The organism is Telluria sp. ZT3P26 (assembly GCF_059686035.1).
In genome coordinates this window covers 168673-284015 of record NZ_JCASII010000006.1, presented here as the reverse complement: position 1 = coordinate 284015, position 115343 = coordinate 168673, and the positions used below count along the sequence as shown (strand labels likewise).

The window sequence follows — 115343 nt, the reverse complement described above, 5'->3', positions numbered from 1 at the left end:
CGCACTCTTTGCATTCAACTTGCGGAAGCTGGTTACCGAACCCAGGAGCCGAATGGGTGCGTCCATGAGAAATCGATTGTGTTGGAAAAGGTTTTCTCGGCATTACGCGAAGAGGGAATCACGAAAGCCGCTGTCGCCGAGGAACTCCTAATCCCTGCTGAAGAAATCAATGCGCTTACCTTCGGATTGATGTTGAATGTTCTGAAGGGTGGGCTGGGGGTTGGAGACGCTCGCGGGAGAAACATGCCAAGCCAGCTCCAGCTCGTTCCGCCTATTGAGAGCTAGGTGAACACAAGACCTCATTGTGTGAAGGCTAGCGTTAGAATGGCGTAACAAGAAGAGCGGCCTGGCCACAAAAAATTGGAGACTGAATGACTAATATCCGCACGCTTGATATGATGTTTATCGACGATATCTTTGACATGGGTGGAGGATATGTTCTCACTTTCTCTGATCGGACACTTTCACTATTCTTTGCCGAAGAACTCAACATAGACATCGACAATCCCACGTACGCGAAAAATGGGGCCTCCAAGGCAAAGCGCTTGCGCTGCTTCCTGCAGACAGTGGACAAGCCAACAGTCGTAAGAACCCTGAAAGCACTTTGGGAATGTCGCGAAGCCCTACGTCAACGCGCCGGCGACGTCGAAAAAATTGAAAATGCCCACGGTCGATTTCTTTCACTAATAAATCGGATCGAGGGACGACCGGACGCGGGTCCCATTGCACAAAATCCTCCAATTCAAGCCTTTAATCGACAAACACTCGCGCAAATTAAGGCAGATCTACTTTCGATTTCTAGCCTCGCTCCCCAGCCGAGAGGTTTCGCTTTCGAAAAATTGCTGAAGCGACTTTTCGATGCCTATGGTTTGGCTGCGCACGACCCGTTCAGACTTCGCGGTGAGCAAATCGACGGTAGCTTCCAACTCGCCAGTGAGACATACCTAGTTGAAGCGAAGTGGCAAAATCTTCCGACCGGCGTCGCTGACCTTCACACTTTTCATGGAAAAATTGAACAAAAAGCCGCTTGGACCCGTGGCCTCTTTGTAAGCAATAGCGGATTTACTCCCGACGGGCTCATGGCCTTCGGGAGAGGGAAACGAGTAATTTGCATGGACGGACTGGACCTTTACGATACCCTAGACCGCGAAATTCCACTCAATCAAGTTCTGGAACGCAAGGTTCGACGTGCAGCCGAAACCGGCGCACCGTTCATTCAAGTTCGCGAACTATTCCCGTAGTTCGCCAGCAATTCCGCCCAAAAAAAGGTTCCAGCTAATATTGCACATTACTTGGTTACTCATCTACAATGTGTGGGCCGTCCCGGTACAGACTTAATTTGGTCCGCGTTAACGCAGACCTTGCAGTGAGGTGTCCCCGACGCTCGACTATTATCGCCATCAGCATTATCGCGCGAGGTATAGGTGAAAGTTATCGGGACGGCACTTTCAAAGGGTACTATGCCAAGCACGCTGCTCCCCATGCCAACATTCGTCTTTCCTTCTCATGCAGTTCGCATTCGGACGGACGTGGAATACATGTCAGCTCACTTGCTTGGCAAGCCGTACGGTGACGTACAGAAGATCATCTACCCTACTCCACCGTACAAAGTTTTCTTGATTAGTAAGCGAAGTGGTGCACCGCGACTCATTCAAGAGCCCCGCGAGCGACTGAAAGTGCTTCAAATGAAGGTGCTCGAGTTCTTGGAAGAACATGCCTCAAAGCCCAAGCCCTGCGTGCATGGGTTCACAAAGAGACGCAGCATCGTTACAAATGCTCGGAAACACTGCTCACCACAAGTTCAGCATTTGTTGAACATTGACTTGAAGGATTTTTTTCCTTCGATAGGCTTCTTTCGCGTTCGCGGAGTTCTGCAGAAAAAGCCTTTTGAGTGTTCGCACAATGTCGCGACGGTGCTGGCGCAAATATGTACCCATCGCAATGAACTTCCCCAAGGCGCACCAACTTCGCCATTTCTAGCAAATCTCGTATCTCGTCGACTGGACACCGATTTAATGGACCTCGCGCGTCGTCATCGTGCGACCTATACACGTTATGCTGATGATCTGACTTTTTCCTTTTCTGTTCGCACCGCTTCACGGTTACCAGAAAACATCTGTGAATTTGAAAGCGGCGGCCTGACTCTCGGACACGAGCTGCTATCAATAATTGAGCGCAACAATTTTCAAGTAAACCCTGCGAAGAGCCGGATGAGCACTCGTTACCATCGACTTGAGGTCACAGGCATCACGATCAATGAGTTCCCAAATGTTAAGCGAAACTTTATTGATCGAATTCGCGGGGGGCTGCATGCATGGGGGAAATACGGTTACGAAAGAGCGCAAACAGAGTGGAAACGGCGGGTAACTGAAGGCAAGGCGGCCTCTTATGAAAAGCGGCCTTGGAAGCGCCAACGGAGGACACGAACCCTACCAAAATTAATAAACGTCCTTTGGGGGAAACTGCTTTATGTTCGAATGGTGCGGGGAGCGCACGATGTTATCTATACTCGGCTAGCCGAGCGTTACAACGAATTGTGCGCAAAGGAACACGCCCTGGACGGTGGATTTTCGTACTCTAGGCTGCCAGTAGAGCAAATCGTTCGAAACTCGGAGGATGCGGAGCGCGCAGTGCTGGTAGTCTCCTGGATGGGTGATTACCAACCAACCGGGGCTGCGGAACCCGACGCTGTGGGATCGCAAGGGTCCGCGTTCCCGTACAAATCTAGCAATCGGCTTATCACCTGCGATCACGTGCTGCGCTGGGAAGGCGATGTCAATGGTTCTAATGTAATGACGGACTACAACTCTGCCGACGTTCACGGCGCGACAATAGAGGTGATTCAGGCGGGAACCGGAGCCCGCTGGCCCGTCCGGGTCGTCCACCGCGACATGGAAAAAGACTTAGCAATTTTGGAATTTGTTGGCGCCCCACCTGCCCTTCGTCACTTCATAGGGCTAGACGCCCCCATAAGAAGAAACGAAAATGGCGTTCTTATTGGGTATCCGAACTGGAATGCCGGGCGTGTCGCCAATCAGATCGATGCTGTCGTAGTGAATCGTTTCGCACGTCGTGCTCTTCAACGTTTGGAAATATCAACGATGATTCGACAAGGCAATAGCGGGGGGCCATTCGTTGATGAATTATTTCGGGTTGCTGGCGTCGCCCAAGAGGGCGCTACTCAGGATAGCGGCAATGATGAGTGCCTCTGCGTAGAAGAGCTTGATAAGTGGATCGCCTCTGTCGAATCAGGTGTACCGACATTGACAGCGCCCTAACTGTCGTCCCGTCCAATTGCATATTCGCCAGTGCAGAATTCACAGCGCTGCTCATACTCCCCATCCTCAGTTTCCCAAGACGCCATTTCGCCACTCAGGCTAAGAGCCCCACAACAATCACAAAGCACTTCTATTTCGTCACTTTCTTCGTTGCCACAGTTCATGCAACGATAGCCCGTGCCTGACGTGGCCTCAGTGATCATCGTGTTCTCTGAACATTCCGGGCATTCATACACCTTGAAGTCGACCAGTTCACGAAACTTGTGCCTTACGCCTCTGAATGCATCATCTTCTTTCTCCTTTACTTCAATCTTTGCCTCGCGTAAATGGTGCTCGTATTCGTCCGCTAGTTGATGATACAGCTCGTTGTTCTCAGCGCTGATTTTCTCGGCTAGCACAAATAGCGAGAACAGGTCTACAAATTCCTCTGCGCTACGAACGATTCTCCCAAGACATAACCTAACCTCCTTGGGCTCGATCTCAAATTGAAAATGCTCGATGTTATTACGAAGACCCTTCAACCAATCGATGTCAGACATAAATTTAGCATCGACAAAAAGGTTTCCTGTGGTCGAACAACGCTCATCTTTCGCAAGAGACAAAGCCTGGTGAACCATAATGGTTTTCGGTGGTCCCTGATGAGTGGACTTGGGGGCGATATAAGAGAAGCCGGCGGCCTTCATCGAAGCTAGATAGGCCAAAATCGAACTGCCCCCCGCTTTCTTGCACTCGTCTTTAAGGTGTTGATAGTTGGCCAGATAAATCAGATTTTCGTCCAAGCTTTGCACATAAATCTTTAATACTAACTCCAGAAAGTGAGCCATATGTAGTATTGCGAACTTGTATGCACGGACTTGACCGCCCTCGCCTTCTCGATACTTCGCAAGGGCTTCGTTGAAGCTGTCGATTGAATTTTCTTGGATTCCAAGTTGATATGGCATAACGAATTTTTTTGATTAGCGAACATCAATCATATCAAACTAATGTTTAAGGAAGTGTCTCTTCGCAGAAATTGAAGAGCACTTCGTAGATATATTATTTCTGGGTAGACCTCGATCTAGGGAGACGCTGATTAATTCGGCCGCTCCGGTTCCTCCCGATGCTGCAACCTGAGACAATAACGCCACGTTCCTCGCCCGCGATCGATCATGCAAAAGAGCTTCTCCGACCTCGAATACGCCGCCAAGAAAAAGCTAACGCGGCGCGACCTTTTTCTCGCTAAGATCGATAGCGTGACACCGTGGAGCAAGCTGCACAAACTGGTTGAGCTGTTCTATCCGAAGGTTAAAGTCGCTGGGGGTACACCGGTCGGGCCGGCGCGAATGCTGCGGATGTATGTGGCCTAACAATGCTTCGGTTTGTCGGACTAAGGCATTGAAGATGCGATCTACGACAGCCAAGCCATTCGCGCTTTCGTCGGCATCGATTTGGGCCGCGAGTCTGCGCCAGACGCGACGACGCTGCTCAAGTTTCGTCACCTGCTCGAAGCGAAAGATCTGACGCGTCAGATCTTCGATACGATCAACCGACACCTTGCCGAAAAGGGTTTGATAATGCGCGAGGGGACCATTGTTGACGCCTCGCTGAACGCCGCCCCACCGTCGACGAAGAACAAGGATGGCAAGCGTGATCCGGAGATTCACCAATCGAAGAAGGGCAATGACTGGCACTTCGGGATGAAAGCGCACATTGGTGTTGATGCTGCGTCTGGCCTGGTGCATACCATCGTGGGCACGGCTGGCAATGTCTCCGATGTGACGCAAGCACATGCACTTTTGCATGGAGACGAGACCGCTGGGATCGGCGACGCCGGCTATCAGGGCGTGGAGAAGCGCCCGGAAAATGTTGGCAAAGCGGTGACCTGGCATGTCGCCATGAAGCGCTCTAAATGCAAGGCGCTGTCCAAAAAAATAACTGGGCCGCATGACGGAAAAACTGGAGCATTTGAAGGCCAGCGTGCGCACGAAAGTCGAGCATCCGTTCCATGTCATCAAGAACCTGTTCCGTCATCGGAAGACACGCTACCGCGGCCTGGTGAAAAACACTGGGCACCTGTTTACATTGTTTGGCTTCGCCAATTTAGTGCTGGCTGGCCGGCGATTTAGAGTCAGTGAAACCCGAGTTGCGTCCTGAGCGCCAAAAGGCGCAAGGGATACCGCTATATCGCATAAAAACAGGCTGTAGTGATCTCTAAAAAACGAGATCGCAGCTGGAGCGCGGCCGCGTCGCCAAAAACTCGGAGATCCCAAAATCATCAATTGATCAGCATTTCCCTAAGATTGAAAATCCCTTGTGTCGGTGGTTCGAGTCCGCCCCGTGCCACCAAGAACATACATTGCACAACGCCAATCCATCGTGATTGGCATTGTCGTTTCTGGGATTCGCAGGCCTCGGCTCCGGTTAATTGTCACTTCGGTCATCCACAAACACCGCACGGCAAGCTCATGCGAAACAGCCGTGAGGGAAGTAGCGCGCAATGCCGGTGAGACGTTCACGCAGCGGATAAAGGGAGAATTCTGTCGGCGGGCCTGGTTCATTAATTCGAGCGAGTCATTGGTTTGACAAGCGTCCAGTCCAATCTGCACGGGTCGCGGATAATCGCCACGGGCTGTCTGTACCGCGCGTCGGGTCTAGCAGGCGGCCGCCGACGGCTGCGTGATTCTCCACAGACGCCACAACGACCAATCCGATGTAATCCCAACCAAGGATGAACAACATGCCTCGCCCCTCCTTTATTGCTGCATGGGCAGCTTCGCAACGAATTTATGACCCCGTCAATTTAGGCGCCAGAGTAGCAAAGGTGATAGGAGGAAATGTTGAGAAGAATATTAATAATTCCACTGACGCACATCGCTGGAATAACACCTGCGCCGTGCGGATGAGTTATATCCTTGGCGAGGCAGGCCTGATGATTCCGAGCATCCTCGGACAGACAGTGTCCGGGGCGGACGGGCGAAAATACTTCTTCCGTGTACGCGACCTGATTGGTTTTCTGAAACAGCAATGGGGCAAAGCTGAGGTTGTGAAATATCCCGCTTCCGGCGGCGGCACGTTGGTTGGCAAGAAAGGGGTCATTCTGTTTGAGGTATCTGGCTGGTCGGATGCGCAGGGGCATGCCACCCTTTTCAACGGCCAATCCTGCTATGACCACTGTTATTTCAATGAGCCGGAAGCAAAATATCGCACGGACCGTGCGAACTTCTGGGGCTTGCGATGAAGTCGATCCCGTTGTGCCTGGCGCTTGTGACCTCCACGTTGCTGTCATTCACAGTTCACGCCTCCGATCAAGCCCTCATTTCTCCACAGGCTGGCTCCCGCACCTATGCGCAAAATTATAAGGACATGGTGCTGGCAACCTGTATGACACAGGCATACCGGAATGACACGGGTGCGGCCACTGATGCTGGAAGCAGTGCCAGTGCCTTGCGTGATTGGACCTACTTCGATATGGAGAAGAGTCCCGATGCGGTCAAGTCGCTGGTGGACCGCTTTCTGGCGCGGGACTATTCCAATCCGCTCGTCGAATCGGAAATCAAGGGAGTCAGGTTCGATTTCCTGAAGTGCATGGACCTGTACCATAGCAAAGCGCTGGAAGACCTGGTCAAGCAGTTGGTCATTCACCCGAAACGTACTTACAGGCAGGAAAACCCTTCTCGGGCAAACGCTCCCGGCGCAGCCGCCAGGTAACAACTGGCTGGCTACGAGCACCGTCATACCAAGGTCAAGTGCATGCGTAATCGAGGCGACGCTGGCCGCAAAAGTCCTTACCGCATAAACTAGACCAAGCGGGCTTCCTGACCTCCGCGATCCTTGTGTCCGGCCCAGGAAATAATTTCCCTGACCAGTTCCCAAGGGAAATAATTATGCTATCGTGAAATTTCAATGTCACCCCATCGCGCGACCGTCAACCTGTCGCAGCGGCGATGTTCCGTTGGAGAATAGTCATGAGCGAGTTATCGTCTTTTTTTCAAGCAGTAAAGTTGCCCGTCATTTCAGAAGTCGCCCACGCATTGATCAAAACCCTCGATGACGAGGATGCGTCGGCCACCCGAATCAGCGCGATCATTGCACGCGACCCCGCCCTCACTGCCAAACTGATGCGCCTGGCCAACAGCGCCCGCTTCGGCGTCGCGCGTGGTGTCACGTCACTCGACGATGCCATCGCGATGGCCGGCCTTGGACACGTGCGCACCCTGGCCCTGGCTGCCTGTTTCGCCGAAACCTTCCCGGATCTGCCGGGCCTCGACAGCGACGAGTTCTGGAAAAGCAGCATGGCCTGCGCCGGCTACGCCAAGTGGCTGGCCGTCTGCCTGGGCGACGATGGCCAGGATGCCTGGCTCGCAGGCATGATGATGCGGCTTGGCGAACTGCTGATCTACCAGGCGGCGCCGGCAACGTTTGCCGAGATCGAGGAGCACCCCCACCTGCCGGGCGGACGGTGGGAACGCGAAACGCGACTGCTGGGCTTTTCGGAGGGGCACATTACCGCCGAACTTTGTCGTCGCTGGAATTTCCCGGTCGTCATTGTGAACGCATTAGAAAGCGCATCCGATCCAATGGCCGCCCACCCGTTCAGCAAACTCGGGGCCATCATCCACCTGGCCGGCCTGCTGGCCGACACACCGAGCGACGATCCGGCCATCCTCGAGAGCTTGCCGCAGGACGTCGTCACCGCGTTGCAGCTGAACCGTGAGTGGATGCACAAAAAGTTTCCATCCCACGCGTCCTTCTCGGCCGCGCCATGAATCGCTTGGTCGCGCTTACCGTCAAAGCCGTCTGGCGATGCGCGCGACCGGCAGCCTGGGCAGTCGACTCGCAAGCCTGCTTGCGAACGGTGTTATTCAGGTCATCGGCTACGCGCGCCTGAAACGCCACGCCTCATGGCGTCCTGCAGGCCCGGCACCGCGCCGGTAAAAGTGTATGCTTTTGCCATGCCCACTGTCCGAGGAAAGCGTGCCATGACTGCCCCCACCCGACCACCCCGCCGCGCTGCCCGGCCAAGGCGCACACGACAGCTGATGGGCCTTGCCTGCGTCGTGGGGCTGGCGCTGGCACTGCTGCCCGCAGCCAGCCACGCGGTCGAAGAACCCGCCTACACCATTGTGCGGTCCTACCCCGCATTCGAGATTCGCCAGTACGGGGCCTACACCGTCGCCGAGGTGGTGATGCCGCCGCCCGCCGACGATGCGGGGAATCGCGCCTTTCCCATTTTGGCCGGCTATATCTTTGGCAAGAACAAGGGCGAACGCAAGCTTGCCATGACCGCCCCGGTGACCCAGGCCCCGGTCCCGGCCAAGCTGGACATGACGGCGCCCGTCACCCAGAGCACGGTTCCCGACGGTATCCTGGTGCAGTTCGTCCTGCCCAAGGACATCAATATGGACAATGCGCCGCTGCCGCTCGATCCGAGCATCAGGCTGCGCGAAGTGCCGCCCACACAGGTGGCGGTGATCCGGTATTCCGGCTTCTGGTCGCAAGCCAATTACGACGAGCACCTGGCCGAACTCCAGGCGGCGCTGCGTGCAGCCAATATCCGCTGGACGGGCGAGCCGGTGCTGTCGCGCTACAACGGCCCGATGACGCCATGGTTCATGCGACGCAACGAGATCTGGCTGACACTCGACTGAACGCTGCCGCGCCAGCGCCTGCTACCGACGCGCGGGCATGCGCCTCCATTTGACCAGGCCGACAACGGCGAACACCAGCGCCAGGCCGAGCAGCATGGCAAGCTCCGTGCGCACCTCGTGCAGCGAGGCGCCCATCTGGTTGGTGGCGACGAAGCCCTGGATCGCCGCAGTCGATGGCAACAGCGCGCCGAGTGCGCGCAGCGGCAGCGGGATGGCGCTTGCCGGCCAGGTCAGGCCCGACAGGAACATGATGGGCAATGAGGTGGCAACGAGCAGCTGCATGCTGCGCTCGCGGGTGCGGAAGAACATGCCGGTCAACATGCCCAATGCCGCCACGCTGTAGGCGAACAGCAGGGTCAGGACGGCCGTGCCCGCCAGGTTGCCGCCGCGCGGATAATCCTGCCACCAGAAGACGAAGCCAAAAAAATACGCCGCATTGAGCACTACAACCAGCGCAAACGCACTCAGGGCGCCGCAATACGAGGCCGCGTCCTGCCCGTACGGGAAGGATTTGTCGCTCGCCCAGCTGCCGAACAACAACCCGATTCCGAGCAGGAAGGTTTGCTGCATGACCAGCACCATGACGCCAGGCACGACATACGAGGCATAGCCTTCGCGCACATTGAACAGGGGCAGCGCCTCAACGGCCAGCGGCTGGCGCGCCGCTTCGGCCTGCATGCCGGACGGGGTCGCCGCGCCCAGGCGCTTGAGTTCGATCCCGGCGGACACCGTGCCGACGACCTCGGCCAGGCCGTTCAGGACCACCTTGTTCAGCAAAGGATAGGAACCGTGGCCGCTGACCTCCACTTCGGGCTGCATGCCGGCCAGCACCTTGCGGCTGAAGTCGGCGGGAATGAACAGCGCGCCGGCAGCCTTGCCCTGCCAGATCAGCGCCTGCGCGTCTTCCGGCCGCGTGCTGACGCCGGCCACGACCAGGCCGGGGTGCGCCCCGGCATAGCGGATCAGCTGGCGCGACAGGGCCGACTGGTCCTGGTCGACCACCGCGACCGGCACCCGGCGCACCGTTTCCGCGCTATAGGGCAGCGGATAGAAGAACGAATAGATGATGCCGGAAATGAAAAACAGCAGCAGCGCCGCCTTGTCGCGCAAGATGGCTTGCCAGGTCAGCACGAACGCGCCCCAGGCGCGGCGCGGGGCGCTCATTGCTTGCCCCAGGTGGCAGGCTGGTGCATGCGGCGCGCCAGGCGCAGCCAGGCAGCCACGCCCAGGCCGAGCGTAAAGGCCAGCAGGATCGCCAGGTGCGTCATGTTGTAGCGCAGCGGCGCGCCCCCGGTCCAGGTGTTGTTCAACATTTGCAGATAGTGTGTCAGCGGCAGGGATTCAGCCCAGATGCGCGCGCTCAGCGGCATCGACAGCAGCGGAAAGCCCTGGCCGGCGAACGCGAATGCGGGCGCCGTGATGAAGGCGCTGGCCGACAGCGCCGCGCGCAGCGATGAGGTGAAGACGGCGATCGCCGCGCCAAGCGCGAGGCAGGCCGTGATGAACAGGGCGGTGCCCACCAGCATAGCCGTGGCGCTCCCCTGCACCGGCCAGCGCAGCACGACGCCGAACAGCACGAACAGCAACAGCGCATGCACGGCGAAGCAGGCACAGGGAATCAGCAATTTTCCCAGCAGGGCCATAGCCGGCTTGCCGTGGGCGGCGGCCAGCCAGTCGGGCACCGTGGCGGCGCGAAATTCGCGGCCAATCGCCGTCACCGCCGCCAGCGTCACGAACATATGCAATAGCGTAAATGCCACCGGCAGCGCAAGCGACGGGATGTAGCTGCCGTTTTCATTGAACAGCGTGCTGATGCGGGTTTGCACCGGCTCGATCTGCACGCCGGCCTGGCCGGGCGCGGCGCCGCGGCGCGCGCGCGCCTGCAGTTCGATGCCCGCCGACAGGGTGGCCACCACGGCGCGCACGTCGCGCGTCATGCTGCCCGAATGCGCCGAGAACTGGGCGTTATAGGCCCACTGGACCTTGGCGCCCCGGCCCGCAAGCACCGCCTCCTGCAGATCTGCAGGAATCGACACCAGGCCGAATGCCTGGCGCGCGCGGATCAGGCGCATCGCCTCGGCCTCGTTGTCTGCGACGAGCACCACGTTCAGTCCGGGCGAGGCGTCGAGCATGCGGATCAGATTGCGCGAGACGACGGTATGGTCGCGGTCATGCACCACCAGCGGCAGGTCGCGCGCCACGCCGGCCGAAAAGGTCCACCATGTCAGCAGGTAGAGCGCGAGCGGGATCGCCCCCAGCATGGCGATATCCCACGGATCGGCGCGCAGGCGTGCCCATTCGCGCCGCAAGGACGATGCGATGGCGTTGCCGGATCGGGTCATAGGCCGCGCTCAGTGATCGAACACGACCGTCATTCCCGGGCGCAATCCGGGCACCGGGGCAGTCGGGCGCAGCCTGACCTCGAAGGTGCGCAGATCGGTGCCGCCCGGACGCGCCGCGCGCCAGGTGGCAAAGGCCGGCAAGGCGGACACCGTGGTGGCCTTGAACTGGACCCGTGTGTTGAGCGCTGGGATCGTGGCCTCGTGCACCGAACCCTGCGCATACGCCTTGAATGCATCTTCGCGCACGGCCACCACGGCCCAGACATCGGCCAGGTCGACCAGGGTAATGACGGGGAAGCCCTGCGGCGCCAGCTCGCCGGCCTGGATCGCGAGCTTGGTCACCTCGCCCGCGGCGGGCGCCGTGATGCGCGTCTCGTCGAGCGCGGCGTCTGCTTCATCCGCTGCGCCGGCCACCTGCCGCGCCTGCGCCTCGGCGGCCTGGCGGTCTTCGGCACGGGCGCCCTGGCGCGCCAGCGCGTATTGGGCGCGGGCCGCGGTGGCGAGCTCGCTCGCCGAGCGCGCCTGGGCTTCGGCCTCGTCGCGTTTCTGGCGCGCGACGACGCCTTCGGCATACATCGCCCCGATGCGCTCGAACGTGACCCTGGCGAGCCTCGCGCCCGCCTCGGCGCGCTCCCAGTTGGCGCGCGCGGCGACGATTTCTTCCGGCCGCGCGCCGGCCTGCACCTTCTGGCTGGTCGCGCGCGCCGCGTCGCGCGCGGCTTCGGCCTGCGCCACCTTGGCCCGTACCTCGGGGCTGTCGAGCTCGAACAGAAGATCGCCGCGGGCGACACGCTGGCCCAGTTGCACATGGACCTGGCCAACCCGGCCCGGCACCTTCGACGACACATTGATTTCCTGCGCCTCGATCTGGCCCTGGAGCGGATCGCGGACCGGCTGGAAGGCCAGGTACAGGCCCCAGCCGAGCAGGGCAAGAATGACGATGCCGGTGCCGCCGGCAAGCAGGCCTTTGGTGGAAGGTTTTGCCATGATGCTTATTCTTTCGTGAGGTCGACGATGTGCGTGGCGGTTCGGGACAGCGCGCTCAGGCGCTCAGGCTCGCCGCTGGTGCCCAGCAACCTGGCCAGCGCCATGACGTAGTCGTAGCCAGCCTGGGCGCGCTCGAGGGACGTTTTGGTGTAGTTGAGCGACGCGTCGGCGACGTCGGTCGACGTGGCCTGCCCGTTCTGGAACCCCACCTGCGCCAGGCGCTGCGTCTCGGCTGCCAGCGCGATTGCGGACCCCATCGCCAGGTAGCGCTGGCGGGCATCCTCCATGGTGCGCCACTGGCTTTCAGCCAGGGTCGGGATATCGCGCCCGGCCTGTTCTGCCGCGACCTCGACGCGCTGCTGCTCGAGCCGGGCAGCGGCGGTCATTTTTGCGCGGTCGATGCGCTCGACCAGCGGGACGCTGACCGACACCCCGACCAGCCAGTTGGCGCGGCTGGAGCTGCCACGGTTGAGGTTATAGTTGGCGATCCCGATGACGGTCGGGCTGAATTCCCGGCCCTGCAGTTGCAGGGCGCCGTCCGCCTGTTTGCGCTTGCCTGCAATTTGTTTCCAGGCCGCGTTCGACGCCATGGCCGCATCGATGAACGAGGCCAGCGAGCCGGGCGACTCGGCATGCACGAACAGCGGCGTGGTCGGCGTGAGGGCGCCGTGCGCGTCGAGCAGGCGGCGCAGCGCGAGCTGCGCGATCTCGAGGTCGCTGCCCGCCTTTGCCGCTTCCCTGACCGCATTGTCGACGGCAACATCGGCTTTCAGGCGCTCGACCTTCGCGATCAGGCCGCTACGCTCCATCTTGCGCGCCATGCGCTGGTGTTCTTTGGCAAGCTCTGCCGCCGAGCTGCGCAACTGGCTGGCCTTGGCAGCAAGTTGCACCGTGAAATAGCGCTGCGCCAGCTGGATCGAGGCATCGTCCACGGCCGCCTGCACGCTCGCATGGGCTTCGTCCGCGCGGCCGGCGGCGATCTGCTTGACCGCATCGAGGCGCCCGCCCGTGTAGAGCGGCCAGACCGTGTTCAGGCCAAGCGAATGCACATTGAACACGCGGTCGACATTGATGGCCGGCGGAATCTCCGGCAGGTTCAGGGCTGGCAGCGGCGGCAGCGAGTCGAGCACCGGGTTGGCCAGCTGCGTAATGGCGCCGGTGTCCACGCTGAGCGTGGTCGATACCCGCCCGGCAAAGCCGGACAGGCGCACATCCGGGCCATCGATGCGGCGCAGCGCCTCGGCCTGCAATTGCCTGGCCTGGAAATCGAGCCGGGCGCCATTTACGGCACCCGCACTGGTTTGCATCCGGCGCAGCGCCTCGGCATAGTCGATGCCGGTATCGGCCCGCGCGGGCAGGGTCAGCGCCACAAGCGCGGCGGCTGCAATTGCCCTGGGCAAAATAGCCTTCACTTTCATGCATTGCTCCGGTATTCAGTCGTCGATCCGCCCGCCTCAAGGCGGATGCTGTTGCTGGTCATGAATCTTGCATGACAGGCATCATGGACGTAATGATAACGCCTCGATCGTATTGACGGCTACCTGCTTGCGTTCGCCGTTGCGGCTGGCAATCGTCCTAACGGACGCAGTCGTTATCCCTGCTGCGGTACGCTTGCGGCAGACGCACACCCGTGCGATGGGAGATCGATCATGCATCACATTCGCTGCGGCAACGGCAAACCATTGCTTCTGATTCATGGCCTCGGTGGTCACTGGCAAAGCTGGAATCCCATCCTGGCCGATCTCGCGGCCAGGCGCGAAGTCATCGCGGTAGACCTGCCCGGCTTTGGCCAGACGCCAAAGCTGGCCGGCGAAACCTCGATCCGCACTCTGGCGGATGAAACGGCGGCCTTCCTCCACGCCCAGGGCTTGACCGGCATCGACGCCGTCGGCAGCTCAATGGGGGCGCGGCTGGTGCTGGAACTGGCACGGCGCGGTGGCGTCGTTGGCGGCGTGGTGGCGCTCAATCCGGGCGGCTTCTGGCAGGGCTGGGAGCGGCACGCGTTCTTCAGCTCGATCTACCTGTCGATCCGGCTGTTGCGGCTGCTGCGCCCCGTGTTGCCGGCGGTCTGCGCTAACCCGATTGGCCGCGCCCTGTTGCTGGCCCAATTCTCATCCCGGCCAACGAAGCTGGCGCCGGACATCGTGACCGATGAATTGTGCAGCTATGTGGCCTCAGCGGCGTTTGACGAGCTGCTGGCCCAGCTCGCGTATGGCGAGGAGCAGCAAGGCGCGCCCCGCAACAGCATCACGCAGCCGCTCGTGATTGGCTGGGGACGACGTGACCGGGTCTGCTTCCCGTGGCAGGCCAGACGGGCACTGGCCCTGTTCCCGGATGCCCAACTGCACTGGTTCGAGCGCTGCGGCCATTTCCCGCACTGGGATGCGCCGGCGGAAGCCGCGCAGCTGATCCTGAGCGCACTGGCCGGCGGCCACGCCAATGCTGCGGCCGGACTGTCACACGCACGCGATGCAAACCACGCTGCACACGACTTGCATTTACACTTGCCACAATCGACTGGCTGATCGGCACGCACGTTCAGCCCACCTGTTTATCCAAGCAAAGGAACGCAATGACACAACAAACTGAAACCGCAATCCTGGCCGGAGGCTGCTTCTGGGGCATGGAAGACCTGCTGCGCCGCATGCCTGGCGTGCTGTCCACGCGCGTCGGCTATACCGGCGGCGACGTGCCCAATGCAACCTACCGCAACCATGGCACGCACGCGGAAGCGCTCGAACTGGTATTCGATCCCACGAAGATCAGCTATCGCCGGATTCTCGAATTCTTCTTCCAGATCCACGATCCGACCACCCCGAACCGCCAGGGCAATGACCGGGGCATGAGCTATCGCTCCGCCATCTATTATCTCGACGACGCACAAAAGCAGATGGCCGAGCAGACCATTGCCGACGTGGACGCATCCGGCCTCTGGCCCGGCAAGGCGGTTACCGAGATCGCGCCGGCAGGGCCTTTCTGGGAAGCCGAACCGGAGCACCAGGATTATCTCGAACGCATTCCAAACGGCTATACTTGCCACTTCATCCGTCCGGACTGGAAGCTGCCTTCGCGCCCGGAATCGACGTAAGCCCGGCACGGTCGGGTTAATCTTATCCGGTTGATCCTGACCATCGGTTGCACGCTGAAGCGGAACTCCAGCGGATGAACATCAGTCCAAAAAAGACGTTCATCCCGGAGGTGCAACCATGAGATCGGTCTTGAAGTGGCTAGGTGCGTTGAGTCTGGCGGTTCTTCTGTCGTCGTGTGGCAGCAGTGATGACGATCTCGGCAATGTGGCCGAGGTCGCCCAACGGAACGGTTTTACGGCATTGCTGGCGGCAGTCGACAAGGCAAGCATTGCCGGTACATTGACTGCTGCCAATGCCGACCTGACAGTGCTGGCGCCCACCGACGCGGCCTTCGGCGCACTGGCGACACAGCTCGGCTTCACCAATGCCGGCGCCATGGTGGCAGCACTGCCAGCGGCCGATCTGGCCAAGATACTGCGTTACCACGTACTCCCCGGCGCCACGTCCTCAGCGGCGCTGGGCACCGCCGGCGCCACCCTGCCGACAGCCTACGTCTACGACGGCGCAGCCGCCCGGCTCGCACTGAACACCTCTTCCGGCGTCGCGTTCACCGACGCCGTGCTGGCCAGGGCCAGTGTAACGACGCCCAATGTGTACGCCGACAACGGCATCATCCACGGAATCGACAAGGTCCTGATACCACCGGGCGTGCTCAATGTCGTGCAGATGGCGCAGGCCAATCCGGCCTCTTTCAGCGCGCTCGTCGGCGCCGTCGTGACAACCGGCCTGGCACCGGCCCTCAGCGGAAGCGGGCCGTTCACTGTCTTCGCCCCCAACAATGCCGCATTCGCCGCGGCGCCGACAGGCCTGACAAGGTCCCAGCTCACCTCGGTCCTGACCTATCACGTGTTGCCGGCACAGGTCCTGTCTGGCGCCATACCGTTCGGCACGCCGGTGGCCACCCTGGCGACGACAGCCCTCGATGGGTCGACGGTTCCGGCCCAGACCATCACGATCAACCGCAATCTGACGATCACCGACACCACGGCCGTTCCGGCCACCATCCTGGCGACGGATGTACGCGCCAGCAATGGGGTCATTCATGTCATCGGAAAGGTATTGATTCCCAAATAGATCCACGACAGCGTCTTGGAATCTTCTCCAGGCCAGGGCGCTCGCCAGCCAGGCAGGATGCACCAGCCTGCGCTGCTGTACTGCGCTGCTGTACTGACGCTGCCGTACTGACGCTGCCGGCTGCCAGCGTCCATGACGTTGACGACACCCTTGCGCCCGGCGATACTCGTTGCTCTTCGACCAATGCGATGCACGCTGCATGCCCGTCATTGGTCCCTGACGCGAATAACCTGGAGCGCGCATGCCGCCTGTTTCTGCTGCCATGATTACCAACGATGCCGTCGTCTTCGGCATGCTTGCCGCCATACTCGGTACCGTCCTCTGGACCGCAGCGCGTCCGGACGGTTTCTGGAAAAAGTTCTACAGCTATGTACCCGCCCTGCTGCTGTGCTATCTGCTGCCTTCGCTGCTGAACACGCTTGGCGTCATCGACGGCGCGGCCTCACGCCTCTATCCGATGGCGCGCGACTACCTTCTGCCCAGTTCTCTCGTGCTGCTGTGCGTGGCAATCGACTTCAAGGCGATCGTGCGCCTCGGCCCCAAGGCCATCATCATGTTCCTGACCGGCACCGTCGGCGTCATGCTCGGCGCGCTCGTGTCGTTCGAGGCCATGCGCGTGATCCATCCCGAGACAGTGGCCGGCGACACCTGGCGCGGCATGACCACGGTGGCCGGCTCCTGGATTGGCGGCGGTGCCAACCAGGCCGCGATGCGCGAGGTCTTCAACGTCGATGCCACGATGTTCGGCCAGTTCGTCGCGGTCGACGTGCTGGTCGGTAATTTGTGGACGGCCGTGTTGCTGTTCCTTGCCAGCCGGGCCCAAGTCTTCGATCGCTGGACAGGCGCGGACCTCACGGCGCTGAACCGCCTGCGTGACAGCATCGAGCAATACCAGGCGCAGCACGCACGGATCCCGACCCTGGCCGACATCATGGTGATTCTTGCCATTGGCCTGGGCGCAACTGGCCTGTCGCATTTTCTGTCGGAGCTGCTGGTCGGATGGATCACGTCCCTGCCGGCTGAATGGCGCCTGCAGGACTACAGCCTGACGTCGGGCTTCTTCTGGATCGTCGTGATCGCCACGACCATTGGCTTGCTGCTCAGCTTTACCAGGGCCCGCACGTTCGAAGGCGCCGGCGCGTCGCGCATCGGCTCGGTCATGCTGTACGTGCTGGTCGCCACGATCGGCATGCAGATGGACCTGAGCGCCCTGGTCGATCGTCCCTGGCTGTTCCTGCTGGGCCTGATCTGGATCGCCTTCCACGGCGGCTTGATGATCCTGATGGCCAAACTGATCCGTGCGCCACTGTTCATGATGGCGGTCGGCTCGCAAGCCAATATCGGCGCAGCCGCATCGGCGCCGGTGGTTGCCAGCGCCTTCCACCCGGCGCTCGCGCCGGTCGGCGTGTTGCTCGCCGTGCTGGGCTATGCACTGGGCACCTACGGCGCCTACATCACGGGGATTGCCCTGCGCGCGATCGCTGGCGGGTAAACACGGGCCGCTGGCACGCGCGGCTTAAGGGTGACCTCATTAGCGGGCTGTTAGAATTTGCGACAATCTTTCCCTATTTATTTGCAGGAGTACTCAAATCCTCGGCTTTCTCGTCAAAATGGCCATCGGCAAGCCAAAACTGGTGCTTGCCCTGGTGGTAGCGCTGCTGGCAGTGCTGGCTGGCACGATCACCTATACCGGCTACCTCGTGATCGGGGTCGTGGCCGAGTATCTCGGCACGGGCCGGTTCGTGGCCGGCTTGCTGCTTGGTATTCTGTTTGCCAGGTTTCCTTCGGTTAGCCATGGCAAGCTGCGCCTCGTCGGGCTGCTGCCCAAGCCTGTCCGTCGGCCACTCATCGTGACCCTGGTCGCACTCTGCCTGCTGCACTTCGTGTGGCAAGGCGAGTACGTGCCTGCCCTGTTCACCGGATTTGTGACGACCTTTCTTGTTGCCTTCCCCTGGTTGCGCAAAACCCTGTTTGACCGGGTGTCCTCGTCGTTCTTCAAGTTCATGCCTGGCCGGCGCCCGCCTGAGCGCAACGACGACATGGTGATCGAGGGTGAATTCAAGGAGCGCAAGGACTAAGCAGCTGCGCTTGCCCTTGCCAAGGCCGGGAACGCGCTCAGGGGGTGCAACCGCATCCCTGTTGCATGCAACCCGTATGGCCCACAGTGGTATGCTTCGCCCTTAAACTCCGAAGCCAATGCCATGACCAATAAAAAACAGCCTTCCGCCCGCCAGCCAGCCGAGTCACCCGCCGGCCGGGTCGAAAATCCCTTCCTGGACGTCGAGTTCTACCAGCGCATGCGCGACTACACCGAGCGCGACGCCGCCTTTTCGAAGGAGCTGAAGGCCATTGGCGACAGCGGCGCGGGCAAGCACAGCACCGACATTCGCGAAGCACCGTCACTGGCATTGCTGCGCGCCGTCGTCAAGAAGGGCTTGTCGCTGGAGACCATGTTGGGCCGCATGGCGCAGGGTGTGGAACTGGGCTTGTGGGAGCCATGGATGAGCGCCTTCGGCATCGAGATCCGCGGCGTCAACTACGCAAAAACAGAGCAGCGCAATGCCCGCCTGGCGCTCGACATGAGCCTGGCGTGCAAGGTCAATTCGGTGTTTGCCAATGCAGGCGTCGTCAACTGGCGCAGCCTGGTGGCGCAGGATTGCGCGCAGATCCAGATCGACAAGCCGACCGAGAAATCCGGCGCCAAGGTGTACGCCATCTTCTTCCTGGATGCGCCAGGAAAATAATTTTTAACAGCGTGATGCGCACCATCTGATCATTCAACCAGCCCCGCCACCAGGAGCCCCCATGGACCGACGCCACTTTCTCGCCGCACTGGCGGCATGCGCAGCGCCCGTGGCCGGGGCCGCCCCATCACCATGGCCGCTGCTCCAGCGCGGCGGCTACGTCATCCTGATGCGCCACGCCGCGACGGTGCCGGGCATCGGTGATCCGCCCGGTTTCAAACCCGGCGTGTGCAGCACCCAGCGCAACCTGTCGCAGGCAGGTCGCGCGGATGCCACCAGCATCGGGGCAGCCTTTCGCAAGCATGGGGTGCCGGTCGGCCCGGTGCTGTCGAGCCGCTGGTGCCGCTGCCTCGACACCGCCCGCCTTGCGTTCGGCCGGGTCGAACCCAGCGAGATGGTCGATTCGATGTTCCAGGACGACGATGCGGCGCGCGAGCGCAAGCTGGCGCAGCTGCGCGTCTATCTGGCGGGATACAAGGAGCCCGGCAACCTGGTGCTGGTGACCCATGACGTGAACATCCGCGCGCTGGTCGGCAAGTACGTCGAACAGGGCGACATCGTCATCGCTACCCGCGGTCCCGATGGCGCCTTGCGCATCGAAATGACAGTGCCGGTGGCGCAGCTGACGGGCTGACCGACCCTACCAGGGCAGTTCGGCGCCGTTGTACGATCTGAACGAACCGCTGTCGGCCGGCGTCAGCGCATCGAGTACCTGCAGCATGTCGGTAGCAGCGGCCTGGGCCGGTCGCCCGATGATCTCGCCCCGGAACGGTTTTGACAGCCGTGAATTCACGGTCCCCGGATGCAGGGCGACCAGCACACTGTTCTTCTGCGTACGCGCGACTTCGATCGCCGCGGTTTTTATGAGCATGTTCAGGGCCGCCTTCGAGGCGCGGTAGCTGTACCAGCCACCCAGGCGGTTATCGCCGATGCTGCCCACTTTGGCGGACAACATCGCCATGATGGCGCGCTCGCCTGCCAGCAACGGCGCGAAATGGCGCATGACCAGTGCAGGACCGAAGGTATTCGCCATGAAAGTTGCCTGCATCTGCGGGTAGTTCAGGTCGGCCAGGCGCTTCTCGGGCATCGTTGCGCCGTCGTGCAGTACGCCGGTTGCATTCACGATCAGGTGGTAGCGCGGCCCGCTGGCAAGCGCCTGCGCCGCGTCGGCAACACTGGCCTCGTCCGCGAAATCGATCGCCGGATCTGACTGGCGGTGCAGCCCCCGCACCGAGGCGCAACGCGGCGACTGTTCCAGCAGATCGACAAAGGCCGCGCCGATCGTCCCCGAGGCGCCGATGACCAGCGCATGAAATTGATCCGGCAAACTGTTCATCATGATGTCGTGCTCCGCGTTTGTACGTGTATCGAGTGTACCGAAGGCAGGTCGCGGCATCACCGTCATGCGACGATAACGCCGGGTCAATACGCGGTCTGACCCGCGCTGCTGCGCGCTCATTCCCCGGCAGCCCCATGTTATTCTTGCATCGCCCCGACCACCACGAGACCCCATGACCCGCTCGCTTCCCCTGCTCCTGTGCACCCTGCTGTGCGCCGCCCTCCCCGCCATGGCCCAGGTCAAAACGCCGGCCACGCCGGAAAAAATGAACCAGCTGTACGCCGAATACTGGGAAGACTACCTGCGCGAAAATCCGATCGCCGCGACCTTCAACGGCGACGCGCGCTACAACGACCGCTTCGGCCCCGTCTCGTCGGCCGAGGAGCGCAAGCAAAGCCGCGCACTGTCGGAAAAATACCTCGCGGCCAGCGCCAAATTCGATCCGGCGCCACTGCCGGCCGAAGACCGCATCAGCTACGATCTGCTGCGCTACCGCCTGCAGCAGGTGCTCGATGGCCTGCGTTTCCCGTCCGACCTGGTGCCGGTGGACCAGTTCTCGGGCCTGCACCTGATGATGGCCCAGCTGGGTTCCGGCGCCTCGACGCAGCCGTTCCAGACCGTCCAGGATTACGACAACTGGCTGGCGCGCGCTGCTGGCTATGCCCCGGCGGTCGACAACGTGATTGCCGACATGCGCCTCGGTATCAAGCAGGGCATCGTGATGCCGAAGGCGCTGATCAGCCGCGTCTTGCCGCAGCTCGAGAGTGTCGGCAGCGACGATCTGGCGACCAGCACCTATATGGGCCCGGTCAAGAAGTTCCCGGCCTCGTTCAGCGCCGCCGACAAGGCGCGCCTGACCGACGCGTACGGCAAGCTGGTGCGCGAACAGCTCGCGCCTGCCAACCGCAAGCTGCTCGCGTTCATGCGCGACACTTACCTGCCAGCAGGCCGCACGACGGCCGGCATCGGCGCCCTGCCCGGTGGCAAGGAATGGTATGCGTTCCGCGCGCGCCAGTCGACCACGACCGACCTGACGCCGGCGCAGATCCACGACATTGGCCTGTCGGAAGTGGCGCGCATCCGCGCCCAGTTCGAAGAAGCCAAGGTACGCGTGGGCTTCAAGGGCACGCTCCGGCAATTCTTCGACCACCTGAACAATGCGCCCGAGCTGCGCTTCAAGTCGCGCGAGGAAATCCAGGCGGCCTACGAAGGCGTGCGGCCGCAGGTCGAAGCCAAGGTGGGCCAGCTGTTCGCGAACGTGCCGAAAGCGCCATTCGAAATCCGCCCGGTCGAAGCGTTCCGCGAAGTGAGCGCGGCGCCGGCGTCGTACCAGCGCGGTTCGGTCGACGGCAAGCGGCCCGGCATCTTCTATTACAACGCCTACAAGCCCGAGACGCGCACGCGCTTCACCACCAATGCGTTCTTCCTGCACGAAGCGATTCCCGGTCACCACTTCGAACGCAGTCTGGCGCAGGAAACGACCGGCCTGCCGGCCTTCCGCCGCTTCGGTGGCAGTACCGCGTTTTCGGAAGGCTGGGGCCTGTACAGCGAAATGCTGGGCCAGGAAATCGGCATGTACGACGATCCGTGGCAATGGATCGGGCGCCTGACGGCCGAGATCTGGCGCGGCGTGCGTCTGGTGGTCGACACCGGCATCCACGAGAAAGGCTGGACGCGCGAACAGGCCATCGCCTACTTCATGGACAACGTGCCGCAGAACGAAGTGACGGCGGTGCAGGAAGTCGAGCGCTATATCGCGGTGCCGGGCCAGGCGCTGAGCTACAAGATCGGTGAACTCAAGCTGCGCGAACTGCGCGCACGCGCCGAGAAAACGCTGGGCAAGGACTTCGACCTGCGTGCCTTCCACAACGAGGTGCTGTCGCATGGCGCGGTGCCGCTCGACGTGCTGGAAGCGGCGACCGATCGCTGGATCGCGGCGCAGAAGAAAGGCTGAGCGGCCGCTAGTTACCGCCCTGCGCCTGCGCCATCTCGATCGCGGGCAAGGTGACCGTCAGGAATGACGACACCTGCCCGATGAGTTCGGCAGCTTGCTGCCGGACTTGCCCCATCTGCAGGATCGACAGCTCGGCCTGGCGTACTGCCTGCTGGAGCAGCGTGCGCCGCTGCACGAGCGCGTCCAGCAAGGCGACATCGGCCGAGTCACCGGCCAGTGTCGAGACCACCGCCAGAGCGGCTGAATGCAGGCTCAGGTTCTGCGCGGATGCTTCCAGATTGCGCGTGGCGATGTCGCTGTCGGCGATGAGCTGCACCAGTTGCGCGCGGGCGGACGTCAACGCCGGCTTGAATTCAACGGGCGACGTCGCGCGCCGAAACAGCTTGCCGAACATGCCCGCCGGCGCGCGGGTAGTTTCGAGCGCCGCGTCGAGCAAGGCCGGCACCGCCATCTGCGTGAACGACAGCACCAGCTCGGTCACAGGCCGCAGCAACGCAGCCTGCTCCATCAGCGGGCCCTCGCCCCACTCCGTGACCAAAGAAAGCTTCACCGGCAGAAAGCGGCGGAACAAGGCGGCAAAGCGTTGTTCGGCGTGCGCAAACAGGACTGGATAGTCGGCCTTGGCAATGGCCAGCGCGTCACGCACCGCGGGATGATCTTCGCTGTCGAACAGCGCCCTGGGCGCGGCCTTGACGGTCGCGCCCGATACGGCCGGGACGGCTGGCAGGTCGTCGAATGACAGCGGCCTGGGCGGGCTGGCGGGGGCCGCCGGTGCCGAGGCGGCATGCGTGTCGCCGAAATCGAGCGCGCGCGGCGTGGCCGGCGCCTTGACCGGATCGGAAGGCGCCTCGCCCGCGTCACCGAAATCAAATGGCTTGGGCATCAGCGAACGGTGAGCGATAAAACGCGCGCGATCGGCCTCAGACCGTACCGCCCAGCTTGCGGATGAACGTCGCCAGATTGAGCTTGAAGCCGGCGCCGACCGCCTGGAAGCGCCATTCGCCATCCCGGCGATACAGCGAGCCGAACTGCAGCGCAGTCTTGTCCGAGTAGTCTTCGTTCAGGTCGTATTGCGCGATCGTCTCGCCCGTGTCGTCGTTGTACACCTTCACGTAGGCGCCACTGACGCGGCCGAAATTCTGCTTGCGCACCTCGGCGTCGTGGATCGTGACGACGATCGGCATTTCCACCACGGCCGCTTCGACCTTGGCCAGGTCGACGATGATGACTTCGTCGTCGCCATCCTTGTCGCCCGTGCGGTTGTCGCCCGAGTGCACCACCGCGCCGTCGGGCGACGTGGTGTGGTTGTAATAGACGAAGTGGGCGTTGCTGATCATGACCGGGTGGTCGTCCGCATCCTTCCTGCACAGGAAGACGGATGAATCGAGGTCGAACGCCTGGCCTTCGGCCGCATTGACCTTCCAGCCCAGGCCGATACGAACGCGCTTCAGGCCCGGCGCCGTCTTCTCGAGGTTGATGCGGTGGCCGGTTTCGAGCGTGGTCGACATGGATATTCCTTTATGAATGTAATGGGTCAGGTCGTGCTTACTGCGCGCCGGGCGTTGATGCCGACGAGAAGCGCGTGATCAGTTCGCGCTCGAGTTCCTGCAGCTTCGGCAGCTCGTCCCTGCGGCGCTGCTGGCCTTCGTTCGAGATTTGCTCGAGCTTGTCGAACGCGGTCATCAGCTGCGTCTGCACGTGCTGGGCGGTTTCGAGGCTGACGATCGAGCGCTGCTTGACGCGGGCCACGGTCTCGGTGTTTTCCAGGAGCATGTCGGCCTGGGTGCGGAACGCCGCATCGGTCGCATCGTAGGCGGCGTTGGCCACGGCCGCACTCTGCTTGGCTTCGAGCTGCAGCAGGTACAGCGAGAACACGTTGCGCCAGGCCGGGATCGACACGTTGACGATATCGGTAAAGGTGTCGGTCAGTGCGCGCGCATTGTCTTGCGACAGACGGATTTGCGGCACCATCTGCGTGGCCATCAGCATGGCGCGGCGCAGGTCGTCGATGCGCTTTTCGAGCCGCTCCAGACGGCGCCGCAATTCGGTCGCCTGTTGCGCCTCGAATGCATTGGCCGGCGCTGCCTGCTGCGCAACCGCCTGCTGCAGCTTGGCGGCCCAGGCTTCGCCCTTCTTGACGTCGGCATCCAGGCCCTGGTAATAGATTTCCAGGCCCTTGTACATCTCGTCGAAATCATTGATGCGGCCGCGGTGCACGTTGGCATGGCGCGTCATCTCGGTCACCAGCGTGTCCATGCGCGACTCGACTACCTGGTACTGCGACAGCATCTTTTCCTTGACCGAACCGAACATGCCCGTCACGCGCGACATCAGGCCGCTAGAACGCAGCTTGGCCGGGTCGAGGCCCTTGGCGGTGGCGATCAGTTCGTTCAGCTGCGCACCGAAGACATCGGAGTCGGAGGCGCGCACGGTGCCCAGCAGCTTGGCCGACACCTTGGCCACGCTCGCACCGGTGGCGCCGCCGAGGGACTCGATGGCCTTATCGTCGATGCCGGAAAGATCGACGCGCACCAGCGGCACCGCGCTCGCTTCCGGACGCAGTGCCGGCAGCGCATCGGTGCCGGCAGGACTGAACAAGGGCGGCAGCGCCGGCGCCGGGGTTACCGGCACTGCGGATGCTGCGTTCGCTTCTTCTTCGGCGGAGAACAGCGGCTTCATGGCAATCCTTCAGGTGTGAGGTGACAATATTGATAGCTTACCACCGGTCAAACCGGCTGAGCGAGTGTCACCTGACGACTGCGCCTGACGTCGTCGTCACGATATGGATGCCGTGTGTCGGCGCGCGCCCGCAGCCGCTACAATCCCTCCATGAAGATGCGCAAGAAATCCGAGCTGCCCACCAAGATCTGCGCCCACTGCGCGCTGCCGTTTGCCTGGCGCAAGAAGTGGGAGCGCGACTGGGAGCAGGTCAAATATTGCTCGGAGCGGTGCCGTCGTGCGGCGCCGTCGGACCGGTCACCACCACAGTCCGGCTGACGGCGGACCTGCGTCCGTCGCGCCCCACCACCGTCGCTGTGACCGCATACACGCCAGGCACTGCAAAGCTGTGACTGGCGCTCGCGCTGCCGACGCCGCCCTCCTCCACGATCTGGCGCGCCGTCCCGCTACTGCCGTCACCCCACGCCCACTCGACGCTGCGCGTACCCGTCCGGTCGCCGTCGACGAAGCTGACCGACGCCTGCAGTGGCACGCCCGCCTGCGCCTGCGCAGGCAGAATCAGCGGCCCTAACGTGTGACCGCATGTACATCCCCGATCTGGCCTCAGCAGCACCAGGCCGGCATTCGACCCCGCGACGATCGCGCCGTTGTCATTGATCGCCAGCGCCTGGTCCAGCACGAGACCCGGCGGCGCATGGCGCAGCGCGCGGTTCAGGTCGAGCATACCGCCTGCCGCGCTCCAGACGAAGGCGCGCATGGCACCGAGCCGGTCCTCGGCAAAACCGACAATCTGGCCGCGGGCGTTGACAGCGCGCGCGGCGGATGTCCGCCCGCCCAGCGTGCCGAGCTCACGCATGCCACCCTGGCGCGTCCAGGACATTGCCCTTTGATGCCCATCCGGATACCCGATGCTTCCGGCGATGTGCAGGCCGGGCGTCATTGCATGGGCCGATGCGGTGGAACCGCGGCCGGTGCCGAGATCGACCATGCCGGTGGCGCGCGTCCACAGGAAGGGGCGCTCGCCGCCGTCATCGAACGACGCGAGCCGGTTGCCTGCCACCTCATTACCGGCCCCCACGGCCACCGGTGACGATTCGACGCTGCCCAGCGTATCGATGTCGATGAGCCCATCCGAACGTGTCCAGACGAAGGTGCGCGTGAACTCGTCGTCGATCGTCGTCACGCCGGCAACCAGGCCGGCGTTGTTGATCACACGGCCGGACGCAGGCGCCGGGATGCCGGGCGTGACGCCCAGGTCTTCGACGCCGCTGGCAACGCTCCAGCGAAACGGATGCGCCGCATCGCCCATCGCGCCGGTGACGACGCCGTGGCTGTTGATGGCCCAGCCATATGAACGACCACGGGATGGGGCGGCGCGCAGGTCGAGCATGCCGCCGCGCGCGCTCCAGACGAACGCATTCTCGACGCCAGCGTCATTGAGCGACGTGCCGGCCACCTGCCCGGCATCGTTCAGGTCGTTTACATACACGGTGCGGCCGCCCAGCGAACCCATCCCTCGAACGACATTGCCGTCGTAGAAGTAGCCGTCCGTACGATCGCCGTGGATCAGCGAGAACGCAACGTGCCCTGACGCATTGATGCGTGGGTAAGTCGCGATCGCGCCCGTGCCCAGATTGATCACGCGGTAGGCGGCTGGTGCTACGCCAGCACCGCCGTTGGCATGGATGGGCGCTGGCGCCGGCTGCGCCAGCGCGGGACTGGCTGCCCCAAGTAACAACAGCCCCGCCCACAAGCCCGTGCACGCCAGACATCGCATGGCGCTGACAACCGACATTCCCTTCCCCCGAATCCAATGCATGATTTCTCCCGTCAATATTAGGCAGCGCCAATCGGTCGAGACCCGGCACCATCGCGATGTCGGGCAGCGCGGCAATCATGCACGGCGCCGCGCACGCACGGTACGGCGCGCCCTGAAATCGCGCGATGGTTTGTGCTGCGCCAATGTACGCGGAGGCTGTCAATTTTCTGCAGACACGAGATGCACAGTCCATGGAACCTCGCACCGCACACGGTGTCCTACCAACACCTGCGGCCGTCGACACTGCCACCACGTTCTCCACCGATATCTGCTGGTGTCCGCTGCTGTTTCATATTGCACTAGTGATCCGAAGGAGAGCACGATGAAAACCTACGGCGCCGAGTTTCTCGGCACTTTCTGGCTGGTGATGGGCGGGTGCGGCAGCGCGGTGCTGGCTGCCGCATTTCCCGAACTGGGCATCGGCCTGCATGGCGTCGCCCTCGCCTTCGGCTTGTCCGTGCTCACAATGGCGTATGCGATCGGCCACATCTCGGGTTGCCACCTGAATCCGGCGGTCTCGATCGGACTGTGGGCCGGGGGCCGCTTTCCCGCGCAAGAGCTGTTTCCTTATATCGTGGCGCAGCTCGCCGGCGGCATCCTCGCCGGCGGCGTGCTGTATGTGATTGCCAGCGGCGCCCCTGGCTTTGACAGCGCCAATGGCTTTGCTGCCAATGGCTACGGCGATCATTCGCCAGGCGGCTATTCGCTGCTGGCGGGGCTGCTGAGCGAAGTGGTCATGACCACGTTCTTCCTGCTGATTATCCTGGGTGTGACCGACCAGCGTGCGCCCAAAGGGTTTGCGCCGGTGGCAATCGGCTTCGCGCTGACCCTGGTTCATCTGATCAGCATCCCTGTGACCAACACGTCCGTCAATCCTGCGCGCAGCACGGCCGTTGCCGTGTATGCCGGCGACTGGGCCGTGGGGCAGCTATGGCTGTTCTGGATCGCGCCGATCGCCGGCGCGTTACTCGGCGCCGCGCTCTACCGCGTCATTGGCGCGCAGGCGCCGGTGTCGGAACCGGTCGACGCGCCCGCCTATGGCCATGTGGAGCGCCGTCAGCGGCAAGTGCGCGGTAGCGGCGGCGTCCGTGAGCAAGGCCAGCATTTACGCCCGGGCACCTGATCGCGCCAGACAAACGGGTCAGCCTGTCACTGGCCGCCGGGCCGCCGGGCCGCCGGGCCACCGGGCGCCGGACCACAGCACCAACAGATCACGCCACTTATCGGCGGTGGTCTGTTGTTTTTTCTGCACATTTTTTCTCGCCACTGGTGCGCACACCAAGGGCATAACGGGCGCGCGTACAGGGGGCGCACACGATATGAGGCATTGTCTTACATGATTCAACCCACATCGCATTTACTGTTAGATTGTTAATACACCTTCACCTCCAACCTCTCTATCAGTGCTGCTATGAAAACCTTTCACTGCGACAAATGTTCGCATCAGATCTTCTTCGAGAACACCCTTTGCTTCAATTGCGAAAGCACCCTGGGTTACCAGCCTTCGCAGCGTTCCATCAACAGCTTCGAGCAAGCTGAAGACGGCCTGTGGCGCAGCCTGAACCGCAAGGACGAAGGCAAGCTGTACAAGCAGTGCAGCAATTATGTGCAGCACAATGTGTGCAACTGGATGCTGCCAGCGGATGACCCGCATGAGTTGTGCGAATCGTGCCAGCTGACGGTCGTGATCCCCGCGCTGACATCGGAGAAGAACCGCGTCCTGTGGTCGCGTCTTGAAACCGCCAAGCGCCGCCTGCTGTTCTCGCTGGCGCAGCTGAACCTGACCCCTGCCTCGAAAGAAATCCAGCCCGACACCGGCCTGGCATTCCAGTTCCTTGAAGACGGCGTGACCGACCAGTGCGTGATGACTGGCCACGACAATGGCCTGATCACACTGAACATCGCCGAAGCCGATCCGGCCGAGCGCGAGCGCACGCGCGAACAGATGCACGAACGCTACCGCACGCTGCTGGGTCACTTCCGCCACGAGAGTGGCCACTATTATTTCGACCGCCTGGTGGCCGATACCCCATGGATCGACAGCTACCGCGCGCTGTTCGGCGACGAGCGCCAGGATTATGGCGACGCACTCAAGCGGCACTATGAAAACGGGCCGGTCGCCGACTGGGAAGAGCGCTTCGTGAGCAGCTACGCCGCATCGCACCCATGGGAAGACTGGGCTGAAACCTGGGCCCATTACCTGCACATGATCGACACGCTGGAAACCGCGCACTCGTGCGGCCTGTCGCTCAAGCCAGCCAAGGCCGACGAGCCGGAACTGGACAAGATCACGCTACCAACGAAATCCGGCGCGTTCGAAGAAACGCTCAGCGACTGGTTCGCGCTGACCTACGTGCTCAATAGCCTGAACCGCAGCATCGGCATGCCGGATTCGTACCCGTTCAAGCTCAGCACGCCGGTGCTGGAAAAGCTGGAATTCGTGCACAAGGTCGTGCGTGATCAGATGGGCAAGCCGTCTCTGGCGGCGCAGGCGGCGCAGGCACCGGCGACTGCACCTGCACCGGTTGCACCAGTAGCACCGGCAGCACCGGCACCAGCCGCTGTCTGACTCGATGTAGGGTGGACGGCTATGCCGTCCACTCGTTCAAATCAAGGTGAATTTGTGGCGCGCCGAGAATCGTTGAACGCGTGGACGGGAAACCCGTCCACCCTACTGGCGGGGAGATCGTCAACCTGGCGCCCCTTCCAGCAACTCCACCGTCACCTGCATCTCATGCAACGCCAGCGCCGGTCCGAACTGCGTGAAGATCGCCACATCGGCGGCATCGCGCCCATACCCCACCGTCACGCGTCCACCACGCGGCCCATCCTGCGTCGCATCGAACGTGTACCAGCGCCCTCCCACATATGCCTCGAACCACGCATGCAGGTCCATCGGCACCAGGCCGTGCAGGTAACCAGCCACGATCCGCGCCGGAATGCTCAGCGCGCGGCACAAGGCGATGCCCAGGTGCGCCAGGTCGCGGCACACGCCTTCGCGGTATTCATTGACCTCGGTCGCTGACATCTGGTTCTGGTTCGATGCAGGATTGAAGCGCACCTCGCGCCGTATCCAGTCGCTGATGCAGGCGACCTGGTCGTACCCTGGCGCGACGCCCGCCACGATCGCGCTGGCCATCTCGGCGAACCGGTCGGATTCGCAGTAGCGGCTCGGTAACAGATACAGCAGCACGTCCACCGGCAAGGTCTGCACTTCGTCAAACGGCGCACCGGGCGCGACGTTGATGACCTGGTCGGTCAGCACATCGGCCGACGTCTGGATCGAAAAGTCGCCGGGCAGCGCTGTCAGGCGCTGGCACAGGTTGCCATAGGCATCCGTGTATTCAAGCACCTGCACGCTCGGGGTAAGCGTATAGGATTCGCGCGCCACCCATTGCTGCGCACCGCTGCGGGGACGCAGCATCAGGATGAATGGCGTAGGCTGATCAACGCTAAAACTGAGCTTGCAACCGGTTCGCAGCCACATCGCAGGCCCGCCTTCCTTCTTTAACTGTGCGCACCGTCATGACGCACGCTCGCCATGACGGTGCGCGGCGCCACGGTTTGGTGCGCGGATTGATCAGCGCGTCTGCGACTGTGTTTGTGATTGCGTCTGTGACGATGTCTGCGACGAAGTTTGCGACTGCGTCTGCGACTGCATCGGTGCAGGCACCGGCACAACCTCCGGCAACTCCGGCGCCACTGGCAGCAGGAAGTCGCGTCCGATACCGTTGCCAAGATCGCCAATACTGGCAAGGAACCTGGTCAGGAACTCGTGCAGGCCTTCGTCGAGAATCTCGTTGATCTCGGCCGACTTGAGCGACGCATGCAGTTTTTCCGCCAGCCGCTCGGTGTCATGCGACAGCTCGTTGCGCACGTCCTGCAGCACGGCGACGACGGCAGCCATGCAGGCCACCAGCGAGCGCGGCATCTTGCCTTGCAAAATCAACAGTTCGGCTACACGCGTCGGCGTGATCGCGTGGCGGTACACCTTGCGATACGTCTCGAACGCGGATACCGAGCGCAGCAGCGCGGCCAGGTAATAGTATTCGCCCTGCGCGCCCTCCTGGATCGTGTCCGATGCCAGGAACCGGAACTTCACGTCGAGGATCCGCGCCGTGTTGTCGGCCCGTTCCAGGAAGGTGCCCAGGCGGATGAAGTTGAATGCTTCATCCTGGAACATCGTGCCCAGCGTGACGCCGCGCGACAGGTGCGAACGGTACTTGACCCATTCCAGGAACTGGCCGGGATCGCGTTCGAACATGCGCTCGCTCAGGTGCTTTTGCAGCACGAGCCAGGTGGTGTTCTCGGTTTCCCAGACTTCGGTGGTCAAGGTGCCGCGCACGGCGCGGGCATTCTCGCGCGCGGCGCGCAGGCAGCTGGCGATCGACGACGGGTTGTCCGGGTCGCGCACCATGAAGTCGATGACGTTCTTTTGCGTCAGCGCGTCGTACTTGGCGTCGAACTGGGCTTCGAGTTCGGACACGCTCAGCATCGTGCGCCAACCTTGCTGCTCGGCCTGGGCCGATTGCGGCATCAGCGAATACTGGACGCGCACGTCGAGCATGCGCGCCGTGTTTTCAGCCCGCTCGGTGTAGCGGGCCATCCAGAACAAATGATCTGCGGTGCGGCTCAACATGCTAGTTCTCCAGTATCCAGGTGTCCTTGGTGCCGCCGCCCTGCGACGAATTGACCACCAGGGAGCCTTCTTGCAACGCCACGCGGGTCAGCCCGCCCGGCACCATCGACACGCTCTTGCCCGACAACACGAACGGGCGCAGGTCGATGTGGCGCGGCGCGATGCCCGATTCCACATAAGTCGGACACGCCGACAGCGCCAGCGTCGGCTGGGCGATGTAGCCATCCGGATTGGCCAGCAGGCGGCGGCGGAAGTCTTCGATCTCGGCCGTCGTCGAGGCCGGTCCGACCAGCATCCCGTAGCCGCCCGCGCCGTGCACCTCCTTGACCACCAGTTGCGGCAAGTTCGCCAGTGTGTAGTCCAGGTGCTCTTTTTTGCGGCACTGGTAGGTCGGCACGTTGTTCAGGATCGGCTTTTCGCCGAGGTAGAACTCGATCATGTCCGGCACGAACGGGTAGATCGACTTGTCGTCGGCCACGCCGGTACCGATGGCATTGGCCAGGCCGACGCGGCCGGCGCGCACCGCGTCGAGCAGACCCGGCACGCCCAGCGTCGATTCGGGACGGAACGCGCGCGGATCGAGGTAATCGTCGTCGATGCGGCGATAGATGACGTCGACCTGCTTCGGGCCGCGCGTCGTGCGCATGTAGACGGTGTCGTTGCTGACATACAGGTCTTGCCCCTGCACCAGTGCCACGCCCATTTGCTGGGCCAGGAACGCGTGCTCGAAGTAGGCCGAATTGTGCATGCCAGGCGTGAGCACGACCACGGTCGGATCGTCGCCGCCACGCGGCGCCACGGTCCGCAGATTGTCCAGCAGCAGGTCGGGATAATGGTCGACCGGTGCCACGCGGTTGCTCGCGAACAGCGCCGGGAACAGCCGCATCATCATCTTGCGGTTTTCCAGCATGTACGACACGCCCGACGGCACGCGCAGATTGTCTTCCAGGACGTAGAACTCGCCCTCGCCCGCGCGCACGATGTCGACGCCCGCAATGTGCGCGTAGATGTCCAGGGGCACCTTGACGCCTTGCATGGCCGGCCGGTACTGCGCGTTATTCAGGATCTGTTCAGCGGGAATGACGCCCGCCTTCAGGATGTTCTGGTCGTGGTACACATCGTGCAGGAAGCGGTTCAGCGCAGTCACGCGCTGCACCAGGCCAGCCTGCAGCTTGGCCCACTCGGCGGCGTTGATCACGCGCGGAATGATGTCGAATGGGATCAGGCGTTCCTTGCCGGCGTTGTCGCCGTACACAGCGAACGTGATCCCCACGCGTTGGAAGTTCAGCTCGGCTTCTGCCCGCTTCTGATCGATCAGATGTGGGGGCTGCTGGGCGAGCCAATCCGCGAACGCCTGGTAATGAGGTCGTACGGTTGCTGCCGTGGAATACATTTCATCGTAAAAGTTCGACATCATTGCCTCCTGTGCCAGAATACTAACAAGAAACGTGCCAGCCACCCCGTCCGACTCGCAAGTCAAACGAACGCAGGTATGAATCATGCTTAAATGCTTCTATCTTGCGCTTACTTAGTTGCGCGCAAACCAATACGACCAAATTCAGAGCGCCGGCATCGATCGCGCCCCAATCGAAAGGCACTACCGCATGGCTATCCGCGTTGCGCTTCATCACAAGACCAGCTACCGTTACGACCGCCTGGTCAATCTGTCACCGCATGAAGTGCGCCTGCGTCCGGCGCCACATGCGCGTACGCCGATCCTGTCGTATTCGTTGACCGTCCTGCCGAAAGAGCATTTCATCAATTGGCAGCAAGACCCGTACGGCAATTACATCGGCCGTTTCGTGTTCCCCGAACAAACCGACGTGCTCGAGTTCACGGTCGATCTCGTTGCGGACATGACGGTGATTAACCCGTTCGACTTCTTCGTCGAAAAGTACGCCGAGACCTTCCCGTTCGCCTACCCGGACCTGCTGCAGTCGGAACTGAGCCCGTACACCAGGTCGCAGGAACCTGGCCCGCTGCTGACCGAGTGGGTCGCCGACGCGCGACGCGAACTGCTGGCCCAGCCGATGGGCACGAACGACTTCCTGGTGGCCATCAACCAGCGCCTACAGCGCGATATCGCGTACCTGCTGCGGATGGAACCGGGCGTGCAGGAGCCGGAAGACACGCTGCAGAAGCGCTCCGGCTCGTGCCGCGATACCGGCTGGCTGCTGGTGCAGATCCTGCGCGAGATGGGTCTGGCGGCGCGCTTCGTGTCCGGCTACCTGATCCAGCTCACCGCCGACCAGGAAGCGCTCGACGGGCCGAGCGGCACCACCGTCGACTTCACCGACCTGCACGCCTGGACCGAGGTGTATGTGCCGGGCGCCGGCTGGATTGGCCTCGACCCGACCTCCGGCATGCTGGCCAGCGAAGGCCATATTCCACTGGCCTGCACGGCGATGCCGTCGTCGGCTGCGCCGGTGACCGGCTTTACCGACAAGGCCGAGGTCACGTTCGTCCACGAAATGACGATCACGCGCATCCACGAAGACCCGCGCGTGACCAAGCCGTACGCGGAACACGACTGGGACAAGATCAACCGCCTGGGCCAGCAGGTCGATTCTGACCTGATGAACCAGGACGTGCGCCTGACGCAGGGCGGCGAGCCGACCTTTGTCTCGATCGACGACATGGACGGCGCCGAATGGAACACGCTGGCGCATGGCGACAAGAAGCGTGAGCTGGCGGGCAACCTGATGCACCGCCTGAAGAACCATTTTGCACCGGGCGGCATGATCCATTACGGCCAGGGCAAGTGGTATCCGGGCGAGCCGCTGCCACGCTGGGCGCTGAACATCTTCTGGCGCGTCGACGGCCAGCCGATGTGGTTCGATCCATCGCTGTTCTCGGACGAGCACATCGATGATGGCTACGGCAGCGAGGATGCCGGCCGCTTTGCCGCGGAGCTGGTCAAATCGCTCGGCCTGCCGGCCGGCTGCGCCATCCCGGCCTATGAAGACGTGCTGCTGCAAGCCCAGCGCGAGCAGGCGCTGCCGCGCAATCTCGATCCGCTGGACGCCGACCTGAAAGCACCGGGAGAGCGCCGCCGCCTGGCGCGCCTGCTCGAACGGGGCCTGGGCCAGGTGGCCGGCTACGTGCTGCCGCTGAAAGCCCGCGAACACGATCCGTCGGTCATGCTGGGCACCAGCTGGCGCACGTCGCCGTGGCCGCTCAAGCGCGAAAACCTGTACCTGATCGAGGGCGATTCGCCGATCGGCCTGCGCCTGCCGCTGGCCACGCTGCCATGGGTGCTGCCCGAAGAGCGCGATCCCGATTTCGATGTCGACCCGTTCGCGCCGCGCGGCCCGCTCCCGGTCGGCAAGAAGGACCGGCGCCCGGTCCTGAGCGTGGCGCCCGGAAAATCGACGCACAAGACGGCGCCTGCGCCGGCCGACCCGGAAGCGCGCGAAGTCATTCACACCGCGCTGTGCCTCGAAGTGCGCGCGGGCCGCCTGTACATCTTCATGCCGCCGCAAAAGCGCATCGAGGATTACCTGGCGCTCGTGACGGCGGTCGAGAACACCGCGGCCAAGCTGAAGATGAAGCTGCGCATCGAGGGTTATGCGCCACCGCGCGACCCGCGCATCAAGCTGCTCAGCGTCACGCCCGATCCGGGTGTCATCGAGGTCAATATTCATCCGGCCGCGAGCTGGCATGAGCTGGTCCACAATATGACCACGCTGTATCAGGAAGCGCGTCTGACCCGCCTGGGCACCGAGAAATTCATGCTCGACGGCCGCCATACCGGCACCGGCGGCGGCAACCACGCAACGCTGGGTGGCGCCACGGTCGAAGACAGCCCGATGCTGCGCCGGCCGGATCTGCTGAAAAGCCTGATCACGTACTGGCAGATCCACCCAGCGCTGTCGTATCTGTTCTCGGGCACCTTCATCGGCCCGACCAGCCAGGCGCCGCGCGTGGATGAAGCACGCGACGACAACCTGTACGAACTGGCGATCGCGTTCCAGCAAATGGACAAGGTGCTGCCGACCATGCACCCCGGCGACAAGCCGTGGATGGTCGACCGCCTGCTGCGCAATATGCTGGTCGACCTGACCGGCAACACGCACCGCTCGGAGTTCTCGATCGACAAGCTGTATTCGCCGGACGGCCCGACCGGCCGCCTCGGCCTGGTGGAATTCCGCGCCTTCGAAATGCCGCCGCACGAGCGCATGAGCCTCTTGCAAATGCTGCTGCTGCGCGCCCTGGTCGCACGCTTCTGGCGCCAGCCGTTGCAGGCCAAGCTCGTACACTGGGGCACGGCGCTGCACGACCGCTGGATGCTGCCGCACTTCGTCGCGCAGGATATCCGCGACGTGGCGAAAGACCTGCGCGCGGCCGGCTATGCGTTCGAGGATCACTGGTTCGAGCCGTTCATCGAGTTCCGCTTCCCGCGCTTTGGCACCGTCGTCTACGAAGGCGTCGAGATGGAACTGCGCCAGGCGATCGAGCCATGGAATGTGCTGGGCGAAGAAGTGTCCGCCGGCGGCACCGCGCGCTACGTCGACTCGTCGGTCGAGCGCATGCAGCTGCTGGTGCGCGGACTGACCGATGGGCGCCACGTGGTGGCCTGCAATGGCCGCATGCTGCCGCTGCATCCGACCGGCGTGCCGGGCGAATACGTGGCCGGCGTGCGCTTCCGCGCCTGGAGCCCATGGTCGGCGCTGCATCCGAGCATCGGGGTGCAGGCGCCGCTCGTGTTCGACCTGGTCGACACCTGGAGCGGGCGCTCGATCGGCGGCTGCACCTACCACGTCGTGCACCCGGGCGGGCGCAGCGAAACCGGCTCGCCGGTCAATGCCAATGCTGCCGAGGCACGCCGCTTTGCCCGCTTCTGGCCACACGGTCACACGCCGGGCCCGTTCACGGTGTATAAGGAAGACCTCAATCCGAGCTTCCCGATGACCCTCGATTTGCGCTGGCAGCCGATGTAAGCTGGCATTCGTTTCAACCGTAAAGCTGCACGCCAATGCCCAATCAACTGCTTGCCCACTATCTGGCTGCGCCGGATGGTTTCGATGAAATGCTGGGCGCCGACAAGGCGCCGCGCGCGCACTGGCGTGCGATGCTCGCCAACCTGGGGCACGAAGCACCGGACATGATGCGCCAGCGGATGGAGATGGTGCAGCGCCAGGTGCGCGAAAACGGCGTCAGCTACAACGTGCTGGCCGATGCCGGCACCCGGCCGCGCCAGTGGGACCTGAACGTGCTGCCGCTGATCCTGCCGCACGAGGAATGGAGCGGCATCGAAGCGGCCGTGATCCAGCGCGCCACGCTGCTCAACAAGATCCTGGGCGACGTGTATGGCGAGCAGGCGATGCTGCGCGAAGGCTTGCTGCCGTCGGCGCTGATTCATGGTCACGCGGGCTTTCTGCGCCCATGCCACGGCATGCGTCACCACGACGACGTGGCGCTGCATTTCTACGCGGTCGATCTGGCGCGCGCGCCCGATGGCCGCTGGTGGGTGATGGCCGACCGCACGCAGGCGCCATCGGGCGCCGGCTACGCACTCGAAAACCGCTCCATCATCGCCCCCACCTTCCCCGACCTGCTGCGCGAACTGAAAGTGCAGCCGGTGTCGCCGTTCTTCCGCACGATGCACGACAGCCTGGTGCACTGGGGCCGGCTCTGTGCGGCCCATGGCGACAAGCCGGCGCCGCTGCGCGAGGGCGAGATGCCGCTGATCGTGCTGCTCACGCCGGGCCCGCGCAGCGAAAGCTATTACGAGCAGGCCTACCTGGCGCGCTACCTGGGTCTGACGCTGGTCGAAGGCGGCGACCTGACGGTGCGCGACGGCGTCGTCTTCATCAAGACGCTGGCCGGGCTGCACCGGGTGCACGTGATCATGCGCCGGGTCGACGACGAATCGTGCGATCCGCTCGAGCTGCAAAATTCGCTGCTTGGCGTGGCCGGCCTGACCCAGGCCGCCATGCGCGGCAATGTGGTGGTGGCCAACAGCCTCGGTTCGAGCCTGCTCGAGTCGGGCGCCCTGCTCGGCTTCCTGCCGGCGCTGTCCAAGCGCCTGTTGGGCGAGCCGCTCAAGATGCCATCGGTGGCCACCTGGTGGTGCGGCGAACCGGCCGCGCTGGAAACCGTCATCGCCCGGCTCGATCGCCTGGTGATCAAGCCGAGTGGCGCGATCCCCTTCCAGCCGGCCGTGTTCGGCCAGGATCTCGACGGCGAGGCGCGCGCGGCGTTCATTGCCAATCTGCGCGCCAATCCCAACCACTACATCGCCCAGGAACTGGTGCGCCTGTCGCAGGCGCCGGTGTGGAAGGATGGCCGCGCGCCCGGCCTGCAGGCGCGCGCGGTCGGCCTGCGCGTGTTCGCGTGCGCCACGCCGAATGGCTACGTCGTGATGCCGGGTGGCCTGACCCGCGTGGCCACCGGACCCGATGCGCGCGTGCTGACGATGCAGATGGGCGGCGCCAGCAAGGACACCTGGGTCCAGGCGCGCGCCCGCGTCGACACGCACCGCCTGCAAAAGAGCAGCATCACGGGCGAAGACCTGGTGCGCGAAGACAGCAACCTGTCGAGCCGCGTGGCCGAAAACCTGCTGTGGTTCGGGCGCCATGCCGAACGCAGCGACAATATCTGCCGCCTGCTGCGGGTCGCGCTCAATATCCTGTTCAATGTGCGCTTCGACCAGCGCGGCGCTGAGTGGCCGACCGTCGAGGCACTGTGCATCTGGTTCGGTTTGCTCGATGCGCAGCGCAAGCCGGCTGCGCCCGCCGTGGTGGGCTCGGCCACATTGCCAGGCACGGCCAGCGCCCTGCCGGCCCCGATCTTCACCGATGCCGAGATCGAATCGGCGCTGCTGCTGGCCGTGGTGTCGCCCGCCGTTCCGGGCCTGGCGCGCCAGCAGCAGCAATTGCACCGGATCGCCGGTCAGCTGCACGAGCGCTTCTCGGTCGACAACTGGCGCGCCCTGAACCGCATGGTGCAGCCGGTCGCGCCGCCCGGCGAGCGGCCGTCGCAGTCGGGCGTCATGACGATTCTTGACGATGCCGCCGCGGCGCTGATGACGCTGGCCGGCTTCGCCCTCGACGGCATGGTGCGCGACCTCGGCTGGCGCTTCATGTCGATCGGCCGGCGCCTGGAGCGCCTGCAGTTCCAGGCGGTCGTGCTGCAGCGCGCACTGGCGATGGACGAGAACGGCAATCTCGACTGGGTGCTCGAACTGTCCGACAGCATCATCACCTACCGCGCCCGCTACCGCGCCCAGCCCGAATGGCTGCCGGTACTCGACCTGCTGCTGCTGGACGAAACCAATCCGCGCTCGATCGTGTTCCAGTTGAACGGCATCATCGGCACGCTGGGCAAGGTCACGCAGGCCCAGGGCGCCGGTGGCTTGGACCTGTTGACGCCACTGAAGGCCGAGCTGACGGCGCTCGATCCGGGCGTCGACCTGAAGCACGGCAATGCGCTGCTCAGCGACCTGCTCAGCCGGATCGGGCAGGCCAGCGCGGCCTTGTCCGAGCAGATCGGCGTCCAGTTTTTCAGCTATACCGCCAACGGCCGGCAAAGGAACCGTACCTCATGACCGATTTGCTGCCGGGCGCCGTGGGCGCCGATGTGGTCGCGCGCTATCGCGTGGTGCACGAGACGCGCTACAAGTACAACAGCATGGTCACGCTGTCGCAGCAGTACCTGCACCTGACGCCGCGCTCGTTTTCGTGCCAGCAGACCGAGTCGCACCTGATCTGGCTCGACCCGGTGATCAACGACAGCAACGAGGGCGTCGATTACTTCGGCAACATCACGCGCCACGTGGCGCTGACCGTGCCCCATGACAGCCTGCTCGTGCACGCCGAATCGACAGTCTCGCTGCGCGCGCGCTACACGCTGGCGCAGATCGCCGGTACGCTGCCGTGGGAAAGCGTGCGCGACATGATGGGCAAGGAAAAAAGCGCGGCCACGCTGGAAGCCTGCCGTTACCTGTACGCGTCGCCCCATGTCGCCCTGTTCCCCGAACTGGAAGCGTATGCGCGCGAGAGCTACGTCCCGGGCCGCCCGCAGCTCGACGCAGCGCTCGACCTGACGCACCGGATCTTCGACGATTTCGAATTCGACAGCAAGGCCACCGACATCTCGACGCCGCTCGACCAGGTGCTGCGCGGCCGGCGCGGCGTGTGCCAGGATTTCGCGCAGCTGATGATCGGCTGCCTGCGCAGCATCGGCCTGCCGGCACGCTATGTCAGCGGCTACATCCTGACGCATCCGCCGGAAGGCAAGCCGCGCCTGATCGGGGCCGATGCGTCGCATGCGTGGGTGTCGGTGTTCTGTCCGGCACTGGGCTGGGTGGATTTCGATCCGACCAACCGTTGTCTGGTGCAACACGAGCACATCACGCTGGGCTGGGGCCGCGACTTCAGCGACGTGACGCCGATGCGCGGCATCGTGCTGGGCGGCGGCAAGCAGGAATTGGACGTGCAGGTGACGGTGACGCCGCTGCCGTTGACGGGTTGAACCGCAAGCGCTGGCAATGAATAGCAGGGCCGGGGAATACAGCCGGGGTCAGGTCTGACATTTGGACACGGACTCTTCCTTAATCCCTTCGCCAGGGGGTTTATAGATAGATTTTTGTCGAGCTCATGTCCGAATGTCAGACCTGACCCCGATTGTGTGGTTGAGCTTGTGTCCGAATGTCAGACCTGACCCCGGTTGTGATTTGACCCCGGTTGTGATTGTGACCCCGGTTGTGATTGGGGGCCATGCCGCTTGCGGGCGCATGGCCGGTGCTGCGTTAATTACATCGGCAGTTCCGTACCGCGGTAGCCGATTGCGCCTTCGCCGTTGTAGGTCATGCCACCGTGCAGGTCATTCCCCTGGTTGCCGGACGTGACATTCAGCGCCACGCTGGGCTGGCCGGCGCGGCAGCCGATCAGCCAGACACCGCCCGGATGCCATGCGGACGACGTGTCGCCCCACTGGTTTTCGACCTGGTAGTTGTTGCCGGCGACCGCCGTGGCGCGCACGCGGATCGGGCCTTCGCCCGCATACGTCATCGTGCCGGTCAGGGTCTTGCCGCCATCGTTCGAGGTCAGGTCGACCGCGAGCACCGCCTGGTCGCGGCAGCCGAGCACGGAGATGCCGCCCTGGTGCCACGGCGCGAACGCGCCACCCCACTGGTTTTCGACAGCGTACACGGCGCCGTCGCTCGTCTGGCTCTGAAAGCCGATCGGGCCTTCGTCGCTGTAGGTCATCGTCCCCTTCAGCGTGGCGCCATTGTCGCCCGATTCAACATGGATGGCGACCACGCTCTGGCCAGGGCGGCAGCCGATCACCCACGTCCCGCCCGGATGCCACGGGGCCGACGAACCGCCCCACTGGTTTTCGACAGTGTAGGTGTTGCTCTGGGTGAGCGTGGCGCGAAAACCGATGGCGCCTTCGCCTGCGTATTTCATTTGTCCGGTGAGCGTCTTGCCGTTGTCGCTGGAAGTGAGATCGAGCGCCACCACGTGCTGACCGGGCCGTGCGCCGATGATCCACATGCCGCCTTCATGCCACTGCGCGGAGGTACCGCCCCACTGGTTCTGCACGTGATGCAGATTGTTCGTGGCCTTGCTTGTTTTGGACATGCCTGACTCCTTCTTGACCTGCGCAGCAGAACGGCGCTGCCCCGATAACGCGCAGGCTGGCTGCGCCTGACGACCCTGTTGATGGTGCTGTTTTGAAGCCGCTAAATCTCCTGAGCGAACTTTATTTTGCGCTAGTTATCCGAGTAAATTATTATCAAAAACGCAGGTTTCTTAAAACCGGAATCTTCCTACGGATGTGCTTCGTGATTGCCTGAACGGGCACCCCGTGCGCATGACGCCACGCCCGGACCCGTACACCGGATTCTGAGAGCGAATGTCATTTAGAATATGTTCATGGAATACACTGTCCGCGCCCCGATCGCCAACTTCACGGACCTGCTGCTCGACGCCGTCTGCATGGTCGACGCCGGCGGGCGGTTCGTGTACGTCAGCGCGGCCGGCGTCAACATCTTCGGCTATACACCTCAGGAAATGATCGGCATGCGGGTGATCGACCTGGTCGCACCCGTCGACCGCGACCGCACGCTCGCTGCGGCGCAGGACGTCATGAATGGCAAGGTCCACACCAACTTTGAGAACCGCTACCTGCGCAAGGACGGCAGCATCGTGCATATCATGTGGTCGGCGCGCTGGTCCGAGGCCGACCAGCTGCGCGTGGCCGTCGCGCGCGACGTGACCGTCCTCAAGCAGGCGCAGGCGATGCAGTCGGTGCTGTACGCGATTTCGGAGGCGGCCCACGCAAGCGACGATCTGGCAGGCCTGTTCGAGCGCAGCCACGCCATTGTCCACGAGCTCTTGCCTGCCTCCTGTTTCGGGGTGGCGATGTGCGGCAAGGCCGGCCACGACATGCACTTCGACTACCTCGTGGACGACGGCGCCCCGTGCGATGCCACGTTGATGCTGCTGCTGTGCGAGGCAGTAGCGCAGCGCGCTGCGCCACTACTGCTGCCGCCGCCGCCGGGCGCACAGGACAGCCTGCCGGCGCCCTTGCGCGCAGCGGCGGCGACCATGGCAGGCAGCGCGCTGGCCGTGCCAATGACGACGTCCGATGGCGTCGTCGGCGTCATCGCGCTGCGCAATGGCCCGGATGACATGCCGTACCGGACGCAGGACCGGGACCTGCTGGTGTTCGTGGCCGATCAGCTCGCCGCTGCTGTCGGACGCCGGCAACTGCATGCGCAACTGCAGTTCATGGCCCTGCACGACGAGCTGACCCGCCTGCCGAACCGGCGCCTGTTCAACGACCGGCTCGACACCGCGCTCGCGCATGCCCGGCGCCAGCAGGAACGCCTGTCGCTGCTGTTCATCGACCTCAACCGGTTCAAGCAGGTCAATGACCGTTTTGGTCACGCCTGCGGCGACCAGTTGTTGCAGGAGCTTGCCCGCCGGGTCTCCGGCTGCCTGCGCAATAGCGATACGCTGGCGCGCCTGGGCGGCGATGAATTCGTCGTCCTGCTGGAAAACGTTACCCTGCCGGCCGATGCGGAGCCGGTGCTGGACAAGATTCACCTGGCACTGGCGCCGCCGGTCGAACTGGGCGACGGGCACCGGCTGCAGATGTCCGTCAGTGTCGGTGTCGCGCATTATCCCGAGCATGGCGGCACGCGCGACGAACTCCTGTCGCATGCGGACAAGGCGATGTACGCCGCCAAGGCGCTCGCAGCGCTTGCCGGATCAGGGGCGCATCAGCCGGCCTGATCGGCGTCCCTGCGTCCCGGTCCCGACGCCAGCCCGATGGCCATGCCACCACCGCCGCCGCCGCCATCGGCATTGCCCCCGCCATTGCCACCACCCCGGTTACCGCCAGCCTCCCCCTTGCCACGCGCTGCGCCGCCCTGGGTGCGCGTCGGCCCCTGCAGCGGGATCAGCACGTCGGCCGGCATCGGCCCCAGGTCCAGCGCGCTGCGGATGAAGCCGCGCAGGCTGATCACCAGGTCTGCCGTGTGAATCGGCCGGCCGGCGGCCATGTCGGCCGCAGCCTGCCCCGCCAGCCGGCAATGCTCTTCGGTGCCCAGCAGCAGGATGTCCGCCAGCGCGGCCTCGACGGCATCGCGCATGCGGCGCGACCGTTCGGAGCTGAAGGTTTCTGCGGCCACGGCAATGTCGCCCTCCCCGGCCCGGGTGCGCTCGTGCAGGTCGCGCAAATGGGTCGGGTCGACCGTCAGCTGGCCGGTGAACGAGCCGCCCAGCGTGCGGTAGGCTGCGATCAGCGTCTTGAGACGCTCGTTGATCTGGCGGTTCATGCGCTCGCGGCGCTGCTGGATCGTCTGCATGATGATGAGGCGAATCCCCACGCCAAGCAGGGTAATGATGGCAAGGCCGATGATGGTCGTCATCGCCCCTTGCCACGAGCTGAAATCCATGGAACGCATGCTTGCCTCGACAAAGTCCGGAGAATACCAGTGTACCGATTCGGCGCCCGGCCACACGCCGTTTGTCATACCCCTGTCATGACAGCGCCCGATGATGACGTACAGTGAGCACCGGCAAGGTTGGCAAGCCGGTCCGGTCAACGGCATCGGGAGCGCTGCACATGTACAACAGTGATAAACGGCTTCTCATTCTCGACGCGGATGGCACCACCATCGATGCTTTTTCCGCGATCGCCATGGCCTTCGGGCAGCACGGCTGCGTGCTCGGCGCCGAAACGGCGTTCCAGAAACGGCACCACCTGCTCAAGTACGTGGGCGGCCTGAAGCAATTCCCGTCGATCATCAAGAAAAACCTGCGCAAGAACAGCCGCGCCAAACTGGTCGACACGCTGACTGACATCTACCGGCAGGAAGCCCGGCTGTACGACGGCATCCCCGACCTGATCCGCGAACTGATCGCCGCGCCCGGCATCACGGTGGGCATCGTCACGCGCAATATCACGATCGAGCCCCTGGAAACGCTGCGCCAGCTGTTCCTGCGCCACGATATCGATATCGGCGCACTGGATTTTCTGGACCATATTCCACTCAAGGACAAGAAGACGGCGTCGTTCCGGGCGGTGCGCGAGCGCTTCGGCATCAATCCGGCGCGCGGCTATATCTGCGGCGACGAGCACAAGGATTTCACGGCCGCCGCCCATACCGGCATGCACCCGTTCATGGTCTCGTACGGCTTTGAAGACTACGATCGCCTGACGAACAAGTTCGACATTCCGCCGGAGCTGATTTCTCGCACGTCGGGCGAGTTATGCGGGCGCGTGCGCCATGCGCTGGACCTGGTTCAGGCGCCGTACCAGAACAGCAGCATGCTGACGGCGCCGAACAGCCAATAATCGATCGGTGCGCCCAGCGCCCAGCGCTTGTGCCACGCCACATGCACCTGCTTGAAGCGGCGCCAGCCGAAGGCCGGGTTGATGACAAACCACAGGTAATCCTCGACGATCCAGAACAGCATGATCGACGCCATCACCGTGGCCTCGAGCTGCCACGACCACTGGCCCATGACAAACAGCGGGAAGTGAAACACCAGCCCGATGAACGAAAACATCCACAGGTGGTAGCCGGTCAGCGCTCGACCGCCCCAGAAGATGTCGAGCAGCAGATGCTCCTCGATGCGCCAGGTCGGCAGATTCGCCGCCCAGCCCGCCTCGCCTTCAATCTCCACTTCCACGCGCGCGAACAGATACGCCAGCGCCAGCACGGCGCACACGGTCGCCACGAGCCTGGCGCCATCGGCTAATTCAAACATGGGCGGCATCCTGTTGGCGGGCGGCTTGCACCAGGACGGTTTCGACGACATGACGCGCAGCCTGCGGGCGGCCAAGGGAGCGTGCGCACGCGGCCATCCCGGCCAGTTTTTCCGGGTGCGCCATCAGGTAGCGGATGCGGTAGTCGAGCGTCGGCAGATCCACCGCCTTGAGCGCGGCGCCATGCTCGAGCAGATAATTGGCATTGTGTTCCTCTTGCCCCGGGATTGGCGCGTTGACGATCATCGGCACGCCCATCGCCAGGCATTCGGCCGTGGTCGCGCCGCCCGGCTTGGTGATCACCAGGTCGGCGCACGCCATCAGGCGCTCGACGCGGTCGGTGTAGCCCTGCGGCGCCAGCCGGCCCGGGAAGCGCACGGCCAGCCGCTGCAGCGCGGCCAGTTCGGCGGCATTCTTGCCAGCCAGGACGATCAACTGGAAATTGCCGGGAATCGCCAGCAGCTGCTGCGCCACGCGGTGCAAGCCGCCCAGACCGGCGCCGCCGCCCATCAGCAGGAAGGTCGGCAGCGCCGGATCCAGGCCCAGTGCGCGCGCGCATTCGGCGCGGTCGTGGGTCACGGAAAACGCCGGCATCGTGGGAATGCCGGCGACGTAGATGGCATGGGCAGCAACACCCTGCCCGTGCATGCGAAACGCCACCTCGTCGTTGGCGGCGAAATAACCGGTGACGTGGGGCTGCAGCCACATGCGGTGCAGGTCGAAGTCGGTCACCTGCACCCAGAGCGGGCACGTGAGTTTTCCGGCGGCGATCTGCTGCGACAGCACTTCGGCCGGCTGGAAATGGGTGCAGATGATGGCGTCGGGTTGCAGAGCGGCGATTTCATCGGTCAGGGCGCGGCACGCACGCCGTTCGATCCGGCGCCGCACACGACTGAGCAGGCCATCCGGGCGGGCCGCATCGGTCCAGCGGTAGATGTAACGCCACAAGCCCGGCGCGCGGGCGATCAGGCGAAGATAGAAACCGGTGTAGACCTTGCGCAGCAGCGGTGTGGCGAAGGCCATCGCATCAAGGTGGATGACGGTGGCATCGGGATGGTCGGCCGCGGCGCAGGCGCGGATGGCCTCGGCAATCCGGGTGTGGCCGGCACCGGCGGGGACACTGAGCAGAACGATGGTCTTGCCGGCCATGCTGCGCTGGAGTTCGCCCTCTTTCACGAGGGCCGCTTTCCGGCCTGCGCCAACGCTGCCATCCGGTCAGGCGAAGATTTCTGCTTCATGCACACTCCATCGCAACGTGATGCGACAGAGTGTGAAGGCCGATTATGACCCGGCCATGACCATCAAAAAGTTAAACCACGCTGTTCCACGGCTTGGACAGGCGCATCGCGCAATTGATCAGGCCAACCATCGAATACGTCTGCGGGAAATTGCCCCACATTTCACCCGTGACAGGATGCGTGTCTTCCGACAGCAGGCCCAGGTGATTGCGCGCCGCCAGCATGGCTTCGAACACGACGCGTGCTTCGTCCTCGCGGCCGATCCGCGCCAGCGCATCGATGCGCCAGAACGTGCAGATATTGAAGGCGGTTTCGGGCTTGCCAAAGTCGTCCGGCGCTTCATAACGGCGCATGTACGGGCCGTCGCACAGCGATTTTTCCAGCGCGTCGACAGTGGCGACAAAGCGCGGATCCATCGGGTCGATGAAGTTGATCTCGGCCATCAACAGCACGCTGGCGTCGAGGTCGCGTCCGCCCAGGCTTTCGGCAAACGCCTGGCGCTCTTCGCTCCACGCCTCGGTCAACAGACGATTGCGGATGATTTCCGCGCGCTCGCCCCAGAACGTGGCGCGCTCGGGCAGGTTCAGTTCTTCGGCGATCTTGGCCAGGCGGTCGCAGGCTGCCCAGTTCATCAGCACCGACGAGGTGTGCACGCGGGCGCGCGTGCGCAGTTCCCACATGCCGGCATCCGGCTCGTCGTACAGGCGGAACGCCTGTTCACCCACGGCTTCGAGTTGCACGAACTCGGCATGCCCGGCACGGCGGAACAGGCGGTGATCAAAGAAGGCCTGCGCCGCGCCGAGCACGATATTGCCGTACACGTCGTGCTGGAAGTGCTCCTGCGCCTGGTTACCCACGCGCACCGGCCCGTTGTTGCGGTAGCCGGGCAAGTGCTCGATGATCGATTCGGGCAGCTCTTCTTCCAGCCCGATGCCGTACAGCGGCTGGATATGCCCGCCCTTGGCGCGCGCCACGACATTGCTCAGCCAGCGCAGATAGTCTTCCATCGTGCCGACTTCCGACAGGCTGTTCAGCGCCCGGATCACGAAGAACGCGTCGCGCAGCCAGCAGTAGCGGTAATCCCAGTTACGCTCGCTCCCCGGCGCTTCCGGGATGCTGGTCGTCATCGCGGCGATGATCGCGCCGGTGTCTTCGTACAGCGACAGTTTCAGCGTGATCGCGGCGCGTATGACGACGTCCTGCCACTCGAGCGGCAGCGCCAGGCGGCGCGACCAGGTGCGCCAGTACGAAATCGTCTCGAGCTCGAAGCGGTGCGCGGTGTCCTTGATGCCGTCGGCCAGCGTTTCGTCCGGCCCCAGCATGAAGTTCAGCGGCCGGTCGAGCAGGAAGAACGACTCCGACATGACGTAATTGAGCGACGCGTCCGTGTTCAGGCGCAGCGTCTGGTCGGGACCGACGTAGCGGATGTGGTGGCTGCCCTGCGTGATCTCGGGCGCCTTGGCGCCGTACTCGAAGCGCGGTCGCATGATCACGCGAACGCGCACGCCACTGCCCAGCGGACGCACGCGGCGTACCAGCATCAGCGGGCGGAACATGCGGTCGCGGCTCAGGAAGCGCGGCGCGAAGTCGGTGATCTCGATGCCGTTGCCGCCGCTGTCGAACAGGCGCGTGCGCAGCACCGCCGTGTTCGGTTCATACACCTGCTCGCTGCGGGCGAAGTCTTCCAGCTCGACGCTCCACAGGCTGCCCTTCTCGCTCGGATCGAGCAAGGCGTTGAAGACCGGGTCGCCGTCAAAGCGCGGCAGGCAGCACCAGACCATCCGGCCCATGCGGTCGACCAGGGCGCTGAACGCGCAGTTACCGATCACGCCGCAATCGAGCGAACCGGTGGGGTCGATGGTGCCCCGTGCTTCGAGGGGGTTCGGTAGTGCGGTGCTCATGGTCGACTCGTGGGAATCATCATTCATGGGGTATGTCCTTTCCAATGGTTGGCGCGGCGGCCGCTTGCGACAGTACGATGCGCAATTGTTCCGCCGACGCGATGCGGCACTGGGCCACAGTGGGGCCCGGGCCGACCTTCAGGCCGATCCCGCCAATACTTTGTACTTGTGCAAAACCTGCTTCATCGGTCGTGTCGTCGCCGATGAACAGGGGCCGGTAACCGGCGAACGGCGCGTCGGCCAGGAAGTCGCGGATCGCCGTGCCCTTGCTGACGGCGTTCGACTTGACCTCGACGATCATCTTGCCTTCCATCAGCAAGAGACCCGGGCTGGCGTCCACCGCCACGCGCATCGCGTCGGTGCACAGCGCCTGCAACTCGGGCGCCTGGCGGAAGTGCAGCGCCAGCGCGCCGTGCTTTTCTTCGACCCACAGGTCGGGATGGCGCGCCGCCAGTCCCTGCGCGGCCTGACGCACCAGGTCGAAGTCGGGCGGCGCCAGGCGGCGCACGACGCCGTCGACGCCGCGCCGCTCCATGCCGTGCACGCCGGCCGCAGGGAACGTCAGCGGTGCCAGCAGTTTGTCGAGCTCGTTGATGGGCCGGCCGGACACGAGGGCCAGCCGCCCGTTCAGGCGCGCCTGCAGCAGCGGCAGCGCGGCGTGCAGCACGTCGGTGACGATCACCTGGTCGGGCAGCGGCGCGATGTCGACCAGCGTCCCGTCGAAGTCGAGAAACAGCGCGCAATCGGGCGCGGCCAGCAGGTCGAGTGCGGCCTGCAGGTTGTCAGTGGCAGTGGTCATGCTTCCCCCCTGCGCACGCGGTCCTGGCTGAGCGAGACGATGCGCGACTTGACGCGCTCGCGCTGGCGCAGGCGCGCCGCATCCTGCAGCATGCGACCGGCCCAGCGATACACGTTGAAATCGCGCACCCGGCGGCGCATGCTGCGCATCCGTTCGCGCTGTTCGTCGCGCGGCATGCGCAGCGCCTGGTACAGCGCTTCGGCGCCCTCTTCGATGTGGTACGGATTGACGATCAGCGCTTCATGCAGCTCGCGCGCCGCGCCGGTGAACTGGCTCAGGATCAGCGCGCCGCCTTCGTCGTCGCGGGCAGCGATGAATTCCTTGGCCACCAGGTTCATGCCGTCGTGCAGGCTGGTCACGCTGCAGACGTCGGATGCACGGAAGTACGTGCGCAACTGGCGCTGTTCGTGGTGCTCGGTCTTCAGCACGATCGGCAGGTAGGTGCCGCTGGCGTAGCGGTCATTGATCCGCTGGGCCAGGCCGCGCACGCGCGTTTCCAGGTTCTGGTATTCATCCAGCGACGAGCGGGTGGGCGCGGCGATCTGCACGAACGTGAACTTGCCGATCATTTCGGGATACAGCTCGAACATGCGCTCGACGGCCTCGAAGCGCTCGACGATGCCCTTGGTGTAGTCGAGGCGGTCGACGCCGATGCCCAGCAACTGGTCGGCCGGCAGCGACAGCGCCTCGCGGATCTCGGCGCGGCAGGCGGCGATATCGGGTTCGCCCGGGATCTCGTCAGGCCATGCGATGGAAATCGGGTACGGCTTGACCTGCGTCAGCTGGTTGCCGTAGCTGACGGTCGAGGCTTCGTCCTCGATGCGGGTTTCCAGGTAGCGGTCGACCGTGTCGAGGAAATTCTTGCGGTGGAACGGTGTATGGAAGCCAAGGATCGTGCTGCCCAACATGCCATCGAGGATTTCTTCGCGCCATGGGCAGATGCCGAACGACTCCGGATTCGGCCATGGGATGTGCCAGAACGTGATGATGGTTGCCTTTGGCAGCACCGCACGCACCATGCGCGGCAGCAGCGCGAAGTGATAATCCTGCACCAGCACGACCGGGTTGTCGGAGCGCGCTTCGGCGATGACGGCGTCGGCAAAGCGTTGGTTCACGCGCACATATTCGGCCCAGTCGGTCGAGCGGAACACGGGGCGCACGTGGGCGATATGGCACAGCGGCCACAGGCCTTCGTTGGCAAAACCGTAGTAATAGCCCTGCTCTTCTTCCTTCGACAGCCAGACGCGGCGCAGCGTATAGCTCGGGTTGTCCGGCGGGACCGGCACGTGGTCGTTGGCGTCGACTGTCTCGCGGTCGGCCGAACCGGCGCCGTGCGCGATCCAGGTGCCTGAGCAGGCGCGCATTACGGCTTCCACCGCCGTGACCAGGCCGCTGGCCGGACGCTGGACTTTCACGCCATTGGGTGTGGCCACGTGGATGTAGGGCTCGCGGTTCGAGACCACGAGGATCTGGTCGCCAGCCAGGTCCTGGTTCAGCAGCTGCTTGAGCGTTTCGGGACTCCAGGTCGTTGACTCGACCGGGCTGGCGGCCAGCTCGCGCTGGTAATCGTTGAGCATGGCGCGGAACTCGCTGGCCAGCGGCGCCATGTCGCCTTCGGCCGGCACGAGCTCGGTCGCACCGGCACGTGGCGAGCGCGGCAACAGTTCACCGCGCAGCATTTCACGCATGCCGGCCACCCAGCCATGCCAGCTCAGGTGGGCGATGATCACGGTGATCATGGAAATCGCACCGGCCATCAGCACGAACAGACCGAGGACGTATTTCTTGGTATCGGCGCTGCGGCGCTCGATGAAGCTCATGTCCTGCACCAGCACCAGGCGGCCGGCAGAGGCACCGTTCTGCATCAGCTCGCGCGTGGAAACGTGGACCGGACCTTCTGCCAGGCGCACGACCGGATTGGACGTCGAGCCATCTTCCTCGTTGCTGATCTGCCCGTCGCGGCAACCGAGCGTGGCCGGATAGGTCGAGGTCTTGTACAACAGGATGCCGTCGGTCGAGCACAGGGCCAGCGCGTACAGGCGCTCGTCCTGTATGGCGCGCTCGAACGCGTCGTTGATGCGTTCGCCGGAACCATCTTCGAGATAGGTCAGCAACGGCTGTTGCAGCGTGCTCGACACCAGGCGCGAGCGCGTGTCCAGGTCACGCACGAACCAGCGCTGGGTGAGATTTTCCATCCACGGAATGGCAAAGTACCCGAACAGGGCCAGCACAAGGGCCAGGGGAACGATGAACCGCAGGGAGAGTTGAATGGATCTGAAGCGCATGGAGCTCTTTCAATGGGACGAAGCCGCCGACCGATTGATTATAGCTATCTAAAAATTATCTTGTCGCAATGGCATGCAACGGTGTCGAACGGGGCGGGATTGGCTGGCAAAAGCGCCGCGCCCGTCATGCATCATGCGGGCAGGACGATCTGGTCAGCGATCGCGGCAAGCGTCATACCGCGCATGCGCTCGAGCATGAACGCTTCTGTCGCCCCGAACAGCGCACCGAGTTCGCCGACCACGGCATGCTCGACCGGACAGACCGGGTGATCGACCGCGGCCGCGATCGCGATTGCCTGCGGCGAACCCAGCGCCTGATAGACATCCAGGATCGTGATGCTGCCAATGTCACGCTGCAGCGACCAGCCGCCTCCGGCACCGCCATCCGATTTCACCAGGCCGGCGTGCTTGAGCGAACCCATCGTACGTCGCACGACGACCGGATTGGTCTTGAGCATCAAGGCAATCGTGTCGGACGTCGTCCTGCCACCGCGTTTGCTCATGTGAATCAGCACATGCAGCATGCGTGACAGTCTTGCGTCATATCTCATCATTACCCCCACGTAAGCAATTTTAAATCCGTAACACATGATGTTACGCCACTTGACCCAAGCCAATCCGAAACATATGATGTTACGCATCGACTGAACAATGGAGGGCAGCATGCGACGCAACTCGGCCAACGTCAACGGCATCACCGTGTCTTATCTGGAGGCCGGCAACGGCCCGACCCTGCTGCTCTGCCACGGTTTTCCGGAAACGGGCGATGCATGGCGCGCGCAGATCCCGGTACTCGCCGCGGCTGGGTACCGCGTGCTGGCGCCGGATCTGCGTGGGTTTGGCGCGTCGTCGGTGCCACTGGAAATCGATGCTTATACCGTGTTTCATGCGGTGGGTGACCTGATCGGCCTGCTCGATATGCTGTCCATCGAACGCGCCATCGTCGTCGGTGCGGACTGGGGCGCGACAATCGCGTGGCAGCTGGCACTGATGCGGCCAGACCGTATCGCAGGTATCGTGGCCCTGGGCGTGCCGATGATGGCACGCTCGCCCATCCCACCCACGGGCCTGTTTCCCCGTAAGGATGACGCGCTCTTCTACACGCTGTATTTCCAGGAACCCGGCATTGCAGAGCAGGAACTGGAACGCGACATCCCGGCTACCCTGCGCAAGATCTACTACGGCGCGTCGGGCGACGCCGGCCCGCGCTGTGCGGGCGACAGCACATCCAATCCGTTCGGCATGGTCGCGCCCGCGCGCGGCATGCTTCACGATCTGCCCGACCCTGCCCAGGTGGCCGACTGGCTGGCATCCGGCCTGAATGCGGCTGTTGCAGCCTTCCAGCGTGCCGGATTCCGTGGCGCCCTGAACTATTACCGCAACCTGGACCGCAACTGGCAGTTGCAGGGCAGCCTCGACGGCATGCAGGTCAGCGTCCCTGCCGTGTTTGCCATCGGATCACGCGATCCAGGCATGTCGATACCGGGCATGGACCGCATCATTCTTGATATGCCCAAGCTGGTGCCGCAATTGCACGACACAGTGACCATCGACGGTGCCGGTCACTGGCTGCACCGGGAGCGGCCCGGCATCGTGAATGATTTGATCCTGTCATTCGCTGACACGGTCCGGGCCGATAGTGCGACCTGAACGCTGTTTCAACCCGGCACGCGTTTCATGACGAACTCGGCGCGTGGCCTGGCGTGTCGTTCCAGGCGGTAAGTGAGCACGGTGCCATCCTCGCTGACGGTGACGGTCCACAGATTGGTGTCAGCGCCGGGAACCAGTCTGGCGGTGTAGGCGTCAGCCAGGAATGCCTGCGAGCGTGCCGTGCCGCCGCGCTGCGCCATGCCGCCATACATCGTGACCCTGTCGGGCGTGCCATCGGCGTGGCGGTGGTCATGGCGCAGTTCCAGCCCTGCTGCAGGGTTCGTGAAAATCCATGTGCGCGAACGGTCTTCGCCAACCTTCACCGGCATGCGCACATCCGCCGTGCTGCAGATGACTTCGGTCGAGATGGTCTTGTTGGCAAATTCGTTGTTAGGATCGACCGCATAGGTCTGGCCGCCCTCGAAGCGCTGGCCGCACATCGTCCTGAGTGTCGCCATGAAGCTGTCGCCATCGACCGGCGCCGGAGTAGCAGCGCAACCGGCCAGCAGGCAGGTGGCCGCAAGTGAAATAAAAAGAGGATGGATCATGGTCAAGTTCCAGAAAAAAGCACTGCGCGCCTCGCCTGTCGCCACACTGCCAAAAAATCAACAAAACCTACTGAATGGCAACAAAATAGCGCGAGCGCATGAATTGAAAAATAAAGTGTCGTTATTTTTGTGACAAGCGTATGAAATTTGTCGGAAAATCTTACAATTATTTACGAAATTTTCATTCTGAAAGAAATTCCTCATAGAAATCAACGCGTTGTTTTGCTGGCACGTAATGTGCATTAGCTCGCATAGTCGTCGAATGATCGTTACGACACCCGATACAGGGCCTGTGACACGAATGCAGTCCCGTTCATCGTACACACTTGGAGCGCATCAGAATGAAGAAAGCACTTGTAGCATTGCTGGTTTCCGGAATGATGTCCTCGGCGTTCGCCGGGGTCGTGATCAACGAAGGTTTTGATGATGTAAGCAGCCTGCAGAACAAAGGCTGGATTCTGGCGAATAACAGCACCCCGGCCGGCACCACCCCAGGCTGGTCCCAGGGCGACCAGAATGTATTCGCGGCCCAATCCGGCGCACCTGAGAGCTACATTGCGGCGAACTACAACAATGCTGCTGCTGGCGGCACGCTCAACAACTGGCTGTACACCCCGGAATTCTCGACCCTGGTCGGCGTCACCGTATCGTTCTGGCTTAAAGCAGCAAACGATGAAGGCTTCAGCGATCAGATCGCCTACGGTTTCGCCAGCGCGAGCGGCGTTGCAGCTGATCTGGTTTCCCTGACCGTCGGCAAAGACGGCTGGACACAGTACTCGGCCTATATCGGCCCACGCGAGGGCACGTCCCGTTTCGCGTTCCAGTACTTCGGCGCTGCTGACGCAGCAAACTATGTTGGCCTCGACTCCGTCGTCGTCGATGTGCCTGAACCGTCGAGCATCCTGATCCTGGCCGCTGGTGCCATGGGCCTGGTTGCCGCACGTCGCCGCAAACGCGCCTGAGCAAACCAGGTCACGTAGTCCGCCGAAGCGCGCTGCGCTTCGCACATTTTGCATCGAATATGTTTTTCCAGGAGATTGTCATGTTCCAGAAACAACAAGGCGGCCTGCGCGCACTGCGCGCCGCCGGTATTGCTCTTGCCCTGATGGGTTTCGCCGGCCAGTCCGCCATTGCCCAGGAAGCACCGGTCGCCGCGAATGAGTCGCTGACCGTCGTGCGCGATGCCGAATCCGGCAAACTGCGTGGCGCCAGCGCTGCCGAAGCCGCTGCACTGAAAACGCAGTCCGTCCGGGCGACCGCACGTATCGCACCGAAAGCAACGCTGCAGAAATTTCACAGCAGCGGCGCGCGCGGCGCGCGCCTGACCGACGAGTTCATGACCACGTCGGTGGCAGTGCGTAACCCAGACGGCAGCATCACCGTCACGCACGGCGACACCCAGAATGCCGATTCGACCGGCCACGTTCACACCATTACGCCTGTCACGGAGTAATCATGCGCACCCCATCCTTCTCGCTCACCGCCGCACGCACCGTGCTGGCCACCGCCAGCATCCTGACCTGCATCGCCGCGCAAGCTGCGACCATCACCATCGAGAGCCGCGATCCTGCAGGCTTCGGCTTCAACGATCCGACCCCGGTTGCGCCAGTCGGCGGCAACATGGGCACGACGCTCGGCCAGCAACGCATGAACGTGTACCGCTACGTTGCCGATATCTGGGAACGCAATCTCCAGAGCGACGTGACGATCACCGTGTCGGCCGGCTGGGAAGCGCTGACCTGCACCGCCACCTCGGCCACGCTGGGCAGCGCCGGTGCCTGGAATATCTGGAATAACTTCCCAGGCGGCAAGCCAAACACCTGGTATCCAGCAGCACTGGCCAACAAGCTGGCCGGCGTCAACCTGACCAACGGCATCCCTGACGACGGCACCGGCTACGGCAACGTCGACATCAAGACCCAGTTCAACGTCAACCTGGGCCAGCCGAACTGCCTCGCAGGCAGCACCTTCTACCTGGGCCTGGACGGCAAAGCCGGCGGCCAGGTGAACTTCGCCGCGACCCTGCTGCACGAGCTGGGCCACGGCCTGGGCTTCTCGGTCGTCAGCGTGCAGACGTCGACCGGCTTCCGCATCAATGCTGCAGGCTCGGCCTATGTCGCCAATGGCGGCCTGCCAAGCGTGTGGGAAGAGTACATGTACGACAACACGGCCAAGAAGAGCTGGCTGAACATGACGTCGGCCGAACGCCGCGTCTCGGCAATCAACCCGCTGGGCCTGGCCTGGACCGGCGCCAACTCGGTTGCCGGCGCCAGCATCCTGCGCGGCACGCCACTGCTGAAATCGGCCAGCCCGGCCGGCGCCATCCCGACGATGGAATTCAATGCGTCGTCCTTCGGCCCGGCAGTGCCAGCTTCCGGCAAGCTTGGCGTGCTGGCCACGATCGCGCCTCAGGAAGGTGAAATCGGTCCTGGCTGCTCGCCATTCGATGCAGCCAATGCCGCAGCTGTCCGTGGCAAGGTACCGATCATCAATCGCGGTGCCTGCGCGTTCGCCCTCAAGGTGAAGAATGCGCAGGACGCGGGTGCGATCGGCGTCGTGCTGGCGAACAACGCAGCAGGCGCGCTCGTTCCAGGCGGCACCGATGCTTCCGTCATCATCCCGTCGGTGGGTATCACGCAAGCGGAAGGCGAACTGCTGAAAGCGGCCGTGGCTGCTGCCAAGCCATACGGCTCGCGTGCACAAGCCGGTGCGGTCACTGCAACCTTTGCCGTTGACAACACCCGCAAGGCCGGCGCCGATGCCCTCGGTCGTCCGCTGCTGTACACCCCAGCGACGCTGGCGCCAGGTTCGTCGGTCTCGCACTGGGACGTGACGGCATCGCCAAACCTGCTGATGGAGCCAAGCATCAATTCGGACCTGACCCTGTCGGTGTCGCCACCGCAGGATCTGACGCTGCCGCTGCTGAAGGATATCGGCTGGTAATCGTTGGGCAGATCGTTTCACGGCGCCTGGCGCCGTGAAACGCGCAAATAAAAACGCCACCTCGAAAGGTGGCGTTTTTATTTGCTGAAACCGGATCGTCGATCAGAAGATCAGGTACAGGATCACCAGTACAACGACCGGGATACCCAGGAGCCAGCCAATGAAAAATTTACCCATGATAGTGTTCCTTCCGTGTTTGCAGTGTCGATGGGTCCATCTTGCGCCCCATGGCGTTCCCGTTCAGTACGCTACTACACGTCCACCGGCAATTTGATCCATTTGGTATCCCGCCATTTCACCAGGCGCGCACGGCAGGAACGCGGTGCGACGTGGATTTTTTGACAGGGCTATACTTAAATCATCACTTGTCGCCAGGCAGGGAACGCGGGCCGATGCCGTGCATCGTTCGTGTCCGCCACTGCCGGCGATGGCCTTCATGCGCATCGCGCCAGCCGGGGCCCAGGCTTCGCAGCGCCCGATGCGCCCACTCACCATTCAATCAGGGGACTCTATGCCTACAACCTGGATCATCGCGGCCAATGCCGGTCGTGCACGTATTTTTGCCGATGCCAAATCTGCCAAGTCGCTGCAAGAAGTGGAAGACATGGTCAATCCTGCTGCGCAGCAACGCGTGAGCGACATCGTGACCGACCGCCTGAGCCCGCGCTCGGCCGGCAATAGCGGCCACAATATCGGCGGCGGCCAGGGCGGCGGCTTCGAGCACGCGGCGCAGGCAGGCGCGCCGGGCAGCGATTACCAGCCAGCCGTTACGCCAGCCGAACACGAAGCGCAGAAGTTCGCCAAGGACGTTGCCGCGTACCTGTTGCAGGGGCAGCAGAAAGGCCAGTACCAGCACCTGATCGTATCGGCGTCGCCCGAGTTCCTGGGCTTGCTGCGCACCGCAATCGATCCGCAGGTCAAGGCGCTGATCACGCATGAGCTCAACAAGGATTACACACACTCGAGCGGCCATGAACTGCGCGGCCAGCTCGCGGCGCATCTCGAAAAAGCCTAAGGTCGACAGACCGCAAGGTCGCACGAACCCCGACAGGCCCGCCATTCCGGCGGGCCTGTTGCGTTATGGCCGTGCGTGGTCGACCGGCGAGAAGATCTCGCGCAGGTCGTCGGCCCCGATGGCCGGCGCCAGTTCGGTGTCCCCTGCCAGCAGGGCGTTGGCCAGATCGCCCTTGCGGCGCTGCATTTCCTGGATCTTTTCTTCCAGCGTGCCGCGCGCGATCAGCTTGTAGACGAAGACCGGCTGCGTCTGGCCAATGCGCCAGGCGCGGTCGGTGGCCTGGTTTTCACTGGCCGGATTCCACCATGGATCGTAATGAATGACGGTATCGGCCGCCGTGAGATTGAGGCCCACGCCGCCCGCCTTCAGGCTGATCAGGAATACGCCCACCTGCCCCGCCTGGAACGCAGCGACCGGCGCGGCGCGATCGACCGTGCTGCCCGTGAGTTCGACATAGGCGATGCTGCGCGCGTTCAGTTCATCGGCGATCAGCGCCAGCATGCTCGTGAACTGCGAAAACACCAGCACCTTGCGCCCTTCGCTGATCAGGGTGTCGAGCAATTCCATCAGCGCCTCGAGCTTAGCCGAACCGCCCGCCGCGCCCGTCCTGAGCAGGCGCGGATCGCAGCATACCTGGCGCAGCTTGAGCAGTGCCTCGAGAATCACGATGTGGCTGCGCGCCAGGCCCTTGCGGTCGATCTCGTCGCGCACCTTGCGGTCCATCGCCACGCGCACCGTTTCGTACAGGTCGCGCTGGACGCCGCCGAGCTCGACCGGCAGGATGATCTCGGTCTTGGGCGGCAGTTCGGTCGCCACCTTGTCCTTGGTCCGGCGCAGCATGAACGGTTTCAGGCGCCGCACCAGCAGGTCCTTGCGCCCGCTGTCGCCGCCCTGCTCGATCGGCTTGCGAAACACGGTGTTGAAGCCCCGCTCGTCGCCCAGCAGGCCCGGCATCAGGAAATGGAACTGCGACCACAGTTCGCCCAGGTGGTTCTGCACCGGCGTGCCGGTCAGGCACAGGCGATGGCGCGCATCGAGCAGGCGCGCCGTCTGCGCCGCCTTGCTGCGGCTGTTCTTGATGTACTGCGCTTCATCAAGGATCAACAGGTGATAGCGGTGGCCGCGCAGCGCCACTTCGTCGCGCCCGAGCAGCGCGTAGGTGGTCAGGACCACGTCGACGTCGCCGATGCCATCGAACAGCGCCGTGCGCTCCTTGCCGTGCAATAGCAGCACGCGCAGGCCAGGCGTGAAGCGGGCCGCCTCAGCCTGCCAGTTGGGCATCAGGCTCGTGGGTGCCACGACCAGTGCCGGGCGATCGAGCCGCCCTGCTTCTTTCTCGACCAGGATATGGGCCAGCGCCTGGATCGTCTTGCCCAGGCCCATGTCGTCGGCAAGGATGCCGCCGAACTCGTACTCGCGCAGGAACTGCAGCCAGTCCAGGCCGCTGCGCTGGTAGGGCCGCAGGTCGGCCTGCAGCCCGGCGGGCAACGCGACCGGGCGGATGCCGTCGAAATCGCTGAGCTTGCGGCCCAGTGCGCGCAGGCGCTCGCCGCCCATCCAGCGCAGGTGCGCGGCGCGTTCCAGTTCAGCCAGGCGCGCCGCATCCATCACCGGCAAGCGCACCCGGCTGCCCATGCGCTCACTGAAATACAGCTCGCCCAGCGTGTCCAGGATCGGCTTGATGCGGCCCCAGGTCACGGCCACGCGCGTTTCGTCGTCGAGCTCGATGACCAGGTCGCCATCGTCGGGGCGCGTGGCCAGGGCCACCGGATCGAACTCCTGCGGCGCGGCCCGGATCATCTTGAGCAGCAAGGGCAGCAGCGCGTGCCGCTGGCCGTTCACGACGATGCCCAGTTCGAGCGCGAACCAGGCTTGCCCGCCCTCGCCTTCCTCGTCGAGTTCGGCGTACCAGTCATCGACCTCGGCCAGGTGGTAGCGATAATCGGCTTCGATCTCGACCTGCCAGCCGGCCGCCTCCAGGCGCGGCAGCGCATCGCGCACGAAGCCGACCCAGGCCGCCTCGTCGGCAAGCTGCAAGGCGCCGGGCAGATCCAGCAGTGGCGAGTCGGGTGGCGGTTCGGCAAACCCGAACCCGGTCAGCAGCGCCCGCGCCGCCGCCTCGAGCTGGGCATTGCGCACGATGAGCTGGACCTTCGTGTTCTCGACGCGGCGCAGCACCGGCCCGTCGTCAGGCTCCGCGATCCAGCCGTCGTAGTCGAACATCAAGGTGGCATGGTCGTGCCAGCGGTAGTCGCCGCGCTGCCTGGCCAGCATGCTGTCGAGTACCAGCAGGGGCTTCGGCGCCACATCGCTGCGCTCTCGCGTTTCCAGCACCTGCGGCAACGGGAACACGCCATCCAGACCAAGCTCGGCCATGCGGGTCGCGACGCTGGCGCGGTGCTCCGGCCACAGCAGCGGCGCCTGCTCCACCGCGCCGAGCAGCATCTCCAGCGGCAAGGGCGACAGCAAGGCCGGCAGCGTCAGCTCCCCGATCAGGTCGCCATCGATATAGCAGGCTGGTTCGGTTGGCAGTACCTCATGGGGAATCTGCCGCTCGCGCGCGCTGCCACCGGCAAATTGCCAGCTCAGCTGAAGCGCCTCGGGATCGTCGTCCAGGGGATGCCAGTCGATCACGGCCGCGCGCTTCGGACCGGCCAGCAGCGGCGCGACCCGGCCGCGCGCCAGATCCTCTGGCGTGTGGGCGCGCAGCAGCCGGCCCTGCGCGACGAGCTGGGCCAGCAGGCGTGCGCCCAGCGCGCCTTGCGGCCGCGCGACGCCCAGGCCGCCCGAGGCCGCCGCCAGGCCGGCAAACTGCCGCAGCAGTTCGACATCCCCGGTGGCGATCCAGGCCGGCGGGTCGCGCAGCAGGCCGTGGTGGTTGACGTCGCCGGACGTGGCGCCGATGCCGCTGCGCTTGCCCTGGCGGCCCTTGCGCAGGTGCAGCCGCGAGGCGCCGCCGGGCATGTCCGGCACCAGGACCCAGGCCAGGATGGTCACTGGGCCCGTGCCCGAGAGGGCCGGTTGCGAGACCTGGCGCAGCTGTGAGAGCTGCATGAGCCAGTGCTGCGCGACGGCGTTGGCGGCGCCTGGCGCCTGCCGCGCTTCGCGTTCGCGGCACTCGATGTCCTTGATCAGGACCGCCACCACATGCTTGCAGTTGTAGCCCACCGGGCAGGTGCAACGACCGTCGAAGTTGATCTCTTCGCGGCGCGTGAATACGCGGATGGTCTGGTGGTAGATCGCCCCGCCGCTGCCGGCCACTTCGCCGACCAGACGATCGGCCTGCCACTGCGCGACCAGGACATGGCCATCGTCGGCGTAGTCGTGGCCACGCTGCAGGGCGCCGGGGTCGAAGTTGTGCGTCAGGTCGGCGTAATCGTAATGCATGGGCAAATCGGGCAATCATGGCGGCGAAGCCACCATTATCGCCCGAACACGTCAGTTCTTACTGCGCGACGACCTTGATCTGCTCGACGTCCACGGTAGAGTCGCCGAACATTTCCTTGTCGAACTCGCCGGTGAGTTCCACCAGCGTGTTGTGATCGACCGTCACGCCGGCCGGAAAGCGGTCGGCATCGATCTCGACCATGATCTTGCCGCTGGCGTCGGTGAACTCGTAGTTCTCGTCGCCCTTGTGGCTGGTGAGCTTGCCCTTGAGGCGCACGTACTGGTCATCCTTGCCATTGGCCAGCAAGTCCTTGGCGGTCATCAACGGTGCGCCCGACGGGCCGGCATAGCCCGATGTTGCGGCCTTGGTGACCGGGGCGGTGGTCGGGGTTGCAGTCTGGGTTGCAGCGGTCTGGGCGACAGCAGCGGCCGAACCGGTGATCAACAGGGCGATGCAGGCGATGTGCGAAATACGTTTCATGGTCAGTCCTCGGTAGTTGGTGGGTCGTTGCCTGCACAGCGTTGGCAGGCACAGACGCATTACACCGGCGCGACATTAAACCGATCTTAAGGGCGCATCGAAGTCGAGCGTGACACCAAGACCGCGCCCGTCCAGGCCTGCGCCGAAGGCCAGCGCGATGCCGTGCAGATCAGCGATGCGCCTGACGATCGACAGCCCGAGCCCACTGCCCGGCTGGCCCTGGCCCAGCACGCGGAAGAAGCGCTCGCTCAGGCGCGCGCGGCTGGCTTCGTCGACGCCCGGACCGTTGTCGCGCACGGCAATGCGGTCGAATCCGCCGTGCCGGTGCGCATCGATCGCAATGCGGCTGCCGTCGGGGCAATAGCGCAGCGCGTTGTCGAGCAGGTTGCGCAGCACGATCTCGAGCATCTGCGGGTCGGCCTCCACGTGTTCGAGCTCGCAGTGCACGGCGATGCGGATGCCGCGCGCCGCCGCTTCCTGCGCATGCGCGCCCACGAGGCGCTCAAACAGGGCCGGCAGAGGCACCGGCTGGCGCACCAGTTGTTCGCGCGCCAGCGGGTCCAGGCGTGCCAGCGTCAGGAGACTGTCGACCAGCCCGGTCGTGCGCGCGATATCGTGACGCAGCTTCTGGAACGGCGCGGCCAGTTCGGGATGCTGGCGCTGCAGCAGCTGCACATGCATGTGCAGGCCCGCCAGCGGCGTGCGCAGCTCGTGCGCAGCGTCGGCCGTGAAGCGGCGCTCGGCCTGCAGCGCTGCTTCCAGGCGCCCCAGCACGCCATTGAGTGCCTGCACGATCGGCAGCACTTCGCGCGCCTGGCCGGCAGTGGCGACCTGCGTCAGGTCGTGCGGCGTCTTGGCCGCGATGCTTGCCGCCGTCTGGCGCAGGGGTTTCAACACGCGCCCGGTGAGCACCCAGCACACGAGCGCCAGCAGCAGCAGGAAGCCCAGCACCGGCAGCCACAGCGATTCGGCCAGCTCTTCCAGGATATCGAAGCGCTTGCTCTGCTGCTGGCCGACCTGGACCTCGACGCTGCGCGCCGCATCGCGCACGACGAACACGCGCCAGGGCTGGCCGTTGTTGCGCACGTCGGCAAAGCCGTCCTGCTCGTCGAAATCCGTCACGAACGGCTGGGCGGGCGCGCCGCCGGTACGCTGGATCACGCGCCCGTCCGCCACGATCTGGTACTGCATGTCGACCTTGCGGCCGGGCCGGCTCTCGAGCCCGGGCCGCAGCAACAGCCCGCGCTCGTTCCAGTCGGTGGTGGCGGCCATGATCATGTGGCCCGATTCCTCGAGCGCGTCATCGAACACGTCATTGGTTTCCTGCCAGGCGATCACGGTGACGATGCCCAGGCTGGCCAGCCACAGCACGGTATTGGCGGCCACGATGGCGATCAAGAGGCGCCGGCGCAGCGACCATGGTTGCACCTGCACCTCATTCACCATCGTTCTTCATCCGGTAGCCCAGGCCGCGCACGGTGACGATGCTGTCGCTGCCGAACTTCTTGCGCAGGTTGTGCACATACACCTCGATCGCATTGCTTTCGACTTCGTCGCCCCAGCCGTACAGCGTTTCTTCGATCTGGGCGCGGGTGACGATGCTGTTCTTGCGCAGCAGCAGCGCATACAGCACGTTGTACTCGCGCGCCGTCAGCGCGACGGGCACGCCGCGCAGGCTGGCCGCCTTGGTGTCCAGGTTCAGCGCGATCTCGCCATGCACCAGGTCGTTGCTCACCTGGTTCGCGCCACGGCGCACGGCCGCGCGGATGCGGGCCGACATTTCCTCGAGCTCGAACGGCTTGACCAGGTAATCGTCGGCGCCCAGGTCCAGGCCCTCGACGCGATCGGCCAGCGCATTGAAGGCCGTGATCAGGATGACCGCCACGCCGTTGCCGGCGGCGCGCAACTGGCCCAGCAAGGCGTCGCCAGTTAAACCCGGCAAGCCCCGGTCGAGCAGCACGCAATCATAGTGATGGGTCATCAGGGCCGTCTGCGCCGAGTCGCCGCGCTGGACCCAGTCGACGGCGTGGCCATCGAGGCGCAACCAGGCCTGGATGGTGTCGCCAAGGGAGAGGTCGTCTTCGACAAGCAGAATGCGCATGGGATCGGATGAATGAATGGTGAAATGTTCTCTTGCCATGCTGGCGCGGCAAGATGAACCGAATCTTAAGGCATGGTTGGCATCGATGAGAATGCGTGAGTTTTCAACAATCTCGATGCCGTAGACTGGCAATTTTCCAAGATCGAATTCAAGCCATGCCATTCCGACTTGCATCCACCCAATTTACCGCATCCGCAGCGTCGTTGATGGCCTGCCTCGGCATGCTGGCAACCGGCCCGGTGCTGGCTGCCGACGCGAATTTCTGTACCTCGATGTGCGAATCGGCGCAGCGCGAATGCCGCGTCGACGCCAGCTCGGGGGGCAAGGAACGCTTCGTGCCACCGCCTGAAACTGCCGCCCGCAACCCGCTGGCGCGAACGGCCGAGGGCGCAGTGCCCGGACAAGGCGCCCGGGCGTTGCAGGCAGCCGGCGACACGCATCGCCGGCTCGACCGCACTGGCGCCTGTGACAAGTCATACCAGCAGTGCAAGCGCAGCTGCGTCGTCCAGACCGGGACGACACAGCATACCGCGCCGGCGCAGCGCTGATCCTCGGACCAGCACGGGCAACTACGCTTTCTTCAGCGCCGACGCCTTGTGCGCCGCCTCCGCCCCGGTCTTGTCGCTGACCACCAGGTATTCCGGATGTTCCTTGGACGCCGCGACATGGTGACTCTTGATGTCGGTCGGCGCCGTCAACTTTTTCTTGACCTTGCCGGTGACCGTGCCCTGGGATGACGCCCATTCCACCTTGTCACCGGCCTTGAACGTCGTCGTCATGGCCCGCTCCTCTCAGATATGCGATGGACCGGGACAATCCCGGCCCATGTTGAAACTTACTGACCCGGCTTGAGAATCACCTTGGTCCAGCCATCAGCACGCTCATCGAACTTCTTGTACGCGTGCGGCGCTTCGTCCAGCGACAGCTCGTGCGAGATGATCTGCGATGGCTTGGCGCGGCCAGCGTGGATCAGCTTGGCGAGGCTGCGGTTGTAGGCCTTGACGTTGGCCTGGCCGTTGCCGATGCGCTGGCCCTTGAACCACAATTTGCCGTAGTCAAACGCCAGCTTGCCTTCCTTGGCCAGCTCGTCCTTCGCACCCGGATCTTCCGGCAGGAACACGCCCACCACGCCGATGCCGCCGGTTGGCTTGACTGCTTCGACCAGATTGTTCATCGTCAGGTTCGGCACTTCCTTGCCGTGCTTGTCGCAGCACTGGTAGCCCACGCACTCGCAACCGCAGTCGGCACCCTGGCCGTCCGTCAGTTCCTTGATCTGCTCGGCGCCATCGCCTTCGATGTCATTGATGCCGATCGCGCCCATCTTCTCGGCCAGCGCCAGGCGGTCCTTGTTCGGGTCGACAACGAACACGCGGCTCGCGCCCTTGAGGAAAGCCGACATCGCCGCCATCAGGCCCACGGGACCGGCGCCATAAATGGCCACCGAGTCGCCCGGTTTCATCTGCGCCAGTTCGGTTGCGTGGTAGCCGGTCGGGAAAATATCCGACAGCATCACGTAATCGTTTTCCTTCTCTTGCGCATCCTTTGGCAGCACGAGGCAATTGAAGTCGCCGTACGGCACGCGCAGCAGCTCGGCCTGGCCGCCGCTGTACGGCCCCATGCCGGCAAAACCGTAGGCCGCGCCCGCATTGCCCGGGTTGCAGGTCAGGCAAAAACCGGTCAGGCCGCGCTCGCAGCTTTCGCAAAAGCCGCAACCGATATTGAATGGGAGGCACACCATGTCGCCGACCTTGACGCGGTCGACGGCCTTGCCGACGGCGATGACTTCACCCATGTTCTCGTGACCGAGGATGCGGCCCGTTTCCATGCTGGTACGGCCTTCGTACATGTGCAGGTCGGAGCCGCAGATGTTGGTCGTGGTGATGCGCACCAGCACATCGGTCGGCTTCTCGATCGTGGCATCCGGCACGTTCTTGATCTGGACGTCACATGGTCCGTTGTAGACAAGTGCTTTCATTGGGTTCCCTTCGTGAGGCGTTCGGTGAATAAAACACCTACTTTGGGAGTCGCACGATTGATGCTCTGTTCGCCAGGTCACAAACCGGGCGGCAGCGGCGCATGCGCCTACGTGACATTGTCCATCAGCACGCCAAGTCGATAACGAAAGGAAATTCGACTGCTCGCTGGAGCATCAGCACATGAAAAAACGGCCAGCCCACAAGTGAGGCTGGCCGTTCGTGTCGTACGAGATTGACGCTTACTTCTCGACGATCTGGCGCACGCGGCGACGCAGTTCGCGTTCCTGCTTTTCGTGCGCGGTCCAGTCTTCAAGCACCCCGCGCCAGAGCGAGACCAGCATCAGGATGATGACCAGCGAGAACGGCACGGCAAACACGATGGTCGCGGTCTGCAGCGCCTTCAGTCCCCCTGCCAGCAACAGGCTGATCGCAATACCGGCGATCAGGCCGCCCCACAGCAGCTTGCTGCGTGTCGACGGATTCGGATTGCCGCCGCTGCTCATCATGCTCAGCACCAGCACGGCCGAATCGCCCGATGTGACAAAGAACACCACCACCAGCAGCGTGGCCACGCCCGACATGAGCGTGCCAAATGGCATGGCATCGAACATCGCGAACAGCGCGGTGGCTGTATCGGCGCGCACGGCATCGGCAATCGGGATCTGCTGCCAGATCTGCATGTGCAGCGCGGTGCCGCCAAAGATCGAGAACCAGATGAACGCGGCCAGTGTCGGCGCCAGCATCGTGCCCAGGATGAATTCACGGATCGTGCGGCCACGCGACACGCGGGCGATGAACAGGCCCACGAATGGCGACCATGAAATCCACCAGGCCCAGTAGAAGATGGTCCAGCTGCCGACCCAGGTGCTGTCGCGGAACGGCGTTGCGCGCAAGCTCATGCGGACGAATTCGGTGACGTAGTTGCCCAGGGTACTGGTCAGCGTATCGATGATCGCCACGGTCGGGCCGAGGATGAACACGGCCAGCGCCAGCAGCGCGGCCACGGTCATGTTGGCGTTCGAGAGTATCTTCACGCCGCGCGCGACGCCGGTAACGGCCGAGCCCAGGAACATGACGGTGGCCAGCACGATGATGCCGATCTGCGACGCTTCGCTCACCTGCAGGCCGAACACGGTATTCAGACCGTTGTTGATCTGGAGCGCACCCACACCAAGCGAGGCCGCCACGCCGAAGGCGGTTGCCACCACGGCCAGGCCGTTGAAGAACCCGCCCATGTGCTTGACGATCGGCCATGGCAGCGCGTCCGTCACGGTGCTGACGAGGGCGACACCGCCGCGCCGGTACTGGAAGAAGGCAATGGCCAGCGCCACGGCGCTGTACACGGCCCACGGGTGAATACCCCAGTGGAAGAAGGTGTAGCGCATGGCGGCGCCCGCCGCTTCCGGCGTGTTCGACACGGTGCCGGGTGGCGCTTCGATGTAGTGCGAGATCGGCTCGGCCACGCCGAAGAACACGAGGCCGATGCCCATGCCGGCGGCAAACAGCATCGAAAACCAGCTGCCGAGCGCGAATTCCGGCTCGTCGTCTTCGCCGCCGAGTTTCAGGTTGCCGTAACGACTGAAGGCCAGGAAGGCAACGAACACCACCATGCCGAGGACGACCCAGAGGTAGAACCACCCGAAATTGCGGGTGACGGTAGCAAGTGCGGTCTCGAACAGCGGACCCATGGTGTCGGGCGAAATGACGCCCCACAGAACAATGGCGAGGATAAAGCCCGCCGATAATGCTGTCTGCATAGTTTCTCCAGAGACAGAACGCGCGGGGCGTTGTGATAGTTAAATGACCACGCAATTGTAAGTGATTTGTAAATTTGCTGCGGCGCAGCAACTGTATGGCGTGCGCGATGTGTATGCAAAACGCATCAGACCGTCAATTATCTGGACAGGGATGTGCAGTTCCGCAATAGTCACGGCCATTACGATATTCACTGGATTTTTCGCATGATCAATGCCCTGCTTCAAAGCACCGGTCCCGGCCCCGTCCCCGTCAACCTGACCGGTACCGAACAGAATGACACCATCCATGGCAGCGACCAGCGCGACAATATCGATGGCGGTCAGGGGAATGACACGATCTACGGTTACGGTGGCAATGACGACCTGCGGGGCGGCGGCGGAGACGACCACATCGAAGGCGGCGACGGGGATGACCGGATCGAAGACAGCCTCGGCGCCAACCACTTCTTCGGCGGCAACGGTGACGATATCTTGACCGGTTCCAGCGGCAGCACCTACGCTGGCGGCGCCGGCAACGACTATATCCAGATCAGCTGGTTCACGAACGGCGTGGCAACCGTCGCCGATGGCGGCGCCGGCGACGACACCATTGCAATCGATGTCGCGGGCGTCATGGTGGGCACCGGCAACCTGGCCGGTGGTGCAGGCAGCGATCGCTTCGTCCTGAGCCAGTTTGGTCCGCTTGATTTCTCGCAGGAGATCGTGATCACCGACTTCACGGCGGGCGCGGGCGGCGACCAGATCGACATCCGCCGGATGTTCAACGTCGAACCGGTCGGCAATCCCTTCGACACAGGCATCCTGCGACTGGCCGCGTCCGGCGCCGACACCCTGCTGCAAAAACAGAGCACGGGCGATCCTGGGCTCTATCTCACGTTGGTCACGCTGCGGGGTGTCACGCCCGGGCAGATCGGCGCAGCCAATTTCGTCGATGGCTTCGATCCGCGCGGTGGCAGTACCGGCATGCTCCTGACCGGTACTGCCGGTAACGACACGCTCAACGGCACGGTACTCGACGACCAGCTGCTTGGATTGGGCGGCAACGACGTACTGTTCGGCGGCGCCGGCAACGACATGCTCGACGGTGGCGACGGCGATGACATGCTGCGCGACGGTGCCGGTGACAACGTCCTGCGCGGCGGCGCAGGCAAGGACCGGATCGAGAGCTACTCGGAAGGCACCAACCTGCTCGAGGGGGGCATCGGCAACGATTATCTGTCCGGTGGCAACGGCGCCGACACCATGCTGGCAGGCGCCGGCGACGACTATCTGCACCTGCACGGAACCGGTGCGCAGGGCCGCACCATCACCGTCGACGGCGGAGAAGGCAACGACACCCTGGTGTTCGACGAGACACGCAACGCCGTGGCGATCCGTGCCAGCGGCGGGGCCGGCGCCGACCTGTTCGACGTCCTGGCAACCGGTACGAACCTGATCATCACCGACTTTGGCGGCGCCGACCGCATTGACCTGAGCCGTGGTCTTCCGTATGGCCTGACGGACAATCCCTTCGGCGCTGCCGGTTACCTGAGCGCACGCCAGGAAGGCGCGGACGTTGCGTTGTACATCGATCTTGACGGTGTCGCGGGCAGCACGCATGCGTCCGAGCTGGCGGCCGTCCTGGCCAATGTCTCGCTGGCATCGCTCGGCAGCACGCAGTTCGTCAACGGCTACCACCCCAATGGCAGCAGCCAGGGCAGCGTGCAGACCGGCACCGCTGAAAATGATGTGCTGGTGGGCGACACACAGGACGATACGATCGATGGCGGCGATGGCGACGACCAGCTCGACGGGCGCGCCGGCAACGACACCCTGCGTGGTGGCGCGGGCAACGACACGCTGGACGGCAACGTTGGCAATGACCTGCTGCAGGGCGGCGCAGGCAACGACCAGCTGTCCGGCGGCGACGGGGACGATACCCTCGAGGGTGGCGATGGCAACGACGACCTCAGGGACGCGCAGGGCGCGAACATCCTGCGCGGCGGCGCCGGCGACGACCGGCTGCGTGACGATGGCGTCTGGGTGAGCGGCGCCGGATCGCTGCTCGATGGCGGCGCCGGCGACGACAGGATCGACGTCGGCGGCAGCGCGGTCAGAAAGATCATCGGCGGCGCCGGCAACGATGAGATCACGCTGAGTTACGGCAGCGAACCGGCCGGCGTGCCGGGCCTGCAGATCGATGGCGGCGAGGGCGACGATACGATGAGGTTCCAGTACCTGGACACGTCGCGCCGGATCGACGTCACGGGTGGCGACGGCAGCGACCATTACAGGTTCAACGAATTCAACGATCCGGGCGCAGTGATCACGGTCCGTGATTTCCAGACCGGCGCCGGCGGCGATGTGCTGGACGTTTTTTCCTTCTTTTACTACCGCGCCGACAATCCCTTCGGCACGGGCGGCGGCGCGCGCATGGTCCAGGATGGGAGCCGCGTGCTGCTCCAGATCGATGCGGACGGCGCTGCCGGTCCGAAGACGTTTGCCACCCGGGTCGTGCTCGAGAACACCACGGTCAGTGCGTTCACATCCGACAACTTCCATGAGGGCAGCCATCCGGACGGCTCGTCGCGCGGCCAGACGGTCGTTGGCAGCCTGCTCGACGATCGCCTCTTCGGTGGCCGACTCGACGATCTCCTGCGCGGCCTGACCGGCAACGACACCATCGACGGCGGTGCTGGCAACGACGTGCTCGAGGGTGGCGACGGCAACGATTTCCTGCACGGCGGTGAAGGCAACGATGAATTGCGCGGCGGCGGCGGTAACGACGTCCTGGACGGCAACCAGGGCAACAACCGGTTGTATGGCGATGACGGCAACGACGTGTTCATTGGCGGGGCCGGCGACGACCTGCTGCATGGCGGCGCCGGGATCGACACCGCCCGTTACGCGGCCGGGCGCGACAACTACACGATTGCCGGCTCGACCGCGACCGGCACCTGGACCATCCATGAACGGGTAGCAGGCCTGAACGACCACCGCGACCAGCTCGAGTCCATCGAACGTCTGCAGTTTACCAACCGCACGCTGGCCCTGGACCTGGACGGCGCAGCCGGCCAGGCATACCGTATCTACCGCGCCGCGTTTGACCGCGCGCCCGACGAGATTGGCCTGGGTTACTGGATCGCAGCGCTTGATCGCGGCGCATCGCTCGGCGCCGTCGCCGGCGGGTTTGCCGATTCGCGGGAGTTCCGTGACATGTACGGCGCGGCGCCGAGCAATGCCGCCGTGGTCACCCTGCTCTACCGCAATGTGCTGGACCGTGCGCCGGACGACAGTGGCTTCGCCTTCTGGCTCGACGTCCTCGACTCGGGCCGCGACAACGTGGCGGGCGTGTTGGCCTCGTTCAGCGAAAGCGGTGAAAACGTCGCGGCAGTGGCGGACCTGATCGGCCAGGGCATCGCTTACCAGCCCTGGGACTGATGAGACGCGGTGAGACGCGGACTGTATTTTCCAGGCTACACATAGTTCGCCACGGCAGCGGGTTTGGTCGCATAATTCAGTAACGCTGTCATGACGATCCGCGATATGCCACCGACCCACGCCGCCCTTGCCCACAGCATGCCTCCTGCCGTCCCGTGCGTGACGCCCCGGGTGCCGGTCTCGCGCCTGTCGCGCCTGTACGAGGTCATGGACCTGATGCTCGACTCGGTCGGCGATCCGCTGGCCCTGGGCAGCCTGGCGGCATCGGCCAGCTATTCGAGCTACCACTTCGACCGCATCTTCCGTGAACTGACCGGCTTTTCGGCGGTCGAATACCAGCGCAAGCGGCGCCTGCGCCGCGCCGCGCACCTGCTGCGCCATGAACCGGACGTGCCGGTCGGGCGCATTGCGCAGGATTGCGGTTTTCCGTCCAACGCGGCATTCGCGAAGGCCTTTCGCCAGCAGTTCGGCATGCCGGCCAAATCCTGGCGCGACGGTGGCTGGCGCGTATACATGGATGCCCAGGTCGGGCGCGAAAGCGATGTCAGTTTCTTTGTCGCCGAGCCGGGCGAACTCACCGCGCTGAACGCCCCTTACTGCGCGCCCGTGCCGGGCAGCGTTGCCGCGCGCGTCACGCTGCGCCAGTTACCGGCCGTGCAGCTGCGCTACCAGCGCTTCTTCGGCCAGTCCGGCGCGGCGCTGTCGCTGGCATGCAATGCCTTCATCTGCGCGCAGGAAAGCGCTGGCATTCCCCGCGGCGCGCCGTGGTACGGCGTATTCGACGAAGATCCGGGATTTACGGGCGAGCGCGAATACTGCTACGACTTTGGCTTCGACGCCGGCGTGCTGGCCGACCCGGGCCTCGGCCTGCGCGTGCTGCCGGCCGGGATGGTGGCAATCCTCGAGTTTCGCGGCGAGTGGCCGCGCTTTCGGGCGATGTACGAAGACTGGCTCGAGCACCAGAGCGTATGGCGGCTCGATGCAACGCGGCCCCATGTCCAGAAGGTCGCGCGCACCGAAGATGGCGGGTGGCAGGGCTGGCTGGCCCTGCCAGTCAAGCGGCGCTAGTTTTTCTCCACCGCGTTATCAGGCGCCTCGATGCGCATGAAGCGGCTCAGCACCAGCACCGGCAGCGCCGCCACCAGCACCCACAGAAAGAAATCGCGATAACCCAGCGCCTGCTGGATGTCGCCGCTGATCGTGCGAAACAGCACAAACCCCAGTTGCATGAAGCCGGTGCCCAGCGCGTAGTGCGCCGCCTGGTACGGGCCACTGGCGACCACCTGCATGATGAACAGGATCACGCCCACAAAACCGAAGCCATAGCCGAACATCTCGAGCCCCAGCGCACTGACGATCAGCGGCATCGAGACGGGCTGCGCGTCGCTCAGGTACCAGAACACGGCGTTGGGCAGGTTCATCGCCAGGATCAAGAGCGGCAAGGCGCGCTTGAGACCCAGCCAGGCCGTGAAGTAGCCACCGGCAATGCTGCCGATCAAAAAGGCCGCGGTGCCGACCGTGCCATACACCCAGCCCACCTGGGCGGTGCTCAAGCCCAGGCCACCGGCCTCGCGCGCGTCGCGCAGGAACAGCGGGCCGATCGACTGGATCTGCCCTTCCCCGGCGCGAAACAGGATGATGAACAGGATCGCCATCCAGATGCCCCGCTTGGCAAAGAACGTCTTGAACACGTCGACCAGCGTGGCCTTGACGTCGCGCGCATGACGGATCCGTCCCGCGAGCTTGGGCGTGGCCGGCAGCGCGTGCCAGTGGTACAGGCCCAGCGTCACCATCAGGCCGCCCAGCAGCAGGAATACGACAGTCCAGGCGGAAGCAATGCCGAAGCGTTCTTCGAGTTCGCCGGCCAGGATCAGGAGCCCGCCGAGCGAGAGGAATTTGGCGGCGTTGAAGAACGCGCCCTGCCAGCCCGCATACGCCGCCTGCTCGCGCGATGTCAGGCTGCTGATATAGATGCCGTCGGCGACGATGTCGTGCGTGCTCGAGGCCAGCGACACGATCGCCAGCAGCCCAAGGCACAGGGCAAACCACATCGGCAGTTGCAGGGCCAGCGCGACCAGGGCCAGGCACGCGCCGCCGAAGATCTGGCACGTGACGACGGCCATGCGCCGGCTCGGCGCCAGTTCCAGGAACGGACTCCACAACGCCTTGAAGGCCCAGGCCAGGCCAAGAAGCCCCGTCCAGCGGGCGATCTGATCGTTCGGCACGCCCATGCTCTTGAGCATCTGGCCGGCGACCAGCGCCACCGCATAGAACGGCAAGCCCTGCGCCAGGTACAGCGTGGGCACCCACGACAGCGGATGGCGCCGTGGCGCATGGTGGACCGGGGCAGCGACCAGCGTCTCGTTCATGGCGATTCCAGGTGTAGGGTGACGATGCGGCTCACGCGACCGTGCGTGTCGATGCTGGCCAGTTTCACGATGCGCACGCCGTGCACAGGCACCGGGTCGGCGTAGCGCGGGCTGGTGGTATCAGGGTCGGAGCCATCGACAGTGTAATGCAGGCCCAGGCCGGGAAAGGCGGTATTTGCCCGCAGCAGGCCGTCCTCCACCAGGGCGCCCGGCGGCGGCAGGCGGTAGCGCCAGCCGTGGCGATCGAGGCGCGGCAATTCGCGCCGGCCAAGACGGTTGGCGAATTCGTTCCAGTCCGGATGACTGTCCTGTGGCGACCACGCGCGTTCGGCCAGCCCGAGCAGGCGTGGCATCGCGAGATACTCGAGGCGCGCGCGCGAACACACGTTCTCGCCCCAAAGCTGGCCTTGCAGTCCCGTGATGCCGGCGCTTGGGGCCAGATCGAACGCATCGCGCGTGCCGACAAAACCGGCCCAGTAGTAGCCCGGCTCCAGCGGATGCTTGGCGTGGGCGAAATCGAAATACAGGCTGGTGGCATTGGCCAGCACGACGTCGAAACCGGCCACGGCCAGTTCGGTCGCGCAATCGCGTTCATGCGGCAAGCCGCCGTTGTTCCAGACGTAGACGTGAAAATCGCGCCCGGCCTGGCGCCGGTCAGGCGCCAGCATGCCATCGGCGCGGGGTGTCAGCGCCGTTTCTTCCCAGCCCGCAAACGCAATGCCATGCCGCGCCAGGATCGCGCGGCAGCGTGCCTGGAAGTCGTCGCGCAACGCGCGCACATCCGTCCAGCCATGCGCGCGCATGCTGGCCTGGCAGACGGGCGAACCGACCCAGGCGCCGCCAGGGACTTCGTCGCCGCCCGTGTGCAGCACCTGCAGCGGCATATCGGCTGCGCGGTACAACGCAGCCACTTCAGTGACGACGGTGTCGATGAAGCGGTCGACCGACGGCAGCGCGATGCACATCACGTTGTCGTGCCACAGCTGCACCGATTCGTAAGCCGACGTATCGGCCGGATCGCTCAGCAGATATTCCTCGGCGCCGGCAAGGTCGCCCGCCGCCAGCAGGCGCGCATGGCGCATGCGCATCGCTTCGACCGCCGCGCGCGCGTGGCCCGGCAGATTGAATTCGGGGATGACGTCGATGTGGCGCGCTTTCGCATGGCGCAGGATCGTCATGAACTGGTCGGCCGTATAGAAGCCGCTGCCGCTCGATGCATCGATGGCGGCGCCGGAGCCGAACGACGGTGGCAAGCAAGCGCCAACACCGCGCTGCGCGCCGACGGCGGTCAATTCGGGCAAGGCGGCAATCGCCAGGCGCCAGCCTTCGTCGTCGGTCAGGTGAAAATGGAAGCGGTTGAGTTTATACGCGGCCATGCAGTCGAGCAGGCGCAGCACGGTGTCGACGCTGGAAAAGTGGCGGCCGACGTCCAGCATCATGCCCCGATAAGCGTAGCGCGGCGCATCCTGCACCGCCCCCAGCGGCAGCACGCCATCGGACGACACCAGCTGCGCCAGGCTTTGCAGGCCGTTGAAGACGCCGTGCGCACTGGCGCCCCTGAGCACCACGCCCTGATCATCGATGTTGAGCGAATACGCTTCATCCCCGGCTTCAGCGACCGGGCCGATGGCGAGCGTCACCGCGCCCTCGCCCGGCGGCAGGTCGGCCAGCAGCGCGCGCAGGAACCGCACTTCGTTGTCCAGCCCTGCCCCGTCCACGATCGCCGCGTCGCGTCCCAGCCGGTACTGGCCGCCGGTGAAGCGTGCCGCCCGTGGACGCGGGGTGAGGCGCCCGACCTCGGCCTCGGGCAGGTACGACAGCGCCGCGTTCTGCGCAAAGCGCCAGGCCGCATCGGCGGTAGGCACCGCGTCGCTCCGGTTGCGGTGCCGCTGCTCGGGGCGCACGAACGGCGCGATAACCGGGTCGCCCAGGTCGACGGCCGTGCCGCCCTGCCCCGGCAGCAGGTAAAAGCCCAGCGGCGCATCGGTGATGCTGATTGCCCAGTGCAGCGCCTCGTAGTCGAGCATGTGCGTCTGCCCCGGCAGCCAGGCGTCGCCCCCTGGCATCGACAGCGCAAACAGGTCGCCATTGACGTGCGCGATGGCGTAGCCGGTGCTGACCGTCTCGGCCAGGATCTTGCGGCAGGTGTTGAAGTACAGCGTCCAGCCGGATGCGATGGGGGCGGCGCCATCGTTGCGCAGCACGAGGCGCGCAGCGAACGCGTCGTCGCGGATGAAGTTGCTCAGGCATTCCCAGGCGATGTGGATCGCCGGGCCGCCATCGGATCGGTCCGTCATGAGTGTCCAGTTGAAGGCGGGGCGGCCAAAGCCGCCCCTGGGCTGATTACAGCTTGCCGCGCAGGCCGAGGTAGAAGGTACGGCCGTTCGAGTAGAAGGCGCGTGGCCGGTCCTCGTTTTCGGCGTACATCTTGATGGTCTCGTTGGTGAGATTGAGCGCATCGAACGTGAGCGTGAAGCGTTCGCTCAGCTTGACGTTGATCGAGCCCGCCAGCGACGGCATGTCGTCCACGTGCTGGCTCGCGCCACGGTCCACGCCGGCCTTGTACTTCGAGCGCCAGTTGTAGGCCAGGCGCGCCGAGAAGCGTTCGTTCTCGAAGTAGCCGGTCACGTTGTAGGTGTTGCGCGACGAGTTGATCAGTTCACCGCCATCGTCGAGTTCACCGTCGGCGAACGTGTAGTTGACCAGGAAACCAAAGTCACGCGCCACCGGTTGCTGCCAGCTCAGCTCCACGCCGCGATTGCGCCCGCTCGTGTTGTACGGCGACGTGATCTGGTACTCGGTCAGCGTGCTGCGCTTGTTGTTGTAGTAGGTGCCGGTCGACGTGCCCTGCGCCACGATCGAGCGCAGGTCCATGTAGAACAGGCCCGCCGAGAGCAGCGCTTTCGGCGCGTAATACCACTCGGCGCCGATGTCGAAGTTGGTCGAGCGCACCGGTTCCAGATTGACGTTGCCGCCGTTGCCGCTCAGCGCGTCGTCGTTGAGCGACACCGAGCCGCCCAGCGCGCTGTAGTCGGGGCGCGCGATGGTCTTGGCCAGCGCCGTGCGCAGCACCAGGTCGGGCGTCACGTTGTACTTCAGGTTGGCGCTTGGCAGGTAGTCGCGGTAGGTGCGCTTGAACGTCGTCGGCGTGTAGGCGCCGAAGGCGGAACCGGTGATCGGCGCCGGGCCGCCCGGCAGGTTGACGATCGTGTTCTGGCGCGTCTCGACGGCGCGCAGGCCGACATTGCCGCTCCAGCCATCGCCGCCGAAGTCGACCATGCCGTACAGCGCGGCCGTCTTCTCGCCCACTTCGAATTCGTTCATCCAGTTATGGCGCAGCACGTAGTCGAGCAGGCGGTTGCCGGGAATCGCGCCCCAGGCGCCCAGCGCCGCGCCGTCGTACTTGAAGTAGTTCGATGCGACATTGCCGCCCAGGTCATTGCCGAAGTCGCTCGGGTACAGCTGGCCGTTCCAGGCCGGACCGGGATTGGAAAAGCCCAGCGGGCCGGGGCGGGTTTCGAGCGGATGCTCGGCAGTGCGCTGGTGATCGGTCCAGCGCGCGCCAAAGCGCACCGCCTGGAAGGTCGGATTGTCCAGGCGCAGCTCGCCGTCGAGCTGTGCGTACTGTTCCTTGTCCACCGATTGCGATTCGCCGCCGCCGGCCCACGCGGTCGAGCCGGGCGAGACCGTGTTGCCGCCGGGGTAGCTGACCGAGGCCGGCGACAGGCCGTTCAAGCCATACACCATGCCGCCGTCGACATTGTTCTGGTAGTAGACGTCGTCGCGGTCCCAGCCCACGCCGCGGGTCTTGCCCAGCTTGCCCGACAGCGAGAAGCGCTCGTTGACGCGCCACTTGCCGTTCAGGTCGAGGTACCACGATTCGCCGCCCGCATCCGGACGATAGATATTGTCGACCTCACCCGCATTGCGGGTGAATCCGGCAGCCACCAGCGTGTTGTTGCGCACGACCGGATTGATGGGAATCAGGTTCAGGCTATTGATCGAGTTGGCTGGCGCGGCCAACCAGTTGGTGTTCTGGTGCGGCGCTTCGAGCTTCGAATAAAAGCCATTGAAGTCCAGCGTCAGGTCGCGGTTCGGGCGCACTTCGATATCGAAGGCGCCGCCTTCGCGCTTCTTCTCCTGCTCGAACAGCGCGGCGCCGATGAAGGTCGGCACGACCACGCCGGCCAGCGCCGGATTCGCGATCGCCGCGGCACTGGTCGCACTGATCGGGGTGTAGCCGAGGATTTCCTGGCCATCGCGCCGCACGGATGATTTCTCGGAGAATCCCTGGATCAGGATGCCGGCCGTGTTGGCGGCGTTCTTCCAGTTCACGAGGCCCGACAGATGCGGCTTGGTCTCGCCGGACAAGTCGTTGTAGTTGGCCTGCACCGAACCTTCGACGGTCAGTTGCTGGCGGAAGTCGAGCGGGCGGCGCGTGATGACGTTGATGGCGCCGGAAACGCCGCCTTCGACCAGGTCGGCGGTCGGGCTTTTCTGGACCACGATCGAGCCGACCAGCTCGGACGGCAGCAGCGAGAAGCTGCTCGAGCGGCCGACATTGCCGCCGATCTGGTTCAGCACGAACCAGTCGCCGGTGCTGATCGCGTGGCCGTTGAACAGCGTCTGTTGCAGGCTCGGGCTGGTGCCGCGCAGGCTGACGCGGTCGTTTTCGCCGAAGCCGCCTTCGCCACCGGCGGACGACTGCGTGTTCACGCCGGGCAGGCGGGAGATGGCGTCGGCCACGTTTTTATCGGGCATCTTGCCGATGTCTTCCGCAGTGACCACCTCGACGACGGCGTCGCTGTCGCGCTTCTGGCGCAGCGACTGTTCGAGCGCAGCACGCACGCCCGTCACCACCACGGTCTGCGGCGCCAGCACCGGCGCTTCCTGCGCGCCTGCCCCGCTCACCGCCAGGATTGCCACCGCCGCTGCGATCGCGGTCCGCTGATACTGCCGTGCCTTCAACTCATTCATGTGCGCTCCAAAAAACCAGGTTGGCTATCGGGTGTTAGAGAGCGCATTGTGGTGGCATCCGGGATGCCGTGTTTGTCAAATCTTGCTATCCGGAAGAGGAATTCATCACACTGACATATGAATGTGGCAGCAGATTCAGGGCGCCGGGAACGGCACCAGCGCCAGCCCGCGCTTGAGCGCATCGAAGCAGGCCGGGTCGAGCGCGGTGCCCACGGTCTTTTCCATCATCTCGAGTGCCTGCGGGATCGGGATCGCGCCGCGGTACGGGCGCTCGGCGGTGATGGCGTCGAAAATGTCGGCGGTGGTGATGATGCGCGTTTCGAGCCGGATGTCGTCCGCATGCAGGCCGCGCGGGTAGCCATTGCCGTCGAGCCGCTCGTGGTGGGCGCCGGCAATCGACGCCAGTTCGGCGAACGCCGCGATGCGGCCCAGAATGGTTTCGGTGTACTCGGCATGCTGGCGCACGGCGCTCCATTCGTCGCGGTCGAGCGAGCCGGCTTTGTCGAGCACGCTGTTGCTCACGCCCAGCTTGCCGACGTCGTGCAGCAGCGCGCCACGCTTGAGCCAGCGGCGGCGCTGCGCCGACAACCCGAGCGCCTCGCCGATCATGTCGGTGTACAGCGCCACGCGCGCGCTGTGGCCGCTCGTGTACGGACTCTTGGCGTCGACGACCTGGCCGAAGGCGGTGGCGATGTCATCGAGGTAGTCTTCGTCGAGCGCGACTTCGTGGCCAGCCGGCTCGAGGGCGAACACGGCGCGGTCCAGGTCCGGCGCGGCGAGCTTGCGCCAGAACGCGTCGTCCAGCGCGACCTGTTCGAACGCTGCCACCAGCACCGGATCGAACCAGCTGCCGGCGCGCGCGGTGGCTTCGCGCAGCGCAGCCTCGCGTCCGCCATCGGTGTGGAACACGTCGATCACCTGCGCCAGCAGCGCAATGCGCGCATAAATCGGGATCGCATCACCCACGAGCTGGGCCGGCTTGCCCTTGCCGTTGACATGTTCGTCGAGCGAATAGATGCCTTCGGCCACGCCTTCGGGGAAGCGCAGCAGGCGCGCGATGTCGGCGCCGCGCTGGCAGCGGGTGGCGATCAGGCCCTGTGCAATCTCGGGACCGTCGCGCAGGATCGTCATGACGCTGCGGAACCGCTCGGCCAGTCCGGCTTTCAGGCCGGTATGCTTGAGCACGAACCCGAGCACCTGCGGCAGGCTGTCGCCTACCGTCTTGAAACTGCGCTTGAAGTCGAGATCGTCAGTCATATACAGCTCGCAGATGCGGGCCGCATTGCTGCTGCAGCCAAGGTCCTTGAGCAGCAGCGTGTAATACAGCTCCCACAGTTGGTTGTCATCCAGGCCGGCGACGCGACCGATATGCATCCCGATCCAGCAGCAGCGCACGCAGTGGCCAGCAGGCTGGCCTTCGGTAATGTCGAGCGCATAGCTCAGCGCGCCGATCAGCTCGGAGAGCTTCATGGCGCTCGGGGCCAGCATCTCGTGCGGCGCGTCGGGGTGCATCATAATTAGTTCCGTATGGCAATAATTATGAATGGTACGCCACAACATCCGTGGAAAATCACCACGACCATAATATTGACAACCGATGCGGCGCGGATACCACAGATGATCGTCGTACGCGGTTGGTACGCCGCATACGACAACACCGGCGCGAGGCCGGTGTTGTGCTGGTGGCGGCTAAGCCACCCTTAGTGCTGACGCATTGCTTGTGCTATCAATAACCGCGGCCGGTGGTGCCGGTGGTGCCCGTTCCGGTGGTACCCGTGGCAGTACCGTTGCCGGTGGTGCCCGTGGTGCCGGTGCCTGCAGCGCCGCTGGTGCTGCCGGTCACGCCGGTCGTGCCGTTATTCATCGTACCGGTCATGCCGGTGGTGCCCGTAGCGCCGCTGGTGCTGCCGGTCACGCCGGTGGTGCCGCTGGTACCGGTAGCACTGCCGGTGGTGCCGGTCATCCCGCTGTTACCCATCGAGCTGCTGGTGCTGCCGGTCACGCCCGTGGTGCCGCTGGTGCCGGTACGGCCCGTGGTACCGACCGTGCCTGCACGGCTGTCGACGACGCCTGCCGAGCCGGTGGTGCCGGTCATCGGCGTGGTGCTGCTGCGGCGGTCGGTTTGCGGCGTCATCGTGCTGGTGCCGGTGGCGCTCATCGACGAGCGGCCCGTTGCATCCTGCATGCTGCTACCGGTCTGGCTACCGACCTGGCCCGAGGTGCCTGCCATGCCGGTGCCCGTTGCAGTACCGGTACGGCCCGTGGCGCCTGCCGTCGTGCCCGTTTGTGCGTGGACCGCAGTGGCGCCCAGCATGGCGACCGTCAGCGATGCGCCGATCATTCCTTTGAGTAGCTTGTTCATGGTGTTCTCCTCAATTGTTTTGTATCGCGTGCCCGACACATGATTGCGTCAAGTCATGAATCGAGTGTACGGGCACCGTCAATATGGGCGCGCACAATACCGCTCGGAAATATTAAATCGTCGCCCAACAGCGCGCAATTTGCCGCCAAATGCCGCCATTTTTTTGTTTATTGTTGAGCTGACAATGCTGCAACGGCCGACAGTGTCCCGAGCTCGTCGTAGAGTGGCAGGATGCTGTTGCGGTCGTCTGGATACACCCGGTTGGACAGGAACACATAGAAGCTGCGCGTCTGCGGATCGACCCATAAAATGCAGCCGGTAAATCCCGTGTGGCCGTAGCTGCCGACCTGGTAATGCCTGCCGCGCGGCCGACGCGCGAACGGCGAATCGATGTCCATCCCCATGCCGCGCAGTGCCGCGATACCCGGTGGCGACTGCGCAGTGCTCAGCAGGCGCACGCTGTCGGCGTGCAGCACACGCACGCCATCGAGCTCCCCGCCGGCAAGCAGCATGCGGGCAAAGCGCGCGACATCCCGCGCGGTCGAGAACACACCGGCCGAGCCGGCCACGCCACCCATCCTGCGTACTGTCGGATCGTGAACATGGCCTTGCAGCACGGCGCCCGGGGCCAGATCGCGCTGCGCGCTGGACATGCTTGCCTCGACATCCGCCGCGCCACGCTGGGTGGGTGCGATCGTCCGCCCGTCGCAGCGCGCCAGCGGCCGATAGCCGGTGTCCCACATGCGCAGCGGCGCAAAGATGCGCTGCCAGGCAAACGCGTCCAGCGGCACGCCGGCCACGCGTTCGATCACCACGCCAAGCAGGATGTAGTTGATGTCGGAATAGCGAAATACACTGCCCGGCAGATGCGTCACGCGTTCGAGCGAAGCCAGCAGCAGCGCCGCTTCCCTGCCCTGCCACGCCGGACTTGCTGGCAGGCCGGCCCGCAAGCCCGACGTGTGCGTGAGCAATTGACGCACCGTGATCGCATCCTTGCCGCCGCCCGCGCACTCGGGAAGGTAGCGCAGCAACGGGGCGTCGAGGTCGATCTGGCCGGCTTCGTGCAGCAGCAGGATCGCCGGCGCCGTGACCAGCACCTTTGTCAGCGATGCAACGTCGAACACGGTGTCGCCGGTGACGGGCGCGGCATCCGGCCCAAAGTCGAGACGGCCATACGCGCGCTCGGCACATGCGATACCCCGTTCCAGCCGGTACACCGCGCCGGGCAGCGACCGGGCCGCGACGGCAGCGTCGATGGCAGCATCGATTGCGGCCAGATGATACCCGTTAAAGCTATTTTGCGCGCTCATGGCGACATGATAGCTTGACAAGCGGCCAGTGCCGTTTTGGGGACCCTCGCACGCGTTTTTTCGCATCGGCGTATCATTGTTCCATGATCCCTTTATCGATACTCGACCTCTCGCCGATCGTGCAAGGCAGCGATGCGGCAACTTCCTTCAAAAGCTCCCTGGACCTCGCGCAGCACGGCGAACGCTGGGGTTACAACCGTTACTGGCTCGCCGAACACCACGGCATGCCGGGCATTGCGAGCGCCGCAACTGCGGTCCTGATCGCCCATGTGGCGGCCGGCACGTCCACAATCCGCGTGGGCGCCGGCGGCATCATGCTGCCAAATCATGCACCGCTCGTGATCGCCGAACAATTCGGCACGCTCGCGTCGCTCCATCCGGGCCGGATCGACCTCGGCTTGGGCCGGGCGCCTGGCTCCGACCATACCACGGCGCGCGCGCTGCGCCGCAACCTGGCGTCGGATGCCGACGAGTTCCCGCAGGACGTCGTGGAACTGATGGATTACTTCGCCGGCTCGAGCCGCCGGCAGGTGCTGGCCGTGCCGGGCGCAGGCCTGGACGTGCCGCTGTGGATTCTCGGTTCCAGCCTGTTCGGCGCGCAACTGGCGGCGCATCTCGGCCTGCCGTATGCGTTTGCGTCGCACTTCGCGCCGCAGATGATGATGCAGGCAATCGACATGTACCGCAGCAACTTCCGTCCATCGGCGCAACTGGCCGAGCCGTACGTGATGCTCGGTTTCAATGTGTTCGCGGCCGATACCGACGAAGAAGCGCATCTGCTGGCCACCTCGATGCAGCAAGCGTTCGTCGCGCTGCGCACGGGCAATCCGGGCAAACTCAAGCCGCCGGTCAGCGGTTACCTGGAAGCGCTGGACATGCCCGAGCGCATGATGCTCGACAGCGTGCTGGCCTGCTCGGCCATCGGTTCGCGCGACACCGTGGCCGCCCAGCTGCACGCGTTCATCGACAAGACCAAGCCGGACGAGATGATGATCACGTCGCAGATCTACGATCATGCAGCGCGCCTGCATGCGTACGAGATCACGGCCGACATCCGGCGCAACAGCTGATTGTTGAGACGTAAAAAAAGCCCACCCGGCGCATGCCGGGTGGGCTTTTTTACGTTCGTACCACGTGATTACAACGGCTTGCCATCCGCATCAATGCGGCGCACCTCGCCCAAGTTCAGCGCGCGCACGTCCTTCTCCACCTTGCTCATGTCCCCCACCACGACCCACACCAGGCGATCGGTCAGGAAGCTGCGCGCGGCCAGCGCATTGGCCTGCTCGGGCGTGAGCGCCAGCGCCTTCTCGGTGTAGGTGTTGTAGTAGTCGTCCGGCAGGCCGTACTGCACGATGGTCGTGTAGGCGCCGCCCAGCTGGCCGGCCGTCTCGAAGCTGCCCGGCAGGCGCAGCGTGCGGTTGTCCTGCGCGAATTTCAGCTCGGCGCCCGTGATCTGGCGCTCACCCGCCACGCCCTTGTATTCGCGCACCAGTTCCTTGAGCGCGTCGCCGGTCCTGTCGGTCTGCACCGGCGAGATGCTCATGAACGTACGCTGGCCGACGGCCGGCTGCACCAGGCTGCGCACGCCATACGACCAGTGCTTGTCTTCGCGCAGGTTCATGTTGATGCGCGAGCTGAAGGTGCCGCCGAACACGTCGTTGACGATTTCCAGCGGCAGCGACTCGGGGCTGTTGCGCGGCGGCGCCAGTTGCGCGCCGACGATCACGCTTTGCAGCGCGCCCGGGCGGTCGATCAGGTACACGAGCGGCTTGCCTGGCGCGGGCACGGTGGCGATCACTTTCTTCGGCACCGCGCCGCCCTTCCAGCCGCCGAATGCTTTTTCGAGCATCGGCGTGATCTCGGCCAGCGTCGTGTCGCCCACGACCAGCAGCGTCGCGTTGTTCGGCTTGAACCAGGTCGCGTGGAAACTGGCCAGGTCGTTCCGGGTCATGCGGCCCACGGCGTCCTCGGTACCGTTGGCGGTACGCGCATACACGTGGCCCTGGCCATACATCAGGGCCGGCACGACACGCAGCGCGATGCCCTGCGGATCGACTTTCTCGCGCGCGATCGCGGCCAGGCGGTCTTTCTGCAGGCGCGCGAACTCGTTCTGCGGGAACGCCGGATTGCGCACCAGGTCCGCGTACAGGCCGAGTGCCTGCGGCAGTGTCGCCTTGAGCGCATTCATGCCGACAAAGGCGCCATCCAGATTGATGCTGGCGCCGAAGGTCGCGCCAAGGCGTTCGAGTTCTTCGCCGATCTCGAGCGACTTGCGCGTGGCCGTGCCTTCTTCGAGCATGCGCAGCGTGAGGCTGGCCACGCCCGGCAGGGCGGCGCTGTCGGCCGAATAACCGCTGTCGACCATCATCTGCAGGTTGACGACCGGCGCTTCATGGCGCTCGGCCAGCACCACCTTCAGGCCGTTGGTCAACGTAATGCGCTGCATCGGCGGCAATTTGAGCGACATCGCCTTGCCGGCGACCGGTTCCTTGCTGCGATCGAGCTGCGTGTCGGTGGCGGCCAGGCCGGTCGGGAACGGATCGATCTGCAGCACGTAGTCGCCGTCGCTGAGCCAGTCGTTCATCGCCTTTTTCACCGTGGCCGGCGTGGCCTCCTTGATGCGCTGCAGATAGACCTTGTAGCAGTCCGGATTGCCGGTGAAGGTCTGGCACGAGGCCAAGAGGTCACTCTTGCCGCCAAAGCCGCCGACGCGCTCGATCATGCGCGTGTACTGCGCCAGGATCGTGGTTTTGGCCAGGCGCAGCTCGGCGTCCGTCGGGCCGGTTTTCATCAGCGCGCGCAATTCGTCGTCGGCAGCCTGTTCCATCTTCTTGACGTCGGCGCCGGGGCGGGCCGTCAGCGTCAGGTCGAACTGGCCGCCGATTTCCGACGAATCGTCGCTTGCCGTGGCGCTGGTGGCCAGCTGGTCCTTGTAGACCAGGCGCTTGTACAGGCGCGACGTCTTGCCGCCGCCCAGCACGCGCGCGCCCAGGTCGAGCAGCGCTTCTTCCGGCGTGTGCGCGCCTGGCACGTTCCAGGTGCGGTAGATGCGCGTTTGCGGTACGCGGTCCTGCGCCAGCGTGCGGTGCGTGCCGGTGCGCTTGGCGATCCAGGCATCGTGCTTGGCCAATGGCGGGCCCGGTGGAATCGCACCATAGTATTGCTCGACCTTCTTGCGTGCTTCTTCCGGCGAGATGTCACCTGACAGCACCAGCACCGTGTTGTTCGGGCCGTAGTTCTGCTTGAACCAGTCCTGCACATCGGTCATCGAGGCGGCATCAAGGTCGGCCATCTTGCCGATCACGGTCCAGGAATACGGGTGGCCAACCGGATAGGTGTTTTCCACCAGCAGCTCGTAGGCGATGCCGTAGGGCTGGTTCTCGCCCTGGCGTTTTTCGTTCTGCACGACGCCGCGCTGGATATCGAGTTTCGTCTTGTCGACCGTGCCCAGCAGGTAACCCATGCGGTCGCTCTCGGCGAACAGCGCGTAGTCGAGCATCGAGGTCGGCACGTTCTGGAAGTAGTTCGTGCGGTCCTGGCTGGTGGTGCCGTTCAGGTCAGTGGCGCCGACCTGCTCCATCGCATTCAGGTAGGTTTTCTTGAAGTTGTCGCTGCCGCTGAACATCAGGTGTTCGAACAGGTGGGCAAAGCCGGTCTTGCCCGGCTTCTCGTTCTTCGAACCGACGTGGTACCAGGTGTTGACGGCCACCACCGGTCTCTTGCGGTCTTCGTGCACCAGCACGGTCAAGCCGTTCTTCAGCGTGAACTTGGTGTACTTGATGTCCGGGATCGGGATGTCGGGCGTGCTGGCAGCGGTGGCCGAGGCGGCAGGCGCGGCTTGCAGCGCGGAGGCGCCGAAGATCAGCGCAAGTGCTGCCGCGAGGTGGGTGATGCGACGAACGGGAATTGCCATGCTGCGCCTCCTGAATGGGTCGGGAAAGAACCATTCTAGGCACGTTTCAGTTGGTCAACAAACAAAACAGCGTATGCATGTCTCGCGGAGCGACAACCCATGCGCAGCGCATCGCGCGCCACGCATGGTGCATGGTGTTACTTGGGCACGATCCGCAGCAGCGTGCTCCTGGCTTCATCGGTCAGCACGTACAGTTGGCCATCCGGCCCCTGGCGCACGTCGCGCACACGCTGGCCGACCGGGATCAGCTCTTGCGCCGTGACCTTGCCGGCAGCGTCAAGCTGCACGCGGCGCACGTCCTTGCCGGCCAGGCTGCCGCTGAACAGGCTGCCCTGCCACTGCGGGAATGCCTTGCCGGTGTAGAAGGCCAGGCCCGACGGCGCCGGCGACGGGGTCCAGACAACGATCGGCTGCACGGTGCCCGGCACGACCTTCTTGCCGATCGGCTCTCTGGTCGAATAATCCAGCGTGTAGCTCTGCAGCGGCCAGCCGTAGTTGTTGCCCGCTTCGATCAGGTTGATCTCGTCGCCGCCGCGCGATCCGTGCTCGCTGGCCCAGACTCGCCCGGTTGTCGGATCGAGCGCCAGGCCCTGCACGTTGCGGTGGCCATGGCTGTGGATTTCGGCCAGACGATTCGGCTGCGCTTCGTCCGCGCCGGTGCCGACCGGCTTGCCGGCGTCGGTCAGGTGCAGGATCTTGCCCTGGTGCGTGGCCAGGTTCTGCGCCTGGTCGCGGGCGAGCATCGTGCCCACGCGCTGCGGTGTGTTGCCGCCATCGCCAATGCTCATCAACAGCGTAGTATCGGGCAAGAACAGGATGCGCGAACCGAAGTGCTGGCCACCGTTCTTGGCTTGCCTGACGGAGAACACTGTCCTGATGCCGGTGACGCGCTTGCCATCGAACGTGCCCATCACCAGCGCCGTGCGGTTCCTGGCATCGGTGCCGCTGGCGATCGTCATGTAGATGCGGGGATTGGTCTTGTCGCCGGGGTGCACCGCGATGTCGAGCAGGCCACCCTGCCCGCCCGTAAACAGGTTCGGCAGCGGATCCATCTTCACGCGCTGGAACGTTTTGCCATTGAGCATATGCAGCGTGCCGCCCTTGCCCGTGACGAGCATGCGGCCATCGGGCAGCCAGGCCATGCCCCAGCCCTGCGGCACGCCAGTGGCGACCGTTTCCAGTTGCCAGCCTTTGGCCAGTGGCGGCTTGTCGACGGGAGCGACTTCCTGGGCCAGTGCAGCGCCTGCCAGCTGGGCCAGTGCGACTGCCAGGGTGACGCGCAAAACCCGGTTTTTGTGCATGAATTTTGCGTCCGTACTCGGCATAAGCAAATCTCTCAAAAACAGTTAAATACTTGACATCGTAGCTGAAATGTCGCGATTTTCTGCAAATTGTCTGCACGATTGCGGCAAATGGCGTATCATCGATTGCTCACTGAACCAGCGCAAGGACTCCCTTCAATGATTCAACGACGTACCATCCTCAAAAGCGGTCTCCTCCTCGCAGCATCCTCCCTCAGCCTTCCCACTCTTGCCAAAAATTCATCGATTGCCACCGGCGATTGCTGTTTGCGTTTCTACAATACGCACACCGGTGAAAAGCTGACGAGCACGTTCTGGGAGCAAGGCGAGTTCATCCCTGATGCGCTGGGCGACATCAACAAGGTGCTGCGGGACCACCGTACCAACAAGATTGCGGACATCGATCCCGAACTGTTGCTGCTGCTCGGCCAGCTCAATGGCAAGCTTGGCAACAGCAAGGAATTGCACATCATTTCGGGCTACCGCGCGCCGGAATCGAATGCGTTCCTGCGTGGCCATGGCAGCGGCGGCGTTGCCAAGCGCAGCCTGCACATGGAAGGCAAGGCCATCGACATCCGCCTGCCAGGCACCGATCTGCGCAACCTGCAAAAAGCGGCCATGTCGCTCAAGGGCGGCGGCGTCGGCTATTACGCCAGCTCGCAGTTCGTCCACATGGATACCGGCCGCGTGCGGTATTGGTAATCACTTGATGCGGTCGTCCATCGTCCGTGTCGTTGCCGGACTGGCCATGAGCGGCCTGTTCATGGCTGCGGCCGCAAACCTGCCGGCGCATGCTGCCGGCCAGAGTACCGTCACCGTCAAGTCCACCCGCGACCCGGTCGACAAGTCCTACCGCAAGATGATCCGCGGCATGGAACGCTTCGAACGCGAACGCGCCTTTGCGCCGAACGCGACCCTGCGCTTCCAGTTGTTGCCGCGACTGCCGAACGTCGACATGCGCGGCATCACGCTGCGTGTGGCGGGCGATACTGTCTCGGTGCCCGTTCCTGTTGATGAGCACAATTTCTTTGTCCTGCCGCGTAACGGGCAAGCCTTGCAGGAAGACGCCGCCGTGCTCGCCAGTCGCAAGACGGCCAGCATGACCTGGCGCGCGCGCATCGAAACGCCGGGCGTCCCGGCCGGCATGCGCCGCCTGGGCGATTTGCGCCTGGAATGCCGCGTGGGCAAGGAGGCAGGCCTCGTCTCCAACAGTTCGCCGCTGTTCGGTTGGATCTCGGATGCGCTCGACTCGCCCGAAGGTGTCTGTACGAGCCCGGATGGCAATTACCTGTTCTTCGCCGAGCGGCCGATCTTTGCAGTCACGCTGCGCGCCGGTGAGCGCGTGGAAACGCTGCCGTTTTCGATGCTGTACGCGGGCGGCGACCAGACGCCGGACATGCTGCCGTTCTGCGATTGCCAGGTGCTGCTCGACCGCACCTATTACGTGCCGTTGTGGGATGCGAGCTGGCCGGACGATACGCTCGTCGAGTTCACGTATATGGTCGACGAACCAGGCGGGGTGACGCCATGAGCGCCGCACGCCTGCTGCTGTGCGCCGCGCTCTTGACCGGCTGCGCCACGCAGAATGCTGCGCCGCCCGGCGCACAAGTGCTGGCCGAGCGGCTGCGACAGACCGTCGTTGCCGGCCAGACCACGAAGGCGCAATTGCTGGCAGCATTCGGCCCGACAAAGAATGTACGCTTCGACAGCGGTTTCGAAGCCTGGGTCTACCAGTCACCGGCAGGCGACGGCCGCTTTGCCGAGTTCGTCGTGCTGATCGACCCGGCCGGCATCGTCGCAAAAACCCGCACCCGCGCGCCTGCCCCGGCACCTTAGTCCAACCAGGATCAACACATGCCCCGTCTGCAACTCGACTTTCCCGACGACCAGTTCTACTTTTCGACCGTGCTCACGGTGCGCGCTACTGACATCAACGCGGCCAACCACGTCGGCAACGAATCGATGATCGCGATGGTGTCCGAGGCCAGGTCGCGCTTCCTGTTCGAGTTCGGCGTGCCTGAGACCGGACTCGATGGCAACGGCATCATCGTGACCGACCTCGCCACCATCTACCGCGCCGAAGCGTATCGCCGCGACGAGCTGCTGTTCGACGTCGGCGTCATGGACTTCAATAAGTATGGCGGCGACCTGATCTACCGGATCACGCGCCCGCGCGATGGAACGCTGATTGCCATGGCCAAGACCGGCTTTGTATTTTTCAATTACACAGCGAGCCGGGTATGCCCGATGCCGGACGATTTTCGCGCCAGATTCCCGCGGGTCAACCGGGTCGACTAGCCCATAACAAAACGGCGCCCCGAGGGGCGCCGTTGTTCTTTGCAGCCAGCAAATCCTTAACCGCCGCGCTTCTTGCCGATGATTGTTTCATCGAACCACTCGTCGATCATGCGCTTCTCGGCGCGCAGGCTGTCGGTGTCGCTGAAGCGGCCAATGCGCTGCATGTAGTTCATGTCGGCCAGGCGCGCATCGCCACCCTTGAGCACTTGCCCGTTCTGCGTCAGCGAATAACGCAGGTTGATGATCGGCCAGTCGGCCGTGCCTTTCAGGATGCGCAGGTCGCGACCGCTGTTGAAGTTCGGGTACTCGCGCCCGGCCAGATCGATGTCCGTGATCTCGATCGCGAGGTCCTGCCCTGCAGGCAGTTTTTCGCCAAGCTTGGTGAAATAGGTACTCAGTTCTTCCAGCACCTGTTTGCGCTCCCATGGGGCAAACGGCAGGTCGGCGAATTTGTCGGACTCGATGTAATTGACGGTCACGCCCGCCGAGGCGGCGCCGGCGGCCAGCGCGAAGAGGCCAGCCAGGGCGGTTTTGATCAGTGTCGATGTCATTGCTTGCGCTCCTTCTCGATGCGTCATGTACGCAGTATCCACTTACCAATATACGCCGCTTCCCACGGTTCCGCTCGTCTCGAAACGTTGGAACTTGTATCCAAATGTTAGGTCCCGAACATGACCAAAAGACGGTGCCGTCGAGAATGCAGCAAGGAGGTCACCATGCCAGAAGGTCCAACGCTGTACATGCTGAAGGAACAGACCACGCGCTTCGTGGGGCAGGAGATCGTGCGCGCCAGCGGCAACCTCAAGACACTCGACCCGGCGCGCCTGGTGGGCCAGCACATCACCGGACTGCACACCTGGGGCAAGCACTTCCTGATCGAGACGCCCGACGTCATCCTGCGCGTCCACTTTCTGCTGTTCGGCACCTATCGCATCGACGAAGACCGCGACAAGCCACCGCGCCTGTCCATCGGCGTGAAAGACGGTGGCGTCATGAACTTCTATGCCTGCGCGATCCGCGAGCTTGATCGCGCCACCTTCGACGCCTACGACTTCAGCGCCGACGTGATGGGCACTGCCTGGGACCCGGTCAAGGCCCGCAAAAAGCTGCGCGCTGCGCCGGACATGCTGGCCTGCGACGCCCTGCTCGACCAGGACATCTTCTCGGGCGTGGGCAATATCATCAAGAACGAGGTGCTGTTCAGGATTCGGGTCCATCCCCTGTCGACGGTGGGCGCACTGCCCGCGCCGAAGTTGCGCGCCCTGGTCGACGAAGCGCGGCAGTACAGCTTTGACTTTTTGGGCTGGAAAAAGGCGTTCACGCTCAAGGAGCACTGGCTGGCGCACGCCAAAAAAATCTGCCCGCGCTGCGACATCCCGCTCATGAAGGCCAAGCTCGGCGTATCGGACCGCCGCAGCTTTTATTGCGAGCGTTGTCAGAAACGCTATACCTGAGCGCACCTGTCACGTCGCCGCAACAAGGTGACCGACGCATGGAGAAGATGTTACGCGCACCGGTCACAATTTTAATATTGCTTGTTGTTAAGGTTCATGGGGCGTACTACAATTGGCTTGACTCCGGGCTACTTTTTGTAGTGAAAAAATAGTCTGCTCGCATAACCCTGGCCTCCTCCTCCACGAATCGGAATCATCCATGTCCTTCTTGTCGTCTGCTGCGCCCAAGCTCGCACCCTGGAAAGTATTGCTGGTAGACGACGAACCCGATATCCACGACATCACCAAGCTGACGCTGACGCGCTTTCGCCTCGACGGGCGGGCACTGTCGTTCGTGCACGCCTACAGTGGCGCCGAGGCCAAGGAAATCCTGGCGCGCGAAAAGGACATCGCCCTGGTGTTCCTGGACGTGGTGATGGAGCGCGAAGACAGCGGTCTGGAAGTGGCGCGCTGGATGCGCCAGGACCTGGACAACCAGTTCACCCGCATCGTGCTGCGTACCGGCCAGCCGGGCCAGGCGCCGGAAGAGCGCGTGATCGTCGACTACGACATCAACGACTACAAGGAAAAGACCGAGCTCGATCGCACCAAGCTGTTTACGACGACGTTTGCGGCGCTGCGTGCCTACCGCGACATCATGAAGGTCGAGGAATCGCGCCGCGTCCAGCAAACCTACCGCGAAGGCCTGGAACGCGTGATCGCCGCATCCGCCCACATCTTCCAGCAACGCAACCTGAAGGACTTCGCCAACGGCCTGCTGCTGCAGGTCGTGGCGCTGCTGCGCCTGGAACAGAGCATGTTGCTGCGCCTGAAGGCGGCCAGCGTGATCACCGGCCAGAGCCAGTACGAAGTGCTGGCCCAGATCGGCGACATGGAGGGCGACGAGATCGGCCCGGAACTGGTGGCGCAACTGGACGACGCGCGTCACAACCGCATCTCGCGCCTGCATGGCGACACCTATGTCGGCTACTTCCCGAACAACAGCGGCAAGGCGTCGCTACTGGTGCTCAAGGGCGTGGACGAGATTTCGGATATCGACGCGCAAATGCTGGAGGTGTTCTGCTCGGGCGTGGCCATCGCGTTCGACAACATCCTGCTGAACCAGGAAATTACCGATACCCAGGCCGAGCTGATCCTGCGCCTGGGCGACGTCGTTGAATCGCGCTCGCACGAAGCGGGCAACCACGTGCGCCGCATGTCCCAGGTCTGCTACATGCTGGCCCAGGCCTCGGGCATGCCCGAAGACGAGACGGCAGTGCTGATGCACGCCGCGCCGATGCACGACATCGGCAAGATCGCCACGCCCGATGCAGTGCTGCTCAAGCCAGGCAAGCTGACCGATGACGAGTGGGCCATCATGAAGCAGCACCCGACCGTGGGGCTGCAGATCCTTGACGGCTCGCAGCGCCCGATCCTGAAGGCGGCCGCGGTGATCGCGCACCAGCACCATGAAAAATTCGATGGCACCGGCTATCCGCAAGGGCTGCGCGGGCACGACATCCACCCGTACGCGCGCATCGTGGCGGTGGCCGACGTGTTCGACGCACTGAGCCACGCGCGCTGCTACAAGGAAGCATGGCCCGCCGCGAAAGTGACCGAACACCTGCGCGAGGTGGCCGGGCACCACCTCGACCCCGTGTATGTCGATCTGTTGATCCGGAATATGGACAAGGCGCTGGCGATCAACGAAAAGTGGCCCGACTGAGCTGCACGCCCAATGCGCCTGTCGATTACTTGAACGCAGCGCGCAGCGCCGACGCATCGAAATAGATCTGACGGATCACCGGATGTTCGGCTGCCACCGCGGTTTCGATGCGGCCGATCGCGGCCTCCACCTTGTCGATCGACAGACCCCGGCGAAACTGGACCGACGCGGCCAGCAGCACTTCTTCCGGTCCCAGCTGCATCGTGCGCAGGCTGGCCACGCTGTCGAGCGCCGGCTCGCGCAGGAACAGTGCCTTCAAGGCGGCCAGTTCCTCGTGATCGATCGCTTCGCCCACGAGCAGGCCGCCGGTCTCGCGCGCCAGCATGAAGGCAGCGCCGATCAGCAGCAGGCCGATCACGATCGAGGCGGCCGGGTCGATGTACGGATTGTTGAAATAGTGACCCAGCGCGATGCCGGCTGCAGCAATGCCAAGTCCCAGCAGCGCGGCGGAATCCTCGATGAAGATCGTGAAGACCGATGCATCCTTGCTTGCACGGACGGCTTGCCACAGCGTCGCACCGGGTTTGCGCGCTGTATTGAGTTCCTTGCGCGACACGTTCCAGCTGTAGCCTTCGAACAGGGCAGCCACGCCAAGCACGACGTAGCTCCACATCGGGTCTTCCAGTGGTGGCGGGTTCTGCAGCGCGGCGACGCCATGGTAGATCGATAATCCACCGCCCAGCGAAAACACCGACAGCGCAACGATCAGCGCCCAGAAATACAGCGACTTGCCGTAGCCGAACGGATGCTTGCGGTCGGGTGCGCGGGCGCTGCGGCGTTCACCCAGCAGCAGCAGGAATTCATTGCCGGTATCGACGGCCGAGTGGATGCCCTCGGCCACCATCGCCGCACTGCCGGTGATGCCGGCGACGATGAATTTGGCCACCGCGATGCCCAGGTTGGCGGCAATTGCCGCATAGATGACTTTTTGCGAGCCCTGGCGTGGCGCGTCTTGCTTGTTCTCGTTCATGGACTCTCCAAATGGGGAGCCCAGCGTAAAGAAGCTTCAGCACGGCATCTGTACGGCGACGCACGTGCCCGCTCGAACGTGCCACTACGCCGCCAGTTTTTCCTTGCGCTGCGAACGGGGAAAGCGCAGGTGATAGGTCAGCCCCTGCCCCGGCGCGCTCGTGGCCCGCACCGTCCCGCCCAGCGCGCCGGTCACCAGGTTGTACAGGATGTGCGCGCCCAGCCCGCTGCCGCCGGTCCCGCGCCGCGTGGTAAAGAACGGATCGAACAATTTGTCGAGCGTGGCGGCATCCATCCCTGCGCCATCGTCGGCGTAGTCCATCACCACCCAGCCATCGCCATCAAGCGCCGCGCGCAGCGTGATGTTGCCGGCCTGCTCGTGCTCGAAGCCGTGCACCAGCGAATTCATGACCATATTGGTGAGGATCTGCGACACGGCCCCAGGGAAGCTGTCGAGCATCAGGTCGGGCGGGCAATCGACCGTGACCTTCACCGGACGGCCCTTGAGTTTCGGATGCAGCGACAGGAGCACCTCGTTCAGGTACGCGCCCAGGCTGAAGCTGCGGATATCGTCCGACGACTGGTCCACCGCCACCTGCTTGAAGCTGCGCACCAGGTTCGCGGCGCGCTGGGTGTTGGTGGTCATGATGCGCAGCGACTGGTCGACGATGTCGAAGAAGCTCTCCAGGCTCTCTGCCGTCATCTCGTCCGCCGCCAGTTCTTCGCGCGTGAGTTTCAGTTCCTGCACCAGATGGCTCGTGGCCGTCACGCAGATGCCCAGCGGCGTGTTGATTTCGTGCGCCACGCCGGCCACCAGGCGGCCGAGCGAAGCAAGTTTTTCCTGCCGCACCAGTTCGGACTGCGCCTCCTGCAGCGCGTGCAGCGCCTCATTCAGCGCCGCGTTCTGCTGCTCGAGCGCTTCCTTGGTCTTGCGGATCCTGCGGTCGGCCTGCATGCGCGCAATCGCCACGGCCACGTGGCTGGCCATGAACGCCAGCAGGTCGAGGTCGGCCTTGCTGTAGACGATCGCCGGGTCGTAGCTCTGCACCACGATCACGCCGTACGGCTGGTCGTTGACCAGCATCGGTGCACCCATCCAGCTCGCGATATCCGTGCTGCCCAGCGGCTCGGCCACGGCGCCGGCGGCAACGAGCGCCCTGAAGCTGGCCACGTCGTGCAACTGCGCCTGCTTGGTCGACAGGATGTACGAACACATTGCCTTGCCAAACGGGAAGCGCAGCAGCGGCGGCGCGCTGTCCTTCTGGTCGATGAAGTACGGGATGCTGATCTCTTGCGTGCGCTCGTGGTACAGCCCGATCAGGAAGTTGTCGGCCACCATCAGCTCGCCGATGATGCGGTGCAGGCTGGCGCTGAGCTGGTCGGTGTCGAGCGCCTGCGCCGACAGGTCGGCGATCTCGTACAGCGCGTGCTGGATCTTTTCGGCGCGGCGACGCTCGGCCACCTCGTGCGCCAGCGCGGCCGTACGCGCCGACACCGCGCGCTCGAGCCGGTCCATGCTTTGCAGGCCCTGCAGCGCGTTGGAGACGTGGTTTGCGATCAGCCCGAACAGCGCAATGTCTTCTACGCTATAGGTCTGGTCGGCAGAGTAGCTCTGGATGACGATCGCGCCCAGCGCCTGGTGGTTCTGGTCGAGCAGCGGACAGGCGACAAAATGCTCCGGCGTGCTGCCATTGCCCCAGCGCCCGGCCGCCTTGCGGTGACGCTCGTTGAAATCGGCTGCCGTCAGTACCAGCGTCTGGCGGTTGAGCAGCACCCAGGCCGTTGGCGACTGGTCGGGCGACGCCAGCCGGATGCGCTCGAGCGGATCGCGCGCGCCATCGGCTTCGTCGACAAAATAGGGAAAGCGCACGGTGCCGTCTTCATGGTCGGCCAGCGCCACATAGAAGTTGGCCGCGTACATGATGCGGCCCAGCGCGCCGTGCACGGCCCGGATGAATGCGGTGATATCGCTGCAGCTGGTCGAGAGTTGCCCGATATCGAGCAACATCGATTGCACCGCTTCCAGCCGGTCGAGCCGGTCAAGACGTTCCATGCTTCCCCCGTGTGTTCGCAGAATGCATCCAAAGATGCGCAGGGGAAATAGTAGCAGCTTGGGACCGGGCGCAGCAGCCTGCCGCGCCCCGATTGTGGCTTTTTAGCGCGGCGCGCGGAAGTCGCTTTCGACCCAGGCCTGGGCCGAGCTCGGGGTGAGCTTGAAGGTGGGCGCCACGCGCACGCGCGCAACCTGCTCGCCCATCTCGTCGGTGGCGGCCAGCATCGCGTACGGGTCGTCATCGTCCGGGACGATATCGAGCGTGACCTTCAGTTCGCCCTGCTCGGTGAAGATGTACAGGTTCTTGTGCAGGATCGCGTGCATGTGCTGCTCGTGGCGGCGGATGACTTCGGACGCCGTCTTGATCAGCGTGTTGAAGGCATTGGTGTCGAGCGGCTTCGGGTTCTTCTTGTCGCGGCCCATGGTCCAGGGACCGACCAGCGCCGGTTCGGGCTCGCCATCCTTGTACATCGCGACGGCCCAGCCTTCATCGTCGTCGTTCTTGATCACGCGCGCGGTCCAGCCATTGCCCTGCCACAGCCGGGGTTGCTGCACGGGGCCGGTGTCCTCGCTGCTGTCGTCGCTGTCGGGGTCCAGCATCTGGTCGTTCATGGGTCGGTGTCCTCGGCGCTTGCGCGCCCAAAACCACGATCATAGAGGAAACCGGCCCCATGAAAAAGGCCGCACGACGCTACTGCGGCCGATTGGCTGAAATAGTCCAGAACAGGCTGGAAAATCGCTAGGCCGGACAATCGTCGACGATGCGCGGACAACGCCACGACGGACCGGGTGGCGGCATGATTGGCGGGCCAACGGGAATGGGCCGCGGATCGCCGTTGGGCGGTGGCGTATGGCGGTTGAACGGCGTGATGATGATGGGTGGAATGGCCGGTGGCGCCGAGGGCGGATCCTTCGGTCCGCCGGATGCATGGGCCAGGTCACGGCAGGCGTTGGGCACAGCGTACATGGGGTCCCCCTGAAACAGAGCAGGCTGTCAGTATAGGAAACGCTGCCGTGATTACAAGGACGGAATGCGCGGCGCTTTTCATTGCCCCGGCCTGTGTACATTTCATCCCGTAAAACATGCAGCCTGTCGCACGCGGCTGGCTGCGCACGTGCGCCGGGCATACAGTTCGAGCATGCAAGACCAAACAGCTCAACCCAACCATTCGCGAGGACTGTCATGAAAAAATACGCCCCCTACGTCATCCTGTTCCTGTTTGCCGCCATGCTGTGGAATCTGTTCGACTGGAGTGGCGACATGACGTTCAATCTCGATGGCGAGCAGATCGACGGCCCGCTCGGCTTCATGCTGGCCACGCTGTTCACGGGTGGCGGCATGCTGCTGGCCATCTTCATCTCGGTGATCACGGTGGCGGTGCTGGCGGTGGTGTTTGCCGGCGTCGGTGTGATCCTGATCGGCTCGCTGGCGATTGGCGCCCTCGTGCTGGCGCTGGCGATGTCGCCACTGCTGCTGCCGCTGCTGATTGTCGTGGCGATCGTGTGGTACGCCATGCGCCGGCCGCGCCCGGTCACGCTGGACAAGACCGCGGCAGCGTAAAGCCTCAGCGCGCCACGTACTGCGCGTAACCCCGCGCACGCAGCGCGCACGCCGGACACGTGCCACAACCGTGCCCCCAGGCGTGCGCCTCGCCCCGCTCACCCAGGTAGCAGGTGTGCGTATCGAAGCGGATCAGATCGACCAGCGCTTCGCCACCCTCCTGCTCTGCCAGTTCCCAGGTCTGGGCCTTGTCGATCCACATCAGCGGCGTCTCTACCTTCAGCCGTGTGGCCATGCCCAGGTTCAGCGCCACCTGCAGCGCCTTCATCGTGTCGTCGCGGCAATCCGGGTAGCCCGAGAAATCCGTCTCGCACATCCCGCCCACCAGCACGTTCAGTCCGCGCCGGTAGGCCACCGTGGCCGCCACCGTCATGAACATCAGGTTGCGGCCCGGCACGAACGTATTCGGCAAACCGTTTTCCTGCATCTCGATCGCGACATTGCTGGTCAGTGCGGTGTCGGAGATTTTGGAAATCAGTGACAGGTCGATCATGTGATCGTCGCCCAGGCGCGCATCCCAGTCGGGATTGAGCGCGCGCAGCCTGGCCAGCACGCCGGGGCGCACGGCCAGCTCGATCGCGTGGCGCTGGCCATAATCGAAGCCGATCGTCTCGACCCGCGCATAGCGCTGCAGCGCCCAGGCCAGGCAAGTGGTGGAGTCTTGGCCGCCGCTGAACAGGACGAGCGCGGTGTCGGTGGATAGGATGGTCATGGCGGTAAAAGGAGGTAAAAAAACAGGGGTCAACCGTCAATTCTGGCACAGATTGCGGGCACCGTGGCCGATAAAGCGGGGTTTGTCCAGACGCGCGCGCGCAACATTTCACGTCCGCCATCGACTTTGCCAATCAGTTAAGATGCGAACGAGTCACCCAATGGAGCGTCACGTTGTCACGATCGAATCCCCACCTGCGCAAGGGTCCCCGCCAGCGCACACTTCCTCCGCTGCTGCAACGCTCCCTGCTGGGTGTTGGCGCATTCGTAGTTGCCACCACCGTCTATGCACAAGGTACGACCGGCGTCGATTACACGGTGCGGATCGACGCGCCGCGCGCGCTGGAAGAGTTGCTTGAAGAAAACCTGGACCTGATGCGCTGGCGCGGCAATTCGCGCGTCGATATCGACCAGTTGCAGCGCCTGGTCAAAGAAGCGCCGGCGCAAGCCACCAGCCTGATCGCCACCGAAGGTTATTACTCACCGAAAGTCTCGGTCGGCCTCGATACCAGCGGTTCACGCCCGGTCGCGCGCGTGATCGTCGATCCGGGCCAGCCCGTGCTGGTCGGCGACGTCGACCTGGTGTTGCAGGGCTTTGCCGCCTTTGAAGAAGGCGGCGCTCCCTTCGACGCCAACGCGCTGCGCAATCGCTGGACGCTGCCGGTGGGCAGCCAGTTCCGCCAGTCCGACTGGGAAGGCGCCAAGAAAGGCCTGGTGCGCGATATCGCGCAAAGCCGCTTCCCGCGCGCGCGCCTGGTCGAAACCAGCGCGACCGTCGATCCGGATTCGCGCCGCGCGCTGCTGCGCGTGGTGATCGATTCGGGTCCCGAGATGCGTTTCGGGAACCTGCGTATCCGCGGCCTGAAGCGTTACCCGGCCGAAGTCATCACCAACCTCAACAAGATCAACCCGGGCGACCAGTACAGCGAAGCCGCGCTGCAGGCGCTGCAATCGCGCGTGCAGGACACCGGCTACTTCGCCAGCGTCGAAGTGAGCGCCGACATGCGCGCCGTGCTCAATGCCGAAATCGCCGACATCAAGGAAGACGCCGACAGCGACGCCAATCCGGCCACGCCCGAGCCGGCGACCGGCCCGACCACGCTGCCGGTGGTGGTCAACGTCACCGAAAACAAACAGAAGAACGTCGAGGCCGGTGTGGGCTTTTCGACCGACACGGGCGGCCGCGCACAGCTGAGCTACGACGACCTGAACGTGTTCGGCAAGCGCTTGAAGACTGACCTGATCTACGAACAGAAGCGCCAGACCGCCAAGGGTGAACTGTTCTGGCCAACCACGGCCAAGGGCTATAACGACAGCATCAGCGCGGGCATCGAACGGGAAGACCTGCGCGGCGAGCTGACCACGCTCGCCAGCGTCGCCGCGCGCCGCGCCTGGGGCTCGCCCCTGCTGGAACAAAGCGTGACGCTCGAAGCGCTGACCGAAGAGCGCGAAGTGCAGGGTCTGGAGCCGACCCGCACCAAGAGCCTGCCGCTGACCTACAGCATCACGAAGCGCAAGCTCGACAGCCTGATCCTGCCGACCAACGGCTATGTGGTCAACGCGCAGCTCGGCGGCGCCGTGCTGCCGATCCTGACGGACGAAAAATTCCTGCGCATGTACCTGCGCGGCATCTACTACAAGCCACTGGGCCCGGCGGGCACGCTGATCCTGCGCGGCGAAACCGGCGCCGTGGCTTCGAAAGAAAAGCTCGGCGTGCCGAGCACCTTCCTGTTCCGCGCCGGCGGCGACCAGTCGGTGCGCGGCTACGGTTACCAGGAACTGGGCGTGCAGGAAAACGGCGCGACCGTGGGCGGCCGTTACCTGGCCACCGCCAGCGCCGAATACCAGTACTGGTTCAAGCCGCCCTGGGGCGTGGCCGTGTTCTATGACGTCGGCAATGCCGCCGACAAGTTCGGCGACCTCAATCCCAAGTCGGGCTATGGCGTGGGCGCGCGCTGGCGCAGCCCGGTCGGTCCGATCAATGTCGACCTGGCCTACGGCCATGCGGTGCGCAAGGCGCGCCTGCACTTCTCACTCGGATTCACGTTCTGATGGAAACACCTGAAAACAACCCGGCGCCGACGCCTGATCAACCCCAGACCAACCCACGCCGCTGGCCACGCCGCGTCGCAATCGGCCTTGTCGCCACCGGCGTCATCGTCGGCGGCACGCTCTGGTACCTGGGCCGCGAAACCACGCTGCAAATGATCGCCCAGCGCGTTGCCAGCACCACCGGCGGCAAACTCACGCTCACGGGCGTGAGTGGCACCTTGTACGGCAAGATGCACATCGAACGCCTGATCTGGCGCACCGACGAACAGGTCATCACCGCCAACAAGATCGACATCGACTGGTCACCAGGCCAGGTGCTGTCGGGCGGCATCCTGATCGACCAGCTGTGGGCCGCCAGCGTGCGCATGCAGACGCTGAAGGAAACCGACGAGCCGTCCGTACTCCCGACCAGCCTGGCGCCACCGTTCCGCATCGAGGTCGACGATGCTCGCCTCGCCAATATGACGATGGTGAACATCGGCGGCGCCGAAACGCGCATCGACAATATCCGCGTGCGCGCCAAGGGCGACAAGCGCAGCTGGGTCGTGCAGAACGCGACCGCGGCCACGCCATGGGGCCAGGTCGCCGCCAATGCCACCGTCGGCGCGGCCCGTCCCTTCAAGATCGACGCGGCGGGCAGCCTGACGCAATCGCAGGCCAGCGCCGGCGCGCGCGCCGCGCAGCTGCAGATCAAGGTCGGCGGCGACATCCAGAACGCCACCCAGATCGACGCCACCGGCAGCGCCGGACGCGCCATCGGCGACGCCCATTTCACGCTCGCGCCCTACGCCGAGATCCCGCTGCGCGCGCTGCGCATCAATGGCCGCAACGTCGATCCGGGCTTCTTCAACCCTGCCCTGCCGACCGCCGATCTCACCTTCGCCGTGGCCGGCAAGCTGGACGAACAACGCAATATCAGCGGCAGCGTCGACATCACCAATACCGGGCCGGAAGGCACGATCGACCAGCAACGCCTGCCACTGCGCGCTGCGCGCGGCCAACTGGGCGGCAACCTGTCGGCACTGGCCGTCTCGAACGTGCTGCTCGACTTCGGCGCGGCCGGCAAATTCACCGGCACCGGCGGCGTGCAGCGCACGAAGGATGAAGAAGGCATCGGTACCGCGCGCTTTGCGCTGCACACCGACCGCTTCAACCTCAGGGAAATCCACTCGGCCATGAAGCCGACGGCAATCAAGGGCGATATCGCGGTCACCAACGAAGCGACGCGCCAGACGTTGGAGGCGAACCTGATCGATGCCGGCCTGCGCCTGACGGCGCTGGCCACGCTGGAAAACAATGTGGCCACGCTGCGTGAAGCGACGTTGCGCGCCAAGCGTGGCAGCGTCACCGCCAGCGGCACCATGAACCTCGAAGGCGACCAGGCGTTCAAGGCGACGGCCAATGCCAGCCGCTTCGACCCGTCCGAATTCGGCGACCTGCCGGCAGCCGACATCAACGCCACGGTCAATGCAGCCGGCGTCCTGACGCCCGAATGGAAGGTCGACGCCGACTTCGCCGTGCGCCAGAGCCGCCTGATGAACCAGCCGCTCAGCGGCAAGGGCAAACTCACGGCTGACGCCAAGCGCATCGCCGGCATCGACGCCAACCTGGCGCTGGGCCAGAACACGGTCGACCTGAAAGGCGCGTTTGGCGGCGCGGGCGACCGCCTGCAATGGCGCCTGGACGGCCGCCAGCTCGCCGCCGTGCGCGCCGACCTGTATGGCGCGGTGGTGGCGAATGGCGTCGTCACCGGCACCATGGCGGCGCCGCGCACGACGTTCGACGTCAACGCGCGCAATCTCGGCTGGGTCGACGCCCAGCGCAAGAACAACAGCGGCGTCGTGCGCGCCCAGGGCGAAGCCTGGCTGGGCGGCCCTGAGGCTGCACGCGTGGTCGAAGTCAAAGCCACCGGCGCGACCGAACGCTTCAACCCGGCCGCCTTCGGTTCGCCATTGGCCGGCAATATCAACTCGACCTTTACCGGCAGCGGCCGCGCCGGCGCCGACTGGCGCGGCGCGCTCGACCTCAAGGTGGTCGATTCGACGCTGGCCAATTCGCCGTTCTGGGGCCATGCCCGCCTGGCGGCCGACCGCCGCCATGTGTCCGACGCCAACGTCGACCTGCACGTGGGTCCGAACGTCATCGCCGCCACCGGCAGCTTCGGCGCCGCGCGCGATGCGCTCAACTGGCGCATCGATGCGCCGCAACTGGCCGCGTTCGGTCCCGAATACGGCGGCGTGCTGCGCGGCTCGGGCGTCCTGTCCGGCACCGCCGACACGCCATCGCTCACCGCGACCATCGCGGGCCAGAACCTGCGCGCGATGGGCACGCACACGGTGCGCTCGCTCAAAGCCAGCGCCAACCTGGGCTCCGGCCGCGGCGCAAGCGACCCGCTGGTGACCGATGTCGAGGTACTCGACTACGTCAATGGCGACACCCGCGTGGCATCCGTACGCCTGAAAACCGACGGCACGCGCGGCGCGCACACGCTGCGCCTGTCGGCACTGGGCGACGCGTTCGATGCCAATGCCGAACTGCGTGGCGCCTTCTCGAAAGATACCTGGAGCGGCACGCTGGCTGCACTGCAAAACCGTGGCCGCTATGCGATGAACCTGCAAAAGCCGGTGCCATTGACTGTCAGCGGCGCACCGGGCGGCGGTTTCGCCGGCCTGGCCAGCCCCGAGCGCATCGCCTTCAATGGCGCCGTGATCGCCCTGCCGAACGGCAGCATCACGGTCGATGCGCTGACCAAGGATGGCCCGCGCTGGGCCAGCCGCGGCCATGCCGACAATGTGCCGCTGACCTACCTGGCGCAGTTCTCGCCAGCGCTGGCCGACAACGCGCGCGGCGACCTGACGCTGGGCGCGGCCTGGTCGGTCGACATGCGCGCGCCGCAAGCACAAGGTGCCGCACCTTCGCTGGCCGGCAATGTGCGCGTGTTCCGCGAAAAGGGCGACGCCATCGTCGGTGGCGACACGCCCGTGGCACTCGGCCTGCGCCAGCTGGAGGCGCGCGCCGAAGTGGTCGGCAGCAGCCTGCGCGTGAACCTGGATCTGGATGGCGCCCGCACCGGCGTGGCCAAGATCGACGCCAATGCGCAGATGATCAACGGCCGCCTCGAGAGCGACAGCCCGCTGCGCATGACGGCCAACGCCAACATCCCGTCGATCGCCTGGCTCGCATCGCTGGCCGGCCAGCCGGGCCTGGAACTCGACGGCGCGCTGCGCGTGGCGATGACGGGTGGCGGCACGATCGGGAAACCCAGCCTGAACGGCAATCTCGACGGCGACAAGCTGGGCGTGCGCTGGGCTGAACAGGGCGTGAACCTGCGCAATGGCGAACTGCGCGCGCTGCTTGGCGGCGACCAGCTGCGCATCGAGAAGCTGTCGTTCCAGGGCCGCCAGGGCGGCGCTGCCGCCAGCGGCTACGTGCGCTTTGCCGATGGCGCGCCGACGATGGACATTCGCCTGAACATGGACCGGCTCGAAGCCCTGTCGCGCCCGGATCGTACCGTGATCCTGAGCGGCCAGGCATCGCTCGTGCGTGACGCGAGCCGCTTCGCACTGGAAGGCAAATTCCGCGCCGACCGCGCCCTGATCGAATTCGCGCCGCAAGGCACGCCGACGATCTCGGACGACGTCATCGTGCTGGGCCGCGCCACGACCAAGCCAACGCCAAAAACCAGCGAAAAGGAAGTGCCGCTGACGGTGGACCTGGCAGCCGACCTGGGTGACGACTTCCACATCCGCGCAATGGGCATCGACGCCTACCTGGCCGGCACCGCCCGCGTGCGCATGACGGGCAGCGGCCAGCCGCGCATCAATGGCACCATCCGCGCGCTGAACGGCACCTACGCTGCGTACGGCCAGAACCTGTCGATCGAACGCGCCGTGATGACCTTCAGCGGCCCGTACGACAACCCGTCGCTCGACATCCTCGCGGTGCGCAAGCGCCCCGAGGGCGAGCAGCTGTCCGAGACCAACGTCGAAGCCGGGGTGCAGGTCCGTGGCACGGCGCAATCGCCGACGGCGCGCCTGGTGTCGACGCCGAACGTGTCCGACAGCGACAAGCTGTCATGGCTCGTGCTGGGCCAGGGCATGGAAGCGGCCAGCGGCGACCAGAAAGGCGTGCTGACGGCAGCTGCCAGCGCCCTGCTGGGCGGCAGCGGCGGCACCGGCGGCATCCAGTCGAAGATCGCCAACTCGCTCGGCGTGGATGAACTGGGCCTGAAACAGGGCGCCGGCGGCGGCAGCGGTTCGGGACTGGAAAGCACCGTGGTCACGGTCGGCAAGCGCATTTCGCAGCGCGCTTACCTGAGCTTCGAGCAAGGCACCAGCACCGCATCGAGCCTGGTGCGCCTGCGCTACAAGCTCACGCCGCGTATCTCGCTGCAGTTCCAGACCGGGACCAACAGCGCGCTCGATATTCTCTATTCATGGGCGTTTGACTGATCTGGTCTAGACAGCAGCGGGCAATCCTGCCCGCTGCTGTCCCACGGCGCCCGCCATGCGCGCCAGGCGGCCCAGCAGCACCCCGTTGAACACGCCGAACACCAGGCAGATCGTTGCGGCCACCGCCAGCTGGTGCGCCAGCTGCGGCTGGATCACCAGCACGACCGACGTGATGTACTTGGTCAGAAAGATGGCCAGCATCAGCATCAAAGGCATCACACTGCCGCGCACCAGCACCCGGTCGGGCGCCGTACCGGCTGCGATGCGGGTGCGGCCGAACCGCCAGGCCAGCAGCGCCGCCGCCGCGCAGCCGGTGACCCAGGCGGTCACCAGCACCATTCCCATGTCGAACTTGAGCGCCATATCGTTCAGCGACAATCCCAGCATCACCAGCGGCAGGATCAGCATCCGGCGCAGCGTCAGTTCGCGATCGCGCATCTCGGCGACGCCGCGCCAGAGCAGGAACGCGAGGATGGCCCAGACATACAGGGGCGTGTGGGTCAGGATCTGGATCAGCATGGCAGGCTCCGTGGCAGGTAGAAGGTGCGTACATTGTGCGGACACGCCGGACGCCGCGGCATCCCGTGCGACGAAGCGGCGCCGGGGTGGCGCGAACCGCCTGCGGTGCGGCGCGAACTTTGCGCTGGCCGGGTAGAATCTGGCCATGGCAAGCAAACATCCCATCTTCCCCGGCCCACGCACCGCACGCGGCGCAGTACTCGCCGTGCTGTTGTCGAACGCCGACCAGGCGGGCAGCGAACCGCTGCGCGGGCGCGTGACGCTCGCCGCGATCGTGCGCGCGCTGAAACGCAAATACCACTGGCCGATCGAGACCACCAGCTTCCCGTCCAACGATATCGATGGGCGCGCCACCTGGGCCACCGTCTACAGCCTGCCGCAGGGCGTCATCGATACGGCGCTGGCTGGCAAGGGCAGCGACTGGCTGCGCAGCACCCGCAGCGGTGGCGAGGCCGGTTAGGTAACACCCGCATGGCCCGCGACAACATCAACGACATCCTCGTCTTCATCGCCGTTGCGCGCGAGCGCAGCTTCACGCGCGCCGCCGCCAGGCTGGGCATGAGTCAGTCGGCGCTCAGCCACATCGTGCGGGGGCTGGAAGAGCGCCTGGGTGTGCGCCTGCTCACGCGCACGACGCGCAGCGTCTCGCCCACCGAAGCGGGCGAGCGCCTGCTGCAGAACGTGGGGCCGCGACTGGAAGAAATCGATGCCGAAATCACGGCCATCAGCGATCTGGGCGACAAGCCGTCCGGCACCGTGCGCATCACGGCCATTGACCACGTGATCGACACGGTGCTCTGGCCGCGCATTGCGCCGCTACTGCCGCAATACCCCGAACTGCAGATCGAAATCAGCTCCGACTACCGCCTGGTGGACATCGCGGCCGAGCGCTTCGATATCGGTGTGCGCCATGGCGACCAGGTAGAGAAGGACATGATCGCAGTGCGCCTGACGGCCGACGTGCCGATGCGGATCGTCGGCGCGCCCGCCTACTTCGCACGCCGGCCGGCACCGGCATCGCTGCACGAACTCATGCAGCACAACTGCATCAACCTGCGGCTGGCCAGCAGCGGCGGGCTGTATGCGTGGGAATTGCTGCATGACGGCCAGCCGATCGAAGCGCGCGTGCGTGGCCAGGCGGTGTTTACCAACGTCCATCACATGCTCGCTGCGGCGCTCGATGGCGTGGGCGTGACCTTCCTGCCCGAGAGCCTGGTCGCGCCGCATGTGCAGGCCGGGCGCCTGGTCAGCGTGATGGAAGACTGGTGTCCCAGCTTTCCCGGCCTGCACGCCTATTACCCGAGCCGGCGCCATTCGTCGCGCGCACTGGGGCTCGTGATCGACGCGTTGCGCTACCCAGGTTGATCGACGCGGCCGGCGCGCGCCGCCAGCAGCGCCAGCACGCTGGCCGCCACCAGCACGGCGGCGCTGAACCCGAAGGTGGCGCCATGGCCACTGGCGTCGAACAGCAGGCCACCGCCGGTGGCGCCGAGCATGATCGCCAGCTGCACCACCGCCACCATCAGGCCGCCGCCGGCTTCGGCGTCGCGCGGTAGCGTGCGCGCCAGCCAGGTCCACCAGCCCACCGGGGCCGCCGTCGCGACCAGCCCCCAGATGGCCAGCAGCAGCATCGTTGCCGCCACCGACTGGCCGACGATGAGCAGCCCCACCGCGATCGCCGCCATGATGAGCGGGATCGCGATCAGGACGGGGTACATGCGTGCCTTGAGCACGGACCCGATCAGCGTCGTGCCGATGAACCCGGCCACACCCAGCACCAGCAGCATCAGCGACAGCGTCGACACATCGACGCGGGTGACGGTTTCGAGGAACGGCCGCAGATAGGTAAACAACGCGAACTGCCCCATGAAGAACAGGCTTGCTGCCGCCATGCCCAGGCAGACTGCGGGACGCTTGAGCAATGCGAACATGCTGGCTGGTGCCTGCCGGTGTTCGGGGCGCAGCGCCGGAAGGCTGAACCAGAGCCATGCCAGCGCCAGCGTCGCCACCGGCACCAGGCAAAAGAAGGCGCCGCGCCAGCCGATCACGCCGCCCAGGTAACTGCCCGCCGGTGCCGCAATCACCGTGGCCAGCGCATTGCCGCCATTGAGGATGGCCAAGGCGCGCGGCACGTCGGCCGTGGGCACCAGGCGCATCGCCGTGGCCGCCGACATCGACCAGAAGCCGCCGATGGCCACACCAATCAGCGCGCGGCCCACCATGAACAGCGGATAGTTCGGCGCAAATGCGGCCACGGTTCCCGACGCGATCATCAGGCCGGTCAACGCCAACAGCAGCGTCTTGCGGTCGAGCCGCCCCACGAACGATGTCAGGCACAGACTGGTCAGCAGTGCGAACGCACCGGAAATGGCGATCGACTGCCCGGCCTGGCCTTCGGTGATGTGCAGGTCGGCCGCCAGTGGCGTGAGCAGGCTGACCGGCATGAATTCGGACGCGACCAGGGCAAAGGCGGCAAGCGACATCGCCAGCACGGCGCCCCACGCCGCAGGCCCGGCCGGCTTGCTGTCGCAAGCGACGGAAATGGTTGGATTCATTGGTTAGGCAGGAGTAGAAAACAAACGCTCCCCCTGCACCAGGGCGCAGGAGGAGCGACGATGCGGCCCGCGACGGGGCCGAAGGCGGCTTACGCGGCCAGCGTGGCGCTGTCGATCACGAAGCGGTACTTGACGTCACCCTTGAGCATGCGCTCGTAGGCGCCGTTGATCTCGTCGGCGCGGATCATCTCGATGTCCGACACGATGCCGTGTTCGGCGCAGAAGTCGAGCATCTCCTGGGTTTCAGGAATCCCGCCGATCATCGAGCCGGCGATCGCGCGGCGCTTCATGATCAGGTTGAACACCTGCGGCGACGGGTGCGGCGAATCCGGCGCGCCGACCAGCACCATGGTGCCGTCGCGCTTGAGGATCTGCAGGAACGCGTCCAGGTCGTGCGGCGCGGCCACCGTGTTGATGATCAGGTCGAGGGTCTTGGCCTGCGCCGCCATGGCGTCGGCATCCTTCGAGATCACGACTTCATCGGCGCCCAGCGCCAGCGCGTCGTCGCGCTTGGAGGCCGACGTCGTGAACGCCACGACATGCGCGCCCATGGCGTGGGCCAGCTTGATGCCCATGTGGCCCAGGCCACCGATGCCGACGATGCCGACCTTCTTGCCGGGACCGGCGTTCCAGTGGCGCAGCGGCGACCAGACGGTGATGCCGGCGCACAGCAGCGGCGCCACGGCGGCCAGCTGCTCTTGCGGGTGGGTCACGCGCAGCACGAAGCGCTCGTGCACGACGATCTGTTCGGAGTAACCGCCCAGCGTGTGGCCCGGTGCGTCCGGGGTTGGGCCGTTGTAGGTGCCGACCATGTTGTCGCAATAGTTTTCCAGGCCTTCGCCGCAATCGGCGCACGCCTTGCACGAATCGACCATGCAGCCGACACCGACCAGGTCACCGACCTTGTGCTGCGTGACGTGGGCGCCGATGGCCGACACGCGGCCGACGATCTCGTGGCCCGGCACGCAGGGAAACTGCGAGCCGGCCCATTCGCCGCGCACGGTGTGCAGGTCGGAGTGGCAGACGCCGCAGAAGTCGATCGCGATCTGCACGTCGTGCGCGCCAGGCGCGCGGCGCGTGATGTCCATCGATTCGAGAGCTTGGTCGGGCGCGTAGGCGCCATAGGCTTTGACGGTCATGGGGATCCTTGTGGTAATGCGATCAGCGCCGCGGGCGGCGCTGATCGATGAACAAGGAGGCAATATAAAACCTGGCGCAGACGGGATAAAGACCCGTTCACGCATTGGGCATATGACGCCAGCGCATGAATGCAGCGCGGCCTTCAGCCGGGCCGGTGCCGGCTCAGGCGAGCGCCAGGCGGCGCAATGCGGCGTCGATATCGTGCAGGCTGTCAACTTCGCAGGTCGGGATGGCGTGCGATTCGTTGGCCAGGCCGCCCGGGTTGAACCAGACGCTGTCGATGCCGAAGCGGTTCGCGCCAAGGATATCGGCGTCCAGGCGGTCGCCCACGATCACTGTATCGGGCTTGGCGAAGGTGCGCGCCATCTTGCTGGTGTACTCGAAGAAGCGGCTGTCCGGCTTGGCGAAGCCGCAGGCTTCGGACGTCGCCACGAACGACAGCGACGGGGCCAGCCCCGAACTGGCGATGCGCCGGTGCTGGATCGCGTGCGCGCCGTTGGTGATGATGCCCACTTCGCCGATGGCGGCCAGCGTTTCGCACAGCTCTACGGCGCCGTCCACCAGCACGACGGTATCGGCAAGGGATTCGCTGTACACATCACTGGCGACGTGCGGATCGAGGTCGATCCCGTTGTCGGCGAAGGTCTTGCGAAAGCGTTCGATGCGCAGGAAGTCCTTCGACACGGCGCCCTGTTCGAAGAGGCGCCAGAGCGCGACATTGGTCATCTGGTACTGCGCGAACAGGACGTCGAGGCCATCACGCAGATCGAAGTGCGCCATCGTGCGCTGGAAGGAAGCTTGTTCGGAAGCCCGGAAATCGAGCAGGGTATCGTCGAGGTCAAACAGGAAAAGGCGGTGTTTCATTGCGTCCAACAGTAAAGCGGCAATGCTCCATGGTAGCACCCGCCGCCAACCTGCGTCAGCTGGGGTTCGGATCGGGCACCGGCTCGTCATCGTGCGGCAGATGGCCCGGCTGGTGGTGCGGATGCGGATGCGGCTCGTCAAAAGGGTCGGGCATCGGATCGTCGACGGGCGCCGGGTCGGGCGCGCGATGGGCATGGATGGAAAACGGCGGCGCTGATGGCGCAGTACGGGCTGCTTGCATGATCTGGTCCTCCCGGTGGGTGCTGGTTGAACCACATTAGCATACGCTCCTGCGGCGCGGCGCGCGCCGGCAGTGGGCTACAATGCGGTCTTTCCGCACACCGCCTGCTGACCGTCCTCATGGAACTTTCGATCACCACCCTGGCCCTGCTCGTCCTGACCCCGCTGCTGGTCTGGCGCATCTACGCGCGCATCAAGAAGCAGATGCTGCGCCAGCGCTCGATCTACCAGCGCCATTACACGGGCATCCTGGTGTTCGGCGCGATGATCCTGGTGCCGGCGGCGCAGCTGTTTGCCAGCCCGTACAACCTGGCGGCGCTGCTGGTGGGCGCGGCCGGCGGCATCGGCTACGGCGTATGGGGCCTGAAGCTGTCGCGCTTCGAGGCAACGCCCGAGGGTTACTTCTTCACGCCGAACGCCCGCCTGGGCCTGGTGATGGCGATGATCCTGGTGGCGCGCATCCTGTACATCGGCGTCGAGATCTACGCCAACCAGGGAAAGGGTCTGCCCACGCCCCAGTTGAGCGACAGCCCGCTGACGATGCTGTGCGTGGGTCTCACCAGTGGCTACTTCGCCTGCTATTCGGCCGGGCTGCTGCGCTGGCGGCGACGCGCCAAGCGCGAAAGCTTGCAGGCATAAAAAAAGGGATCCGCATCGGATCCCTTTTTTGCATCAAGCCGCTTTCGCGTCTTCCTTCCGGCGCTGCAGCACGAAGATCGGCTGCGCCCACTGCTGGTCCTTCTTCTTCTTGCTCGTGATGAGCGTCAGTTCCGACGGGTCGTAGACGTCCGTGTTGTGCGTCAGCGGGGTCGTCATCAGGTACTGGGCATCGGTGTTCTTCAGGAACTCGCCGACCAGCTGGATGTTGCGGATATCCAGGTGGGCAAACGGTTCATCGATGAACACGAAGCCGCCCGAGCCTTCTTCGGACTTGAGCAGGCCAATCAGCAGCACCAGCGACTTCATGACCTGCTGGCCGCCCGACGCTTCGCCGTCGTTCATCCCGATCTGGTCCTTGCCGTCGAACTTGAAGCGCACGTGCAGGCCCGCCTGCGACAGTTGCACGTCGTCGTTCTCGAGGCGCACCGGGTCGGCCTGCACGTCGATCCCGGCCAGGCCACCCAGTTCGCGGATGTTCTTGGTGTAGGTCTTGATCGTGTAGCGCAGGCGCTCGATGTAGGCGCCGCGCGCATTGCCGGTCGCTTCGATCGCGCGGTTGTTCTGGTAGCGGCGCTCCTCGGTCTCCGTCTGGCGGCTTTCGAGCTGGTCGTGCAGGCGTGCGTACTGGTCGACCACCGTCGGGTCGAGTTCCCAGTCGTCACGCGCCAGCGAACCTTCAAGGGACCCCAGGCGCAGATTGACCTGGTGCGCATTCTGGTGCTTGGCCACCAGGTCGCCGCGCCAGTTCGGATTCTTCCAGGTGCCCGGCACCGCGCGCCAGCTGCGGCGCAGTTCCAGCAGCGCTTTCGCATGCTCGGTGCGCTGGTCGATCTGGCGGCGATGGTTCAGGCGCATGCCCGCCTCGGCTTCCGACAGCGCCATGCGCGCGTTCTGCCACACGGTGTCGGCGCGGGTGCGCGCGACGGTCGCGTTCTTGCTCAGCGTTTGCAGCTCGCCCAGACGCGCGCCCACTTCCATCCGTTCGGCTTTGAGCGGCGCCAGTGCGCGCGCGGCTTCCTCGAACTCTTCCTGGCGGGCCGACAGTTCCTTGGCCGCGTCCACGCCGGCGATGCGCGCCTTCAGGCCGCCCACTTCGGCGGCCAGCTTCGAGATCGCCAGCGTCAGCGCGTCTTCCTTCTGTTCCAGCGCCGGCAGCGATTTCTGGATCGCTTCCAGGCGCTGCGTCTTGCCGGCTGCGCCAAAGCGATAACGCGATGCTTCGACGAACAGCGAGCGACCACCGCGGCGTTCGCGGTGGTAGGCGTCTGGCGTGATCCACTCGTCCGAGCGGCTCTTGAAACCGTCGTCGACCGAATCGACGCGCACGATACGTTCCAGCTGGTCGATCAGCCAGCCCGGCGCCTTGCCCGAGAAACTCACCACCGACAGCAGGCTGTCATCCTTGACGACCGGCGCCGTCACGCAGTCGGGCACGATGAAGTGGCGATAGCGCTCCTTCTCGGCCAGGCGGTAGGCGTTGGCGGCATCCGATGCTTTTTCGAGCAGCACGACCGATGCGTAACCACCGAGCACACCTTCGACCGCGCCCTGCCATTTCGGATCGGTCACTTCGACGATGTCCGACAGCATGGCGTGCGCGATGCCCTCGTCGCGCAGTGCGCGGCGCATCAGGCGCTGCGCTTCCGGTTCCGGCATCGCGCTCTTGCCCTGCAACTGGGAGATCGTCGCCAGCTCGCCCGCGATCTTCGTCGACACGGCCTCGCGCGCGCTCTTCTGGCGCGCCAGCTCGGCTTCTTTTTCACCCAGCTGCTTGCCCACTTCGGCGATGTCCGCGCCGGCGTCCGCCGACAGCTTTTGCAGGCGGTCGCGCTGTTCCAGCAGGCTTTCCAGCGGTTTCAGGCGCGTGTTCACTTCGGTCAGGCGTTTGGCCAGTTCGCCGCCCTCCTGCTCGAGCTGCGTTTCCTGCTTCTGCGCTTCGGTCAGCGCGCGCTGCTGGCTAGCCAGCTGGCTGCGCTTCTCGGCCAGTTGACCGTCGGCCTGCACCAGGGGCTTTTTCGCTTCGCGCAGCGTGCGCGAAACCAGCAGCGCTTTTTCGCGTGCTTCGTGATACTGCAGCGCCGGCAGCACTTCTTCGTGCAGCTCGCGCTTTTCCTTGTGCAGATCGGACCACTGATGGTGATTCGCCACGCGCAGGCGCAGGCCTTCGAGGTTCGTTCGCGAGGCTTCCAGTTCGGCCTCGAAGCGTTTCAGTTCGGTCTCGGTGTCACGCTGGTGGCGCTTGGCTTCGTCATAGGCGTCCAGCACTTCCTTGTCGCCGAAGACCTGGAACACCAGGTCGAGCAACTGGCGCGGCGCGTATTCGCACAGCTTGTCGGTTTCGCCCTGCTCCAGCGCCAGCACTTTCGACATCGCCGGCGACAGGCCGGCCGACGCCAGGCGCTTGCGGTAGTTTTCCACACCCAGCCAGTCGGTCGCTTCGGTCACTTCCTCGATCTCGACGTTCCCGGGACGCATCAGGTACTGGCGCTTCCAGTCGCCGCCGTTTTTCTGCACCTGGCAGAACAGCGTGACTTCATCGTCGGCGAAAAAGCCCGAATGACGAAACGGCCGGTTCGACAACTGGCGGCCCACCGGCTTGTTGTCGACGACGGCGCGCAGCCAGGCGCTTTGCTGGCCCGAGTGGCGCGCATAGTGTTTGTAGGTGCGGCCCATCGAGCAATCGAGCCCGAACAGCGTGCGCATCGCGTCGAGCAGCGTGGTCTTGCCCGAGCCGTTCTGGCCGGCGATCGTGATGATCTTGGCGTCGAGCGGGATGTTCTTGATCCGCTGCCAGTAATCCCAGTGGACCAGTTCAAGTGATTTAATGTGGAACATCGGCTATCTCAATTCGGGGTGTCGGTGACATCGGCGTCGGGATCGGCGTCGGGTGCATCAGCCGGTGCATCATTGGCCGCAGCGCGGCGCGGCACCACCGCCAGCGGGGCGCGCTTGAAGACTTCGGACAGTGCGCCGTTGATGATGCGCTCCTTGAGCACGTCGGTGTCCATCATCAGGTCGAGCAGCGGGCCTTCCAGGATCACGTCGCCGCGGCGCTCGATGAAGCCGAGTTTCGACAGCACGCCCAGGTTCATGTCCATGCGCGTCTTCTTGCCCAGCTTGTCGCCGAAGTCCGACAGCAGCGCCGTGTACGAAATGCCGATCGACGTGTCTTCGGCGCGCGGGATCGACAGCTCCTTCTCGAACATGTCGTTCTGGTCGTCGTCGATCGTCGTGTGGGTTTCCTGGCGCTCGCGCTTGGGCAGGATGATCTGCGCCCACAGCACGACCAGCAAGGCCACGCCATCGCGCGTCAGGCCGAAATTGTTGTTCTGCCAGATGTCCTTGGCCCCGAAGATCTTCGGCTCGACGTTGCGGTGCAGGGCCACGGTGACGTGGTCGGCATACACGTTGTCGAGCAGCTTCAGGCCCGATTCGAGCAGGCGCTTGTCGACTTCGGCGCGGAACTGGTCGTCCGACAGCGCGCGCTTGACCATCTTGTCGTCGCGGCGCAGGGTCTGGTGCGTCAGCAGGCGCGCGATCAGGATTTGTGCATCGTCATTCATGGGGCAGGCTGTCCATCAGGAGTGGAATCGGCATTCAGTGAAAGGGTCGCGACCGACATGGCCGCCACTTCCGGGTCGTTCAGCTGGACCATCTCGTCGAGCGAGACGAACGTCAGCGGCAGGCGCGCCAGTTCGGCGGTCGCGCCCTGCAGGCTCGCTTCGGACGCGTCACCCAGCAGCGGCAGCAGCGAGGCGCGGTACGAGGCCAGCGCGAACGTGGCCGGCAGCAGCGATTCATGCAGCTGCACCCGGCGCGGGCCGACACTCGAAAATTCGGGGAAGTTGCCCAGGTTGGCGAAGTCGGCCAGCTTGTTGATCCAGTCGTTCAGCTCGAGCTGCATGGCCGGGTTGTCGTTGACTGTCAGCGGCGCATCCTGGCCGCTCGGCAGGCCTTTCGGGCCGGTCGAGATGATGCGCTCGGCCAGCAGTTCGGTTTCGGCCACGTCGATCATCTCGGCCGGGGTGCCGAACAGCGGCGTGACCGGGCGGTCGATGGCGCCGGCGGCCAGGCTGGCCAGGTCGTCGTGCGCCAGCAGCCAGCGCTTGACGTCGGTGGTCGACAGGCCCGACTGGCCCAGGTGCACGCGCTGGCGTTCGATCTGGTTCAGCGCGCGCGAGAACATGCCCTGCATGTTCAGCAGTGCGCTCTGGGCGCGGCCGATTGCCTGTGCGGCGCGGTGCGTGGCGGCGTCGGCCCGTTCGTCGGACGTGATCGCGCGCAGGATGACCGAGCCCTTCTCGACCCAGTCGCAGGCCATGTGCCACTTTGCCTGCGAGGTGCGCAGGCGGAACTCGGAGCCGGACGCGATCGCATCGCGAAACTCCTCGGTCAGTTCCACCAGGCGGCCCAGCAGGTGTTTCAGCTGGTCGACCGTGACGCCGCCCACGGCCTGGGCGCCGGCCACCTGCGACAGCAGGAAGCCCATCTCGGCTTCGTCGCCTTCGGGCTTGCCCAGCGCCAGCAGGGTTTCCAGCGCAGACAAGACGTTGCGCGCCAGCGGCGTGATCCGGTAGACGGCGGCCGGGGCATCCCAGGCCAGCAGGCCGTGGCCGCGCAGGCGGTTGAGCACCGTTTCCAGGCTTTCGGGAACGAGATAGGCCAGCTTCTGGTTGATGTCGGCGCGCGAGAACGCCGACGTGGACGCGTCGCCGGCCAGTTCGCGCAGGACGAGCAGACGCACCAGCACGCCATCTTGCGAACCGTGGAACAGGGCCGTGAAGGCCGACAGCATGGGCTGGGCACGCTTGAGGTGGAAGACTTGCTCGATCTCGTCGGGTGCAATGCCATCCTGGAAGTGCACCTGCAGCGGATCAAGTTCCTGCGCTGTCGTCGAGGCGTCGGCAGCGTGCGCCGCGCCGGCTTGGGGGTCGATCATCGTGTTAATAACCAGTCTCGTGCGCGGCCGAGGCGGGTCTGCAGTGCATTTGTTACAACAGACCCGGCCGGCTTCGCGGGGGCGTCAGTATAACAGTTAAGACTGGGCAATTCCGGAATGGCTGCCCCCAGGGGCAGCCTCTGCAACACTGCTGTCGCTTACGACCTGGTGATGCTCTTGAGCGTCTGCTCGATGGTTTCCCTGTCGCCTTCAGTGAAGCGGATCTTGACCGGATAGTATTCGTGCGCCGGCGCCAGCCAGACGTCCACGCTCTGGTCGCGGCTGCCTTTCAGGGCTGCGCGGGTGACGAGGATCGCATCGACTTCGCCCAGGCCGGTCTTGACCTTTTCGTTGCGCACGACCTTGAAGGTCCAGGTCTCGGCGCTGCTGCGCCCCGCCACGAAGAACGGCCACTCCGAGCCGGGCTTGAACTTGTCGCCGGCGGCGCGCGCCACGGCGGCCAGTTGCCACGTGACCGAGACGCGGTCCTGCTCTCCGCCCTTAAGCGGATAGGTCTTCTCGCCTTCGGAGAAGCGCATCGTTTTGGCAGCACGATCGAACGTGATCGAAGTCGGGTCCTTGCGCATGCGCTTTTCGGAAAACTCGGTCGGCGCCAGGCCGTAGGCATCGATGACGCC

Annotated in this window: 97 protein-coding genes and 1 pseudogene (2 of these 98 only partly in view); 46 read left to right on the top strand and 52 right to left on the bottom strand. The window is 64.3% G+C overall.

All coding sequences use genetic code 11. The features are described 5' to 3' along the window. The 3 genes from AC56LN_RS20045 to AC56LN_RS20035 form a co-directional block, all read left to right on the top strand. Positions 1 to 285, top strand: partial view of an ImmA/IrrE family metallo-endopeptidase gene (locus tag AC56LN_RS20045; protein WP_499574377.1) — the 3' portion only. 906 nt of this gene lie to the left of the window's left edge; the window shows 285 of its 1191 coding nt (coding positions 907–1191); its start codon lies beyond the left edge, outside the window; it ends in the stop codon at positions 283 to 285. An 86-nt stretch (positions 286 to 371) separates the two neighbouring features. Then, positions 372 to 1241: a restriction endonuclease gene (locus AC56LN_RS20040; RefSeq protein WP_499574376.1), complete on the top strand. Its 870-nt coding sequence runs from the start codon at positions 372 to 374 to the stop codon at positions 1239 to 1241. A gap of 240 nt (positions 1242 to 1481) precedes the next feature. After that, positions 1482 to 3278, top strand: coding sequence for a reverse transcriptase domain-containing protein (locus tag AC56LN_RS20035; protein WP_499574375.1), 1797 nt, complete (start codon positions 1482 to 1484; stop codon positions 3276 to 3278). Here the strand turns inward: AC56LN_RS20035 and AC56LN_RS20030 are convergent. Then, a complete protein-coding gene (locus tag AC56LN_RS20030) occupies positions 3275 to 4219 on the bottom strand; it encodes a hypothetical protein (RefSeq protein WP_499574374.1) in 945 nt (314 codons plus the stop codon). The two genes, AC56LN_RS20035 and AC56LN_RS20030, sit on opposite strands and share 4 nt — an antisense overlap. 207 nt (positions 4220 to 4426) lie before the next feature. Between AC56LN_RS20030 and AC56LN_RS20025 the strand changes: the two are divergent. The 5 genes and pseudogenes from AC56LN_RS20025 (at position 4427) to AC56LN_RS20005 (ending at position 8905) form a co-directional block, all read left to right on the top strand. After that, positions 4427 to 5411, top strand: a pseudogene (locus AC56LN_RS20025) (IS5 family transposase). A 583-nt stretch (positions 5412 to 5994) separates the two neighbouring features. After that, a complete protein-coding gene (locus AC56LN_RS20020; RefSeq protein WP_499574373.1) occupies positions 5995 to 6495 on the top strand; it encodes a type VI secretion system amidase effector protein Tae4 in 501 nt (166 codons plus the stop codon). Next, positions 6492 to 6965: a type VI secretion system amidase immunity protein Tai4 gene (locus AC56LN_RS20015; RefSeq protein ID WP_499574372.1), complete on the top strand. Its 474-nt coding sequence runs from the start codon at positions 6492 to 6494 to the stop codon at positions 6963 to 6965. The genes AC56LN_RS20020 and AC56LN_RS20015 overlap by 4 nt, the downstream gene beginning before the upstream one ends. Positions 6966 to 7222: 257 nt before the next feature. Beyond that, positions 7223 to 8023, top strand: a complete 801-nt coding sequence (locus tag AC56LN_RS20010) for an HDOD domain-containing protein (protein ID WP_499574371.1) — start codon at positions 7223 to 7225, stop codon at positions 8021 to 8023. 213 nt (positions 8024 to 8236) lie between these two features. Next, positions 8237 to 8905 (top strand): SOUL family heme-binding protein, encoded by a 669-nt coding sequence (locus tag AC56LN_RS20005; RefSeq protein ID WP_499574370.1) that lies wholly within the window; start codon positions 8237 to 8239, stop codon positions 8903 to 8905. A 21-nt stretch (positions 8906 to 8926) separates the two neighbouring features. Here the strand turns inward: AC56LN_RS20005 and AC56LN_RS20000 are convergent, their stop codons facing one another. Genes AC56LN_RS20000 through AC56LN_RS19985 form a run of 4 tightly spaced genes read right to left on the bottom strand, consistent with a single transcriptional unit; the run spans position 8927 to position 13652 of the window. After that, a complete protein-coding gene (locus AC56LN_RS20000) occupies positions 8927 to 10069 on the bottom strand; it encodes an ABC transporter permease (RefSeq protein ID WP_499574369.1) in 1143 nt (380 codons plus the stop codon). Next, on the bottom strand, positions 10066 to 11247 hold the full coding sequence (locus tag AC56LN_RS19995) for an ABC transporter permease (RefSeq protein WP_499574368.1): 1182 nt from the start codon (positions 11245 to 11247) through the stop codon (positions 10066 to 10068). The genes AC56LN_RS20000 and AC56LN_RS19995 overlap by 4 nt, the downstream gene beginning before the upstream one ends. A gap of 9 nt (positions 11248 to 11256) precedes the next feature. Continuing rightward, entirely contained in the window at positions 11257 to 12234 is a 978-nt protein-coding gene (locus AC56LN_RS19990) for an HlyD family secretion protein (RefSeq protein WP_499574367.1), read from the bottom strand. Between the two features lie 5 nt (positions 12235 to 12239). After that, on the bottom strand, positions 12240 to 13652 hold the full coding sequence (locus AC56LN_RS19985; RefSeq protein ID WP_499574366.1) for a TolC family protein: 1413 nt from the start codon (positions 13650 to 13652) through the stop codon (positions 12240 to 12242). A gap of 231 nt (positions 13653 to 13883) precedes the next feature. Here AC56LN_RS19985 and AC56LN_RS19980 point away from each other — a divergent pair, with 231 nt between their 5' ends. The 7 genes from AC56LN_RS19980 to AC56LN_RS19950 all read left to right on the top strand — a co-directional run bounded on the left by AC56LN_RS19980 (position 13884) and on the right by AC56LN_RS19950 (position 19775). Further along, complete coding sequence (locus tag AC56LN_RS19980; protein WP_499574365.1) at positions 13884 to 14759, top strand: alpha/beta fold hydrolase; 876 nt, start codon at positions 13884 to 13886, stop codon at positions 14757 to 14759. A 47-nt stretch (positions 14760 to 14806) separates the two neighbouring features. Continuing rightward, positions 14807 to 15322, top strand: a complete 516-nt coding sequence (msrA, locus tag AC56LN_RS19975) for a peptide-methionine (S)-S-oxide reductase MsrA (protein WP_482897222.1) — start codon at positions 14807 to 14809, stop codon at positions 15320 to 15322. 118 nt (positions 15323 to 15440) lie between these two features. Next, on the top strand, positions 15441 to 16397 hold the full coding sequence (locus AC56LN_RS19970; protein ID WP_499574364.1) for a fasciclin domain-containing protein: 957 nt from the start codon (positions 15441 to 15443) through the stop codon (positions 16395 to 16397). A 241-nt stretch (positions 16398 to 16638) separates the two neighbouring features. Beyond that, positions 16639 to 17889, top strand: coding sequence for a DUF819 family protein (locus AC56LN_RS19965; protein ID WP_499574363.1), 1251 nt, complete (start codon positions 16639 to 16641; stop codon positions 17887 to 17889). A 118-nt stretch (positions 17890 to 18007) separates the two neighbouring features. Then, a complete protein-coding gene (locus AC56LN_RS19960; RefSeq protein WP_499574362.1) occupies positions 18008 to 18475 on the top strand; it encodes an FxsA family protein in 468 nt (155 codons plus the stop codon). 123 nt (positions 18476 to 18598) lie between these two features. Then, positions 18599 to 19141, top strand: coding sequence for a hypothetical protein (locus tag AC56LN_RS19955; RefSeq protein WP_499574361.1), 543 nt, complete (start codon positions 18599 to 18601; stop codon positions 19139 to 19141). A gap of 61 nt (positions 19142 to 19202) precedes the next feature. Beyond that, on the top strand, positions 19203 to 19775 hold the full coding sequence (locus AC56LN_RS19950) for a histidine phosphatase family protein (RefSeq protein WP_499574360.1): 573 nt from the start codon (positions 19203 to 19205) through the stop codon (positions 19773 to 19775). 6 nt (positions 19776 to 19781) lie between these two features. Here the strand turns inward: AC56LN_RS19950 and AC56LN_RS19945 are convergent, their stop codons facing one another. Continuing rightward, a complete protein-coding gene (locus tag AC56LN_RS19945) occupies positions 19782 to 20477 on the bottom strand; it encodes an SDR family NAD(P)-dependent oxidoreductase (protein ID WP_499574406.1) in 696 nt (231 codons plus the stop codon). Positions 20478 to 20652: 175 nt separating this feature from the next. Here AC56LN_RS19945 and AC56LN_RS19940 point away from each other — a divergent pair, with 175 nt between their 5' ends. After that, positions 20653 to 22434: a DUF885 domain-containing protein gene (locus tag AC56LN_RS19940; RefSeq protein WP_499574359.1), complete on the top strand. Its 1782-nt coding sequence runs from the start codon at positions 20653 to 20655 to the stop codon at positions 22432 to 22434. A 7-nt stretch (positions 22435 to 22441) separates the two neighbouring features. On the opposite strand, the gene AC56LN_RS19935 is transcribed toward AC56LN_RS19940, so the two are convergent. Genes AC56LN_RS19935 through AC56LN_RS19925 form a run of 3 tightly spaced genes read right to left on the bottom strand, consistent with a single transcriptional unit; the run spans position 22442 to position 25113 of the window. Then, on the bottom strand, positions 22442 to 23317 hold the full coding sequence (locus tag AC56LN_RS19935) for a hypothetical protein (protein WP_499574358.1): 876 nt from the start codon (positions 23315 to 23317) through the stop codon (positions 22442 to 22444). 37 nt (positions 23318 to 23354) lie between these two features. Further along, entirely contained in the window at positions 23355 to 23942 is a 588-nt protein-coding gene (locus tag AC56LN_RS19930) for a TerD family protein (protein ID WP_183553850.1), read from the bottom strand. Positions 23943 to 23979: 37 nt separating this feature from the next. Continuing rightward, complete coding sequence (locus tag AC56LN_RS19925) at positions 23980 to 25113, bottom strand: toxic anion resistance protein (protein WP_499574357.1); 1134 nt, start codon at positions 25111 to 25113, stop codon at positions 23980 to 23982. Positions 25114 to 25263: 150 nt separating this feature from the next. Between AC56LN_RS19925 and AC56LN_RS19920 the strand changes: the two genes are divergently transcribed. Next, complete coding sequence (locus tag AC56LN_RS19920) at positions 25264 to 25431, top strand: DUF2256 domain-containing protein (RefSeq protein ID WP_499574405.1); 168 nt, start codon at positions 25264 to 25266, stop codon at positions 25429 to 25431. On the opposite strand, the gene AC56LN_RS19915 is transcribed toward AC56LN_RS19920, so the two are convergent. Then, positions 25364 to 26851: a PKD domain-containing protein gene (locus AC56LN_RS19915; RefSeq protein ID WP_499574356.1), complete on the bottom strand. Its 1488-nt coding sequence runs from the start codon at positions 26849 to 26851 to the stop codon at positions 25364 to 25366. The genes AC56LN_RS19920 and AC56LN_RS19915 overlap by 68 nt on opposite strands. A 403-nt stretch (positions 26852 to 27254) precedes the next feature. Between AC56LN_RS19915 and aqpZ the strand changes: the two genes are divergently transcribed. Then, complete coding sequence (aqpZ, locus tag AC56LN_RS19910; protein ID WP_499574355.1) at positions 27255 to 28055, top strand: aquaporin Z; 801 nt, start codon at positions 27255 to 27257, stop codon at positions 28053 to 28055. A 288-nt stretch (positions 28056 to 28343) separates the two neighbouring features. Next, positions 28344 to 29501, top strand: coding sequence for a zinc-binding metallopeptidase family protein (locus AC56LN_RS19905; RefSeq protein WP_499574354.1), 1158 nt, complete (start codon positions 28344 to 28346; stop codon positions 29499 to 29501). Positions 29502 to 29621: 120 nt separating this feature from the next. On the opposite strand, the gene AC56LN_RS19900 is transcribed toward AC56LN_RS19905, so the two are convergent. The 3 genes from AC56LN_RS19900 to AC56LN_RS19890 all read right to left on the bottom strand — a co-directional run bounded on the left by AC56LN_RS19900 (position 29622) and on the right by AC56LN_RS19890 (position 32985). Then, a complete protein-coding gene (locus tag AC56LN_RS19900) occupies positions 29622 to 30356 on the bottom strand; it encodes a transglutaminase domain-containing protein (protein WP_499574353.1) in 735 nt (244 codons plus the stop codon). Positions 30357 to 30512: 156 nt separating this feature from the next. After that, positions 30513 to 31571 (bottom strand): alpha-E domain-containing protein, encoded by a 1059-nt coding sequence (locus AC56LN_RS19895; protein WP_499574352.1) that lies wholly within the window; start codon positions 31569 to 31571, stop codon positions 30513 to 30515. Position 31572: 1 nt separating this feature from the next. Then, a complete protein-coding gene (locus AC56LN_RS19890; protein ID WP_499574404.1) occupies positions 31573 to 32985 on the bottom strand; it encodes a circularly permuted type 2 ATP-grasp protein in 1413 nt (470 codons plus the stop codon). A gap of 190 nt (positions 32986 to 33175) precedes the next feature. On the opposite strand from AC56LN_RS19890, the gene AC56LN_RS19885 reads away from it, so the two are divergent. The 3 genes from AC56LN_RS19885 to AC56LN_RS19875 are packed head-to-tail and all read left to right on the top strand — an operon-like array spanning position 33176 to position 40046. Further along, on the top strand, positions 33176 to 36511 hold the full coding sequence (locus AC56LN_RS19885) for a transglutaminase family protein (protein WP_499574351.1): 3336 nt from the start codon (positions 33176 to 33178) through the stop codon (positions 36509 to 36511). A gap of 35 nt (positions 36512 to 36546) precedes the next feature. Next, the gene (locus AC56LN_RS19880) at positions 36547 to 39120 is read left to right on the top strand and encodes a circularly permuted type 2 ATP-grasp protein (RefSeq protein ID WP_499574350.1); all 2574 of its coding nucleotides are present in this window, start codon (positions 36547 to 36549) and stop codon (positions 39118 to 39120) included. Further along, positions 39117 to 40046, top strand: a complete 930-nt coding sequence (locus AC56LN_RS19875; protein WP_499574349.1) for a transglutaminase family protein — start codon at positions 39117 to 39119, stop codon at positions 40044 to 40046. The genes AC56LN_RS19880 and AC56LN_RS19875 overlap by 4 nt, the downstream gene beginning before the upstream one ends. A gap of 281 nt (positions 40047 to 40327) precedes the next feature. Here the strand turns inward: AC56LN_RS19875 and AC56LN_RS19870 are convergent, their stop codons facing one another. Beyond that, positions 40328 to 41158 (bottom strand): lectin OAA family protein, encoded by an 831-nt coding sequence (locus AC56LN_RS19870; RefSeq protein ID WP_499574348.1) that lies wholly within the window; start codon positions 41156 to 41158, stop codon positions 40328 to 40330. Between the two features lie 294 nt (positions 41159 to 41452). Here AC56LN_RS19870 and AC56LN_RS19865 point away from each other — a divergent pair, with 294 nt between their 5' ends. Beyond that, complete coding sequence (locus AC56LN_RS19865; RefSeq protein ID WP_499574347.1) at positions 41453 to 42817, top strand: diguanylate cyclase domain-containing protein; 1365 nt, start codon at positions 41453 to 41455, stop codon at positions 42815 to 42817. Here AC56LN_RS19865 and AC56LN_RS19860 read toward each other — a convergent pair. Further along, positions 42805 to 43491 carry a hypothetical protein gene (locus tag AC56LN_RS19860; protein WP_499574346.1) on the bottom strand — a complete coding sequence of 229 codons (687 nt, stop codon included), beginning with the start codon at positions 43489 to 43491 and terminating at the stop codon, positions 42805 to 42807. The two genes, AC56LN_RS19865 and AC56LN_RS19860, sit on opposite strands and share 13 nt — an antisense overlap. Positions 43492 to 43652: 161 nt before the next feature. Between AC56LN_RS19860 and AC56LN_RS19855 the strand changes: the two genes are divergently transcribed. Then, a complete protein-coding gene (locus AC56LN_RS19855) occupies positions 43653 to 44384 on the top strand; it encodes an HAD family hydrolase (protein WP_499574345.1) in 732 nt (243 codons plus the stop codon). On the opposite strand, the gene AC56LN_RS19850 is transcribed toward AC56LN_RS19855, so the two are convergent. From AC56LN_RS19850 to AC56LN_RS19825, 6 genes are all read right to left on the bottom strand, one after another. Next, positions 44333 to 44800, bottom strand: coding sequence for a hypothetical protein (locus AC56LN_RS19850; RefSeq protein WP_499574344.1), 468 nt, complete (start codon positions 44798 to 44800; stop codon positions 44333 to 44335). The genes AC56LN_RS19855 and AC56LN_RS19850 overlap by 52 nt on opposite strands. Beyond that, the gene (locus AC56LN_RS19845) at positions 44793 to 45947 is read right to left on the bottom strand and encodes an MGDG synthase family glycosyltransferase (protein WP_499574403.1); all 1155 of its coding nucleotides are present in this window, start codon (positions 45945 to 45947) and stop codon (positions 44793 to 44795) included. Before AC56LN_RS19845 ends, AC56LN_RS19850 begins: the two co-directional genes overlap by 8 nt. Before the next feature lie 160 nt (positions 45948 to 46107). Further along, positions 46108 to 47937, bottom strand: coding sequence for a glycoside hydrolase family 15 protein (locus tag AC56LN_RS19840; RefSeq protein WP_499574402.1), 1830 nt, complete (start codon positions 47935 to 47937; stop codon positions 46108 to 46110). A 19-nt stretch (positions 47938 to 47956) separates the two neighbouring features. After that, positions 47957 to 48736, bottom strand: coding sequence for a trehalose-phosphatase (gene otsB, locus AC56LN_RS19835; protein WP_499574343.1), 780 nt, complete (start codon positions 48734 to 48736; stop codon positions 47957 to 47959). Beyond that, on the bottom strand, positions 48733 to 51021 hold the full coding sequence (locus AC56LN_RS19830; RefSeq protein ID WP_499574342.1) for an alpha,alpha-trehalose-phosphate synthase (UDP-forming): 2289 nt from the start codon (positions 51019 to 51021) through the stop codon (positions 48733 to 48735). The genes otsB and AC56LN_RS19830 overlap by 4 nt, the downstream gene beginning before the upstream one ends. Before the next feature lie 131 nt (positions 51022 to 51152). Beyond that, complete coding sequence (locus AC56LN_RS19825; protein ID WP_499574341.1) at positions 51153 to 51524, bottom strand: Rrf2 family transcriptional regulator; 372 nt, start codon at positions 51522 to 51524, stop codon at positions 51153 to 51155. A gap of 160 nt (positions 51525 to 51684) precedes the next feature. On the opposite strand from AC56LN_RS19825, the gene AC56LN_RS19820 reads away from it, so the two are divergent. After that, the gene (locus AC56LN_RS19820) at positions 51685 to 52671 is read left to right on the top strand and encodes an alpha/beta fold hydrolase (RefSeq protein WP_499574340.1); all 987 of its coding nucleotides are present in this window, start codon (positions 51685 to 51687) and stop codon (positions 52669 to 52671) included. A gap of 8 nt (positions 52672 to 52679) precedes the next feature. Here AC56LN_RS19820 and AC56LN_RS19815 read toward each other — a convergent pair whose 3' ends face one another. Continuing rightward, the gene (locus tag AC56LN_RS19815; RefSeq protein ID WP_499574339.1) at positions 52680 to 53219 is read right to left on the bottom strand and encodes a hypothetical protein; all 540 of its coding nucleotides are present in this window, start codon (positions 53217 to 53219) and stop codon (positions 52680 to 52682) included. On the opposite strand from AC56LN_RS19815, the gene AC56LN_RS19810 reads away from it, so the two are divergent. From AC56LN_RS19810 to AC56LN_RS19790, 5 genes are all read left to right on the top strand, one after another. Further along, on the top strand, positions 53218 to 53352 hold the full coding sequence (locus AC56LN_RS19810; protein WP_499574338.1) for a hypothetical protein: 135 nt from the start codon (positions 53218 to 53220) through the stop codon (positions 53350 to 53352). The genes AC56LN_RS19815 and AC56LN_RS19810 overlap by 2 nt on opposite strands. A 208-nt stretch (positions 53353 to 53560) precedes the next feature. Then, positions 53561 to 54181: a choice-of-anchor J domain-containing protein gene (locus tag AC56LN_RS19805; RefSeq protein ID WP_499574337.1), complete on the top strand. Its 621-nt coding sequence runs from the start codon at positions 53561 to 53563 to the stop codon at positions 54179 to 54181. A gap of 80 nt (positions 54182 to 54261) precedes the next feature. Then, complete coding sequence (locus tag AC56LN_RS19800; protein WP_499574336.1) at positions 54262 to 54672, top strand: post-PEP-CTERM-1 domain-containing protein; 411 nt, start codon at positions 54262 to 54264, stop codon at positions 54670 to 54672. A gap of 2 nt (positions 54673 to 54674) precedes the next feature. Beyond that, a complete protein-coding gene (locus tag AC56LN_RS19795) occupies positions 54675 to 56162 on the top strand; it encodes a PA domain-containing protein (protein ID WP_499574335.1) in 1488 nt (495 codons plus the stop codon). Between the two features lie 511 nt (positions 56163 to 56673). After that, a complete protein-coding gene (locus tag AC56LN_RS19790; RefSeq protein WP_499574334.1) occupies positions 56674 to 57177 on the top strand; it encodes a host attachment protein in 504 nt (167 codons plus the stop codon). Between the two features lie 63 nt (positions 57178 to 57240). Here the strand turns inward: AC56LN_RS19790 and AC56LN_RS19785 are convergent, their stop codons facing one another. From AC56LN_RS19785 to AC56LN_RS19770, 4 genes are all read right to left on the bottom strand, one after another. Then, entirely contained in the window at positions 57241 to 60564 is a 3324-nt protein-coding gene (locus tag AC56LN_RS19785; protein ID WP_499574333.1) for a DEAD/DEAH box helicase, read from the bottom strand. A gap of 58 nt (positions 60565 to 60622) precedes the next feature. Continuing rightward, positions 60623 to 61045: a YgiW/YdeI family stress tolerance OB fold protein gene (locus AC56LN_RS19780; protein WP_499574332.1), complete on the bottom strand. Its 423-nt coding sequence runs from the start codon at positions 61043 to 61045 to the stop codon at positions 60623 to 60625. A gap of 75 nt (positions 61046 to 61120) precedes the next feature. After that, a complete protein-coding gene (locus AC56LN_RS19775; protein ID WP_499574331.1) occupies positions 61121 to 62479 on the bottom strand; it encodes an ATP-binding protein in 1359 nt (452 codons plus the stop codon). 1 nt (position 62480) lies between these two features. Further along, positions 62481 to 63146: a response regulator gene (locus tag AC56LN_RS19770; protein WP_499574330.1), complete on the bottom strand. Its 666-nt coding sequence runs from the start codon at positions 63144 to 63146 to the stop codon at positions 62481 to 62483. 155 nt (positions 63147 to 63301) lie between these two features. Between AC56LN_RS19770 and AC56LN_RS19765 the strand changes: the two genes are divergently transcribed. Then, on the top strand, positions 63302 to 63694 hold the full coding sequence (locus AC56LN_RS19765) for a hypothetical protein (protein ID WP_499574329.1): 393 nt from the start codon (positions 63302 to 63304) through the stop codon (positions 63692 to 63694). Positions 63695 to 63715: 21 nt separating this feature from the next. Here the strand turns inward: AC56LN_RS19765 and AC56LN_RS19760 are convergent, their stop codons facing one another. The 3 genes from AC56LN_RS19760 to AC56LN_RS19750 form a co-directional block, all read right to left on the bottom strand. Further along, complete coding sequence (locus AC56LN_RS19760; RefSeq protein WP_499574328.1) at positions 63716 to 63925, bottom strand: hypervirulence associated TUDOR domain-containing protein; 210 nt, start codon at positions 63923 to 63925, stop codon at positions 63716 to 63718. Positions 63926 to 63981: 56 nt separating this feature from the next. Continuing rightward, a complete protein-coding gene (locus tag AC56LN_RS19755) occupies positions 63982 to 65121 on the bottom strand; it encodes a glutathione-independent formaldehyde dehydrogenase (protein ID WP_482897187.1) in 1140 nt (379 codons plus the stop codon). A 240-nt stretch (positions 65122 to 65361) separates the two neighbouring features. Beyond that, on the bottom strand, positions 65362 to 66879 hold the full coding sequence (locus tag AC56LN_RS19750; RefSeq protein WP_499574327.1) for a BCCT family transporter: 1518 nt from the start codon (positions 66877 to 66879) through the stop codon (positions 65362 to 65364). A gap of 204 nt (positions 66880 to 67083) precedes the next feature. Between AC56LN_RS19750 and AC56LN_RS19745 the strand changes: the two genes are divergently transcribed. Together AC56LN_RS19745 and AC56LN_RS19740 are read left to right on the top strand one after the other, a co-directional pair. Next, positions 67084 to 70299 (top strand): DUF4214 domain-containing protein, encoded by a 3216-nt coding sequence (locus tag AC56LN_RS19745; protein ID WP_499574326.1) that lies wholly within the window; start codon positions 67084 to 67086, stop codon positions 70297 to 70299. Positions 70300 to 70389: 90 nt separating this feature from the next. Further along, entirely contained in the window at positions 70390 to 71367 is a 978-nt protein-coding gene (locus AC56LN_RS19740) for a helix-turn-helix domain-containing protein (protein ID WP_499574325.1), read from the top strand. On the opposite strand, the gene AC56LN_RS19735 is transcribed toward AC56LN_RS19740, so the two are convergent. The 6 genes from AC56LN_RS19735 to AC56LN_RS19710 all read right to left on the bottom strand — a co-directional run bounded on the left by AC56LN_RS19735 (position 71364) and on the right by AC56LN_RS19710 (position 81317). After that, entirely contained in the window at positions 71364 to 72668 is a 1305-nt protein-coding gene (locus tag AC56LN_RS19735) for an MFS transporter (protein WP_499574324.1), read from the bottom strand. The two genes, AC56LN_RS19740 and AC56LN_RS19735, sit on opposite strands and share 4 nt — an antisense overlap. Beyond that, the gene (locus AC56LN_RS19730; RefSeq protein WP_499574323.1) at positions 72665 to 74965 is read right to left on the bottom strand and encodes a family 20 glycosylhydrolase; all 2301 of its coding nucleotides are present in this window, start codon (positions 74963 to 74965) and stop codon (positions 72665 to 72667) included. The genes AC56LN_RS19735 and AC56LN_RS19730 overlap by 4 nt, the downstream gene beginning before the upstream one ends. Positions 74966 to 75011: 46 nt before the next feature. Then, positions 75012 to 77645 (bottom strand): TonB-dependent receptor, encoded by a 2634-nt coding sequence (locus tag AC56LN_RS19725; RefSeq protein WP_499574322.1) that lies wholly within the window; start codon positions 77643 to 77645, stop codon positions 75012 to 75014. A 135-nt stretch (positions 77646 to 77780) separates the two neighbouring features. Beyond that, entirely contained in the window at positions 77781 to 79160 is a 1380-nt protein-coding gene (locus tag AC56LN_RS19720; protein WP_499574321.1) for an HD-GYP domain-containing protein, read from the bottom strand. Between the two features lie 211 nt (positions 79161 to 79371). Then, positions 79372 to 80007 carry a hypothetical protein gene (locus AC56LN_RS19715; protein ID WP_499574320.1) on the bottom strand — a complete coding sequence of 212 codons (636 nt, stop codon included), beginning with the start codon at positions 80005 to 80007 and terminating at the stop codon, positions 79372 to 79374. A gap of 167 nt (positions 80008 to 80174) precedes the next feature. After that, complete coding sequence (locus tag AC56LN_RS19710; RefSeq protein ID WP_499574319.1) at positions 80175 to 81317, bottom strand: serine hydrolase domain-containing protein; 1143 nt, start codon at positions 81315 to 81317, stop codon at positions 80175 to 80177. Between the two features lie 83 nt (positions 81318 to 81400). Here AC56LN_RS19710 and AC56LN_RS19705 point away from each other — a divergent pair, with 83 nt between their 5' ends. Further along, positions 81401 to 82387, top strand: coding sequence for an LLM class flavin-dependent oxidoreductase (locus AC56LN_RS19705; protein WP_499574318.1), 987 nt, complete (start codon positions 81401 to 81403; stop codon positions 82385 to 82387). A gap of 68 nt (positions 82388 to 82455) precedes the next feature. Here the strand turns inward: AC56LN_RS19705 and AC56LN_RS19700 are convergent, their stop codons facing one another. Together AC56LN_RS19700 and AC56LN_RS19695 are read right to left on the bottom strand one after the other, a co-directional pair. Then, a complete protein-coding gene (locus tag AC56LN_RS19700) occupies positions 82456 to 85233 on the bottom strand; it encodes a M16 family metallopeptidase (protein ID WP_499574317.1) in 2778 nt (925 codons plus the stop codon). A gap of 137 nt (positions 85234 to 85370) precedes the next feature. Then, positions 85371 to 86534 (bottom strand): PQQ-dependent sugar dehydrogenase, encoded by a 1164-nt coding sequence (locus tag AC56LN_RS19695; RefSeq protein WP_499574316.1) that lies wholly within the window; start codon positions 86532 to 86534, stop codon positions 85371 to 85373. Positions 86535 to 86645: 111 nt separating this feature from the next. Here AC56LN_RS19695 and mepK point away from each other — a divergent pair, with 111 nt between their 5' ends. From mepK to AC56LN_RS19675, 4 genes are read left to right on the top strand one after another with little or no spacing between them, the layout of a single operon-like run. Then, positions 86646 to 87236 (top strand): peptidoglycan L,D-endopeptidase MepK, encoded by a 591-nt coding sequence (gene mepK, locus AC56LN_RS19690; protein WP_499574315.1) that lies wholly within the window; start codon positions 86646 to 86648, stop codon positions 87234 to 87236. 46 nt (positions 87237 to 87282) lie between these two features. Continuing rightward, entirely contained in the window at positions 87283 to 88065 is a 783-nt protein-coding gene (locus tag AC56LN_RS19685) for a hypothetical protein (RefSeq protein WP_499574314.1), read from the top strand. Further along, positions 88062 to 88370, top strand: a complete 309-nt coding sequence (locus AC56LN_RS19680) for a hypothetical protein (protein ID WP_499574312.1) — start codon at positions 88062 to 88064, stop codon at positions 88368 to 88370. The genes AC56LN_RS19685 and AC56LN_RS19680 overlap by 4 nt, the downstream gene beginning before the upstream one ends. 18 nt (positions 88371 to 88388) lie before the next feature. After that, positions 88389 to 88832 (top strand): thioesterase family protein, encoded by a 444-nt coding sequence (locus tag AC56LN_RS19675; RefSeq protein ID WP_499574310.1) that lies wholly within the window; start codon positions 88389 to 88391, stop codon positions 88830 to 88832. Between the two features lie 56 nt (positions 88833 to 88888). Here AC56LN_RS19675 and AC56LN_RS19670 read toward each other — a convergent pair whose 3' ends face one another. Further along, positions 88889 to 89383, bottom strand: a complete 495-nt coding sequence (locus tag AC56LN_RS19670) for a DUF3016 domain-containing protein (RefSeq protein WP_499574308.1) — start codon at positions 89381 to 89383, stop codon at positions 88889 to 88891. A gap of 165 nt (positions 89384 to 89548) precedes the next feature. Between AC56LN_RS19670 and AC56LN_RS19665 the strand changes: the two genes are divergently transcribed. Both AC56LN_RS19665 and AC56LN_RS19660 read left to right on the top strand, forming a co-directional pair. Next, positions 89549 to 90286, top strand: coding sequence for a DNA-formamidopyrimidine glycosylase family protein (locus AC56LN_RS19665; protein WP_499574306.1), 738 nt, complete (start codon positions 89549 to 89551; stop codon positions 90284 to 90286). A gap of 199 nt (positions 90287 to 90485) precedes the next feature. Next, a complete protein-coding gene (locus AC56LN_RS19660) occupies positions 90486 to 91991 on the top strand; it encodes a DUF3369 domain-containing protein (protein WP_499574304.1) in 1506 nt (501 codons plus the stop codon). A 25-nt stretch (positions 91992 to 92016) separates the two neighbouring features. Here AC56LN_RS19660 and AC56LN_RS19655 read toward each other — a convergent pair whose 3' ends face one another. The 4 genes from AC56LN_RS19655 to AC56LN_RS19640 all read right to left on the bottom strand — a co-directional run bounded on the left by AC56LN_RS19655 (position 92017) and on the right by AC56LN_RS19640 (position 95980). After that, the gene (locus tag AC56LN_RS19655) at positions 92017 to 92961 is read right to left on the bottom strand and encodes a cation diffusion facilitator family transporter (protein WP_499574302.1); all 945 of its coding nucleotides are present in this window, start codon (positions 92959 to 92961) and stop codon (positions 92017 to 92019) included. Between the two features lie 84 nt (positions 92962 to 93045). Further along, entirely contained in the window at positions 93046 to 95013 is a 1968-nt protein-coding gene (locus tag AC56LN_RS19650) for a GAF domain-containing sensor histidine kinase (protein WP_499574299.1), read from the bottom strand. Positions 95014 to 95115: 102 nt separating this feature from the next. Then, on the bottom strand, positions 95116 to 95625 hold the full coding sequence (locus AC56LN_RS19645) for a hypothetical protein (protein WP_499574297.1): 510 nt from the start codon (positions 95623 to 95625) through the stop codon (positions 95116 to 95118). A 127-nt stretch (positions 95626 to 95752) separates the two neighbouring features. Further along, positions 95753 to 95980 carry a hypothetical protein gene (locus tag AC56LN_RS19640; protein WP_499574292.1) on the bottom strand — a complete coding sequence of 76 codons (228 nt, stop codon included), beginning with the start codon at positions 95978 to 95980 and terminating at the stop codon, positions 95753 to 95755. A 216-nt stretch (positions 95981 to 96196) separates the two neighbouring features. Here AC56LN_RS19640 and AC56LN_RS19635 point away from each other — a divergent pair, with 216 nt between their 5' ends. Continuing rightward, positions 96197 to 96574: a hypothetical protein gene (locus tag AC56LN_RS19635; protein ID WP_499574289.1), complete on the top strand. Its 378-nt coding sequence runs from the start codon at positions 96197 to 96199 to the stop codon at positions 96572 to 96574. A 4-nt stretch (positions 96575 to 96578) separates the two neighbouring features. Here AC56LN_RS19635 and queC read toward each other — a convergent pair whose 3' ends face one another. Continuing rightward, complete coding sequence (gene queC, locus AC56LN_RS19630; protein WP_499574285.1) at positions 96579 to 97286, bottom strand: 7-cyano-7-deazaguanine synthase QueC; 708 nt, start codon at positions 97284 to 97286, stop codon at positions 96579 to 96581. A 173-nt stretch (positions 97287 to 97459) separates the two neighbouring features. Here queC and AC56LN_RS19625 point away from each other — a divergent pair, with 173 nt between their 5' ends. Next, positions 97460 to 99337, top strand: coding sequence for an autotransporter assembly complex protein TamA (locus AC56LN_RS19625; RefSeq protein ID WP_499574283.1), 1878 nt, complete (start codon positions 97460 to 97462; stop codon positions 99335 to 99337). After that, positions 99337 to 103788 (top strand): translocation/assembly module TamB domain-containing protein, encoded by a 4452-nt coding sequence (locus AC56LN_RS19620; RefSeq protein WP_499574280.1) that lies wholly within the window; start codon positions 99337 to 99339, stop codon positions 103786 to 103788. The genes AC56LN_RS19625 and AC56LN_RS19620 overlap by 1 nt, the downstream gene beginning before the upstream one ends. Before the next feature lie 6 nt (positions 103789 to 103794). Here AC56LN_RS19620 and AC56LN_RS19615 read toward each other — a convergent pair whose 3' ends face one another. After that, on the bottom strand, positions 103795 to 104454 hold the full coding sequence (locus AC56LN_RS19615; RefSeq protein ID WP_499574278.1) for a DUF6622 family protein: 660 nt from the start codon (positions 104452 to 104454) through the stop codon (positions 103795 to 103797). Here AC56LN_RS19615 and AC56LN_RS19610 point away from each other — a divergent pair. Next, entirely contained in the window at positions 104453 to 104767 is a 315-nt protein-coding gene (locus AC56LN_RS19610; protein ID WP_499574276.1) for a hypothetical protein, read from the top strand. The two genes, AC56LN_RS19615 and AC56LN_RS19610, sit on opposite strands and share 2 nt — an antisense overlap. An 11-nt stretch (positions 104768 to 104778) precedes the next feature. After that, on the top strand, positions 104779 to 105672 hold the full coding sequence (locus AC56LN_RS19605) for a LysR family transcriptional regulator (protein ID WP_499574274.1): 894 nt from the start codon (positions 104779 to 104781) through the stop codon (positions 105670 to 105672). On the opposite strand, the gene AC56LN_RS19600 is transcribed toward AC56LN_RS19605, so the two are convergent. From AC56LN_RS19600 to AC56LN_RS19585, 4 genes are all read right to left on the bottom strand, one after another. Then, on the bottom strand, positions 105660 to 106862 hold the full coding sequence (locus AC56LN_RS19600; RefSeq protein WP_499574272.1) for an MFS transporter: 1203 nt from the start codon (positions 106860 to 106862) through the stop codon (positions 105660 to 105662). The genes AC56LN_RS19605 and AC56LN_RS19600 overlap by 13 nt on opposite strands. A gap of 89 nt (positions 106863 to 106951) precedes the next feature. Then, complete coding sequence (locus AC56LN_RS19595) at positions 106952 to 108001, bottom strand: NAD(P)-dependent alcohol dehydrogenase (RefSeq protein ID WP_183553964.1); 1050 nt, start codon at positions 107999 to 108001, stop codon at positions 106952 to 106954. Positions 108002 to 108164: 163 nt separating this feature from the next. Then, positions 108165 to 108866 (bottom strand): YjjG family noncanonical pyrimidine nucleotidase, encoded by a 702-nt coding sequence (locus tag AC56LN_RS19590; RefSeq protein WP_499574270.1) that lies wholly within the window; start codon positions 108864 to 108866, stop codon positions 108165 to 108167. Between the two features lie 55 nt (positions 108867 to 108921). After that, positions 108922 to 109107, bottom strand: coding sequence for a hypothetical protein (locus AC56LN_RS19585; RefSeq protein ID WP_499574268.1), 186 nt, complete (start codon positions 109105 to 109107; stop codon positions 108922 to 108924). A 119-nt stretch (positions 109108 to 109226) separates the two neighbouring features. Here AC56LN_RS19585 and AC56LN_RS19580 point away from each other — a divergent pair, with 119 nt between their 5' ends. Further along, positions 109227 to 109745 (top strand): CcdC protein domain-containing protein, encoded by a 519-nt coding sequence (locus AC56LN_RS19580; protein ID WP_499574266.1) that lies wholly within the window; start codon positions 109227 to 109229, stop codon positions 109743 to 109745. Positions 109746 to 109778: 33 nt separating this feature from the next. Here AC56LN_RS19580 and AC56LN_RS19575 read toward each other — a convergent pair whose 3' ends face one another. From AC56LN_RS19575 to AC56LN_RS19560, 4 genes are all read right to left on the bottom strand, one after another. Continuing rightward, entirely contained in the window at positions 109779 to 112601 is a 2823-nt protein-coding gene (locus AC56LN_RS19575; protein WP_499574264.1) for an ATP-binding protein, read from the bottom strand. Positions 112602 to 112609: 8 nt separating this feature from the next. After that, positions 112610 to 113329, bottom strand: coding sequence for a hypothetical protein (locus tag AC56LN_RS19570; RefSeq protein ID WP_499574262.1), 720 nt, complete (start codon positions 113327 to 113329; stop codon positions 112610 to 112612). Continuing rightward, positions 113326 to 114705 (bottom strand): hypothetical protein, encoded by a 1380-nt coding sequence (locus AC56LN_RS19565; protein ID WP_482897152.1) that lies wholly within the window; start codon positions 114703 to 114705, stop codon positions 113326 to 113328. The genes AC56LN_RS19570 and AC56LN_RS19565 overlap by 4 nt, the downstream gene beginning before the upstream one ends. A gap of 158 nt (positions 114706 to 114863) precedes the next feature. Beyond that, a protein-coding gene (locus tag AC56LN_RS19560; protein ID WP_499574260.1) for a DUF3108 domain-containing protein crosses the window boundary here: on the bottom strand, positions 114864 to 115343 show its 3' portion. Its footprint extends 267 nt past the window's final position; 480 of the gene's 747 nt are visible here — the last part of the coding sequence; its start codon lies beyond the right edge, outside the window; it ends in the stop codon at positions 114864 to 114866.

Excerpts from the sequence above, each read along its gene's own strand:
- AC56LN_RS19795 (WP_499574335.1), top strand. The coding sequence starts at position 54,675 with ATGCGCACCCCATCCTTCTCGCTCACCGCCGCACGCACCGTGCTGGCC.
- AC56LN_RS19880 (WP_499574350.1), top strand. The coding sequence starts at position 36,547 with ATGCCCAATCAACTGCTTGCCCACTATCTGGCTGCGCCGGATGGTTTC.
- AC56LN_RS19620 (WP_499574280.1), top strand. The coding sequence starts at position 99,337 with ATGGAAACACCTGAAAACAACCCGGCGCCGACGCCTGATCAACCCCAG.
- AC56LN_RS20040 (WP_499574376.1), top strand. The coding sequence starts at position 372 with ATGACTAATATCCGCACGCTTGATATGATGTTTATCGACGATATCTTT.
- AC56LN_RS19720 (WP_499574321.1), bottom strand. The coding sequence starts at position 79,160 with ATGATGCACCCCGACGCGCCGCACGAGATGCTGGCCCCGAGCGCCATG.
- AC56LN_RS19670 (WP_499574308.1), bottom strand. The coding sequence starts at position 89,383 with ATGACATCGACACTGATCAAAACCGCCCTGGCTGGCCTCTTCGCGCTG.
- queC (WP_499574285.1), bottom strand. The coding sequence starts at position 97,286 with ATGACCATCCTATCCACCGACACCGCGCTCGTCCTGTTCAGCGGCGGC.
- AC56LN_RS19750 (WP_499574327.1), bottom strand. The coding sequence starts at position 66,879 with ATGCAGACAGCATTATCGGCGGGCTTTATCCTCGCCATTGTTCTGTGG.
- AC56LN_RS19825 (WP_499574341.1), bottom strand. The coding sequence starts at position 51,524 with ATGAGCAAACGCGGTGGCAGGACGACGTCCGACACGATTGCCTTGATG.
- AC56LN_RS19580 (WP_499574266.1), top strand. The coding sequence starts at position 109,227 with ATGGAACTTTCGATCACCACCCTGGCCCTGCTCGTCCTGACCCCGCTG.
- mepK (WP_499574315.1), top strand. The coding sequence starts at position 86,646 with ATGGCGTATCATCGATTGCTCACTGAACCAGCGCAAGGACTCCCTTCA.
- AC56LN_RS19610 (WP_499574276.1), top strand. The coding sequence starts at position 104,453 with ATGGCAAGCAAACATCCCATCTTCCCCGGCCCACGCACCGCACGCGGC.
- AC56LN_RS20020 (WP_499574373.1), top strand. The coding sequence starts at position 5,995 with ATGCCTCGCCCCTCCTTTATTGCTGCATGGGCAGCTTCGCAACGAATT.
- AC56LN_RS19595 (WP_183553964.1), bottom strand. The coding sequence starts at position 108,001 with ATGACCGTCAAAGCCTATGGCGCCTACGCGCCCGACCAAGCTCTCGAA.
- AC56LN_RS19675 (WP_499574310.1), top strand. The coding sequence starts at position 88,389 with ATGCCCCGTCTGCAACTCGACTTTCCCGACGACCAGTTCTACTTTTCG.
- AC56LN_RS19900 (WP_499574353.1), bottom strand. The coding sequence starts at position 30,356 with ATGCTGCGTCCCCGCAGCGGTGCGCAGCAATGGGTGGCGCGCGAATCC.
- AC56LN_RS19845 (WP_499574403.1), bottom strand. The coding sequence starts at position 45,947 with ATGGCCGGCAAGACCATCGTTCTGCTCAGTGTCCCCGCCGGTGCCGGC.
- AC56LN_RS19820 (WP_499574340.1), top strand. The coding sequence starts at position 51,685 with ATGCGACGCAACTCGGCCAACGTCAACGGCATCACCGTGTCTTATCTG.
- AC56LN_RS19680 (WP_499574312.1), top strand. The coding sequence starts at position 88,062 with ATGAGCGCCGCACGCCTGCTGCTGTGCGCCGCGCTCTTGACCGGCTGC.
- AC56LN_RS19730 (WP_499574323.1), bottom strand. The coding sequence starts at position 74,965 with ATGACGGACCGATCCGATGGCGGCCCGGCGATCCACATCGCCTGGGAA.
- AC56LN_RS19760 (WP_499574328.1), bottom strand. The coding sequence starts at position 63,925 with ATGACGACGACGTTCAAGGCCGGTGACAAGGTGGAATGGGCGTCATCC.
- AC56LN_RS19700 (WP_499574317.1), bottom strand. The coding sequence starts at position 85,233 with ATGGCAATTCCCGTTCGTCGCATCACCCACCTCGCGGCAGCACTTGCG.
- AC56LN_RS19990 (WP_499574367.1), bottom strand. The coding sequence starts at position 12,234 with ATGGCAAAACCTTCCACCAAAGGCCTGCTTGCCGGCGGCACCGGCATC.
- AC56LN_RS19565 (WP_482897152.1), bottom strand. The coding sequence starts at position 114,705 with ATGATCGACCCCCAAGCCGGCGCGGCGCACGCTGCCGACGCCTCGACG.
- AC56LN_RS19850 (WP_499574344.1), bottom strand. The coding sequence starts at position 44,800 with ATGTTTGAATTAGCCGATGGCGCCAGGCTCGTGGCGACCGTGTGCGCC.
- AC56LN_RS19965 (WP_499574363.1), top strand. The coding sequence starts at position 16,639 with ATGCCGCCTGTTTCTGCTGCCATGATTACCAACGATGCCGTCGTCTTC.
- aqpZ (WP_499574355.1), top strand. The coding sequence starts at position 27,255 with ATGAAAACCTACGGCGCCGAGTTTCTCGGCACTTTCTGGCTGGTGATG.
- AC56LN_RS20015 (WP_499574372.1), top strand. The coding sequence starts at position 6,492 with ATGAAGTCGATCCCGTTGTGCCTGGCGCTTGTGACCTCCACGTTGCTG.
- AC56LN_RS19640 (WP_499574292.1), bottom strand. The coding sequence starts at position 95,980 with ATGTACGCTGTGCCCAACGCCTGCCGTGACCTGGCCCATGCATCCGGC.
- AC56LN_RS19635 (WP_499574289.1), top strand. The coding sequence starts at position 96,197 with ATGAAAAAATACGCCCCCTACGTCATCCTGTTCCTGTTTGCCGCCATG.
- AC56LN_RS19740 (WP_499574325.1), top strand. The coding sequence starts at position 70,390 with ATGACGATCCGCGATATGCCACCGACCCACGCCGCCCTTGCCCACAGC.
- AC56LN_RS19995 (WP_499574368.1), bottom strand. The coding sequence starts at position 11,247 with ATGACCCGATCCGGCAACGCCATCGCATCGTCCTTGCGGCGCGAATGG.
- AC56LN_RS19575 (WP_499574264.1), bottom strand. The coding sequence starts at position 112,601 with ATGTTCCACATTAAATCACTTGAACTGGTCCACTGGGATTACTGGCAG.
- AC56LN_RS19600 (WP_499574272.1), bottom strand. The coding sequence starts at position 106,862 with ATGAATCCAACCATTTCCGTCGCTTGCGACAGCAAGCCGGCCGGGCCT.
- AC56LN_RS19695 (WP_499574316.1), bottom strand. The coding sequence starts at position 86,534 with ATGCACAAAAACCGGGTTTTGCGCGTCACCCTGGCAGTCGCACTGGCC.
- AC56LN_RS19960 (WP_499574362.1), top strand. The coding sequence starts at position 18,008 with ATGGCCATCGGCAAGCCAAAACTGGTGCTTGCCCTGGTGGTAGCGCTG.
- AC56LN_RS19830 (WP_499574342.1), bottom strand. The coding sequence starts at position 51,021 with ATGCGCTTCAGATCCATTCAACTCTCCCTGCGGTTCATCGTTCCCCTG.
- AC56LN_RS19985 (WP_499574366.1), bottom strand. The coding sequence starts at position 13,652 with ATGAAAGTGAAGGCTATTTTGCCCAGGGCAATTGCAGCCGCCGCGCTT.
- msrA (WP_482897222.1), top strand. The coding sequence starts at position 14,807 with ATGACACAACAAACTGAAACCGCAATCCTGGCCGGAGGCTGCTTCTGG.
- AC56LN_RS19655 (WP_499574302.1), bottom strand. The coding sequence starts at position 92,961 with ATGAACGAGAACAAGCAAGACGCGCCACGCCAGGGCTCGCAAAAAGTC.
- AC56LN_RS19815 (WP_499574339.1), bottom strand. The coding sequence starts at position 53,219 with ATGATCCATCCTCTTTTTATTTCACTTGCGGCCACCTGCCTGCTGGCC.
- AC56LN_RS19745 (WP_499574326.1), top strand. The coding sequence starts at position 67,084 with ATGATCAATGCCCTGCTTCAAAGCACCGGTCCCGGCCCCGTCCCCGTC.
- AC56LN_RS19875 (WP_499574349.1), top strand. The coding sequence starts at position 39,117 with ATGACCGATTTGCTGCCGGGCGCCGTGGGCGCCGATGTGGTCGCGCGC.
- AC56LN_RS19800 (WP_499574336.1), top strand. The coding sequence starts at position 54,262 with ATGTTCCAGAAACAACAAGGCGGCCTGCGCGCACTGCGCGCCGCCGGT.
- AC56LN_RS20010 (WP_499574371.1), top strand. The coding sequence starts at position 7,223 with ATGAGCGAGTTATCGTCTTTTTTTCAAGCAGTAAAGTTGCCCGTCATT.
- AC56LN_RS19810 (WP_499574338.1), top strand. The coding sequence starts at position 53,218 with ATGGTCAAGTTCCAGAAAAAAGCACTGCGCGCCTCGCCTGTCGCCACA.
- AC56LN_RS19895 (WP_499574352.1), bottom strand. The coding sequence starts at position 31,571 with ATGTTGAGCCGCACCGCAGATCATTTGTTCTGGATGGCCCGCTACACC.
- AC56LN_RS19935 (WP_499574358.1), bottom strand. The coding sequence starts at position 23,317 with ATGCCCAAGCCATTTGATTTCGGTGACGCGGGCGAGGCGCCTTCCGAT.
- AC56LN_RS20035 (WP_499574375.1), top strand. The coding sequence starts at position 1,482 with ATGCCAACATTCGTCTTTCCTTCTCATGCAGTTCGCATTCGGACGGAC.
- AC56LN_RS19645 (WP_499574297.1), bottom strand. The coding sequence starts at position 95,625 with ATGAACGACCAGATGCTGGACCCCGACAGCGACGACAGCAGCGAGGAC.
- AC56LN_RS19805 (WP_499574337.1), top strand. The coding sequence starts at position 53,561 with ATGAAGAAAGCACTTGTAGCATTGCTGGTTTCCGGAATGATGTCCTCG.
- AC56LN_RS19785 (WP_499574333.1), bottom strand. The coding sequence starts at position 60,564 with ATGCATTACGATTACGCCGACCTGACGCACAACTTCGACCCCGGCGCC.
- AC56LN_RS19660 (WP_499574304.1), top strand. The coding sequence starts at position 90,486 with ATGTCCTTCTTGTCGTCTGCTGCGCCCAAGCTCGCACCCTGGAAAGTA.
- AC56LN_RS19725 (WP_499574322.1), bottom strand. The coding sequence starts at position 77,645 with ATGAATGAGTTGAAGGCACGGCAGTATCAGCGGACCGCGATCGCAGCG.
- AC56LN_RS19860 (WP_499574346.1), bottom strand. The coding sequence starts at position 43,491 with ATGCGTTCCATGGATTTCAGCTCGTGGCAAGGGGCGATGACGACCATC.
- AC56LN_RS19590 (WP_499574270.1), bottom strand. The coding sequence starts at position 108,866 with ATGAAACACCGCCTTTTCCTGTTTGACCTCGACGATACCCTGCTCGAT.
- AC56LN_RS19585 (WP_499574268.1), bottom strand. The coding sequence starts at position 109,107 with ATGCAAGCAGCCCGTACTGCGCCATCAGCGCCGCCGTTTTCCATCCAT.
- AC56LN_RS19980 (WP_499574365.1), top strand. The coding sequence starts at position 13,884 with ATGCATCACATTCGCTGCGGCAACGGCAAACCATTGCTTCTGATTCAT.
- AC56LN_RS19955 (WP_499574361.1), top strand. The coding sequence starts at position 18,599 with ATGACCAATAAAAAACAGCCTTCCGCCCGCCAGCCAGCCGAGTCACCC.
- AC56LN_RS19970 (WP_499574364.1), top strand. The coding sequence starts at position 15,441 with ATGAGATCGGTCTTGAAGTGGCTAGGTGCGTTGAGTCTGGCGGTTCTT.
- AC56LN_RS19870 (WP_499574348.1), bottom strand. The coding sequence starts at position 41,158 with ATGTCCAAAACAAGCAAGGCCACGAACAATCTGCATCACGTGCAGAAC.
- AC56LN_RS19770 (WP_499574330.1), bottom strand. The coding sequence starts at position 63,146 with ATGCGCATTCTGCTTGTCGAAGACGACCTCTCCCTTGGCGACACCATC.
- AC56LN_RS19840 (WP_499574402.1), bottom strand. The coding sequence starts at position 47,937 with ATGAGCACCGCACTACCGAACCCCCTCGAAGCACGGGGCACCATCGAC.
- AC56LN_RS19650 (WP_499574299.1), bottom strand. The coding sequence starts at position 95,013 with ATGGAACGTCTTGACCGGCTCGACCGGCTGGAAGCGGTGCAATCGATG.
- AC56LN_RS19885 (WP_499574351.1), top strand. The coding sequence starts at position 33,176 with ATGGCTATCCGCGTTGCGCTTCATCACAAGACCAGCTACCGTTACGAC.
- AC56LN_RS19940 (WP_499574359.1), top strand. The coding sequence starts at position 20,653 with ATGACCCGCTCGCTTCCCCTGCTCCTGTGCACCCTGCTGTGCGCCGCC.
- AC56LN_RS19890 (WP_499574404.1), bottom strand. The coding sequence starts at position 32,985 with ATGTCGAACTTTTACGATGAAATGTATTCCACGGCAGCAACCGTACGA.
- AC56LN_RS19765 (WP_499574329.1), top strand. The coding sequence starts at position 63,302 with ATGCCATTCCGACTTGCATCCACCCAATTTACCGCATCCGCAGCGTCG.
- AC56LN_RS19930 (WP_183553850.1), bottom strand. The coding sequence starts at position 23,942 with ATGTCGACCACGCTCGAAACCGGCCACCGCATCAACCTCGAGAAGACG.
- AC56LN_RS19755 (WP_482897187.1), bottom strand. The coding sequence starts at position 65,121 with ATGAAAGCACTTGTCTACAACGGACCATGTGACGTCCAGATCAAGAAC.
- AC56LN_RS19920 (WP_499574405.1), top strand. The coding sequence starts at position 25,264 with ATGAAGATGCGCAAGAAATCCGAGCTGCCCACCAAGATCTGCGCCCAC.
- AC56LN_RS20030 (WP_499574374.1), bottom strand. The coding sequence starts at position 4,219 with ATGCCATATCAACTTGGAATCCAAGAAAATTCAATCGACAGCTTCAAC.
- AC56LN_RS19570 (WP_499574262.1), bottom strand. The coding sequence starts at position 113,329 with ATGAATGACGATGCACAAATCCTGATCGCGCGCCTGCTGACGCACCAG.
- AC56LN_RS19925 (WP_499574357.1), bottom strand. The coding sequence starts at position 25,113 with ATGAAGCCGCTGTTCTCCGCCGAAGAAGAAGCGAACGCAGCATCCGCA.
- AC56LN_RS19665 (WP_499574306.1), top strand. The coding sequence starts at position 89,549 with ATGCCAGAAGGTCCAACGCTGTACATGCTGAAGGAACAGACCACGCGC.
- AC56LN_RS19945 (WP_499574406.1), bottom strand. The coding sequence starts at position 20,477 with ATGAACAGTTTGCCGGATCAATTTCATGCGCTGGTCATCGGCGCCTCG.
- AC56LN_RS20005 (WP_499574370.1), top strand. The coding sequence starts at position 8,237 with ATGACTGCCCCCACCCGACCACCCCGCCGCGCTGCCCGGCCAAGGCGC.
- AC56LN_RS19865 (WP_499574347.1), top strand. The coding sequence starts at position 41,453 with ATGGAATACACTGTCCGCGCCCCGATCGCCAACTTCACGGACCTGCTG.
- AC56LN_RS19905 (WP_499574354.1), top strand. The coding sequence starts at position 28,344 with ATGAAAACCTTTCACTGCGACAAATGTTCGCATCAGATCTTCTTCGAG.
- AC56LN_RS19705 (WP_499574318.1), top strand. The coding sequence starts at position 81,401 with ATGATCCCTTTATCGATACTCGACCTCTCGCCGATCGTGCAAGGCAGC.
- otsB (WP_499574343.1), bottom strand. The coding sequence starts at position 48,736 with ATGACCACTGCCACTGACAACCTGCAGGCCGCACTCGACCTGCTGGCC.
- AC56LN_RS19780 (WP_499574332.1), bottom strand. The coding sequence starts at position 61,045 with ATGAAACGTATTTCGCACATCGCCTGCATCGCCCTGTTGATCACCGGT.
- AC56LN_RS19715 (WP_499574320.1), bottom strand. The coding sequence starts at position 80,007 with ATGAACAAGCTACTCAAAGGAATGATCGGCGCATCGCTGACGGTCGCC.
- AC56LN_RS19685 (WP_499574314.1), top strand. The coding sequence starts at position 87,283 with ATGAGCGGCCTGTTCATGGCTGCGGCCGCAAACCTGCCGGCGCATGCT.
- AC56LN_RS19950 (WP_499574360.1), top strand. The coding sequence starts at position 19,203 with ATGGACCGACGCCACTTTCTCGCCGCACTGGCGGCATGCGCAGCGCCC.
- AC56LN_RS19735 (WP_499574324.1), bottom strand. The coding sequence starts at position 72,668 with ATGAACGAGACGCTGGTCGCTGCCCCGGTCCACCATGCGCCACGGCGC.
- AC56LN_RS19790 (WP_499574334.1), top strand. The coding sequence starts at position 56,674 with ATGCCTACAACCTGGATCATCGCGGCCAATGCCGGTCGTGCACGTATT.
- AC56LN_RS19855 (WP_499574345.1), top strand. The coding sequence starts at position 43,653 with ATGTACAACAGTGATAAACGGCTTCTCATTCTCGACGCGGATGGCACC.
- AC56LN_RS19615 (WP_499574278.1), bottom strand. The coding sequence starts at position 104,454 with ATGGCCAGATTCTACCCGGCCAGCGCAAAGTTCGCGCCGCACCGCAGG.
- AC56LN_RS19605 (WP_499574274.1), top strand. The coding sequence starts at position 104,779 with ATGGCCCGCGACAACATCAACGACATCCTCGTCTTCATCGCCGTTGCG.
- AC56LN_RS20000 (WP_499574369.1), bottom strand. The coding sequence starts at position 10,069 with ATGAGCGCCCCGCGCCGCGCCTGGGGCGCGTTCGTGCTGACCTGGCAA.
- AC56LN_RS19710 (WP_499574319.1), bottom strand. The coding sequence starts at position 81,317 with ATGAGCGCGCAAAATAGCTTTAACGGGTATCATCTGGCCGCAATCGAT.